114 protein-coding genes and 6 tRNA genes (3 of these 120 running past the window's edge) are annotated in these 110,486 nt (G+C 69.1%); 47 read left to right on the forward strand and 73 right to left on the reverse strand.

Annotated features, from left to right (window positions below):
* The 6 genes from JHW38_RS04920 to JHW38_RS04945 all read right to left on the reverse strand — a co-directional run.
* On the reverse strand, positions 1-815 hold the 5' portion of the coding sequence (locus JHW38_RS04920; RefSeq protein WP_242691208.1) for a LacI family DNA-binding transcriptional regulator. It extends 244 nt beyond the left edge of the window; the window shows 815 of its 1,059 coding nt (coding positions 1-815); its start codon is at positions 813-815; the stop codon falls past the left edge of the window.
* Between the two features lie 186 nt (positions 816-1,001).
* The gene (locus tag JHW38_RS04925) at positions 1,002-1,283 is read right to left on the reverse strand and encodes a BolA family protein (protein WP_207526255.1); all 282 of its coding nucleotides are present in this window, start codon (positions 1,281-1,283) and stop codon (positions 1,002-1,004) included.
* A gap of 2 nt (positions 1,284-1,285) precedes the next feature.
* Positions 1,286-1,585, reverse strand: a complete 300-nt coding sequence (locus JHW38_RS04930) for a YciI family protein (protein ID WP_207524901.1) — start codon at positions 1,583-1,585, stop codon at positions 1,286-1,288.
* 103 nt (positions 1,586-1,688) lie between these two features.
* Positions 1,689-1,928 (reverse strand): hypothetical protein, encoded by a 240-nt coding sequence (locus JHW38_RS04935; RefSeq protein WP_207524902.1) that lies wholly within the window; start codon positions 1,926-1,928, stop codon positions 1,689-1,691.
* 104 nt (positions 1,929-2,032) lie between these two features.
* Entirely contained in the window at positions 2,033-3,409 is a 1,377-nt protein-coding gene (locus JHW38_RS25420) for a peptidoglycan-binding domain-containing protein (protein ID WP_242691210.1), read from the reverse strand.
* An 84-nt stretch (positions 3,410-3,493) separates the two neighbouring features.
* Positions 3,494-4,081: a hypothetical protein gene (locus tag JHW38_RS04945; RefSeq protein ID WP_207524903.1), complete on the reverse strand. Its 588-nt coding sequence runs from the start codon at positions 4,079-4,081 to the stop codon at positions 3,494-3,496.
* A 745-nt stretch (positions 4,082-4,826) separates the two neighbouring features.
* Here JHW38_RS04945 and JHW38_RS04950 point away from each other — a divergent pair.
* The 5 genes from JHW38_RS04950 (at position 4,827) to JHW38_RS04970 (ending at position 9,913) form a co-directional block, all read left to right on the forward strand.
* A complete protein-coding gene (locus JHW38_RS04950; RefSeq protein ID WP_242691360.1) occupies positions 4,827-5,666 on the forward strand; it encodes a segregation and condensation protein A in 840 nt (279 codons plus the stop codon).
* A gap of 133 nt (positions 5,667-5,799) precedes the next feature.
* Positions 5,800-6,768 carry an SMC-Scp complex subunit ScpB gene (gene scpB, locus JHW38_RS04955; protein ID WP_207524905.1) on the forward strand — a complete coding sequence of 323 codons (969 nt, stop codon included), beginning with the start codon at positions 5,800-5,802 and terminating at the stop codon, positions 6,766-6,768.
* Complete coding sequence (locus JHW38_RS04960; RefSeq protein ID WP_207524906.1) at positions 6,765-8,390, forward strand: pseudouridine synthase; 1,626 nt, start codon at positions 6,765-6,767, stop codon at positions 8,388-8,390. The genes scpB and JHW38_RS04960 overlap by 4 nt, the downstream gene beginning before the upstream one ends.
* Before the next feature lie 327 nt (positions 8,391-8,717).
* Positions 8,718-9,713 (forward strand): serine hydrolase domain-containing protein, encoded by a 996-nt coding sequence (locus JHW38_RS04965; protein ID WP_207524907.1) that lies wholly within the window; start codon positions 8,718-8,720, stop codon positions 9,711-9,713.
* Entirely contained in the window at positions 9,707-9,913 is a 207-nt protein-coding gene (locus JHW38_RS04970) for a serine hydrolase (RefSeq protein ID WP_207524908.1), read from the forward strand. Before JHW38_RS04965 ends, JHW38_RS04970 begins: the two co-directional genes overlap by 7 nt.
* A gap of 391 nt (positions 9,914-10,304) precedes the next feature.
* Here JHW38_RS04970 and JHW38_RS04975 read toward each other — a convergent pair whose 3' ends face one another.
* Entirely contained in the window at positions 10,305-10,772 is a 468-nt protein-coding gene (locus JHW38_RS04975; protein ID WP_207524909.1) for a DUF1348 family protein, read from the reverse strand.
* A gap of 122 nt (positions 10,773-10,894) precedes the next feature.
* On the opposite strand from JHW38_RS04975, the gene JHW38_RS04980 reads away from it, so the two are divergent.
* Entirely contained in the window at positions 10,895-11,461 is a 567-nt protein-coding gene (locus JHW38_RS04980; protein ID WP_207524910.1) for a TetR/AcrR family transcriptional regulator, read from the forward strand.
* A 191-nt stretch (positions 11,462-11,652) separates the two neighbouring features.
* A complete protein-coding gene (locus JHW38_RS04985; RefSeq protein ID WP_207524911.1) occupies positions 11,653-12,801 on the forward strand; it encodes an NAD(P)/FAD-dependent oxidoreductase in 1,149 nt (382 codons plus the stop codon).
* Between the two features lie 22 nt (positions 12,802-12,823).
* Here JHW38_RS04985 and JHW38_RS04990 read toward each other — a convergent pair whose 3' ends face one another.
* The 28 genes from JHW38_RS04990 to JHW38_RS05125 all read right to left on the reverse strand — a co-directional run bounded on the left by JHW38_RS04990 (position 12,824) and on the right by JHW38_RS05125 (position 40,880).
* Complete coding sequence (locus JHW38_RS04990; RefSeq protein WP_207524912.1) at positions 12,824-14,050, reverse strand: alpha/beta hydrolase family protein; 1,227 nt, start codon at positions 14,048-14,050, stop codon at positions 12,824-12,826.
* Between the two features lie 17 nt (positions 14,051-14,067).
* Positions 14,068-14,865 carry an amidohydrolase gene (locus JHW38_RS04995; protein ID WP_207524913.1) on the reverse strand — a complete coding sequence of 266 codons (798 nt, stop codon included), beginning with the start codon at positions 14,863-14,865 and terminating at the stop codon, positions 14,068-14,070.
* Positions 14,866-14,958: 93 nt separating this feature from the next.
* Positions 14,959-15,546 carry a hypothetical protein gene (locus tag JHW38_RS05000; protein ID WP_207524914.1) on the reverse strand — a complete coding sequence of 196 codons (588 nt, stop codon included), beginning with the start codon at positions 15,544-15,546 and terminating at the stop codon, positions 14,959-14,961.
* Positions 15,547-15,700: 154 nt separating this feature from the next.
* Entirely contained in the window at positions 15,701-17,377 is a 1,677-nt protein-coding gene (locus JHW38_RS05005; protein WP_242691211.1) for a type IV secretory system conjugative DNA transfer family protein, read from the reverse strand.
* A gap of 37 nt (positions 17,378-17,414) precedes the next feature.
* A complete protein-coding gene (locus JHW38_RS05010; protein ID WP_207524915.1) occupies positions 17,415-17,708 on the reverse strand; it encodes a hypothetical protein in 294 nt (97 codons plus the stop codon).
* A gap of 35 nt (positions 17,709-17,743) precedes the next feature.
* Positions 17,744-18,283 carry an XVIPCD domain-containing protein gene (locus tag JHW38_RS05015; protein ID WP_207524916.1) on the reverse strand — a complete coding sequence of 180 codons (540 nt, stop codon included), beginning with the start codon at positions 18,281-18,283 and terminating at the stop codon, positions 17,744-17,746.
* A gap of 398 nt (positions 18,284-18,681) precedes the next feature.
* Positions 18,682-19,803, reverse strand: a complete 1,122-nt coding sequence (locus tag JHW38_RS05020; protein ID WP_207524917.1) for an XVIPCD domain-containing protein — start codon at positions 19,801-19,803, stop codon at positions 18,682-18,684.
* A 54-nt stretch (positions 19,804-19,857) separates the two neighbouring features.
* Positions 19,858-20,364, reverse strand: a complete 507-nt coding sequence (locus JHW38_RS05025) for a hypothetical protein (protein ID WP_207524918.1) — start codon at positions 20,362-20,364, stop codon at positions 19,858-19,860.
* A 544-nt stretch (positions 20,365-20,908) separates the two neighbouring features.
* A complete protein-coding gene (locus JHW38_RS05030) occupies positions 20,909-22,084 on the reverse strand; it encodes an XVIPCD domain-containing protein (protein ID WP_207524919.1) in 1,176 nt (391 codons plus the stop codon).
* A 63-nt stretch (positions 22,085-22,147) separates the two neighbouring features.
* Positions 22,148-22,846 (reverse strand): hypothetical protein, encoded by a 699-nt coding sequence (locus tag JHW38_RS05035; protein WP_207524920.1) that lies wholly within the window; start codon positions 22,844-22,846, stop codon positions 22,148-22,150.
* A 451-nt stretch (positions 22,847-23,297) separates the two neighbouring features.
* Entirely contained in the window at positions 23,298-24,605 is a 1,308-nt protein-coding gene (locus JHW38_RS05040) for a peptidoglycan-binding domain-containing protein (RefSeq protein WP_242691213.1), read from the reverse strand.
* Between the two features lie 87 nt (positions 24,606-24,692).
* On the reverse strand, positions 24,693-25,436 hold the full coding sequence (locus tag JHW38_RS05045; protein WP_207524921.1) for a hypothetical protein: 744 nt from the start codon (positions 25,434-25,436) through the stop codon (positions 24,693-24,695).
* Positions 25,437-25,566: 130 nt separating this feature from the next.
* On the reverse strand, positions 25,567-26,097 hold the full coding sequence (locus tag JHW38_RS05050) for a DUF4189 domain-containing protein (RefSeq protein ID WP_207524922.1): 531 nt from the start codon (positions 26,095-26,097) through the stop codon (positions 25,567-25,569).
* A gap of 50 nt (positions 26,098-26,147) precedes the next feature.
* A complete protein-coding gene (locus tag JHW38_RS05055) occupies positions 26,148-26,684 on the reverse strand; it encodes a DUF4189 domain-containing protein (protein WP_207524923.1) in 537 nt (178 codons plus the stop codon).
* A gap of 203 nt (positions 26,685-26,887) precedes the next feature.
* Positions 26,888-27,400 carry a DUF4189 domain-containing protein gene (locus JHW38_RS05060; RefSeq protein ID WP_207524924.1) on the reverse strand — a complete coding sequence of 171 codons (513 nt, stop codon included), beginning with the start codon at positions 27,398-27,400 and terminating at the stop codon, positions 26,888-26,890.
* 25 nt (positions 27,401-27,425) lie between these two features.
* Entirely contained in the window at positions 27,426-28,496 is a 1,071-nt protein-coding gene (locus JHW38_RS05065; RefSeq protein ID WP_207524925.1) for a type IV secretion system protein, read from the reverse strand.
* Between the two features lie 90 nt (positions 28,497-28,586).
* On the reverse strand, positions 28,587-29,354 hold the full coding sequence (locus JHW38_RS05070; RefSeq protein ID WP_207524926.1) for a hypothetical protein: 768 nt from the start codon (positions 29,352-29,354) through the stop codon (positions 28,587-28,589).
* A 49-nt stretch (positions 29,355-29,403) separates the two neighbouring features.
* Positions 29,404-30,204, reverse strand: a complete 801-nt coding sequence (locus tag JHW38_RS05075; protein ID WP_207524927.1) for a hypothetical protein — start codon at positions 30,202-30,204, stop codon at positions 29,404-29,406.
* Between the two features lie 103 nt (positions 30,205-30,307).
* Positions 30,308-32,764, reverse strand: coding sequence for a VirB4 family type IV secretion/conjugal transfer ATPase (locus tag JHW38_RS05080; protein ID WP_207524928.1), 2,457 nt, complete (start codon positions 32,762-32,764; stop codon positions 30,308-30,310).
* Positions 32,765-32,889: 125 nt separating this feature from the next.
* On the reverse strand, positions 32,890-33,198 hold the full coding sequence (locus tag JHW38_RS05085) for a type IV secretion system protein VirB3 (RefSeq protein ID WP_207524929.1): 309 nt from the start codon (positions 33,196-33,198) through the stop codon (positions 32,890-32,892).
* Positions 33,191-33,565, reverse strand: coding sequence for a TrbC/VirB2 family protein (locus tag JHW38_RS05090; protein WP_207524930.1), 375 nt, complete (start codon positions 33,563-33,565; stop codon positions 33,191-33,193). Before JHW38_RS05090 ends, JHW38_RS05085 begins: the two co-directional genes overlap by 8 nt.
* A gap of 175 nt (positions 33,566-33,740) precedes the next feature.
* Positions 33,741-34,586, reverse strand: coding sequence for a lytic transglycosylase domain-containing protein (locus tag JHW38_RS25755; protein ID WP_428995288.1), 846 nt, complete (start codon positions 34,584-34,586; stop codon positions 33,741-33,743).
* A gap of 147 nt (positions 34,587-34,733) precedes the next feature.
* Positions 34,734-35,774, reverse strand: a complete 1,041-nt coding sequence (gene virB11 / locus JHW38_RS05100; RefSeq protein ID WP_207524931.1) for a P-type DNA transfer ATPase VirB11 — start codon at positions 35,772-35,774, stop codon at positions 34,734-34,736.
* 24 nt (positions 35,775-35,798) lie between these two features.
* Positions 35,799-37,031 (reverse strand): TrbI/VirB10 family protein, encoded by a 1,233-nt coding sequence (locus JHW38_RS05105; RefSeq protein WP_207524932.1) that lies wholly within the window; start codon positions 37,029-37,031, stop codon positions 35,799-35,801.
* Positions 37,028-37,792, reverse strand: coding sequence for a TrbG/VirB9 family P-type conjugative transfer protein (locus JHW38_RS05110; RefSeq protein WP_207524933.1), 765 nt, complete (start codon positions 37,790-37,792; stop codon positions 37,028-37,030). The genes JHW38_RS05105 and JHW38_RS05110 overlap by 4 nt, the downstream gene beginning before the upstream one ends.
* Entirely contained in the window at positions 37,789-38,847 is a 1,059-nt protein-coding gene (locus JHW38_RS05115; protein WP_207524934.1) for a virB8 family protein, read from the reverse strand. The genes JHW38_RS05110 and JHW38_RS05115 overlap by 4 nt, the downstream gene beginning before the upstream one ends.
* Positions 38,848-38,926: 79 nt before the next feature.
* Entirely contained in the window at positions 38,927-39,373 is a 447-nt protein-coding gene (locus tag JHW38_RS05120; protein WP_207524935.1) for a hypothetical protein, read from the reverse strand.
* Positions 39,374-39,731: 358 nt separating this feature from the next.
* A complete protein-coding gene (locus JHW38_RS05125; protein ID WP_207524936.1) occupies positions 39,732-40,880 on the reverse strand; it encodes a pyridoxal phosphate-dependent aminotransferase in 1,149 nt (382 codons plus the stop codon).
* Between the two features lie 212 nt (positions 40,881-41,092).
* Between JHW38_RS05125 and JHW38_RS05130 the strand changes: the two genes are divergently transcribed.
* The 6 genes from JHW38_RS05130 to ccmE all read left to right on the forward strand — a co-directional run bounded on the left by JHW38_RS05130 (position 41,093) and on the right by ccmE (position 44,579).
* Entirely contained in the window at positions 41,093-41,566 is a 474-nt protein-coding gene (locus tag JHW38_RS05130; RefSeq protein ID WP_207524937.1) for a DUF3293 domain-containing protein, read from the forward strand.
* A gap of 110 nt (positions 41,567-41,676) precedes the next feature.
* Positions 41,677-42,321 (forward strand): heme ABC exporter ATP-binding protein CcmA, encoded by a 645-nt coding sequence (ccmA, locus tag JHW38_RS05135; RefSeq protein ID WP_207524938.1) that lies wholly within the window; start codon positions 41,677-41,679, stop codon positions 42,319-42,321.
* Positions 42,318-43,058, forward strand: a complete 741-nt coding sequence (ccmB, locus tag JHW38_RS05140; RefSeq protein ID WP_207524939.1) for a heme exporter protein CcmB — start codon at positions 42,318-42,320, stop codon at positions 43,056-43,058. The genes ccmA and ccmB overlap by 4 nt, the downstream gene beginning before the upstream one ends.
* Before the next feature lie 128 nt (positions 43,059-43,186).
* The gene (locus JHW38_RS05145; RefSeq protein WP_207524940.1) at positions 43,187-43,939 is read left to right on the forward strand and encodes a heme ABC transporter permease; all 753 of its coding nucleotides are present in this window, start codon (positions 43,187-43,189) and stop codon (positions 43,937-43,939) included.
* A complete protein-coding gene (locus JHW38_RS05150) occupies positions 43,936-44,115 on the forward strand; it encodes a heme exporter protein CcmD (protein ID WP_207524941.1) in 180 nt (59 codons plus the stop codon). The genes JHW38_RS05145 and JHW38_RS05150 overlap by 4 nt, the downstream gene beginning before the upstream one ends.
* Positions 44,112-44,579 (forward strand): cytochrome c maturation protein CcmE, encoded by a 468-nt coding sequence (gene ccmE / locus JHW38_RS05155; protein WP_207524942.1) that lies wholly within the window; start codon positions 44,112-44,114, stop codon positions 44,577-44,579. Before JHW38_RS05150 ends, ccmE begins: the two co-directional genes overlap by 4 nt.
* A gap of 31 nt (positions 44,580-44,610) precedes the next feature.
* On the opposite strand, the gene JHW38_RS05160 is transcribed toward ccmE, so the two are convergent.
* Positions 44,611-44,708, reverse strand: a tRNA-OTHER gene (locus JHW38_RS05160).
* Between JHW38_RS05160 and JHW38_RS05165 the strand changes: the two genes are divergently transcribed.
* From JHW38_RS05165 to JHW38_RS05200, 8 genes are all read left to right on the forward strand, one after another.
* Positions 44,682-46,694 carry a heme lyase CcmF/NrfE family subunit gene (locus JHW38_RS05165; RefSeq protein WP_207524943.1) on the forward strand — a complete coding sequence of 671 codons (2,013 nt, stop codon included), beginning with the start codon at positions 44,682-44,684 and terminating at the stop codon, positions 46,692-46,694. The genes JHW38_RS05160 and JHW38_RS05165 overlap by 27 nt on opposite strands.
* A complete protein-coding gene (locus tag JHW38_RS05170; RefSeq protein ID WP_207524944.1) occupies positions 46,691-47,284 on the forward strand; it encodes a DsbE family thiol:disulfide interchange protein in 594 nt (197 codons plus the stop codon). Before JHW38_RS05165 ends, JHW38_RS05170 begins: the two co-directional genes overlap by 4 nt.
* 80 nt (positions 47,285-47,364) lie before the next feature.
* Positions 47,365-47,829 (forward strand): cytochrome c-type biogenesis protein, encoded by a 465-nt coding sequence (locus JHW38_RS05175; protein ID WP_207526260.1) that lies wholly within the window; start codon positions 47,365-47,367, stop codon positions 47,827-47,829.
* A 32-nt stretch (positions 47,830-47,861) separates the two neighbouring features.
* Positions 47,862-48,878, forward strand: a complete 1,017-nt coding sequence (locus JHW38_RS05180) for a c-type cytochrome biogenesis protein CcmI/CycH (protein ID WP_428995310.1) — start codon at positions 47,862-47,864, stop codon at positions 48,876-48,878.
* 222 nt (positions 48,879-49,100) lie between these two features.
* Positions 49,101-50,261 carry a homoserine O-acetyltransferase MetX gene (gene metX, locus JHW38_RS05185; RefSeq protein ID WP_207524945.1) on the forward strand — a complete coding sequence of 387 codons (1,161 nt, stop codon included), beginning with the start codon at positions 49,101-49,103 and terminating at the stop codon, positions 50,259-50,261.
* The gene (locus JHW38_RS05190) at positions 50,258-50,854 is read left to right on the forward strand and encodes a cysteine dioxygenase family protein (RefSeq protein ID WP_242691216.1); all 597 of its coding nucleotides are present in this window, start codon (positions 50,258-50,260) and stop codon (positions 50,852-50,854) included. Before metX ends, JHW38_RS05190 begins: the two co-directional genes overlap by 4 nt.
* A gap of 161 nt (positions 50,855-51,015) precedes the next feature.
* Positions 51,016-51,468 (forward strand): DUF2214 family protein, encoded by a 453-nt coding sequence (locus JHW38_RS05195; RefSeq protein WP_207524946.1) that lies wholly within the window; start codon positions 51,016-51,018, stop codon positions 51,466-51,468.
* Between the two features lie 19 nt (positions 51,469-51,487).
* Positions 51,488-52,036, forward strand: coding sequence for an AAA family ATPase (locus tag JHW38_RS05200; protein WP_207524947.1), 549 nt, complete (start codon positions 51,488-51,490; stop codon positions 52,034-52,036).
* A 117-nt stretch (positions 52,037-52,153) separates the two neighbouring features.
* Here JHW38_RS05200 and JHW38_RS05205 read toward each other — a convergent pair whose 3' ends face one another.
* Entirely contained in the window at positions 52,154-53,290 is a 1,137-nt protein-coding gene (locus JHW38_RS05205; protein WP_207524948.1) for a S1 family peptidase, read from the reverse strand.
* A gap of 379 nt (positions 53,291-53,669) precedes the next feature.
* A complete protein-coding gene (locus JHW38_RS05210; RefSeq protein ID WP_207524949.1) occupies positions 53,670-53,936 on the reverse strand; it encodes a DUF2845 domain-containing protein in 267 nt (88 codons plus the stop codon).
* Positions 53,937-54,337: 401 nt separating this feature from the next.
* Between JHW38_RS05210 and JHW38_RS05215 the strand changes: the two genes are divergently transcribed.
* Positions 54,338-54,889, forward strand: coding sequence for a hypothetical protein (locus tag JHW38_RS05215; RefSeq protein ID WP_207524950.1), 552 nt, complete (start codon positions 54,338-54,340; stop codon positions 54,887-54,889).
* A gap of 18 nt (positions 54,890-54,907) precedes the next feature.
* On the opposite strand, the gene JHW38_RS05220 is transcribed toward JHW38_RS05215, so the two are convergent.
* From JHW38_RS05220 to JHW38_RS05230, 3 genes are all read right to left on the reverse strand, one after another.
* Positions 54,908-55,324 carry a hypothetical protein gene (locus JHW38_RS05220; RefSeq protein ID WP_207524951.1) on the reverse strand — a complete coding sequence of 139 codons (417 nt, stop codon included), beginning with the start codon at positions 55,322-55,324 and terminating at the stop codon, positions 54,908-54,910.
* Between the two features lie 122 nt (positions 55,325-55,446).
* Positions 55,447-55,821 carry a hypothetical protein gene (locus JHW38_RS05225; protein WP_207524952.1) on the reverse strand — a complete coding sequence of 125 codons (375 nt, stop codon included), beginning with the start codon at positions 55,819-55,821 and terminating at the stop codon, positions 55,447-55,449.
* 7 nt (positions 55,822-55,828) lie between these two features.
* Complete coding sequence (locus tag JHW38_RS05230) at positions 55,829-56,098, reverse strand: hypothetical protein (RefSeq protein WP_207524953.1); 270 nt, start codon at positions 56,096-56,098, stop codon at positions 55,829-55,831.
* A 261-nt stretch (positions 56,099-56,359) separates the two neighbouring features.
* Here JHW38_RS05230 and JHW38_RS05235 point away from each other — a divergent pair, with 261 nt between their 5' ends.
* Positions 56,360-56,836, forward strand: coding sequence for a hypothetical protein (locus JHW38_RS05235; protein ID WP_207524954.1), 477 nt, complete (start codon positions 56,360-56,362; stop codon positions 56,834-56,836).
* A 157-nt stretch (positions 56,837-56,993) separates the two neighbouring features.
* The gene (locus tag JHW38_RS05240; RefSeq protein WP_207524955.1) at positions 56,994-57,299 is read left to right on the forward strand and encodes a hypothetical protein; all 306 of its coding nucleotides are present in this window, start codon (positions 56,994-56,996) and stop codon (positions 57,297-57,299) included.
* Positions 57,300-57,568: 269 nt separating this feature from the next.
* Here the strand turns inward: JHW38_RS05240 and JHW38_RS05245 are convergent.
* The 3 genes from JHW38_RS05245 to JHW38_RS05255 form a co-directional block, all read right to left on the reverse strand.
* Positions 57,569-57,655 (reverse strand) — tRNA-Leu (locus JHW38_RS05245).
* A gap of 52 nt (positions 57,656-57,707) precedes the next feature.
* Entirely contained in the window at positions 57,708-57,884 is a 177-nt protein-coding gene (locus tag JHW38_RS05250; protein WP_207524956.1) for a hypothetical protein, read from the reverse strand.
* 2 nt (positions 57,885-57,886) lie between these two features.
* Complete coding sequence (locus tag JHW38_RS05255) at positions 57,887-58,222, reverse strand: hypothetical protein (RefSeq protein WP_207524957.1); 336 nt, start codon at positions 58,220-58,222, stop codon at positions 57,887-57,889.
* Between the two features lie 207 nt (positions 58,223-58,429).
* Between JHW38_RS05255 and JHW38_RS05260 the strand changes: the two genes are divergently transcribed.
* Entirely contained in the window at positions 58,430-59,272 is an 843-nt protein-coding gene (locus JHW38_RS05260; RefSeq protein WP_207524958.1) for an NRDE family protein, read from the forward strand.
* 348 nt (positions 59,273-59,620) lie between these two features.
* Here JHW38_RS05260 and JHW38_RS05265 read toward each other — a convergent pair whose 3' ends face one another.
* From JHW38_RS05265 to JHW38_RS05305, 9 genes are all read right to left on the reverse strand, one after another.
* Complete coding sequence (locus JHW38_RS05265; protein WP_207524959.1) at positions 59,621-60,157, reverse strand: hypothetical protein; 537 nt, start codon at positions 60,155-60,157, stop codon at positions 59,621-59,623.
* Positions 60,158-60,281: 124 nt separating this feature from the next.
* Positions 60,282-60,686 (reverse strand): hypothetical protein, encoded by a 405-nt coding sequence (locus JHW38_RS05270; protein ID WP_242691217.1) that lies wholly within the window; start codon positions 60,684-60,686, stop codon positions 60,282-60,284.
* 39 nt (positions 60,687-60,725) lie between these two features.
* On the reverse strand, positions 60,726-60,929 hold the full coding sequence (locus JHW38_RS05275; RefSeq protein ID WP_074869562.1) for a PspC domain-containing protein: 204 nt from the start codon (positions 60,927-60,929) through the stop codon (positions 60,726-60,728).
* A gap of 82 nt (positions 60,930-61,011) precedes the next feature.
* Positions 61,012-61,413, reverse strand: a complete 402-nt coding sequence (locus tag JHW38_RS05280; protein ID WP_242691219.1) for a DUF5329 domain-containing protein — start codon at positions 61,411-61,413, stop codon at positions 61,012-61,014.
* Entirely contained in the window at positions 61,383-62,105 is a 723-nt protein-coding gene (locus JHW38_RS05285) for an SGNH/GDSL hydrolase family protein (protein ID WP_207524960.1), read from the reverse strand. The genes JHW38_RS05280 and JHW38_RS05285 overlap by 31 nt, the downstream gene beginning before the upstream one ends.
* A 230-nt stretch (positions 62,106-62,335) precedes the next feature.
* Entirely contained in the window at positions 62,336-63,406 is a 1,071-nt protein-coding gene (locus JHW38_RS05290; RefSeq protein ID WP_207524961.1) for a class III poly(R)-hydroxyalkanoic acid synthase subunit PhaC, read from the reverse strand.
* A gap of 1 nt (position 63,407) precedes the next feature.
* Positions 63,408-64,709, reverse strand: a complete 1,302-nt coding sequence (phaE, locus tag JHW38_RS05295) for a class III poly(R)-hydroxyalkanoic acid synthase subunit PhaE (protein WP_207524962.1) — start codon at positions 64,707-64,709, stop codon at positions 63,408-63,410.
* A 253-nt stretch (positions 64,710-64,962) separates the two neighbouring features.
* Positions 64,963-65,577, reverse strand: a complete 615-nt coding sequence (gene pssA / locus JHW38_RS05300) for a CDP-diacylglycerol--serine O-phosphatidyltransferase (protein ID WP_207524963.1) — start codon at positions 65,575-65,577, stop codon at positions 64,963-64,965.
* 177 nt (positions 65,578-65,754) lie between these two features.
* On the reverse strand, positions 65,755-67,671 hold the full coding sequence (locus tag JHW38_RS05305) for a D-(-)-3-hydroxybutyrate oligomer hydrolase (protein ID WP_242691221.1): 1,917 nt from the start codon (positions 67,669-67,671) through the stop codon (positions 65,755-65,757).
* A 133-nt stretch (positions 67,672-67,804) separates the two neighbouring features.
* Between JHW38_RS05305 and JHW38_RS05310 the strand changes: the two genes are divergently transcribed.
* The gene (locus JHW38_RS05310) at positions 67,805-68,467 is read left to right on the forward strand and encodes a response regulator (protein ID WP_207524964.1); all 663 of its coding nucleotides are present in this window, start codon (positions 67,805-67,807) and stop codon (positions 68,465-68,467) included.
* Between the two features lie 343 nt (positions 68,468-68,810).
* Here JHW38_RS05310 and JHW38_RS05315 read toward each other — a convergent pair whose 3' ends face one another.
* Both JHW38_RS05315 and JHW38_RS05320 read right to left on the reverse strand, forming a co-directional pair.
* Positions 68,811-72,155, reverse strand: a complete 3,345-nt coding sequence (locus tag JHW38_RS05315; protein ID WP_207526266.1) for a hybrid sensor histidine kinase/response regulator — start codon at positions 72,153-72,155, stop codon at positions 68,811-68,813.
* A gap of 287 nt (positions 72,156-72,442) precedes the next feature.
* The gene (locus JHW38_RS05320; protein ID WP_242691223.1) at positions 72,443-74,689 is read right to left on the reverse strand and encodes a TonB-dependent receptor; all 2,247 of its coding nucleotides are present in this window, start codon (positions 74,687-74,689) and stop codon (positions 72,443-72,445) included.
* A gap of 236 nt (positions 74,690-74,925) precedes the next feature.
* On the opposite strand from JHW38_RS05320, the gene JHW38_RS05325 reads away from it, so the two are divergent.
* From JHW38_RS05325 to JHW38_RS05365, 8 genes are all read left to right on the forward strand, one after another.
* Positions 74,926-76,323 (forward strand): GntP family permease, encoded by a 1,398-nt coding sequence (locus JHW38_RS05325; RefSeq protein WP_207524965.1) that lies wholly within the window; start codon positions 74,926-74,928, stop codon positions 76,321-76,323.
* Positions 76,324-76,526: 203 nt separating this feature from the next.
* Positions 76,527-77,438 carry an STM4015 family protein gene (locus JHW38_RS05330; protein ID WP_207524966.1) on the forward strand — a complete coding sequence of 304 codons (912 nt, stop codon included), beginning with the start codon at positions 76,527-76,529 and terminating at the stop codon, positions 77,436-77,438.
* Positions 77,439-77,463: 25 nt separating this feature from the next.
* On the forward strand, positions 77,464-78,585 hold the full coding sequence (locus tag JHW38_RS05335) for an STM4014 family protein (protein ID WP_207526268.1): 1,122 nt from the start codon (positions 77,464-77,466) through the stop codon (positions 78,583-78,585).
* Entirely contained in the window at positions 78,578-79,411 is an 834-nt protein-coding gene (locus JHW38_RS05340; RefSeq protein ID WP_207524967.1) for an STM4013/SEN3800 family hydrolase, read from the forward strand. Before JHW38_RS05335 ends, JHW38_RS05340 begins: the two co-directional genes overlap by 8 nt.
* A complete protein-coding gene (locus tag JHW38_RS05345) occupies positions 79,408-80,784 on the forward strand; it encodes an STM4012 family radical SAM protein (RefSeq protein WP_207524968.1) in 1,377 nt (458 codons plus the stop codon). The genes JHW38_RS05340 and JHW38_RS05345 overlap by 4 nt, the downstream gene beginning before the upstream one ends.
* Before the next feature lie 2 nt (positions 80,785-80,786).
* Positions 80,787-81,680, forward strand: coding sequence for an STM4011 family radical SAM protein (locus tag JHW38_RS05350; RefSeq protein WP_207524969.1), 894 nt, complete (start codon positions 80,787-80,789; stop codon positions 81,678-81,680).
* A gap of 149 nt (positions 81,681-81,829) precedes the next feature.
* Positions 81,830-82,579 carry a hypothetical protein gene (locus JHW38_RS05355; RefSeq protein ID WP_207524970.1) on the forward strand — a complete coding sequence of 250 codons (750 nt, stop codon included), beginning with the start codon at positions 81,830-81,832 and terminating at the stop codon, positions 82,577-82,579.
* A 238-nt stretch (positions 82,580-82,817) separates the two neighbouring features.
* A complete protein-coding gene (locus tag JHW38_RS05365; RefSeq protein WP_242691226.1) occupies positions 82,818-83,450 on the forward strand; it encodes a DUF1294 domain-containing protein in 633 nt (210 codons plus the stop codon).
* Between the two features lie 17 nt (positions 83,451-83,467).
* Here JHW38_RS05365 and JHW38_RS05370 read toward each other — a convergent pair whose 3' ends face one another.
* Positions 83,468-84,886: a cellulase family glycosylhydrolase gene (locus JHW38_RS05370; protein WP_207524971.1), complete on the reverse strand. Its 1,419-nt coding sequence runs from the start codon at positions 84,884-84,886 to the stop codon at positions 83,468-83,470.
* A gap of 594 nt (positions 84,887-85,480) precedes the next feature.
* Between JHW38_RS05370 and JHW38_RS05375 the strand changes: the two genes are divergently transcribed.
* Positions 85,481-85,984: a hypothetical protein gene (locus tag JHW38_RS05375; protein WP_207524972.1), complete on the forward strand. Its 504-nt coding sequence runs from the start codon at positions 85,481-85,483 to the stop codon at positions 85,982-85,984.
* A 16-nt stretch (positions 85,985-86,000) separates the two neighbouring features.
* A complete protein-coding gene (locus JHW38_RS05380) occupies positions 86,001-87,296 on the forward strand; it encodes a hypothetical protein (protein WP_207524973.1) in 1,296 nt (431 codons plus the stop codon).
* 97 nt (positions 87,297-87,393) lie between these two features.
* On the opposite strand, the gene JHW38_RS05385 is transcribed toward JHW38_RS05380, so the two are convergent.
* The 6 genes from JHW38_RS05385 to ppsR all read right to left on the reverse strand — a co-directional run bounded on the left by JHW38_RS05385 (position 87,394) and on the right by ppsR (position 89,600).
* Positions 87,394-87,469: transfer RNA gene (locus JHW38_RS05385), tRNA-Glu, on the reverse strand.
* Positions 87,470-87,522: 53 nt separating this feature from the next.
* A tRNA-Ala gene (locus tag JHW38_RS05390) sits at positions 87,523-87,598 on the reverse strand.
* Between the two features lie 84 nt (positions 87,599-87,682).
* Positions 87,683-87,758, reverse strand: a tRNA-Glu gene (locus JHW38_RS05395).
* A 46-nt stretch (positions 87,759-87,804) separates the two neighbouring features.
* Positions 87,805-87,880, reverse strand: a tRNA-Ala gene (locus JHW38_RS05400).
* Positions 87,881-87,925: 45 nt separating this feature from the next.
* Positions 87,926-88,462, reverse strand: coding sequence for a DUF1249 domain-containing protein (locus JHW38_RS05405; RefSeq protein ID WP_207524974.1), 537 nt, complete (start codon positions 88,460-88,462; stop codon positions 87,926-87,928).
* Between the two features lie 316 nt (positions 88,463-88,778).
* On the reverse strand, positions 88,779-89,600 hold the full coding sequence (gene ppsR, locus JHW38_RS05410) for a posphoenolpyruvate synthetase regulatory kinase/phosphorylase PpsR (protein ID WP_207524975.1): 822 nt from the start codon (positions 89,598-89,600) through the stop codon (positions 88,779-88,781).
* A 158-nt stretch (positions 89,601-89,758) separates the two neighbouring features.
* Between ppsR and ppsA the strand changes: the two genes are divergently transcribed.
* From ppsA to JHW38_RS05425, 3 genes are read left to right on the forward strand one after another with little or no spacing between them, the layout of a single operon-like run.
* Positions 89,759-92,137, forward strand: coding sequence for a phosphoenolpyruvate synthase (gene ppsA, locus JHW38_RS05415; RefSeq protein WP_207524976.1), 2,379 nt, complete (start codon positions 89,759-89,761; stop codon positions 92,135-92,137).
* Positions 92,138-92,145: 8 nt separating this feature from the next.
* Positions 92,146-93,114, forward strand: coding sequence for a mechanosensitive ion channel family protein (locus JHW38_RS05420; protein WP_207524977.1), 969 nt, complete (start codon positions 92,146-92,148; stop codon positions 93,112-93,114).
* A gap of 4 nt (positions 93,115-93,118) precedes the next feature.
* Positions 93,119-93,529: a DUF6508 domain-containing protein gene (locus JHW38_RS05425; protein ID WP_207524978.1), complete on the forward strand. Its 411-nt coding sequence runs from the start codon at positions 93,119-93,121 to the stop codon at positions 93,527-93,529.
* A 37-nt stretch (positions 93,530-93,566) separates the two neighbouring features.
* Here the strand turns inward: JHW38_RS05425 and orn are convergent, their stop codons facing one another.
* Positions 93,567-94,148: an oligoribonuclease gene (gene orn / locus JHW38_RS05430; protein WP_207524979.1), complete on the reverse strand. Its 582-nt coding sequence runs from the start codon at positions 94,146-94,148 to the stop codon at positions 93,567-93,569.
* Between the two features lie 64 nt (positions 94,149-94,212).
* On the opposite strand from orn, the gene JHW38_RS05435 reads away from it, so the two are divergent.
* From JHW38_RS05435 to JHW38_RS05450, 4 genes are all read left to right on the forward strand, one after another.
* The gene (locus tag JHW38_RS05435) at positions 94,213-94,695 is read left to right on the forward strand and encodes a DUF2721 domain-containing protein (RefSeq protein WP_207524980.1); all 483 of its coding nucleotides are present in this window, start codon (positions 94,213-94,215) and stop codon (positions 94,693-94,695) included.
* 202 nt (positions 94,696-94,897) lie between these two features.
* Complete coding sequence (locus tag JHW38_RS05440; RefSeq protein WP_242691227.1) at positions 94,898-95,383, forward strand: DUF2721 domain-containing protein; 486 nt, start codon at positions 94,898-94,900, stop codon at positions 95,381-95,383.
* Positions 95,384-96,142: 759 nt separating this feature from the next.
* Positions 96,143-97,279, forward strand: coding sequence for a Cache 3/Cache 2 fusion domain-containing protein (locus JHW38_RS05445; protein WP_207524981.1), 1,137 nt, complete (start codon positions 96,143-96,145; stop codon positions 97,277-97,279).
* A 43-nt stretch (positions 97,280-97,322) separates the two neighbouring features.
* Entirely contained in the window at positions 97,323-97,934 is a 612-nt protein-coding gene (locus JHW38_RS05450; RefSeq protein WP_207524982.1) for a hypothetical protein, read from the forward strand.
* Positions 97,935-98,060: 126 nt separating this feature from the next.
* Here JHW38_RS05450 and tadA read toward each other — a convergent pair whose 3' ends face one another.
* A complete protein-coding gene (tadA, locus tag JHW38_RS05455; protein ID WP_278249805.1) occupies positions 98,061-98,546 on the reverse strand; it encodes a tRNA adenosine(34) deaminase TadA in 486 nt (161 codons plus the stop codon).
* A 129-nt stretch (positions 98,547-98,675) separates the two neighbouring features.
* Positions 98,676-99,185 (reverse strand): DUF1993 domain-containing protein, encoded by a 510-nt coding sequence (locus JHW38_RS05460; RefSeq protein WP_207524984.1) that lies wholly within the window; start codon positions 99,183-99,185, stop codon positions 98,676-98,678.
* A gap of 285 nt (positions 99,186-99,470) precedes the next feature.
* Between JHW38_RS05460 and JHW38_RS05465 the strand changes: the two genes are divergently transcribed.
* Positions 99,471-100,016, forward strand: coding sequence for a TetR/AcrR family transcriptional regulator (locus JHW38_RS05465; protein ID WP_242691228.1), 546 nt, complete (start codon positions 99,471-99,473; stop codon positions 100,014-100,016).
* 23 nt (positions 100,017-100,039) lie between these two features.
* On the opposite strand, the gene JHW38_RS05470 is transcribed toward JHW38_RS05465, so the two are convergent.
* The 5 genes from JHW38_RS05470 to folD form a co-directional block, all read right to left on the reverse strand.
* Positions 100,040-100,372: a hypothetical protein gene (locus JHW38_RS05470; protein ID WP_207524986.1), complete on the reverse strand. Its 333-nt coding sequence runs from the start codon at positions 100,370-100,372 to the stop codon at positions 100,040-100,042.
* Positions 100,373-100,752: 380 nt separating this feature from the next.
* Positions 100,753-100,911, reverse strand: coding sequence for a hypothetical protein (locus JHW38_RS05475; RefSeq protein WP_207524987.1), 159 nt, complete (start codon positions 100,909-100,911; stop codon positions 100,753-100,755).
* A gap of 781 nt (positions 100,912-101,692) precedes the next feature.
* Positions 101,693-103,261 carry a glutamine-hydrolyzing GMP synthase gene (guaA, locus tag JHW38_RS05480; RefSeq protein WP_207524988.1) on the reverse strand — a complete coding sequence of 523 codons (1,569 nt, stop codon included), beginning with the start codon at positions 103,259-103,261 and terminating at the stop codon, positions 101,693-101,695.
* Between the two features lie 189 nt (positions 103,262-103,450).
* Positions 103,451-104,908 (reverse strand): IMP dehydrogenase, encoded by a 1,458-nt coding sequence (gene guaB, locus JHW38_RS05485; protein WP_207524989.1) that lies wholly within the window; start codon positions 104,906-104,908, stop codon positions 103,451-103,453.
* Between the two features lie 519 nt (positions 104,909-105,427).
* Positions 105,428-106,318 (reverse strand): bifunctional methylenetetrahydrofolate dehydrogenase/methenyltetrahydrofolate cyclohydrolase FolD, encoded by an 891-nt coding sequence (gene folD, locus JHW38_RS05490; RefSeq protein WP_207524990.1) that lies wholly within the window; start codon positions 106,316-106,318, stop codon positions 105,428-105,430.
* A gap of 173 nt (positions 106,319-106,491) precedes the next feature.
* Here folD and JHW38_RS05495 point away from each other — a divergent pair, with 173 nt between their 5' ends.
* Positions 106,492-106,827, forward strand: a complete 336-nt coding sequence (locus JHW38_RS05495; protein WP_207524991.1) for a DUF1244 domain-containing protein — start codon at positions 106,492-106,494, stop codon at positions 106,825-106,827.
* A 205-nt stretch (positions 106,828-107,032) separates the two neighbouring features.
* Here JHW38_RS05495 and JHW38_RS05500 read toward each other — a convergent pair whose 3' ends face one another.
* Positions 107,033-108,097, reverse strand: a complete 1,065-nt coding sequence (locus JHW38_RS05500; RefSeq protein ID WP_207524992.1) for a DUF2272 domain-containing protein — start codon at positions 108,095-108,097, stop codon at positions 107,033-107,035.
* A 294-nt stretch (positions 108,098-108,391) separates the two neighbouring features.
* Here JHW38_RS05500 and JHW38_RS05505 point away from each other — a divergent pair, with 294 nt between their 5' ends.
* Together JHW38_RS05505 and JHW38_RS05510 are read left to right on the forward strand one after the other, a co-directional pair.
* Complete coding sequence (locus JHW38_RS05505) at positions 108,392-109,189, forward strand: alpha/beta hydrolase (RefSeq protein ID WP_207524993.1); 798 nt, start codon at positions 108,392-108,394, stop codon at positions 109,187-109,189.
* 81 nt (positions 109,190-109,270) lie between these two features.
* Positions 109,271-109,651, forward strand: coding sequence for a RidA family protein (locus JHW38_RS05510; RefSeq protein WP_207524994.1), 381 nt, complete (start codon positions 109,271-109,273; stop codon positions 109,649-109,651).
* A 193-nt stretch (positions 109,652-109,844) separates the two neighbouring features.
* Here the strand turns inward: JHW38_RS05510 and aroQ are convergent, their stop codons facing one another.
* Positions 109,845-110,486 carry the 3' portion of a gamma subclass chorismate mutase AroQ gene (gene aroQ / locus JHW38_RS05515; RefSeq protein WP_242691362.1) on the reverse strand. Its footprint extends 9 nt past the window's final position, so 642 of the gene's 651 nt are visible here — the last part of the coding sequence; its start codon lies beyond the right edge, outside the window; it ends in the stop codon at positions 109,845-109,847.
* Positions 110,432-110,486, reverse strand: partial view of a molybdopterin-synthase adenylyltransferase MoeB gene (gene moeB / locus JHW38_RS05520; RefSeq protein ID WP_207524996.1) — the 3' portion only. 1,082 nt of this gene lie beyond the right edge of the window; the window shows 55 of its 1,137 coding nt (coding positions 1,083-1,137); its start codon lies beyond the right edge, outside the window; it ends in the stop codon at positions 110,432-110,434. Before moeB ends, aroQ begins: the two co-directional genes overlap by 64 nt.

Here is a 110,486-nt window from a genome sequence, read left to right on the forward strand (position 1 = left end):
AAGCCGGTCACGGCGATGTCGTCGGGCACGCGCAGCCCGCCCTGGACCAGTCCGAACAGGCAGCCCAGCGCCATCATGTCGTTGGCGGCGAACACCGCATCGGGACGTTCGCGCGCGGCCAGCAGGGCGGCGCCGGCGGCGTGGCCGGAGGCTTCGTCGAACTTGCCCGGCAGCACCCATTCGCGCGCATCCGGCAACAGCCGCGCCAGCGCTTCGCGATAGCCGCGCAGGCGCTCGTTGGCGTCGAAGTTGTCTTCCGGGCCGGCGATGAAGGCGATGCGGCGGTGGCCCGCGGCGACGAGGTGCTCGACCATCGCCTGCGCGCCGCCGTAGTTGTCGACGTTCAGCGAAGGCGTGTCGGCGCCGGCGTCCTGGGCGTTGATCAGCACCGTCGGCAGGGTCGCGGCCAGTTCCTCGGCGATCGACACTTGCGCGGCGGCATACGGCGACATCACCAGCAGGCCGTCGACCCGACCGCGCATCGCCCGCAGCGCGGAGATCTGTTCTTCCGGCTGGCCGTGGTAGCTCGACACCAACAGATGCAGGCGATGCTCGCGCGCGACCTGATCGACGCCGCGCACCAGTTCGGAAAAGAACTCGCCGTGCAGATCCGGCAGCACCACGCCGAGCGTCTGGGTGCGGCGGCTGCTGAGGCTGCGCGCCGCCGCATGCGGCGTGTAGCGCAGGTCGTTGGCGACGGCCAGGACGCGCCGGCGCACGTCTTCGGCGACGTTGCCATGCCCGTTCAAAGTCCGCGATACTGTCGCCACCGACACCTGGGCCGCGCGGGCGACATCTTTGATCGTCACGCTCACCACAGTCTCGATCGCCCTTCGCGGCTGAAAGTGCGACGACTGTAAACGTTTTCAGGAACGAGTGTAAAGCGCTTGTTATGAAAAGCGTTTAGACGGTCGGAAAGCGCGCAAATCCCCGGCAAAACCATGTTGCGCCGCGTCATGCGGCGCGCTGCGCGCACGCGCAACGCGCCCTGCCCGTCTACTTCACAGACCGGCTTCCTGCGGCGTCTTGGCGTTGATCGCCAGCGCGTGGATGTCGGTGGTCATCAGTTCGCCGACCGCGGAATACACCGCGCGGTGGCGCGCCAGCGGCAGCATGCCGGCGAAGGCCTGGCTGATCACGGCGACGCGGAAATGGCCGCGCCCGTCCTGCGCGCCGGCGTGGCCGGCATGGCGATGGCTCTCGTCTTCGATTTCCAGCGACACCGGCGCCAGCGCGGCCACGATCGCGGCGCGGATCGCCTCGGCGCGCTGCTCGCGCGGCAGGCTCACGGCAGCACCTTGCGGAACGGCCGCACCTCGACCCGCGCGTACACGCCGGCGTCGACATAAGGATCGGCATCGGCCCAGGCGCGCGCGGCCTCGAGCGATTCGAACTCGGCCACGACCGCGCTGCCGCTGAAACCGGCCGGGCCCGGATCCTCGGCGTCGATCGCCGGACACGGCCCGGCCAGCAGCAAACGGCCCTGATCGCGCAGTTCGTGCAGGCGCTGCAAATGCGCGGGACGCGCCAGGGCGCGCTTGGGCAGCGCATCGGCGGCGTCGTAACCTTCGATCAGATACCACATGACCAACCTCGGCGGAGCGGCGTGGGGAACGCGCATTGTAGCCCCCGCCGCGAGTCCGCCGCGGCCGCGCGAACTTGCCCGATGCGGCGGTCCGCAGCGCCGCTCAGCCGCCGTCGACCGCCACCGGCGCGGCCAGCAGGCGCGCGTGGCGGGCGCCGTGGCCCTCGCAGTCGGCGACCTGGGCCAGGGCGATGCGCTCGCCGTCGCACAGCCACAGCACCAGCCCCGGCCGCAGCCGCACGCCGGTGCGGCGCAGGTCCTGCAAGGTGCCGCGCGCGTCCAGGCGCAGGCAGCCGTCGGCCGCCGCGTAGGCGAAGTCGGCGAAAATCCGGGCGTGCGACACCGTCGGCCTCCGTGGCGCGGGCGGGCTCAAGAAAACAGCCCGCATCCGAAGATGCGGGCTGTGCGTGCCGGCGGACCGGCGGCGTTACCGCGAGCTCAGAACGCTCAGGCGACCTTGGTCTGGGTCGACTGCTGGTTGCGCTGCTGCTCCTGCTGCTGGGTCTGCTGCTGCGCCGACTGCGGCACGTCCTGCTGCAGGCGCTGGGTCGACTGCTCCACGCTCTGCTGGGTCGCCTGGTTGCGGTCGACGTAGGCGCGGTGGTGGCTGGGATCGTTGAGCTCGCCCTGCACCGCGAAAATGCCCTTGCCGTTGGCGTTGGGCACGACGTGGTCGATCTTGGTCAGGCCGCTGACGCGCGCGTCGTAGGTCAGCGTGGCCGCGGCGCGCTCGAGTTCCTTGTGGTCCTTGAAGCCGCCGAGCTTCTCCAGGCCGGTCACCGCCTGCTGGTACATGGCGTGGTCGCGGTGGTTCGGGTCCGACAGCAGCGGGCCGGCGTTGGGATCGCGCGCCGGGGCGTCGTGACGCGGCTGCGCGGTCTTGAGCTCGCGCAAGGTGTTCGGGCCGGCGATGCCGTCGACGGTCAGGCCCGGATGCTCGCGCTGGAACTGCTCGACCGCATGCTTGGTGCGGTCGCCGAACTTGCCGTCGGCGACCAGCGCCTTGCCGTCGGCGTCGCGGTAGCCCAGCGCGTTGAGGCGCTCCTGCATCGCCTTGACTTCCGGCCCGTGCTCGTCCTTGCGCAGCACCCCGTCGGCCATCGGCGCGGCCTGCGCGGCGGGCTTGTGGTCGTGCTTGTCGCCGGGCTTGTGGTCGTGGTTGTGCGCGTTGCCGGCGTTGACGCCCGGGGTGTGGACGATGCTGCCCTTGCCCGAAACGTCGCTGACCTGGGCCTTGCCGGTCAGGTTCTCCGAATGCGGCGGGCGCTTGTCGGTGGTGATCGCGCCGCGGTCCATGTCGCGGATGTAGCGCTCCATCTGCGGCAGGTAGCCGGTGTTGATGTCGATATGGACGTGCTTGCCGAACGCGTTGGACTTGCCGTTGTTGAAGCCGCTCTGGATGCCCAGCGGCTCGCCGTACTCGATCTTCTGGCCCACGCGCAGGTCGGTGTTGCGCAGGTCCATGTGGCGGTACTGCGCGATCATCTCGCGGCTGGGGTCGTTGGCCGGCTTGTCGTAGATCTGGACGATGCCGTCGGACGGATCGATCTTGCCGATGTAGCCGTTGGCCACCGCCGGCACCTTGACCGAGGCGTTGCCGTTGGCCTGCAGGACGAAGTCCTTGGACACGAAGTGGTCGCCGTCGCGGGTCACCGTGGCCTTGCCGTTGTAGTTGCCGAGCAGTTCCTCGCGCTCGCCGTTGACGGTGCCGTAGACGCGGCCCTTCTCGTTGCCGCGGCTGGGGTGATGGCGCTCGATGTCCTCGAAGTCGTGGACGTTCTGGACCTTGTTGCCGACCGACTCGACGATCTTGTAATTGGGCATCGTACTTCTCCTTGTCGATGTTTCGTTCGCGCTCGCGCGCTGGGTGATGGGGCCGGACCCGCGTCGGTGGTCGCGGGCGCGCTGTCAGCGCAGCTGCAGGGTCAGCTGCCAGCACCCTTGTTGGTGTTCGAACACGTAAGCCTCGGGGGCGCCGAGGGTCTTGACCACTTCTTCGTCGGGCGAGAACTCGGCCTTGACGTAATCCACCCGCGCCTTGTCGCCTTCGAGCTTGCGGTCGAGCTGGATCCGCGCCAGTTCGCCGTCGGCCTTGCCGGGCTCGAAGTACGACCATTGCGAATCGATCAGGGCGATCCGGAACGGACCGGCCTGGGCGGCGGGCTGCTTCGAAATCAGTTTGGCCGGGTCCTTGAGCTCGCGCACTTCGATTTCCGGCGCGGTATAGGCGGCGCGCACGGCGGGGTCGCCGCCGACATAGGCCTCCAGGAAGCTGTCGAAACCGTCCTCGGTCTTGGCGCAGGCGCCTTCCGGCAGCGCCGGGCGCTCGGCCGCGGCCGCGGCCGCGGGCGCGGCGGGCGCCGCAGCGGCGGCGACGGGTTGGGCGGCGGCGGCCGGCGCGGCGGGCTGGGCCGCCTCGGGCGCGGCGGCCGGAGGTTTGCTGCATGCCGCCAATGCCACGGCCAAGGCGAGGGCCGCGATCCTTGCTTGCTTCATCCTGATGTTCCCCAAAACGTGCGTGATCCCGCGATGGCGCCAGTCTAGCCGCATGCCGCCCCCCGACGGCAGAGGCGCGACGACCGTTCGGCGGCCGCAACCTTACGTATAAAGATGTCGTCACTGCGTGGATCAATTGCTCTAGAACGGCGCCAGGCCGCGCCCGACGGCCCACGACGGGCCGCTGTCGTTCATGCCGGCGCTGGACACCATCGCCCCCAGCCCTTACCCTAAACCCCGATTGCCGTCAGGCCGGATGCAGCAAACCCCGTCGCGACCGGAACCCCACGCCCGTCGCCACGTCCGTACCCGTACTCCCACGCACACCATCGGTGCGCCGGTACGCGTGCTTCGCTGTCGTCCTCCGCCCGCGCCCGCAAGCCTCCTAGCCCCAGCCGCCCGGCCCTGCCTGGCGCGCCGGTCGGAGCCGTTCGGGCCAAGCGCACACCTTTTTCGAGTGGTCCGTAGCACCCGCAGGGACGCTTCGTCCGGCATGCAGGGAACCCGGTTCGGGCGCCCCGCTTTTGGGAATCCCGCTTCCACAGCCGGTTCCCATGCGCCGCGAACGAAGGCCTGGCGCGGCTGCGTGCCGCGCGCATCGTCGCAACAAGCTTTGCCGACGGCCCGGAGGGGCCGGTTCCTGATGACCCACCAAGCCGCGCCCGCCGACGAATCCACCGCGGACTCCCCCGCCGGTGACGCTGCGGGACAAAATCCGGGCCCGACCGCGCCGCAGCAGCAGGAAATGCCGCTGGCGGTGGTGCACGGCCAGCCGGTGCTGCAGATCCCGCAGGATCTGTACATCCCGCCGGACGCGCTGGAAGTCATCCTGGAAGCCTTCGAAGGCCCGCTCGACCTGCTGCTGTACCTGATCCGCCGGCAGAACCTGGACATCCTCGACATCCCGGTGGCGGACATCACCCGCCAGTACGTCGAATACATCCAGGCCATGCACGAGATGCGCTTCGAGCTGGCCGCCGACTACCTGGTCATGGCCGCGATGCTGGCCGAGATCAAGTCGCGCATGCTGCTGCCGCGCGCGGTCAACGAGGAAGGCGAGGAAGAAGACCCGCGCGCCGACCTGGTCCGCCGGCTGCAGGAGTACGAGCGCTACAAGAAGGCCGCCGAGGACATCGACAGCCTGCCGCGCCAGGATCGCGACACCGCGCCGGTGCAGGCGTTCGTGCCGGACCGCGCCTCGATCCGGCTGCCGCCGCCGGTGGAGCTGAAGGAACTGCTGCTGGCGCTGCACGACGTGTTCAAGCGCGCCGAGCTGTACACCCAGCACGCGATCAAGCGCGACGCGCTGAGCGTGCGCCAGCGCATGGGCGAGCTGCTCACGCGCATGGGCGACGGCGCGTTCCACCGCTTCGAGTCGCTGTTCGCGGTCGAGGAAGGCCGTCTCGGCGCGGTCGTGACCTTCCTCGGCGTGCTGACCCTGGCCAAGGAACAACTGGTGGAAATCGTCCAGGACGGTCCGCTGGCGCCGATCTACGTCAAGTCGCTGGCGTTGATGAAGGACCCGGACGAGATCGAGCTCAGCAGCGAGTTCGATTCGGCCGCCAACGACGAAAGCGAAGCGTGAGCCGGCGCGCCGGCCCGTCCGCGACGCGGACCCCGCCCCTCCCGGCGCAGCTGCACCACCCGTACCACCCGCATCGCCCGGCCCCCGGCGGTTTTGCCGAATCCCTACTCCCGAATCCCGAATCCCGGCTGTAATGGACCAATCGCTGATCACCCGCATCGTCGAAGCCGCCTTGCTCGCGGCCAACCAGCCGCTGTCGCTGGCGCAGTTGCACGCGCTGTTCCCCGAGGACCAGCCGCCGCCGCCGGACAGCGTGGAAACCGCGCTGCAGACCCTGCGCGACGGCTGCGCCGAGCGCGGCGTGGAACTGGTCGAGGTCGCCTCCGGCTTCCGCTTCCAGGTCCAGGCCGACGTGCACCCCTGGGTCGCGCGGCTGTGGACCGAACGCCAGACCCGCTACACCCGCGCCACCCTGGAAACCCTGGCGCTGATCGCCTACCGCCAGCCGATCACCCGCGGCGAGATCGAGCAGGTCCGCGGCGTGGCGGTCAGCAGCAACATCATCAAGGCGCTGGAAGAACGCGAGTGGATCCGCGTGGTCGGCCACCGCGACGTGCCCGGCAAGCCGGCCCTGTTCGGCACCACCAAGGCCTTCCTCGACTACTTCGGGCTCAAGCGCCTGGACGACCTGCCGCCGCTGTCGGAGCTCAAGGACATCGGCGAGCTCGATCCGCAGCTGCCGCTGGACGGCGCGCCGATCCCGGCCGGGCTGGCCGACGACGCCGAGCCGGCCGGCGACGGCGTCGAGCCGGCCGCCAACGACGAAGCCGAAGCCGACGCCGCGAACCCGGCCGAAGCCGCCGCGGACGCCTCCGTCGAACCCGAACCCGAACTCGAAGCCGAGGCCGAAGCCGACGCGCAAGACCAAGACAACGAAGACGGCCTGGGCGACCAGGACGGCTCCGCCGCCGACGCGCCCGCCGCGCCGGCGGACGCAGAAACCCCTGAACACACCGTCCTTTCGGACGACCCCGAAGCCGCGCCGGGCGAGCGCGCGGCGGACGCGAACGATCACGAGCAAGACCAACACGCCGTCGAGACGACGACCGTTCCGGAACTTGAGGCCGAGTCCGAAGACGACCGGCCGGAGCAAGACAAATGACTGAAGAAACCCGTCGCAAGCTTTCCCTGAAGCGCGCCAGCGACGCCGCGGCCGAAGCGCCGCGCCTGGAAGAACGCCTGCACAAAGTGCTCGCGCAAGCGGGCCTGGGCTCGCGCCGCGCCCTGGAGCAGCGCATCGCCGACGGCCTGGTCAAGGTCAATGGCGATGTCGCCCAGGTCGGCGTGAGCATCAAGGGCGGCGACAAGATCGAGCTGGACGGCCGCAGTTTCGTCGCCAGCGCGCTGACCGAGCCCTCGCGCGTGCTGATGTACAACAAGCCCGAAGGCGAAGTCACCACCCGCGAAGACCCCGAAGGCCGCCCGACCATCTTCGATTCGCTGCCCGCGTTGAAGGGCGCGCGCTGGATCGCGATCGGCCGCCTCGACATCAACACCACCGGCCTGCTGCTGCTGACCACCGACGGCGAGCTGGCCAACGCGCTGATGCACCCCTCCTTCGAGGTCGAGCGCGAATACGTCTGCCGCGTGCGCGCGCCCGAGGGCGAGGACACCGTGCCGGACAACCTGGTCGACCGCCTCGCCCGCGGCGTGTCGCTCGACGACGGCCCGGCCAAGTTCGACGAGATCGAACGCATCGGCGGCACCGATTCGCACGACTGGTTCCGGGTCGTGGTCAAGGAAGGCCGCAACCGCGAAGTGCGCCGCCTGTGGGAATCGCAGGGCTGCCAGGTCAGCCGGCTCAAGCGCATCCGCTACGGCGGCGTGGCGCTGCCGCGCGAGCTGCTGCGCGGGCATTCGCAGGAACTGGCCGGCGACAAGGTCGAGGCGCTGCGCAAGGAGCTGGGCCTGGAAGACGGCCAGCCCTCGGCGCTGACCCTGCAGCCGGTGATCGGCCAGCGCAAGGCGGCCAAGTCGACCGTGCACCTGTCCGGCGAGCGCTCGCCCGGCTACGTCGGCGGCCACAACACCGCCGACGAAGGCCGCGAACTGCGCCGCTTCGACCACGTGCGCGAAGACCGCGGCGGCCGCGGCCGCGGCGGCCCGCGCAAGCACGGCGGCCTGACGGTCAGCGGCGAAGCCGCGGCCAAGCAGTCCAACAAGCCGTTCAAGACGCGCAAGGAAAAGGGCGTCAAGCCGCTGCCGGAAGGCAATCCGGCCGCGTTCCGCACCTGGTACGTGCCGGAAGGCGTCGAAACCGGCCCCAGCGGCCACCGCAATCCCGACGGCCGCGGCAAGAAAGGCGGCCGTCCCGGCGGCGCCGGCGCCGGCGGTCCCGGCGGCGGCGCGCGCGGCGCCGGTCGCGGCCGCGCCCAGGGCGCCGGCTTCGGCGGCGGCAACGGCGGCGGTGGCGGCAACGGCCGCAGCCAGGGCCAGGGTCAGCGCGCCGCGCGTCCCTACGGCCACCCGGGCAACGCCCCGAGCTTCCCGTCCGACCACGCCACCCCCGGCGGCTTCAATCCCTACGGCAGCGAGCGTCCGGCGCGCGGCAACGCCCGCCCGGGCGGCGCCAAGCCCGGCGGCCCCGGCGGCCGTGCCGGCGGTCCGCGTCCCGGCGCCGGCGCGCGTCCCGGCGGCGGCAACGCCCGTCCCGGCGGCGCTCCGCGTCCGGGCGGCCCGCGCGGTGGCGGACGCCCCGGCGGCGGTCGCGGCCCGCGCGGCTGATCGACGCGGTCCATGAGGCAACGACGAAGGGCGCGCGAGCGCCCTTCGTCGTTTCCGGACTCGGGAAACCGGCGGCTCAAGCCGCGGCCAACGACGGGCCGGGCCCTGCCCGCCCCGCCAAGCCGAATCGGCGAGCCGGCCCATGCGGCGGCGACGGCACAACTTCGGCAAAACCATCGGCAACATCGAGCAAACGGCGTCCAACGCCTGCGCCCGTTCGCGCTCGCGCGCAATCCGGCCAGCGACACCGCAGTGTTTCGCCACGGTCACTTGTGCATTGCACAATTCCTGCCATTTTCCACACGTCCCTCCGCAGGAGTGCCTGCCATGAACCTTGCCGCCTCCGCCGCGCCCATCGCGGCCCTGTCCTTGCGCGACCGCGTCGACGACGCCCTCGACCGCGCCGTGGCCGAACGCCGCCTGATCGGCGCGGTGGTGCTGGTCGCGCGCGACGGCGAAGTGGTCTACCGCCGCGCCGCCGGCCAGGCCGACCGCGAGTCCGACCGGCTGATGCGCGAGGACGCGATCTTCCTGCTGGCCTCGGTGACCAAGCCCTTCGTCGCCGCGGCCGCGGTCGAGCTGGCCCAGCGCGGCCGCATCGACCTCGACGCCCCGGTGACGCGCTGGCTGCCGCAGTTCCGCCCGCAGCTGGCCGACGGCAGCGCGCCCGACATCAGCCTGCGCCAGCTGCTCGCCCACACCTCCGGCTTGAGCTACCGCTTCGGCGAGCCCGCCGGCAGCGACTACGACGCGCACGAGGTCTCCGACGGTTTCGACCAGCCGGGCCTGGGCATCGACGAAAACCTGCGCCGCCTCGGCCGGACCCGCCTGCGCTTCGCGCCGGGCACCGGTTTCCGCTACTCGCTCGGCCTCGACGTGCTCGGCGAAGCGCTCGCGCGCGCCACCGGCACGCCGCTGCCGCAGCTGATCGACGAGCTGATCCTGGCGCCGCTGACGATGGCCGACACCGGTTTCCAGGTCGCCGACTACAAGCGCCTGAGCGCGCACTACGGCAACAGCGTCGCCGCCGACGGCTCGCGCCGGCCGGCGCGCATGCACGACGGCAGCGAGCTGCCGTTCTTCGACGGCGTGCTGCGCTACGCCCCGGGCCGGATCGAAAAGGCCGGTTCCTACCCGTCCGGCGGCGCCGGCATGGCCGGCACCGCCGGCGACGTGCTCAAGCTGCTGGAAACGCTGCGCCGCGGCGGCGACGGCGTGTTCGCGCCGGCGACGGTCGCGAGCTTGCTGCAGGCGCATGCGCCGGCGCCGCTCGAAGGCCTGGACCCGGGCTGGGGGGCTACGGCTACGGCGCCGCCGTGCTGACCGACCCGCTCGCCGCGGCCACCCCGCAATCGCGCGGCACCCTGGCCTGGGGCGGCGTGTACGGACACTCCTGGTTCCTCGACCCGCAGCGCGGGCTCAGCGTGGTCGCGCTGACCAACACGGCGCTGGAAGGCATGGACGGACAGTTCACGTTGGATCTGCGCGACGCGGTCTATGCCGGACTCGACGCCGCGGCGTAAGCGGCGTTTCCCCCTGTAGGAGCGACGCAAGTCGCGACCGCGCCAATACAGCCACGGCGAAAGCCGCACGCCGCCGATGCGATGTCCGACCCGCATCGGAAGCGGCGCCGCGACCGGCTACCCCGCGGTCGCAGCTCGCGCAGCTCCTACAGTCTGAAACGAAGCCGACGCGGCGGCGTAAGCGTCGTCTGCCCCTGTAGGAGCGACGCAAGTCGCGACCGCGCCAACACAGCCACGGCGAATGTCGCCCGCCACCGATGCGACATCCGCCCCGCATCCGAAGCGGCGCCGCAATCGGCGGCCCCGCGGTCGCAGCTCGCGCAGCTCCTGCAGTCTGGAACCAACCAGCGGCGGCGACTGGCGACAACGGCGGTTTCGCGCCGCCGCCGGCTTACAACCCCAACTCGCTCAAGCCCGGATGATCGTCCGGACGCCGCCCCTGCGGCCAATGGAACTTGCGCTCGCTTTCCGCGATCGGCTTGTCGTTGATGCTGGCGATGCGCCGCGCCATGCGGCCGTCGTCGGCGAATTCCCAGTTCTCGTTGCCGTAGCTGCGGTACCACTGCCCCGAATCGTCGCGCCACTCGTAGGCGAAACGCACCGCGATGCGGTCGCCGTCGTGCGCCCACAGTTCCTTGATCAGCCGGTAGTCCAGCTCGCGGCTCCACTTGCGCTGCAGGAACGCGATCACCTGCTCGCGCCCCTGCGCGAATTCGGCGCGGTTGCGCCAGCGGGTGTCGGCCGTATAGGCCTGGGCGATGCGCTCGGGATCGCGCGAGTTCCACGCGTCCTCGGCGAGACGGACTTTCTGCGCGGCGGTTTCGCGGGTGAACGGGGGCAACGGCGGGCGGGTGTCCATGAGGCTTCCTCGGGGAACGGTCGATGGATGTAGACAGAGCTGTCTACCCGGCACGCTACGCCTTGTAGACCGATCTGTCTACAACGCTGGCACAGGTAGACGAATCGGTCTACCATCGCGCCATGACCGGCAAGACCGCCCCGCCCCCGAGCGCGCGCGAGCGCATCCTGCAGACCGCGCACGACCTGTTCTACCTGGAAGGCGTGCGCGCCACCGGCGTCGACCGGGTCATCGCCGAATCCGGCGTGACCAAGGTGACGTTGTACCGGCATTTCCCGAGCAAGAACGAGCTGATCCTGGCGTTCCTGGATTACCGCCACGAGCGCTGGATGGCGTGGTTCGACGCCGCCCTGCGCCGCGGCGGCGACGACGCCGCGGCGCTGGCGCCGGCCCTGGCCGAATGGTTCGCGCACCCGCAGTTCCGCGGCTGCGCCTTCATCAACACCGTGGCCGAGCTCGGCCCGGCCCTGCCCGACGCCGGCGAACGCGCGCGCGCGCACAAGCGCGCGATGCAGGCGCGCATCGCCGCGCTGCTGCCGGCGGGCGCGGCGCGCGAGACGCGCGCGCGCGCGCTGGCGGTCGCGGTCGACGGCGCGATCGTGCGCGCGGCTTGCGACGGCGCGAGCGAGGACGCGCTGGCCGCGCTCGCCGCGACCGTGGATGCGGTGCTGGCGCGCAAGCCGCGCTGAACGCGCGGGCCGGCGGCCGTCGCGCGACGCGGCCCGCGCCGCCAGAAACGAACGTACGCACGCCTCCGCCGCACGCGCCGACGCGCCAGGCGCTCGCGCCGCGACCGCCGCGGTCACTTCACACAGGCCCCATACGCGCTTCGTCTGGCGTGGACACACTGCGCCGCACATCCCCAGCCGAGGTCCGCGCCATGCTTCCGAATTCCGAGCGTTTCGATTGCGATCTGGTCGTGGTCGGCGCCAGTTTCGCCGGCGCCGCCTGCGCGCTCGCGGCGGCGCGCGCGGGCTTGCGCGTGGTCGTGCTGGAACGCAAGCGCGATCCCGGCGACAAGCTGCGCACCACCGGCATCGTGGTCAAGGAGGCCGCGGAGCAAACCTGGCTCAGCCGCGCGCCGGCCGGCTGCGTGCACCGGGTCGAACGCGTCCGGCTGTATTCGCCGCGATTGCGCAGCATGGCCTTGAGCGCGCCCGGTTATTACTTCCTGACCACCGACACGCCGCGGCTGATGCGCTGGCTGGCGCGCGAACTGGTGCGGCACGGCGTGGACCTGCGCCTGGGCGCCTCGTTCACCCAAGCCGAGCGCGAAGGCGAAGCCTGGCGGGTCGAAGGCGTGGGCCGCACCCGTTTCCTGGTCGGCGCCGACGGCGCCAAATCGCGCGTCGCCGAGCGCGCCGGGCTCGGCCGCACCCGGGAATTCCTGTACGGCATCGAATACGAGTTTCCCGGCGCGACCTTGCCCGAGTCGGGCGCGCTGCATTGCTTCGTCAGCAAACGCTACGCGCCGGGCTACATCGGCTGGGTCGCGCAGAATCCCGGCGGCGTGCAGGCCGGACTCGCCGCGCGCCACGATCCCGAGCGCGCGCGCGTGCCCGACATCGACGGTTTCCTCGCGCGCGTGCGCGACGTCGTCGGCCTCAACGCCGAACTGCAACCGGCGGCGACCCGCGCCGGCCTGATCCCCTGCGGCGGCCCGGTGTTTCCGCTCGCGCGCGACGGCGTGATGCTGACCGGCGACGCCGCCGGCATCGTCTCGCCGGTCACCGCCGGCGGCATCCATTCGGCCTGGGCGCACGGCGAAACGCTGGGACAGGCGATCGCGCTGCATGCGCGCGGCCTCGGCCCCGCGCCGGAATCGATCGCGCAGGACGCCGCGCCGAAGTTCCGCAGCAAGCGCGCGCTGCGCTGGGCCTTCGATCGCTTCCAGGCCGATTGGCCGTTCGACCTGCTGCTGCATTCCGCGCCGCTGCGCTGGGCCGCCGAGCAGGTGTATTTCCACAAGCGCGGAATCCCCGAAAGCGAGGACGCCGCGCGCGCGCCGCGCTCGTCGGAGACTTACTGAGCGCGCGCGTTCGCGGCCGCGCTCACGGCATGGCGCCGAGCTGTTCGAACCACGCCAACGCCGGCGCATAGCTCAGCGCCGCGCTGTCGGAATGATCGACCGCGCCCATGGAATGCAGCGAGACGTTGCCGCCGCGCGCTTTGGCGTAATCGAACAACGCCTGCGCCGAACGCGGCGGCACGTCGCGATCGGCCTCGCCGTAATGGATGCGGAACGGCGCGACCGGCGTCCAGGCGAAGGTCTGGTTTTCGTCGAGCGCGCGGGTGAACCAGCTCTCGCGACCGGCCCGCAGCGAGCGCAGGAATTCCGGGCGCAGCAATGCGCGCGCATCCGCCGGCAACGCCGCGCCGATGCGATCCGGGGTCTGGCTTCCGTCGAACAACGCGGGCATCGTCGCGGCGTAATCGTCGGCCAGCAGCTCGTTCAACGGGTGCCCGTAATAAGCCGAATAGGCCTGGGCGATGAACGCCAGATAGCCGGCATCGTTGGCCGACCCGGCGCTTTCGGGCGCGAGCTTGCGCAGCAGCAAGGCGCGCAGATCGTACGGCCCGGCGATGCCGATCGAACCGCGCAGGCGATAGCCGTCGAGCGGCGCCCGCTCCAGCGCGCGATGCACTCCGGCCGCGCTTTGCCCGCCCTGCGAGAATCCCAGCACGTACAAGGACGGCGATCCGTCGCCGCGATGCAATTCGGCGGATGCCGCGCGCACCGCGCGCAGCAGGTCGAGCGCGGCGTCGACCTGGACGGCGACGATCGCATAAGCCTGCGGTTCGTTCGACACGCCCAGGCCGATGTAGTCCGGCACCGCGACATCGAAGCCGTTGCCGGCGAACACCGCGGTTTCCTCGTTGCCGTCCGCGCGTCCGGGCTGCGACGGCGACGCGGCGCGGCTGGCCTGGGTGCCGTGCAGATACAGGACCGTGCCTTTCGACCGTCCGCCTGCGCTCGGCGTCGAGAACAGGCCGGAGGCCACGACCGGGCGGTTGCGATAGACCGTCCGGTATTCGACGCGGTACAGGCGCGCGCCGCCGTCGACCGCGATCGCGCCGGGCAATCCGGACGCGATCCGTTGCGCGCCGGCGCGGTCCAGCGTTTCCACTGCCTGGAGGCTGACCAGTTCGCCGCGGCGATGCGCCGGCGCGGCGTCGCGATCGGCATGCAGCGCCGGCGAATGCGCGAGTCCGCAACCGGCGAGCGCGAGCGCGCCCGCAAGGATCAAGGCCCAGATGCGCATGGCCGACGCGTTCATCGCCCGCGCCGCCGCGCTCAGCGCAGGTCGAACGCGTCGCCGTCGAGCATCGCCGGAAAACGCTCGCGATGCGCGGCCAGTTCGGCCGCCTGCAAGGTCGTGGTGACCACCACTTCCTCGTCGGTGCATTCGCTGATCGGCTGGCCGAGGAAATCGATCACCGCGCTGTCGCCGGAATAATGCAGGCCGTTGCCGTCGCTGCCGACGCGGTTGAGGCCGGCGACGTAACAAAGATTCTCGATCGCGCGCGCGCGCAGCAGGGTCTTCCACGGATAGGCGCGCGCCGACGGCCAGTTGGCGACGTACAGCAGCAGGTCGTAGTCCAGCGCGCCGGGGCGCTCGACGTCGTAGCGGTTGCGCGAGAACACCGGGAAACGCAGGTCGTAGCAGACCTGCGGGCAAATCCGCCAGCCCTTCCATTCCACGGTCAGGCGCTCGCGGCCGGCGGCGTAGCGTTCGTGTTCCTTGGCGTAGCGGAACAGATGGCGCTTGTCGTAGGTGCGCAACCCGCCGTCGGGCGTGGCGAACAGCAGCCGGTTGAACACGCCGTCGTCGGTGCGCAGCTGCACGCTGCCGCAGACCGCGGCGCCGAGCCGGGCGGCTTGTTCGCGGATCCAGGCCACGGTCGGGCCTTCCATCGTTTCGGCGTTGCCGATCGCGTCGTTGCTGAAGCCGCTGGTGAAGGTTTCCGGCAGCAGCACCAGGTCGGTGATGCCTTGCGCCTGACCGATCAGCTCGCCGTAGTAATCGCGATTGCCGGCGGGGTCGTGCCAGCGGGTGGCGCCTTGGATCAGGGTGATGCGCAGATCGTTCATGAGAGTCGGCCGGACGTGCGTGCTGTCGGCATTATGCCCCGCCGCCGCGGGCCTGGAGCGCGGCGCGGGTCGAAAAACGCCGGCGGCGGCGGCTCAATCGCAGAACCCGTAGTCATAAGCAAACGCCTTACGCCAGTCTTCCGCGGCCGGATACGCCATGACCCGACCGGCATCGCCGCGCAGCCGGTCGCGCTCGCGCAAGGCCGCAGCGATGGCGGAATGATCGACCGCCTCGATCAGATGGCCGTCGGCGAATACCAGCTCGAGCAGGCGCAGATAGTGCCAGCCCGGCGGCGCGCCGCGCCCGGGACGCTCGCAGGCGTCGCCGGCGCCGATCAACAGGCCGCCGCCGAAGTCCAGCGGCAACGCGAGTTGCGAATAACAGCTGCCGAAACCCCAGTCGGGATCGCGTCGCGGCGATACGCCGTTGATCGCGGGTCCCGGCCCGAAGCGCGGCTTTTTCGCCGACGGCGCGGACACGGCGTGGTCGAGCATCAACCCGTCGAGCCACAGCCGCGCATCGACGCGGTAGAACGCAAGCCAGCCGCGATTGAGCGCGGTGCAGTTGCTGACCGGGTCGAGGCCGTGAGCGCGCGGATCGAACAACTCCCCGCCGGCCCAGGCGATCAGGTCGCAGCCGACGCCTTCGAACAGGACTTCGTCGCACCACTGTTGGGTCATGGCTCGTGTCTGATTGAGGTCGGCGAGAGGCCATCCAGCGCCGGCGATCCGGTTTTCGCCGGGACGCCGCAACCGAGCGCATCGCAAGGCCCGCGCCGCAAACGAAAACGCCGCCGGAATCCCCGGCGGCGCACGCTCGGTCCTGCCGCCGCGCTCAACCGACCTTGATGTCGAGCATCGGCACGGTCACCTTCGGCAGCAGCCGCTGGGTGAACATCTTGTCCTGGTAATACTTGATCTTGTCGCACTTCACCGGATGCGGGATGCCTTCGTACAGCACCACCTCGGTGTCGAAGCCCATCGCCTTGAGTTCCTGCGGCAGCATCAGCGCGCGGCGCTCCTCGGATTCGCTGCGCGAGACTTCCTTGCCGCGGGTGACGTTGGTCTTGCGCACCGTGGTGTAGCCGAGCATCTCGGAATAGTCGTTGGCGTCCTGCTGCTCGCGCGGCGCGTAGATGATCTGCAGCGCGTGGTTGGTGATGATGGTGCGCGAGACGTCCTTGCCGTAGGTCGCGTCGAGCTGCGACATGCTCTGGATGATCGGCAGCAGGCGGATGTTGTAGCCGGCCATGTACGACACCGCCGAAGCGATGATGTCGACCTTGCCGATCGAGGTGAACTCGTCCATCAGCAACAGGCACTGGTGTTTCAGTTCCTTGTTGTTCTGCGGCAGCTCGCGGGTGTTGAGGTTGATGATCTGGCTGAAGAACAGGTTCACGATCAGCCGGCTCTCGGCCAGCTTGTTCGGCTGGATGCCGACGTAGATCGTCATCTTCTTCTTGCGCAGGTCGGTCAGCAGGAAGTCGTCGGTCGAGGTCGCCGCGTCGAGCACCGGGTTGATCCAGGGGTTCAGCGGTTCCTTGAACGTGCCCAGGATCGAGGCGAAGGTCTCGTCGGCCTGCGACAGCATGTTGGCGAACGCCGAACGCGCGTTGGCGCTGAGGAACGGACGCTCCGACAGGCCCTTGAGGAACGGCTTGAGCTCGCTCTTGCCGTCGCCGGACGACAGCCGGTACACCGCGCCGATGGTCGGCACCGCGGCGAACGGGAAGCCGACCTTCTGCGCGTCGTCGTAGGCTTCGAACAGGTACAGGGTGAAGGCCATGAACGCGTTGCGCGCCTGGCTGATCCAGAACTTCTGGTCGTCCGAGCCGTCCGGATACAGCATCGCGGCGATGCTCATCAGGTCGGACACGCGGAACGCCGGGTCGGCCGACACGTAGGTCAGCGGGTTCCAGCGGTGGGTGCGGCGGTCTTCGGCGAAGGGGTTGAACAGGTAGATCTCCTGTCCCTGCCCCGCGCGCCAGCCGCTGGTGAGGTCGAAGTTTTCCTGCTTGATGTCCAGCACCACCATCGAACCCTGGTAGTTCAACAGGTTCGGGATGACGATGCCGACGCCCTTGCCGGAACGGGTCGGCGCGGCGAGGATCACGAACTGCTGGCCGCTGAGCTGGACCAGCTTGCCGTTGTACTTGCCGACCACGATCGAGGTCGGGGTCGACTTGAACATGTCCTTCTTGTCCAGGTCGCCGCCGTTGGCGAAGCGCGCGTCGCCGTGCATCGACTGCTTCTTGGGCATGAACAGCAGGTACAGCAGGCCCAGGTACAGGATCGCCGGGAAGCCGAAGCCGAGCATGCCGCCGACCTTGATCTTGGTCTCGTACGGCTTGACCTGCGGCAGGTCGATCGACTTGAGATACAGCAGATAGGTGTCCCAGCTCAGCGGCGCGCTGAGCTTGAGCAGCATCAGCGTCAGATAGCCGGACAGATACAAACCCGCGACCGCGGTCACCAGCAGCGCCACGACGGCGCCAATCGCCTTCCCTTTCACGTTTTACTTCCTGCTTGATCCCCGAACCCGCTGTCGGTCAGCGTCGCTTCCGGCCTGCCCGGAGCCCGGAACGCTCCGCCGGGCGCGATTGGGCCATCATATCCGGCGAAAGGCTGCCGTTGGACAACAATTCCTTGATGATCTCGTCGTCCATCCACTTCTGGGCGTCGCCCAGGGTCAGTTCCTGACGCAGCTTGACCCCGGCGGAGGTCATCACCGCGTAGGCGTAGACGTCCTGCTGGTCGAACTCGGGGTCGCGGGTCAGCGCGACGATGTGGAACTTGCCCTTGGTCTGGACGGTGTGGCGGTATTCGGCCGTGCTGTTGCTCATTCGGTCCTCCTGGGCCCGCGCGCCGGACGGCGCGCTCAGTCGCGTTCGCGGGTCAGCGCGCGCGCCGCGGCGGACGGCTGCTTCTGCGCGTCGTCGCGTTCGGGGTTCTGGCGCTCGCGCTGGTTCTCGCGCTCGCGTTCGGTCTGGCGCTGCTGTTCGCGCACGTCCTGCTCGCGCACCAGTTGCGCCAGCTGTTCGCTGCTGCGCTGCAGCGATTGCTGCGCCGCCTGCTCGGTCTGGACGTGGCACAGGCGCCGCGACGGCGAGTCGTTGTCGCCCTCGACCGCGAACGCGCGCTTGCCGTCCTGGCTGAAGGCCACACCGTCGACGCGCTGACGCTCGCGGGTGGCTTCCAGCAGCAAGGCGCCGGCCAGGTTGTCGCGTTCGCCGGGGCTGAACTGGCGCGCGGCGTCGTTGCGGTCCAGGCACACGCGCACGTGCGCGAACTGCTCGTGCTGGGCGTTGCTGGGGCTGCTGAGCAGATTGCGCTGCTGGCCCCGACGCACTTCGTCGAGGGTTTGCGAATCGGCCTGGGTGCCGACCCGCAGGGTTTGGTCCTGCGATTGCGAACTCATCGTCGTCTCCTCGCCGGAGCGGGTCCGGTCGCGATCCTTGGCCGCCGCACCACGGCAGCCTACGCCCTGCGGCCGGCCCGGTCGAACCGGAACCCGCGCAGGCAAGCGGCAGCGGCAGGCTCGATCTCCCTAGCGATCGAGCCTGCCGTGCCTGCCCCGCCCTCGCGGACGAAGCCGGGACCTCCATGTCGCGAACCCCGCAGAGACTTCGATGCCGTCCCTGGCCTGCGGGGTTCCTCGATCGGCGCCGGCCGCCGCCTCCACCGACGGCGCGACGGCCGGTACCGATCGAACTGCGGCGCCGTCGCGGCCTCCGTGCCGGCCGACGCCCGCTTGCGGTGCCGCCGCGACGCATCCTGCGTCGCGGCGCCCGGCCGCAGCCGGGTCTCGCCTCAGCCTCAGCCCATCGTCATGCGCGGAGGCTGCTGCTGTTGCTGCTGGGTCTGGGCCTGTTGCTGGCCCTGCTGCTGCGCGGGCGCGTCCTGGGCCAGACGCTGGCTGGACTGCTCGACGCTTTGATTCATCGCCTGCTGCTTGTCGGCGTAGACGCGGTGATGGGCCGGGTCGTTCAGGCCGCCCTGCACCGCGAACACGCCGGTGCCGTTGACGTTCTGCACGACGTGGTCGATCCGGCCCAGGCCGCTGACGCGCGCCTCGTAGGTCAGCGCCGCGGCGGCGTTCTCGCGGTCCTGCGCGGTGCGGAAGCCGGCTTCGGGGCCGAGCCGCTCGAGCCCGGCCAGCGCCTGCTTGTACATGCCGTTGTCGGGGTGGTTCGGGTTGGAGATCAACGCGCGCTCGTCGCCGTCGCCGTCGCGGCGCGGCGCGGCGTTGCGCAGCGCGCCGAGGGTGTCGCGGCCGGCGACGCCGTCCTCGTGCAGGCCGTTCTCGCGCTGGAAGCGCGCCACCGCCTGGCGGCTGCGCTCGCCGAAGTCGCCGTCGGCCGCGAGCGGGCGGCCCTGGTCGTCGCGATAGCCCAGGCGGTTGAGCGTTTCCTGCAGCGCGCGCACTTCCGGCCCGCGCTCGCCCTGGCGCAGTACGCCGTCGGCGCCCGCGGCAGCGGGAGCGGCGGCGGTGCGGCCGCCGTGTTCGCGCTGGTTCCAGAACGCCTCGGGGTTGAGGTTGTTCCCGTGCGCGTCCTTCATCTGGTAATGCACGTGCTGGGCGTATTGCGCTTCGCCGTTGGGGCCGCGCCCGCCCATCGTGCCGATCGGCGTGCCGGGCTCGACCCGCTGGCCGACCACCACCGACTGGCTCTGCGTGTGCAGCAGCTGATGGCGGTTGCCTTCGCCGTCGACGATGGTGACGGTGCCGTAACGGCCGCCGACGAATTCGACCGTGCCCGCGACCGGCGAATGGATCGTCGGGTGGGTCAGGTTCACGCCGGCCTGTCCGCCGACGTAATTGAAATCCGAACCGCCGTGCGGGCCGTTGCCGCGGTGTTCGCCGTAATGCCCGGTGATGTGCGGCGAGCGTCCCTGCTGCGGCGGCAGGATGGTGTTCATGACGTCTTGGTAGGACATGTCGGCTCCTGGATTTAAGACCGGTCGCGCAAGCGCGGGCCGTTGGATCGATCGTTACAGCGAGTCGTCGCGCATGCGGTACAAGGTCCAGCACTCGCCTTTGCGGAAGAAGAACGAGAGCTGGTAATCGGTGTCCGGCTTGGCCAGCAGCACCTGCTTGTCGCCGTTGAGTTCGGTCTGGCTCAGCACCAGTCCGTCGGCCTGCTGTTTGGCGCGGCTGGCCATCAGCGGAAACTTGATCGCGTCGCCGTCGAGCATCGCGGTCACCGGCTTGGGTTCGGGATCGGCGTTGGCGTCGACGGTTTCGCTGCGCAGCGGGCGCTCGGTGAAAGCGCGCTGCACTTCGACGTCGTCGGCGAACGCGGCCAGGAACGCATCGAAATCCTGCGACGGGCAAGCGGTCGCCGGCGTCGCCGCGGCGGCGGGCGCGGCCTTTTCCGGCGCGGCCTGTTCGGCGGCGGCCGCGGCCGGCTGGCTGTTGGACGCGACGTCGCAACCGCTCAGCGCGATCAGCGCGCCCAGCAGCAAGCCAGCGGTCCAACGGGTGTTTTTCAGGTTCATCACGGTCTTTTCCTCGTTCGAACTGCGTACGCGCACTGTCGCAGCAAGCCGCTCGTGCGTCTGCGCACGGCCGCACGCCGTCCGCATCGTTTCCAGCCGTCCCTGGCTCATCCATCCCTGCCCGACCGTCCTTGGTTCGCGCATCCGTGTCGCATCCATTTCTGTTGAGTCCGTTCCTGCTGAATCCCTTCCTGTTCAACTCGTCCCTGCTGAATCCGTCCCTGGCGCATCCGTCCTTGGTGCGTGCATCCCTGCAGCCTGCGTCCCTGGCCATCCCTGATTCATCCAATCCGCCGGGCCGTCCCTGGCCCCTGCGTCCGGATGGCGCCGCTGTCGCGACGCTCCCTCATCGCGCCGTCCCTGGCCCGGTCGCTCTCCCCGACCGTGCCCGTCCCTGCGCTGGCCTTCCCGACTCCGCGTCCTGCGGCCGTCCATGGCGGCGCATCCTGCGCCGACGTCGCGGCCGCACCGGTCGACGCCTTCGTCCCTGCTGTTGCGCGCGCCGCCTCCCCGCGGCGCGCGTCTTACTCCTTCGCGCTTACGCTCAAGCCGTCATGGTCTTGGGCGCGCGCTCCTGCGACTGCGCGTCCTGCGCCGGCGCGGCCTTGTCCGGCACGTCCTGCTTGAGCTGCTGGCTGGTCTGCTCCAGCGGCACGCTCGCGGCCTGCGCCTTGTCGGCGTGGACGCGGTGCGACGCCGGATTGCTCGGATCGCCCTGCACCGCGAACAGGCCGGTGCCGTTGGCGTTCAGCACGACCTTGTCGATGCTGTTCAAGCCGCTCACGCGCGCCTCGTAGGTCAACGTGCCGGCGGCGCGCTCGAGTTCCTGGCGGCTGCCGAACGCGTTCGGGCCGAGCTTCTCCAGCCCTTCGACCGCCTGCTTGTACATGCCGTTGTCGCGGTTGGCCGGATCCGACAGCAGCGCGCCCTTTTCCGGCGGCGCCTTCTTCAGCGCGTCGAGGGTCTTCGGACCGGCGACGCCGTCGTCGTCGAGGCCGTAGGCGCGCTGCGCCTGCTGCAGGGCGTGCTTGGTCGCGGCGCCGAAATCGCCGTCGGGCTTCAGCGGCTGGCCCTTGGCGTCGCGGAAGCCGAGTTCGTTCAAGCGCTCCTGCATCGCCTTCACCGCCGGGCCTTCTTCGCCCTGGCGCAGGCGGCCGTCGGCCATCGCGTCGGCCGGCTTGGCCGGCGCCGTCGGCTTGTGCTCGCCGGGCTTGTGCTCGGGCAGCTCCGGCGCGCCGCGGCCTTCGGCCAGGGCGATGCCGCGACGCATGGTCGGGCCGTTGAACACCTTGGCCAGTTGCTCGGCGTAATGCGGGTCGGTCGCGTAACCGGCCTTCTGCAGCGCCTTGGCTTCCTTCTCCAGGTTGCCCAGGGTGCCTTCCTCGAACAGGCCGGCTTTGGTGTAGCGGCCGTTTTCCTTGAGGAACTTGACCCGGTCGGCGAGCGCTTCGTCCATCGAACCGTAGACGCGGAAATCCTGGTCCTTCCAGACCTTCTTGCCGCCTTCGATCTCCCACACGTTGAAGGTCTTGGTCGGGCCGTCCCAGCCCTTGCTGTCCTTGATGTTGAAGATGTTGTTGGTGCCCGGCAGGACCTTCTCGCCCCAGCCGGTTTCCAGCGCGGCCTGGGCCAGGATCAACTCGGCCGACATGCCGGTCTGCTTGGACACGCGCACCGCGGCCGGATACAGGTCGGCGATGAATTCTTCCTTCTTACCCATGATCTAACTCCTTGTCTGAAAACACAGGCGCGGCGCGGCCGTCGCCCAGGGTTGGGATTGCGCTCAGCGGCTCAGGTCGGGCTTGAGCGTGGCGGTGAAATCGCTGCGCTGGTCGGGCGCGTCGAGCTGGAAGCTGTGGCCGGACACGACCACGCCGTTGTCCCAGCGCAAGTTCTTGGCGCCCTCGTCAACCAGCGCCGAATACGCGCCCTTGGCGCCCGGCACGACCACGTCGGCGCCGGCCTGGACCGCGCCGTCGGCGAGGTTGAGCTTGACCACGCGCAGCAGCGTCTGCGAAAGCGACTGCTCGGGCTGGGTGTCGGACTGCAGCAGCACGTACAGCGCGTCGCCCTGGCGCAGGCAATGGGTCGCGCGGCTCTGGTAGGTGTCGCTGGGCAGGTCCAGCACGCGCACCCAGATCGGCTTGTCGGACGCGTGCGCGAGATAGGCGACCGGACGCTGGTTCATGCCGTCCTCGTCGGTGGCGGCGCCGGCGATGCAGCGCTGGTTGTCGCCGATCGACTCGGACGCGTAGGAGGAAAAGCCTTGCGGGATTTCGGTGCTCATCGGGGCGGACTGCTGGCTGGGGGCGGCGGGCGCCGCGGGCGCGGCGGCGGAAGGTTCGGAACCGGCCGAGCCGGCCGAAGCGTCGGGCTGCGCCACGGGGGACGATGGCGCGCCGGCCTGCTGCTGGCCGCACGCGGCGAGCGCGAGCGACAGCACGGCGGCGAGGATCGACGGAGCGTTGCGTTGGAGAGTCATCGGCCGGTTCCGGATTGCGGTTGAAAGACGGTTGCGGTGCTGCGGTGGTGCTGCGGTTGAAGCCGCGTTGCTCGCTGCGAAGGCGCCGATCGCGATGAAGCCGCTGCGGCCAAAACCATTCGATTCCGAGCGCGTTGCGATGTCGCCGAAGCCTGGATGGTGCGCCCGCCGATCGGAACGACGGACGCACCATCCCCTACCTCGGTGCGCGTTGCCGCAAGCGGCGCCGCGCGGTGGAACGGGTCGACGGTTCGGCGGCCGTGCGTGCGGGCGCCATCGCCCGCAGTCCGATCGAATCGTCGGTTCGAGTCGCTGATCGCGTCGGCCGTGACCGGAGCTCGCACTGCGCAGCCGAACGCCGCGCACGGTCCTCCCTCCAGGCGGCCGCCGCCGTGGCGACGCATCGCGCGTGCGGATCGCAAAGATCCGGACGCGAGCGCGCCGCTACGGCTCAGAGGCCCTGGGTTCGGTTTCTTTGTGCGTCCTGGCTGGGCGACGCCTGCGGGGCGTCGAGCTTGGCCTGAAGGGTCGACTGCTCCAGCGGCTGGTTCGCCGCCTGCTGCTTGTCGACGTGGATGCGCTGATGGCCGGGATCGCTCAAGCCGCCCTGCACCGCGAACAGGCCTGCGCCGTTCGCGGTGGGGACGATGTGGTCGATCTGCTTGAAGCCGCCGATCTTGGCTTCATAGGCCAGCGTGCCGGCGGTGCGCTCGAGCTCGTCGCGATTCTTGAACGCGTTCGGGCCGAGCTTTTCCAGGCCCTCGACCGCGCCCTTGTACAGGCCGTGATCGGGATGGGCGGGATTGGACAGCAGCGGCGTCTGCGCCGCCTGCTTGAGCGCTTCGAGCGTCTTGGGGCCGGCGACGCCGTCGTCCTTGAGCCCGTGGGTGCGCTGGAAATTGCGCAGCGATTCGCCGGTGCGATCGCCGTAGTCGCCGTCGGCGCGCAGCGGATGCCCTTGCGAGTCGCGGTAACCGAGCTTGTTCAAGGTTTCCTGCATCGCCCGCACTTCCGCGCCGCGCTCGCCGTGCTTGAGCAGGCCGTCGGCCATCGCCGGCGCGTTCGCCGCAGCGCGTGCCGGATGCGCCGGCTGGGTATCGTCGCCGCGCGACAGCGTCTTCGGATCGCGCTTCATGTAAGCGTTCAATCCGTCGCGATCGCGGGTGATGTCGTGCAGGTAGTCGTAATTGCTGGTGCCGTTGGCGTCGCGGATCGCGCGTCCGCCGGTGACCGCGGCCTTGGCCCCGCCGTAACCGGCGATATGCCGCGCCTTAAGGAAGCCGGCCACCAGTTCGGGCTTGGAATCCTCGTTCAGCACGCCGTCTTTGACGGCCTGGCGATAGGCCTTGTCGCTGTTGATCTTGAAGGCCTTGTCCTGCAACTCGGCCGAGCCCTTGTACTGGTCCAGGCTCATGCCCTGGTTCCAGTTGGACTTGTCGTCGAGGAAGCGGGTCATGCCGCCGGCGCTCGCCCACTTCCACTCCGCGCCGCGCACGGTGGCAGGGTCGTAGCCGTCGCGTTTCATCGCGGCGTTGAGCTTGTCTTTGTCGACATAGCCGGCGTCGGCGAGCCAACCGGCTCCCGCCTGGTAGCGACCGACATAGCCTTGCTTGTTGGTGATGGCCAGATCACCGCCGTTGCTCTCGGTCATGACCGTAGAAGCAACCAATCGCCGGGTCATCGCGTCGTCCAAGCTCGCGATCGTACCCTGGTGGTACTCGTGGGCAGTGGCCGCTGCCTTCTCACGTCTATCAGCCATGATGCTGTTCCTGTATGGATAGACTGGATCGTTAAGTTGTGTGTGGTCCTTTCCGGGACCGGGTGCCGCAAGCCTCCGTCAGAGGCTTCAGAACTCCTTGCAACGCATCGACGCGATCTTCTGCGCCGGCTTGGTTAGGGTGAACTGATAAGTCGTGGTGCCGGGACCTTGATTGCCGCCGTCATCCACAGAGCCTTCAGCATACACGATTTTCGCATCTGTCAAGCGCAGTTCGAAAAATTGATTGCCCTGGGTGTTTTCGGCCGTGGTGCCGTAGTCCAGCTCGCACTGCCCGGCGATGGGCCGCACCGTCACGCCCGGCCCGAACTGACGCTGCAGGACTTCCTGGTAGTTCTCGTTGGCGTAGAACTTGAGCAGCACCAGCGAATGCACGCGTTCGGCATCCCCGTTCAGCGTCGCCCCGACCTCGCCTTCGTTGGCTTGGCGGGTGCCCGCCTCGGCCCCGGCCTTGCCGTCGGGCACCTCGACCATGCCGAAACCGCTCAGCAGCAGCGTACCGGAGCGGTAACGCGCGTCTTCGGGCGATGTCGAATCGGGATTGTCCTGCGGCGCCGGATCGCGCCACTGCGTGCCGGCGATCTTCTCGAACGCCGACCACGTCGCGCCGCCCTGAGCGGCGAACACATCCAGCAGACCTTGCAGCGGGCTCATCTCCTGCTTTCCTTGCTCAGCTTGCGCCGCCGCAGCGGCCGCCGGAGCCGCCGGCGCGGCGGCCGTCGAAGTCTGGGCGGACGTCGGGGCCGAAGCAGGCTTACAGCCTACCATCAGGGCCACGGCGAGCATCAATGCGCATTGGGGCGAAAACTTCATGCGGACCTCGCCGGCGGGCGGCGCGTGCGGTGGGGGTGTTGTATCACAGTTGCGTGTAGGGGCTTGCCAAGCCCCGTTGCGAATCTCTTGGTCTTACATCCAGGACCGTTGATGGCCCTTTGTGAGCTCATCAGATTCTTTCGGGAAAGCTGCAATCCGAAAAGAACACCTCGCACACGACGCCTGACGCCTGCTCGCACTGCGTCAGAGCCTGGCTCGATGCCTCTTCGAGAGTCGGGGCGTTGGCGGTCGCCATTCGATAGTTCCCCCACGCAATGACGCCGCACTGATTGGCGTAAGAAATTTTCACCTGGCAATCGCGACCGCCTTTGCCCTTGCATTGCGCGACCGCGCCATTTTCGGCCTTCTTGCGCGTGGACATGCTGCCGGCCACACCGGTCTTGCCCGAGTCGCTGTCGACGACGATGGCGCCACAACGGCTCGCCCATCGGACCTGCGGCCCCGCATTAACCGGAGAAACGCCGCCCTGCGGCCGCGACAGCCCCGGGATCGGCACGCATTGGTTCTGACCCGGCGTGCCGCCCATCAATGGATTCGGAGTGGAACCGTCCGGGCAACCTTGCTCGGCGCTCGCAGATCCCGCAGCAAGCGCAGCCACAAGCGAAACCAGCGTACAGAAACTCCGATTGGCGCGCCGCATGACTCAGGCCTCCCTGCACGCGGCAAACAGCGGCTTCTGGAAGCCCTCCCTCACTGACGCCAACGCTCGACACAGTCGGCATACGCCGCCTCGCACATCGGCGAACCGCTGCCCTCGCAGCGCTTCTGCGCATCGTCCTTGGCTTCCGATATCGTCGCGCCTTTACCGATGTAGACCGTGACATCGCCGCCGCTGCTGTCGACGGCGCCGATCATGCTGACCGCGCACTCGTTCTTGAACACCGCGATGACCTTGCAGTCGTTGCCGCCGTTGCTCTTGCAGCTCTTGATCGCCGAGCGCTTCGCCCGCCATTCGCTGCCGATCAGTTCGTCCGGGTCGCTGACGCCGACCTTTAGGCCTTTTGCGTCGAAGGCGAAGGCGCCGTAGCCGTCGTAGACCGTCGATTCCGCGGGCTCCGGGCCCGCGCCAGAACGATACAAACCGGGAATCGGCATGCACTGGACGCCAGTCGGAGTGGTTGTCGGCACATAACCGTCGCCACACCCCTGCTCAGCGCTCCCTTCGCCCGCGAACGACACGAGGAGCAGAAAAGCAAACGCACAGAACCTGTTGCCGAGCTTTCCCATGACTTCATCCTCCAACTCAAGTGCGGCAACGCTCGCTGAGCCTGAGCGAATGACGTTCGTTATTCATATTGGATGCAGATAACCGATATAAAACACAGCACGTGCATCCCATAAACGATTTCGGCGCCCCAAGTGGGGCGCCGAAATCAGAACACACTCAAGAAACCGAACTCACACAGATTGCGGACTCTCGCAATTCCTTGTCAGATCCGTTTGGGCAAGCTGCAGTCAGAAAAGAAGATCTCGCACTCGGTTCCGGCTTCTCGTCTGCATATTCCAAGCGCCTGATCCGAGGCCTCTTCGATGCTGCCGGCGCTGGCGGTAGCGATCTTGTTGTTACCCCAAGCAATGACGCCACACTGATTTCCGTAGGAAATCTTCACTTGGCAGTCGCTGCCGCCCTTGCTCTTGCATTGGGCGATCGCACCTTTCTCGGCTTTCTTCCGGGACGACATGCTGCCAACCACACCGGTTTTGCCGGAAGCGCTATCTACTGCGATAGCGCCCCACTGAGTCGCCCATCTCGGCCCCATTGGGGCCGCCGGAGTTTCCGCGGGGGTCTGATACAAGCCGGGAATCGGCATGCACCGGACTCCTTCAGGCGTCGTGGTGGGAATGTAGCCATCGCCACATCCCTGCTCGGCGCTTGCATTGCCCATGAAGAGCGCCGCAGCGAGCAAAACAAGCGAACCAAGCCAACGATTGCCACTCCGCATGATTCAGGTCTCCTTGAAGAACGCCTTATCCGAGCTTGTTCGCCGAACCCGGCCCTCCCGGCTGACCCGGCGCTTGTTGCGGCGGGGTATAGGTCGGGGTGTAGGAAGTCGACCGCGCTTGCTGCCTTTCAGCCGCCTTACCGAACGCGCCCGCCTCACCTTGGAACGAGTTGTACGGATTGAAGCTACCCAACACGCCGTTGAAGAACGCACCCGCCATCGGCGGTGCCGTCACGATCAACGCCGACAGGATCGTACCCAACCCACCCTGCTGCAACGCAAGGCTCATCATGCTTTCGTTGCTGTTGGTTAATCCCAACAGGTCCGTCGCCCAGAACGCGCCACCCACCGCCAATACCAGGTCGATCGAGATCGTCGTCATCACGATCAGTACCGCCATCGACATCATCGTGGCGATGCCATAGAACAACCATCGTTGGAACAGCGCTTTGGTTTGTTCGAACAACAAGCACAGGATGAAGAATGGCCCGAGCCCGATGAACAGAGCCATAGCGATCTTGTTCAGCAGCATCGCGATCATCGCCATGATGACCGGGCCGCCGAGGCCCACGCCGATCATGGTCATGGCGCGGTTCTTGGTGTCGTTGACCATCGGGTCGTCGCCGACCTTGACCGAGCCGACGAGGTCGAGACCCGCCTGCAGGATGCCAAGGACCTTGTCCATGTCCTCGTAGGGACCGTCGTCCGTGCGCCCGGTCACGACATTGCGGACCACGCCGCTCAGGCCGTCGGTCAGGGTGTGGTAGTTCGAGCTCGCGGTGGTCGCCGCGGTCACCGCGATACCCACGATCAGGACCGACTTCAGCGAACTCACCACCAGCCCCATCATCGGCTCGCGCGACTGGCCGGTGACGATGCGGAAGCCCTGGATGATGATCCAGATGGTCACCACCGACGCCACCACGGCGCCGATGACCTGGGCGACACGCTTAAGCAGCGCGCCCTGGAACTTCATGATCATCTTGTCGACATGGTCTTTGATGAGGCTGAAGAACTCCATGTTTTGCAGCTGCACGTGCAGGTCCAGCCAGTCCAGCAGCGAACCGGTCCCCAGCGATACAGTGTGGATATCCATACGTCTTTCCGTCTCCATCGGCGGGCCGGCGGCCCACCGCTTCTAGGTCGTTGCATCGTCCGCCGCCGCTCCCCGCGACGGCGATACGAGTCAGAGGTCGCGGCTGCCGGCGATCGACAGCGCGCCCTTCAGCGCCACGCCCTGCACCACCTTGCCGGCGATCGGCGGCAGGCCGAACGGGCCCTTCTGGTTCGCGCCCTCGTTGGTCAGCGCGCGCTTGGCCATGGCGACCATGTCGTCGTTCAAGGTGTTGAGGATCGCGGTGTAGGTATCCAGGGTGTACTTGCCGTTCTGGATATCGTTCTCCATCTGCGCCTGCAGACGGGCGATGTCGTTGGTGTTGGCGTCGAGCTTGCCCTTGTCCTGCGCGCCGGTGAGGCTCTTGCGCTGGTCCATGAGCTTCTTGATCTGGTCGTCGCGGCTCTTGACGTCCTTGAGCATCTTGACCATCGCGTTGAAGCGCAGGTTGCGGATCTGCACGGTCTTCTGGCAGATCGCCAATTGCTCGCCGCCGACGCTGCTGCGGCCCTTCTCGCAGGCTTCGATGCCTTCGGTGACCGGACGCTCCTTGAAGTTCGGATTGTCGTCGCGGAAACCGGTGATCGAGCCGAGGTTGAAGTTGCCCGGATTGAGCTGGTCGTACTGCTTCTGCAGCGTGGTCAGCTGATCCTTGAGCTTGGTGTACTGGTCGGACAGGGTCTTGGCCGACTGCAGCAGCTTGGCGTAGTTCATGCCCTGGGTGAACTCGGTCGCCCACTGCGCGCGCGCCGGCGCCGGCGCCAGCGCGATGCCGGCGGTGACGACGAGGGCGACAGCCATGGCCAGGGAGTGGAACGAGGAAGAGGCGGTCTGCTTCATGATTCGGTTTCCTTGAAATTGAAAGACGGCAATCCGGTATCGTCCTGCGTCACAGGTCCCGGGACTGAGCCAGCGACAGCCCGGCCTTGAGCGCTACGCCCTGCACCACCTTGCCCGCGATCGGCGGCAAGCCGAACGGGCCCTTCTGGTTCGCGCCCTCGTTCAGCAGCGCCTTGTTGGCGCTCCTCGCCATTTCGTAGTCCAGCGCCTCGATCATCGAGGTGTACAGCTCCATCGTCTGCAGATAGTTCTGACCGTCGTTGACGGTGCTCGCCTTCATCTGCATCGAGGTGTTGGTGTTGGCGGACAGGCGCCCGGAATCCTTGGCGCCGACGATGCCGCCGCGATTGGAGCGGATGTCGGCGATCTTCTGGTCGCGCGCGTCCGCGTCCTTGAACATCTTCACCATCAGGTTGTAGCGACGGTTGATCAGCTCCTGCTTGGCCTTGCAGATGTTGTACTGCTCATCGGCGACCTTGCTGCGGCCCTTGTCGCCGCACACCGCATCCACGCCGTCGCTGACCGGACGTTCCTTGAGCTCTGCGATCTTGACCCGAGTGCCGGTCAGCTCGCCCAGGTTGAAATTGCCCGGGTTGAGCTGCTCGAAGCGCTCCTTGTTCTTCTGCACCTGGTCGATCCAGTTCTTGTACTTGGACACGTCCTGGGTGTAGCTGGACACCCACTCGGCCTTGTTCAGGATCTGGGTGGGCTGGGTCATGCAGGCGCCGATGAACGTCCACCAGTAGTAGTTGAACGTGCACACCGCTTGCGCCGGGCGCGGAACGAACATCGCGCCCACGCCAAGCAGCAGCGCGCACAACAGGGACCCGGAAGATGATTTGAAGTGCATCGTTCGACTCTCCTTGAGGGGCCGCCGCCGGCTGCCGAGCCGGTGGCGGTACTGCGATACAGCCAATCCTTTCGCTTGTAACGGGGCCGCGGCCCGGTTCGGGTCAGGCCCGCGCCGTGCGCGCCTCGGGCTCGGCCGTCTTGCCCTTGCCCGAGCCCTTGCGGTTGGCGTAGAAGTCGGCCAGCCACTGCTCCGGGGTCAGGTCGTCCTCTTTGACGCCGTTCTTCTCGGCGGCCCGGGCCAGGACGCGGTGCATGATTTCGATGTTGTCGGTCGACGCCGAGATGACCGCCAGGGCGTCGTCCATGCCGCGCAGGTTGAGCTGGCAGACCGTCGCCGCGTGGCCCTGCTTGACCAGGAAGCAGCGCGAGCGCTCGTCCAGGCTCTTGACCACTTCGTACTCCGCATCGGTCAGCTTGAGGCCTTCGATGTAGTCCTCGCGGCTGGCGTTCGGGTTCGGCAGCAGGATCAGCGTCGCGGTCTGTTCGATCAGCGAGGCGGAGATGTCGCTGGCGAGCGCATCCTCCGGGCTCTGCGTGGCGAAAATGCCCAGGCCGTTCTGCTTACGGATGGTCTTCTGCTTGTTCTTGGCGAACTCCTTCAGCGCCCCGCCGCCGTCCAGGATCTTCCAGAACTCGTCCATGACGTAGATTAGCGGGCGGCCGTCGATCAATTGCTCCAGACGGTGCAGCAAATAGTTGACGACCGGGACGCGGACTTCGACGTTATCGATGACATCGGTGTAGTCGAACCCGATGATGTTCGCCTTCTCCAGGTTGATCGTGTCCACCGGATTGTCGAACACCCAGCCCAGCGAGTTGCCGGCGGTCCACTTGCGCAGGCGCGCGTAGAGGCCGTCGTCGCCCATGTTGGGCAGGCTCTTCTGGAAGTTGGTCATGCTGCGCAGGTGCATCGGCGTGTCGAGGATGTTCTCGACCGCGCGGAAGATGTCCTCCTCTTCGCGCGCCGAATACTGCGGCTTGTTGGCCAGCACCTTGATCAGATCGGAGAGGAACTGGACGTTGGTCTCGTTGCTCTCGCATTGGAACGGGTTGAACCCGGTCGGCTGGCCGTTGTCCAGCGCCAGGTAGTTGCCGCCGCAGGCGCGCACGAAGATCTCGGCGCCGCGGTCCTTGTCGAAGAAGAAGATCGTCGGCGTCGGCTTGAGCTTCTGCACCTGGCTGAGCAGGAAGTTGATCAGCGCGGTCTTGCCGGTACCGGACTTGCCGATCACCATCGTGTTGGCGATCGCCTTCTCGCCGAGCGAGTTTTCGGCCGGATGGGTGGCGTGGAAGTTGAAGTAGTACGGCTGGCCGTTGGTGGTCTGCAGCGTGGTGACGCTGTCGCCCCACGGATTGTTGTGCTGCTTGCCGGTCGCGAAGTTGTGCAGCGGCGACAGGCCGAGGAAGTTCAGCGAGCTGACGCTGGCCAGACGGGTGCGGTACTTCCAGTTGCCCGGGAACTGGGAATAGAAGGACGCGGCGATCGCCATGTCCTCCTTGGCCGAGACGAAACCGCCGTTGGACAGTTCCGCGCGCGCGGTGGCGACCTGCGCGGCGAGCTTTTCCTGGCTGTCGGCGTAGATGGTGAAGGTGAAGTGGTACTCGCCGAGCACGAAGTTGCCCGAGGCGAGCTGGTCCATCGCGTAGTCCAGCTCGACGATCTGGCTGACCGCCTTGTCGCCGGAGGACACCATCATGCCCTTGGTGCGGTCGAGCACCTTGAGCGCGTCGTGGCGGCCCATCGGGCTGAAGGAATGGGTGACGACGTATTCGAAGTCGAGGTACTTCAGGCCGTTGAGGATGCCGGGGAATGTGCCTTCGGCGTATTCCTTGATGTTCAACATGGCGCCGAAGTGGTTCGCGCCGGTCGGCGTGGTCACCACGAAGTCGCCGGTCTTGGCCGAGAAGGTCAGGCGGCTCACCGGCAGGTAGTTGTACACCGGCGCGTTGAGCACAGGCACCGGCTCTTCCAGGCGGTTGAGCAGGTAGCCGAAGAATTCCAGGGTTTCGGAGAAGACGATGCCGTTCTTGGCCTCGTACATGCCCAGGCGGTAAGGCGCGTAGTCCTTGATCACCGCCTCGACGTTGCCGGCCAGCTCCAGCAGCTTGGCGACCGCCTGGTCCTGCTGTTCCTGCAGCACCTGGGCGCTCGCGGATTTCTCGACGAAACGTTTGCTGCCGACCACCGGCCGGTACAGCATGGTCAGGTACAGCTCGTTCTGCATCAGCTTCTGCGACGAGAGCGAGGCGTAGTACCCGTCCGACAGGCCCTGGTTGAAGACCTGGTCGAACTTGTTTTCGGTGTTGATGCGGCGGCGGCGGCGCACGTCGTGCACCCAGAACGCCACGTTGGTGAAGTCCGGCGCGCGCAGGGTCTGCAGCAGCCGGTTGAAGGTGTTGTGGCGGTGCTCGAGCTCCCATTCCTCGCGGCCGACGAACGGCAGGCCGCCCAGGCGCCACACCAGCATGAAATCGCCGCCGGTGGTCTTGATCACGGTGGGCGCCACATGCGTGGACAGCGGAATGAATTCGCTGATGGGAGTATCGGGCGTGAACATGAAGGGTCTGGCGCTTCCGTGTAGTGGGAACGATCGGCAACCGCGGCCGGGACCGGCCCTTGGCGACCGGGGCCTTTACCGGGTGCAGCCGCCGTGCGCGGAACGCACGGCGGCTGCGGTCAGTTTCAGCGTTTCTTGTCGCTCGGACTGCGATAGTAGTTGGGCGTGAACACCCACATACCCTGGTGCTGCTGCAGATTCTTCATCCGCAGGCGGACCTGCATGCGCAGGCCCATCAGACGGAAGATCATCTCGTCGCGGCGCGCCATCTGGCGCATCACGTAGATCACGATCGGCAGCGTCACGATGCAGAAAATATCGACATAGAACGCCAGGAGCAGGCAAGCGCCCGCTCCGAACGTGAAGGGTACGTACGGAACGCCCAGGAACATCGCCGGACGGGTACAACCCCGGAACAGCACGTTCTTATGCATAGTTCTGCAGGATCGCGGTCACCATCGCGCTGGTGTCCGAACCGACGGTCTTCGGAACGATCATCTTGGCCAGCTGGGCGGCGCCGCCGATGAAGAACGCGCCGAGCAGGATCGGCAGCACGTCGGACAGGCGCTTGTGGGCGAAGGCGATGCCGTAGCCGGCGAAGATCACCGCGATGGTGACGACGGCGATCGAGATGATGTTGAGCAGCGCGTTCAAGTTGTTCATGAAGTCGGACACGCTCTTCTTGGCGCCGGCCGCATCGGTCTGGGCGAAGCTGATTTCCGGCAGCATCAGCAGAACGACGAAGGCGGTGGCCATCAGAAACGCGGACACGAAATTCTTGAGGTAGATGTTGGAATTCATGAGATATCCCTTCTGTTCGTTGTGGGCGAAATCGAGCTTGGAACGTAGGTGACGCGGTCGGTGGAGAAAGCGGTTCGAGTTGTATGGAGCTGGTTGCTTAAGTGAAGCGAATCGGTTGCTGAGGATCTGGCGAAAGGTCCTGCGAATCCATGGCCGGCGAAGGCCGCTGTCCTTGCTAGAAAACGAGAGCCTGGTCGCCTTGCGAAGGCGGCTTGGCCGGCGCGCGGCCGACCGCGGCCGGCGGCGCGTGCATCAGCGAAACGCTGACCGGTTGCTGCGCCTGCGGCAGGGCCGCAGCCGCGCCGGGCCCGATCTGGACCTGGGCGGGAACGACTTGGGAAACCGGCATGGGCTGGACCGCGGCCAGCGCCGGCATGCCTGCAGCCAGCGGCGCGGGAGCCGCCAGCGCGGCGGCGGACAGCGCGGCCTGGGTCGCCGCCGTGTCGGGTTCGCGCACGCGCGCGGCGACCACCGACTCGGTGCGGGCGACCGCGGTGCGGCGGCCCTGCGCGTATCCGGCCGGAGCGGCGCCGCCGGCCTTGGGATTGTCGATCACGGCGATCGCGCCCATCTCGGTAGCGCCGGCCTGGCCGTTGCGCATCGAGGCGTAGATCTTCTGCACGTAGCCGTGGCGGAAACCGGTGACGAAGTTGCCGGAGTAGTAGCAGCTGAAGGATTTGCCCCAGTCCTGCGAGCGCTGGTAGCACTCGGCCAGGATGCGCGAGCCGGCCTGCAGGTTCGGGCAGACGTCGAAGGCTTTCTCGTAGGAGTCCAGGCCGTACTTGCCGAGGTTGTAGCGATTGACCTGGGCGACGCCGATGGAGAAGTTGTAGCCGCGGCGCTCGAGCATGCGCACGGTCGCGACCGCCTCGGACAGGGTCTTGGGCTGGCGCACGAGGCGACCGCCGACCACGCCGATGGCGTAAGGGTTGAAAGACGATTCCACGCGAACGACGTGATGCATCACCTCGTGCGGAACCGCCAAGCCCGTGCAATTTGTAAGTTCAATCCCGGGCAACATTCCTTAGCTCCCCCCCGTCCGCCAACCTTGGCGTCACTCCCCGTCCATTATAAAGATGGATAGCGCCGAGGCTGCGAACCCAAGTCGCCGACGTTATCATTCACTTTGCAGCCAGCTTTGTCAACGACACCCGACCGAACGTACGTCTCAGTTCGCGGCCAGCTGGCGTTCCGGGCTGAAGTCGATGCCGGTGATGAAGCGCTGCCCCGCGTGCGCCTTGATGTGGACGACGATGTCGATCGTCAGCATCAGCAGCCGCTTGATCACCGCGAACTCCAGGCCGGACCCCTCGGCCGACGCCTTCACCATCAGCGACAGCTGGTCCCAGGTCTGCGCCGTGCTGCCAGCATGGCAGCTGGTGATGGAACCTGGATGACCGGACGCGCAGTTGCGGATGAAGTAGAACGATTCGTCGCCGCGCAACTCGGCCAGGATGATGCGGTCCGGCTTCATGCGCAGGCAGGCTTCCATACAACTCTTCGCCGTGATGTTGCTCGTGCTTTGTCCACCTTTCGAGTAGAGCAAGTGCACGACATTGGGCTGAGTGATGAACAGCTCGCGGGCGTCCTCGATGGTGACCAGGCGCTCGTAGTCGGGAATGTGGCCGACCAGCGATTTCATGAAGGTGGTCTTGCCGCTGCCGGTGGCGCCGGCGACGACGATGTTCTTCTTGTACTGCACCGCTTTCTTGAAGAATTCGGCGTAGTTGCGCTGGGCGCGGATTTCCAGCAGTTCCTTGTCGTGGTCGGTGATCGCCGCCGCCGATTCCAGGATCTGCTCGAAGAAACCGTCTTCCTGATACTGCTGCAGGGTCTTGCTGTGCTTGGACGGCAGACGGATGGTGATCGACACCTTGCCTGCGTCGCAGGCCGGCGGAATCACGAACTGCGCGCGCTGGCCGGTCGGGAAGGTCAACGAGACCACCGGGTCGGCATCGGTGATGCGCTGGCCGGTGTTGCTCTCGTTGACCACCGCGGTGCAGAACTGCCGAGCCCGTTCGAACGTCAGGCTCGGCACTTCCAGGCGCTGCCAACCGGCCCGGGTTTCCAGATACAGCTCGCCGGGGCGGTTGATGCAGATTTCCGTGACGTCCGGGGAGCTCATGTACTCCAGGATGCCGAGCACCTGGTACTGGTAGTCCAGGAAGTCGTTGGAAACCTGCGCGATCGGTGAATTATCCGAATCCATTGCCTGTGATTGCTCTGTTGCCTATCAACGCAGGACCGGCGAGAAGTCCACGTCCTTGGCGACGTAGATGTTCACGACAGAACCCTGGTTGACGGTGATGGTGGCCTGACGGTTCACGCTCTTGTCCAGAGCCTGGTTGGCCAGACGTTCCATCGACTTGGCGGTGTTGCTTTCGTACGGCTGGGTGATCACGGTGCCGCCGTTGGTCACGGTGGTGCTCTCCGGACCGTTCTCCGCCGCCGCGTACTTGAACGCGTCGCTGATCAGGCTGATCAGCAGCGCCGAGGCGATGCGGCTGCCCCAGTGCGCGTCGTACTGGCCGGGGATGCCGGCGCCGCCGAGGTTGTCGATGCCCGGGCTGGCCATGTTGACGTCCAGGCCGGTCGGCGTGGTGATGCGGTCCCAGATCACCGACACGCGCTTGCTGTCGGTGTTGGTGTTCTGGTAACGGCCGGACACCTTGGAACCCTTCGGCAACAGCAGGCGGCGGCCGTTGACCGAATAGATCGGCTCGGTGACCACGCACGAGGTGAAGCCCGGCACGTCGGTGATGATGCGGGTTTCCATGACGCAGCGGATGTAGGTGCCGCGCAGCAACAGGGTGTCGGGGTTGTACAGCGGCTGCGCCGAGGTGATGGTCTCGCGTTCGACCGCGGCGCCGCCCTGCCCGCCTTGCGCACCGCCCGGCTGGCCCTGGGCCGCGACCATCGCCAGGTACTGCTGGGTCGGATCCGACGAGTTCTGTCCGCCGCTTCCGCCCTGGTTTTCGCCGAGCATGCGGCGCTCGACCAGGCTGGGGCCGCGCTCGACCGGCGCGCCCTGGTTTTCCGGCTGCTCCTGCGGCTGCTGCTGCGGCGGCGCGGCCATCGGGATCGGCTCGACCGGAACCGGATCCGGCGGCAGCGGCGGCAGTTGCTGCTGCTGGGTGGTCAGCGGCGCGGCCGGCACGTCGATGACTTCCTCATCGACCTTCTTGGGCTTGTCTTCCGGCGCGGTGGCGCTCTTGAGCAGGAAGAACGCGACCGCCAGCAGCAACAGCACGATGCCGGCGAGGAACAGCAGCGCCTTGCGGTTCAGGCGCTGGACGTCGGCGTTCTTGAGCTGCGGCGCGTTGGCGTCCAGGTCCGGCGCGGCGGCGGCGCCGCCCTGCTGGCCGTAGTAAGGATTGGCGCCGGCGTAGCCGTAGCTGCTGCCGCCATCCTGCGGAGTGCCGTTGTCGGGCTGGCCCGGCTGATTCGGAGGCATGTTCTGGCTCATTTCTGCTTCTTCCTGCGCAGACCGACGACGTTGTTGCCGTGACGGATGATCAAGTAGGGATACGTGCCGTGCACGATGATGGTGTTGCCCTCGACCGTGGTGTTGACCACGAAGTCTTCGCTACCCTCGCGCTCGCGACCGAACACCGCCGGGAAGTTGCCGGTCGGCAGGTCCTTCAGCGCGTTGATCTTGATGTAGGTGAACTGGCCATCGTCGTAGACATTGGTCGGCACCAGCCAGGACTGCTTCTTGCGGCTCGAGAACTGGTAGTCGAAGTTGTACAGCCGGTTCTTGTCGAGCGTGGTGTTGAGCTCGGTCGTCGCCTCGGCGGTGCTTTCCTTGGCCGCGGAGAACTCGGTGCCGTTCGGGTACACGAACTTGATCTTGTACTGCACGCCGGCCTGCTTGGCCTGCTCCAGCACGCGCCAGTCGGTCGCCACCACCTTGAGTTCCAGGATGTACGAGTGCGTCGTCGTCCGGATCATCATGTTGGTGTCGACGTCGACGTTCTTCGGCTTCAGATAGAAGATGTTGTCGCGCCGGCTCATTTCCCAGCCGCTGGTGAAGCCGGTGCTGTAGTCGAGGATGTTCTCGCTCGGGCTCAGCTCGATCTGGGTGGTGATGCCCAGGCCGGTACGCACCTGATAGATGCGGTTGGCTTCGTATTCGTATTCCTGCACCACCTGCGCCGAAGCAGGCAGGGCCAGACCGGAGACCGCCAGCAGCAGGGCGGCCAGGCTTTGTTTAAGCAAGCAATTCATCGGGTGCTGACTCCATTCGCAGTACCGGTCGGTGCAGGTGCAGGTGCCGCCGGCGCGCCGGCCGGATAGGCGGGATTCGGGGCCGGCGCGACGCCGGGCTGCTGCGGCACGGTGCCGGGCGGATACGCCGCCGGCGCGACGCCGGGCTGTTGCGGTACGCCGGGCTGTTGCGGCACGCCCGGCTGCGGCGGCACGGTGCCCGGCGGGTACGCGCCCGCGGGAGCCGCGGCCGGCATCGGCTGGCCGGTGGCCGGGTTGATCGCCGGCTGCGCGGCCGGCGCGGCGGCGGCGGGCGCGGCGGCGCCGACCGGATATTCCTGCGGCGGCGGCGGCGCCGGCGCGAAGTCGTTGTCGACGCGGTAGGCGGTGACCTGGAAGCCCAGCGGATTGAGGACGCGGTTGGCGTCGTCCATCTTCAGGTTGGACTTGTAGGTGAATTCGATCGCCGCGATCTTGCTGTCCAGCGGTTCCTGGTTGCCGCTGTCCTTGTTCAGGATCGTGCGCTGGAAGCGGACGGTGGCGCCCTTGACCTCGGCGTCGACATTCTGCAGCTGGATGCTGAGGATGCGCACGCGGATCGTGCGGGTCTTGCCGAACAGGGTGATCGGGTTCTGCGGGTTGGTGTTCGAATACAAGTTCGAATAGGTCTTGGTCACGTACGGCGTGGCCATCGCGAACACCGTCGCCCAGTCGCGGTCGCCGATCTGCGAGAAGTCGTAGGACTCGCGCGCCGCCACGAAGTGCGAGACGTTGCTCTTGTTGATCGCTTCGTTGGCGGTGATGCTGTTCTTGCTGAAGTCGTCGCGCAGGCGCGCGACCGTGGCCTGGCCGGTGTAGGCGTCGGCCATCACCAGGTACGGCACCTTCTCCTTGAGCGGGAGGAAGTAGAAGTAACCGCCGGCGAGGATCAGCGACATGATCACCGCCGTGAAGGCGACGATCCATGCGCGTTTCTCGCTGCGCCGCGCCAGATCCGCGACGGTGACTTCGTAATTGACCGCCTTGGCGACCGCGTTCTCCACCTGCGGAGTAACGTTCTTGTTCTTTCCGAACATCTGTGCTGCATCCCCTGGGTTTGCGCTGTGCGGAAAGCCGGGCGCGCGCCCGGCCTGCCGCCGTTGCCGCGATCGTCGGTTACGGCGCCGGCGCGGCCGTAGCCGCCGAGCCTGCCGACCGCACCACGATCTGCTCGCCTTCGCGGCTGATCGACACGCCGTGTCCCGCGTAGGCGTTGTTGAGCTGCGAGACCGCGTCCGGCAGGCTGGTGGTGTTGATCTGGGACACGCCCTGGAACAGGGTGAAGTCGGAATAGTGCTGGTAATCCAGCTTCAGATTCGCGTCCTTCGCCCAGCGGGTGAGCATGTTCTTGAGCGTGCCGTCCATCGGCGACGGGTAATACACGTAGGACTTGTGCAGCGGAATCTCGTCGGGAACCTCGGCGTAGCGGTTCACCGGCTTCCAGCGACCGCCGAAATCCGGCGCCGGACGAGTGGCGCAACCCGCGAGGCCGACCGCCAGAGCGATCGCGATCCACAGACGCGGGCTGGTTGCAATTGAATTTCTCACGCTATCCCCTGCCATAGGTTGATCTTGTACGCGCAGTCGTCCGGTCGGACGCCGCGGCGCGGGCCATTGGGCCAGGCGCACGTGGCGACCGCGTTGCGGTTATCGGAATTGCGGCGGCCAAACCCGGGCCGACCAAACTGAGACATAGGACACGCCTCGCGATCGAGGGCGCGAAAGTCCTGCCCCCTTGACCCAAGGCAGCGACTGCATGACCGCGCCGGACGCGCGGCTCACGTAGATCGTTCTGTCCATGAACTCCCCATAGAAAACTACGGTTCTCTCCCGACCGCCTTAACGGCGCTCGTCCTCAGAGAGTAGACCGAAGCTGAAGCTTACGACAAGACCGGGTGAGATATCCATCTCAAGAATGCAATTAAAGTGAGACCAAGCGCTTGATTGCGGCATCCAAAGTGGCTTGGTTCTTGGCGAAGCACAGCCGCGCCAGGCGCTGGCCGGGCGGCGGCGACTCGTAGAACGGCGACAGCGGGATCGCCGCGACGCCCTTTTCGACCGTCAGCCAGCGGCAGAACGCGGCATCGTCGAGGTCGCTGACCTGCGAGTAGTCGACCAGTTGGAAGTAGCCGCCCGGCACCGGCAGCGGCTTGAGCCGGGTGGTCAATAGTTGCTCGCGGAAACCGTCTCGCTTGTCCTGGTAGAACGCGCCGAGCCGCAGGTAGTGCTCAGGCTCGGCCTGGATCATCTCGGCGAACGCCCACTGGGCCGGGGCGAAGCTGCAGAAGCTGTTGTACTGGTGGACCTTGCGCAGCTCGGCCGACAGCGCCGGCGGCGCGATGCAGTAGCCGATCTTCCAGCCGGTGCAGTGGTAGGTCTTGCCGAAGCTCGACACCACGAACGCGCGCTCGCGCAGCTGCGGATGGCGCAGCACCGACTCGTGGCGGCGGCCGTCGAACACGATGTGTTCGTAGACCTCGTCCGACAGCAGCCACACCCCGGTCGACGCGACGATTTCGCTGAGCCGGGCGATGTCGTCGGCGTCGAACATGGCGCCGGACGGGTTGTGCGGCGAGTTGACCATCAGCAGGCGGGTGTTGGGGCCGATCGCGGCGCGGACCCGGTCCCAGTCGACGGCGAAGGTGGCCGGATCCAGCGGCACGTGCACGGCGCGGCCGCCGGCCAGGTCGATCGCCGGCTCGTAGCTGTCGTAGCACGGGTCGAGCACGACCACTTCCTCGCCCGGCCGCACCACCGCCTGGACCGCGTCGAAGATCGCCTCGCTGGCGCCGGACACCACGGTGATTTCGGCGTCGGGGTCGGGGCGGTAGCCGTAGCAGGCTTCGGTCTTGTCGGCGATGGCCTGGCGCAGCGCCGGCACGCCGGTCATCGGCGCGTACTGGTTCTTGCCGTCGGCCATCGCCCGCGCCAGCGCGTCGACCAGGCGCTGGGGCACGTCGAAATCGGGAAAGCCCTGGCCGAGATTGACCGCCTGGTGCTCGAGCGCGAGCTGCGACATCACGGTGAAGATGGTGGTGCCGACTTTCGGCAGCTTGGTGGCGAGCGTCATGGGCGCAGCGTGGGTGGCGACGGAGAGCGACGAGTGTACGGAAACCGTGTTGCCGCCGGTGAGACAGGGTGAGGCGGCGGCGATGACGCATCGGCATATCCGTATCGCCAGCGCGGTGTTGCCATCGAGGCCGGGCGCGCGCGCCGGGACGCCGCCCGCCCCGCCGGTCGGGCGGATTTGCGCGCGGCGATGGCGGCCGCGACACTGGCCGCATGCGCGAACTGCACGTGGTCGACGCCGCCGAACTCGCCCTCGCCTACGCCGCCGCCGAGTACGCGGTGGCGCTGGACGGCGATGCCCTGCCCTTGCGCGTGGGCCGTCCGGCGCTCGACCTGGAAGCCTATTGGCCGGCCGCGCGCTACCTGTTCGTCAGCGCCTGGAACCCGGCCTCGCAGCCGCACTCCGACAGCGCCAACCAGGCCGCCGACGAGCGCCTGGTCGCGCGCCTGGACGCGGCCGGGGTGCAGCGCCACGCCGCCTGGGCCCAGGACCAGGCCGGCCGCTGGCGCGAACCGGGCTGGCTGCTGGCGGACCTCGACGACGCCCTCGCCAACGCCCTGGCGCGCGAGTTCGGCCAGGCCGGGGTGCTGGCGTGGCAGCGCGGCGAACCGGTGCGGCTGCGGATGCTGATCGCGCGCCCGGACGAGGCCGCGGCCAGCGAACACACCGAATGGGTGGCCGACTGAGGCCGGCCGCCTCGCCCCGCGTTCGTTATCCGGCGCGCCGCCGCGCTCACTGAACAGGGCGACTCGCATAAACTGCGCGATCCGCGGCCGCCCGGCCGCACGCCCGACCGGTGACCGCCCTGCACTCCGCCGCCCCACCGCTGCTGCACGCCCGCGGCCTGCGCTTCGCGCGCAACGACGAGCCCGTGTTCGGGCCGCTGGACTTCGCGGTCGAAGCCGGCGAGGCGCTGCTGGTGCAAGGCGACAACGGCGCCGGCAAGACCACTTTATTGAGAGTGCTGGCGGGGCTGCTGCGCGCCGACGACGGCGAGGTCGCGCTCGACGGCGAGCCGGCCGACCCGGCCCGGCGCGCGCGCGCGATCGCCTACCTGAGCCACCTGCCCGGCCTCAAGGCCGACCTCAGCGCGGTCGAGAACCTGGAGTTCCTGTGCGGCCTGCACGGCCGCCGCCCGAGCCAGAACCCGGCGCGCGCGCTGGCCACGGTCGGCCTGGCCGGCTACGAGGACGCGCTGGCGCGGCAGCTGTCGGCCGGACAGAAGAAGCGCCTGTCGCTGGCGCGGCTGTGGATGTCGCCGGCGCCGCTGTGGCTGCTCGACGAGCCCTACGCCAACCTCGACCTGGAAGGCATCGAGCTGGTCAACCGCATGGTCCAGGCGCACCTGCGCGAAGGCGGCGCCGCGCTGGTGACCACCCACGGCGCCTACGCCGCACCGCCGGTGCGCACCCGTCTGCTGGTGTTGGAGAAAGCCGCATGAGCGCGCCGGCACGGAGCCAGGCGACGCCCACGACGCCCGCCGCGAACGTGACCGTCGTCGCGCCCGGCCTAATCGGCGCGGCCCGCGCCCTGATCGCGCGCGACCTGCGCCTGCTCTGGCGCCGTCGCGGCGATGCCCTGCAACCGGCGCTATTCGCGTTGTTGATGGTGGCGCTGTTCGCCTTGGCGCTCGGCGGCGACCACGCCGCGCTGGCCAAGGTCGCCGCCGGAGTGCTGTGGCTGGCCTGCCTGCTGGCCGGGCTGCTGGCGCTGGACAGCCTGTTCCGCGGCGACGCCGAGGACGGTTCGCTCGAACAATGGATGCTGGCGCCGGTGCCGCTGGGTTGGCTGGTCGCGGTGCGCACCTTCACCCACTGGGCGACCACCTCGCTGCCGCTGTTGATCGCCGCGCCGGTGCTCGGCGAATTGCTGTACCTGCCGCGCGAGCAATTGCCGGTGCTGTTGCTGTCGCTGGCGCTGGGCACGCCGGTGTTGAGCTTGCTCGGCGCAGTGGTCGCGGCGCTGACGGTCGGGATGCGGCGCTCTGGTATCCTCGTGGCGCTGTTGGCCCTGCCGTTGTACGTACCGGTGCTGGTGTTCGGCGCCGGCAGCGTGGCCCGGGCGGCCCAAGGATTGGACCCGGTCGGCGGCTTGTTGCTGCTGGCCGCGATTTTGGCGGTAACGCTGCTGCTGGCGCCGCTGGCGGCCGCTGCGGCAATCCGCATCGCGCTGAACTGACGGCGCGGCGGCATAGTCCCAAGGCTGCACCCCGCAACGCCACGTCCTTAAACCGCGCGCCGCAGGGCGCGCACCACCGTCCAGGCCGCCGCGTGCGCCCAGACGCCAGACCGCGAACGAACCGCTGAATGAATCCGCTCGTCCTGTGGTTCCACAAACTCGGCTCGCCGCCCCTGTTCGACCGCTTCGCCGCGCGCTGGGCGCGCTGGGGCTACGGACTGGGCCTGCTGGTCATGGCCTGGGGCATCTACGGCGCCTTGTTCGTGGTGCCGCCGCACAGCGAGCAGCTCGACGGCTTCCGCATCTTCTACATCCACGTGCCGAGCGCGTGGATGAGCCTGGCGGTGTTCGCGCTGATGGCGATCTACTCGGCCATCGCCCTGGTCTGGCGGATCAAGCTGTGCGAGATCCTGGCGATGGCGTGCGCGCCGATCGGCGCCGGCTTCACCCTGATCACCCTGGCCACCGGCTCGATCTGGGGCAAGCCGATGTGGGGCACCTGGTGGGAATGGGACCCGCGCCTGACCACCGAGCTGATCCTGCTGTTCCTGTACCTGGGCGTGATCGGCCTGTACCACGCCATCGACGACCGCCGCAACGCGGCGCGCGCGGCCGGATTGCTGGCCATCGTCGGGGTCGCGCTGCTGCCGGTGATCCGTTACTCGGTGGTGTGGTGGAACTCGCTGCACCAGGGCTCGACCATCAACATGTTCGGCCAGTCGCACATGGACGCGAGCATGCTGCCGCCGCTGATCTGGATGCTGATCGGGACCAAGCTGTGGTTCGTCGGCGCGCTGCTGTCGCGCGCGCGCGCCGACAACCTGCGCCGCGAATCGGGCAAGGCCTGGGTCGCCGAACTGGTCGCGGGCAAGCGCGCATGACCCACCTTCCCTACATCGTCGGCGCCTACGCCGTGTTCGTGGTCGTGCTCGGCTGGGATTATCTCGCCACCGCGCTGCGGATCCGCCGCGAACTGCGCCTCGCCCGCCAGCGCGCCGAGCGCGCGCAAGCCCGCCCCGCGTCGCGCGACGACGCCTCCACCGAGTTGAGCCGATGAATCCGACCCGCCGCCGCCGTCTGCTGTGGGTGCTGGGCCTGGTCGCCGCCGCCGGCCTCGCCACCGCCTTGGTCGCCACCGCCCTGCAACGCAACATCGCCTACCTCTACACGCCCAGCGAAGTGCTGCGCGGCGAAGCCGGCGGGCAGGCGCGCTTCCGTCTCGGCGGCATGGTCGCCGGCGGTTCGTTCCAGCGCGCGCCGGGCTCGCTCGACGCGCATTTCAAAGTCACCGACGGCGACGCGCTGATGCCGGTCAAGTACACCGGCATCCTGCCCGATCTGTTCCGCGAGAAGCAGGCCGTGGTCGCCACCGGCCGCATGCAGGGCGACACCTTCGTGGCCGAGGAGATCCTGGCCAAGCACGACGAGACCTACGTGCCCAAGGAAGTCGCCGACAAGATGGGCCAGGCGCACAAGAAGCACGATGTGGCGGCGCCCGGCGGCAAAGAGGCCGCGCGTTGATCGCGGACGCAGCGGCGTCGCCGCGCGACCGCGGCGACCGCGGCGACGGTGGCTCGAACCTCGCGACCCGCGTTTTCTTCATTTTCGACAAGGCGCCGCCGCATGCTGCCTGAACTCGGCCAGATCGCCCTCATCCTCGCCCTGCTGATTTCGATCCTGCAGGCGGCCCTGCCGCTGGCCGGCGCGCAACGCGGCATCGATTCGTGGATGGCGATGGCGCGGCCGGCGGCGTACTCGCAGCTGGTGCTGGTCGCGTTCGCGTTCGCGATCCTGACCCAGGCCTTCGTGACCCAGGACTTCTCGCTGCGCTACGTCGCCGAGAACAGCAATTCGCTGCTGCCGGTGGCGTATCGCTACTCGGCGGTGTGGGGCGCGCACGAAGGCTCGCTGCTGCTGTGGGCGCTGGTGCTGGCGCTGTGGACCGGCGCGGTCGCGCGCTTCTCGCAGGCCCTGCCGGCGCCGGTGATCGCTCGCGTGCTCGGGGTCATGGGCGTGGTCAGCGTCGGTTTCCTGGCGTTCCTGATCTTCACCAGCAATCCGTTCGCGCGGCTGCTGCCGGCGGTGGCCGAAGGCCGCGACCTCAATCCGCTGCTGCAGGATCCGGGCCTGATCATCCACCCGCCGATGCTGTACGCCGGCTACGTCGGCTTCAGCGTGCCGTTCGCGTTCGCCATCGCCGCATTGCTCGACGGCAAGATCGACGCGCGCTGGCTGCGCTGGACCCGGCCGTGGACCAACGTCGCCTGGGCCTTCCTGACCCTTGGCATCGCGCTGGGCTCGTGGTGGGCGTACTACGAACTCGGCTGGGGCGGCTGGTGGTTCTGGGATCCGGTCGAGAACGCCAGCTTCATGCCGTGGCTGGCCGGCGCGGCGCTGCTGCATTCGCAGGCGGTCACCGAAAAGCGCGGCAGCTTCCGCGGCTGGACCTTGCTGCTCGCCATCGCCGCGTTCTCGCTGTCGCTGCTGGGCACCTTCCTGGTCCGCTCCGGCGTGCTGACCAGCGTGCACGCGTTCGCCGCCGATCCCTCGCGCGGATTGTTCGTGCTGATCTTCCTCGGCGTGGTCATCGGCGGCTCGCTGCTGTTGTACGCGCTGCGCGCGCCGTCGGCGCAGGACGATCCCGGCAAGCCGTTCGACTTCTCCTCGCGCGAAACCCTGCTGTTGGCCAACAACCTGCTGCTGACCACCGCCTGCGCGATGGTGCTGCTCGGCACGCTGTACCCGTTGCTGGCCGACTCGCTGAACCTCGGCAAGATTTCGGTCGGCCCGCCGTACTTCGCGCTGATGTTCGTGCTGCTGATGGCGCCGCTGGTGCTGCTGCTGCCGTTCGGCCCGCTGTTCCGCTGGCAGCGCGAGCAGGCCTCGCGGCCGGCGGCGATGCTGGTGCCGTGGGCCGGGCTCGCGCTCGGCGGCGCGATCGCCGGGTACTTCCTCGCGCCGCAAGGCCCGCTCAAGGTCGCCGCCGGCGTCGGCGGCGCGCTGTGGGTCGCGGCCGGCACCGCGCGCTTCGTGTGGTCGCGCCTGCGCGGCGACGGCGCGCGCTCCGGCGCCAAGCGCTTCACCGCCGAGATGCTCGGCATGACCCTGGCCCACTTCGGCGTCGCCGTGTTCCTGATCGGCGCATTGCTGGTCGAAGGCCTCAGCGTGCAGCGCGAAGTCGCGCTGGCGCCCGGCAAGAGCCTGGACCTGGGGCGCTACTCGTTCCGTTTCGACAACGTCAAGCACAGCGTCGGCCCGAACTACGAAGCCGATTACGGCACCGTGACCGTGTTCGACGGCGACCGCCAGCTGACCGTGCTGCATCCGGAGAAGCGCGCCTACGCCAGCGGCGGCCAGGTCATGACCGAAGCGGCGATCTCGCGCGGCGTTACCCGCGACCTGTACGTCGCCCTCGGCGAACCGCTCGGCAACGGCGCCTGGGCGGTGCGCGTGCACATCAAGCCGTTCGTGCGCTGGATCTGGATCGGCGCGCTGCTGATGATGCTCGGCGGTTTCGTCGCTGCGGCGGACCGGCGGTTCCGGGTCAAGGCCGACGCGCGCGCCGGCGCGGCGCCGCGACCGGCGGACGCGACGGTCGCGGGCACGAGCGCCATCGCAGGAGAGCAACAAGCATGAACACCCCCGTCCCCAACGGCGGCGCGCGCCGCGACAAGGCCCGCTGGCTGCCGCTGGCGATCTTCGCCGCGCTGGCGGTGCTGCTGGCTGCGGGCGTGTGGCTCAGCCGCAACCCCGACCGCGAGAAACTGCCGTCGCCGCTGATCGGCAAGCCCGCGCCGCAGTTCTCGCTGCCGGTGCTGCACGAAGCCGGGCACCTGATCTCGACCCAGGACCTGCGCGGCGCGCCGTACCTGCTCAACGTCTGGGGCAGCTGGTGCCCGGCCTGCCGCGACGAGCACCCGGTGCTGACCCGCTTCGCCGAAACCAAGCGCGTGCGCGTGGTCGGCTTCAACTGGAAGGACGAGCACGCCGACGCGCTGCGCTGGCTGGAGCAGTACGGCAACCCCTACTTCGTCGTCGTCGCCGACTACGAAGGCAAGGCGGCGATCGACTGGGGCATCTACGGCGCGCCGGAAACCTTCCTGGTCGACGCGGGCGGCATCGTGCGCTGGAAGTTCGTCGGGCCGCTGACCGACAAGGTGATCCGCGACGAGTTGATTCCCGAGCTGGAAAAACTCGGGCCCGAGCCGAACGGGACCGCGCGGTGAGCCGGCCGCGATCCCAGGCCGCCGCAGCCGGCGGCCGCCGCTTCGCCGTCGCCACGCGCAACGCGTTGGCCGCCGCGGCGCTGGCGCTTGGCCTGAGCCTGTCGCTGGCGGCGCCGCTGTCCGCGCAGCCGGCCAGCGACCCGCAGCCGCTGCGCTACAACGACACCGCCGAGGAACGCCGTTTCCACGCCCTGGTCGCCGAGCTGCGCTGCGTGATGTGCCAGAACCAGTCGCTGGCCGATTCCAACGCCCAGATCGCCCACGACCTGCGCCGCGAAGTGCTGGAGCTGATGCGCCAGGGCAAGAGCGACGCGCAGATCAAGGAGTTCCTGGTCGAACGCTACGGCGAGTTCGTGCTCTACCGTCCTCGTGTTGAATCCACCACCTGGCTGTTGTGGTTCGGCCCGGCGCTGGTGCTGTTGGCCGGCGGGTTCCTGGTCGCGCGGGTGATCCGCTCGCGCGGCGACGGTTCCGGCGCCACCGACGGCACGGCCACCGACTTGGGACGCAACCGGCGCGACGGCGACGAGGAACAGGAGTGGTGATGGCGGTGACGATGGGTTCGGGTTCCACCGCCATGTTCGCGATGGCGGGCGCGGCGCTGGTGATGTTCGTGCTCGGCTACGCCCTGCATCCGCTGTGGCGCGCGCGCCCGGCGCTGGGCGCGGGCCTCGGCGTGGCGATGGCGCTGGCGACGCTGGCGCTGTACCTCGGCCTGGGCACGCCGCGCGCGCTGCACTCCGAGCAGCGGCGCGCGCCGCAGACTCTGGCCGACGCGGTGACCCAGCTGGAAGCCGAGCTCGAACGCGATCCGAACCAAATCGAAGGCTGGCGCCTGCTGGCCAGCGCCTACACCGCCGAAGGCCTGGCGGTGAAGGCGCGCGACGCTTACGCGCGCGCGGTCAAGCTCGCTCCGGACAACCCCGACCTGCTCGCCGAGGCCGCCGAGGCGCGCGCCCTGGCCACGCGCGAACGCCGCTTCGACGAAGGCGCGGTGGCGATGCTCGAACACGCGCTGGAGCAGCAACCGATGCACCAGCGCGCGCGCTGGTTCCTCGGCATCGCCCAGCGCCAGGCCAACCGGCCCGCCGACGCCGCCAAGACCTGGGAACCGCTGCTGGCGGTGGTCCAGCCGGGCACCGCGGCGAGCCTGATCGACCAGATCAACGGCGCGCGCAAGGACGCCGGCCTGGAGCCGCTGGCGCTGCCGGCGCCGACCGCCGCGCCGGGCGCCGCGACCGCGGGCGGTCCGGGCCTCAAGGTCCGGGTCGAACTGGCGCCCGCGCTCAAGGCCAAGCTGCCGGCCAGCGCCAGCGTGTTCGTGCTGGCGCGCCAGGACGGCGGCCCGCCGATGCCGGTGGCGGTCGAGAAGCACCCGCTGGCGGCGTTCCCGCTCGACGTCGTGCTCGACGACGGCGACAGCCCGATGCCGACGATGAAACTCTCGCAGTTGCCGAAGGTGCAGGTGCTCGCGCGCGTGTCCGCGTCGGGCAACGCGATCCCGCAGCCGGGCGATCTGGCCTCGGCGCCGCAGAGCGTGGCCAGCGACCGCAAGGACACGGTGGTGGTGGTGATCGACCGCGTGGTCGAGTGACTCGCTGAAGCGGTCGTCACAGGACCAGCTTCGAACTTCAGTCCGTAGTCCTGCTCCGATGGCCGGCGCGGTCCCGGCCATATCGCGATAACGCATTCGCCGTTCCCGTCGCACCACCGTGCCGCGACGATGGTTTAGGCTGCACCGCGACCGCCGCGCGCCCGTTCGCGCGGCCCACCCGTTCGCCAGAACGCCGGCCCGCGCCGGCCACACGAGCAAGGCATGACCGAATTCATCCCGCCCGGCACCCGCCATATCGCCCTGCCCTCGCCGTTTCCGATGAAACGCGGCGGCGCCCTGACCGGCGCGCGCATCGCCTACGAAACCTGGGGCGAGCTCAACGCCGCGCGCGACAACGCGGTGCTGATCGTCACCGGCCTGTCGCCCGACGCACACGCCGCAGCCAACCCCGGCAACCCGGAACCGGGCTGGTGGGAGGCGATGCTCGGCCCCGGCAAGCCGATCGACAGCGAACACTGGTTCGTGATCTGCGTGAACTCGCTCGGCAGTTGCAAGGGCTCGACCGGCCCGGCCTCGGTCGACGCCGCCAGCGGCGAGCTGTACCGCCTGGAATTCCCCGAACTCTCGGTCGAAGACGGCGCCGACGCCGCCGCGCACGTGGTCCGCGCGCTCGGCATCGAACGGCTGGCCTGCGTGATCGGCAACTCGATGGGCGGCATGACCGCGCTGGCCTTGCTGGTGCGCCACCCGGGCCTGGCCCGCGCCCACATCAACATCTCCGGCGCGGCGCGCGCGCTGCCGTTCTCGATCGCGATCCGCTCGCTGCAACGCGAAGCGATCCGGCTGGACCCGCAATGGAACCAGGGCCGCTACGACGAGACGAATTACCCCGAATCGGGCATGCGCATGGCGCGCAAGCTCGGCGTCATCACCTACCGCTCGGCCTTGGAATGGGATGGACGCTTCGGCCGCGTGCGCCTGGACTCCGACCGCCTCGACGAGGAGCCGTTCGGCCTGGAATTCGAGGTCGAGAGCTACCTGGAAGGCCACGCCCGCCGCTTCGTGCGCCGCTTCGACCCCAATTGCTATCTGTACCTGAGCCGCTCGATGGACTGGTTCGACCTCGGCGATTACTGCGGCGGCGGCGACGGCCTCGACAATGATGAACAGGTGCGGCGCGGCCTCGCCTCGATCCGGATCGAAAAAGCCCTGGCCATCGGCGTGCACACCGACATCCTGTTCCCGTTGCAGCAGCAGCGCGAAATCGCCGACGGCCTGCGCGCCGGCGGCGCCGACGCGCGCTTCCTGCCGCTGGAATCGCCGCAGGGCCACGACGCCTTCCTGGTCGACATCGGCCGCTTCGGCCCGGCCGTGGCCGGATTTCTCGCCGAGCTGCGGACGGGCGTAGAATCGGCGGCATGAACGCCACCGACGCCCTGCCCGATCTCGACTTCCCCGGCCACGACAAGCTGGTCGCCGCCATCGACGCCGCGGTCGCCGCCGGCGACGAGCACGCGGTCACCGCGGCCTTGCGCAATACCCTGTGCAAGATGATCCGCGACCGCGACGTCAACCTGCCCGATTGCGTGTTCGACCCGATCGACGACCACTACGCCCGCCGCGAGCTCTACCGCAGCCCGGAACTGGGCTACAGCGTGGTCGCGATGACCTGGGGCCCCGGCCAGGGCACGCCGATGCACGACCACAGCGGCCTGTGGTGCGTGGAAGGCGTGTGGGACGGCGAGCTGGAGATCACCCAGTTCGAACTGCTCGAACGCAACGGCGAGAACTTCCGCTTCCGCGCCGCCGGCGGCATGCACGCCGGCCCCGGCAGCGCCGGCAGCCTGATCCCGCCGCACGAGTACCACACCATCCGCAACGCCAGCCAGGATTCGGTCGCGGTGTCGCTGCACATCTACAAGGCGCCGATGGAATGCTGCTCGATGTTCGTGCAGCGCGAAGGCGAATGGTTCCGCCGGGTCGACAAGACGCTGGAAACCGATCAGGCGGCTTGAGCCGTCGGCCAGGCGCCAGCGCAACGGGCGAAGACGCAAGCGCTTCGCCCGTTTTTGTTTGAATCGTTTTTGTTCGCCCCGCCTTTGTTCGACCCGTGCTTGTCCCGCCCGCTTTTCGCCCGCCGCGTTTTCGTAGCCGTCGCCCGCCTTCAGGCCAGCCCATGCTCACCGACCTGCTCCTCGCCGCCACCCACCACCTGCTGGTGTTCGCGCTGATCTCGATGCTGGTCGCCGAATCGGTGCTGCTGCGCGGCCCCGTCGATGCGGCGACGCTGCGCCGGCTGGCCGGGCTCGACGCCGGCTACGGCCTCAGCGCGGTCGCGCTGCTGGTCGTCGGCGTGCTGCGCCTGCTGTACGGCGTCAAAGGCATGGACTTCTACAACCACAACCCATGGTTCCATGCCAAGTTCAGCCTGTTCGTGCTGGTCGCTTTGCTGTCGATCCTGCCGACCGTGCGGTTCCTGCGCTGGCGCCGCGCGCTCAAGCGCGACCCGGACTTCCTGCCCGACCCGCGCCAGATCGGCGCGCTGCGCCTGTTGATCCGGCTGGAACTGGTCGCCGTGGCCGGCATCTTCGTCTGCGCCGCGGCGATGGCGCGCTACGGCGGCTTCTGAGCGCAGCCGCACCCCAGGCATGACCGCCGCCGCGCTCGACTTCGCCGGCCACCTCCTGATCCTGTCCGGCCCGCCCGGCGCCGGCAAGACCACGCTCGCGCGCGCCCTCGCCGCGTTGCCGGGCTCGACCAAGGCGCATCTGCACGCCGACGATTTCTTCCAGGCGATCAAGCACGGCGCGATCTCGCCGTACCGGCCCGAGGCGCACGCGCTGAACGCGACGGTGATGCAAGCGCTCGCGGCCGCCGCGCACGGCTATGCCGCCGGCGGCCTGCTCGCGGTGGTCGACGGCGTGATCGGCCCGTGGTTCCTGGCGCCGTTCCGCCGTCTCGCGGTGCCGGTGCATTACGTTGTGCTGCAGCCGCCGTTGCAGACCGCGATCGAGCGCTGCCGCACGCGCGGCTACGGGCTCGACGACGCGGCCACGATCGCCGCCTTGCACGCGCAGCTGTCGGCCCTGGACGGGCTGCAAGCGCATGCGCTGCCCATCGGCGAAGCGACCCCGGACCAGTCGCTGTCGCGGGTCATCGCAGCGCTCGCCAGCGGCGCGTTCGCGCTCGAACGTTGAACGCCGCGGATCGCGCGGCGCACAGCGTTCGCAACAAGTCCTGCCCGTGCATCGGCGCCCGCGTGGGGCGCCGTTGGCCGGATCCCGGCCGGCCGAAACGGCCGGCGCGGCCTGCGATTACAGCGTGACCAAGGTCAGCCCGTAGCGCTCGAGAATCGGATTGACCGGCTGGAACCAGGTGAACGCACCGAACATGCCGCAGTTGCTCTGCGCGCCGGGCGGAATATTGGCCGCCGAGGTCACGCCCTGCGCCTGCTCGGAGACATCGATCCAGCCGCCGCCGGAATCGCCGTAGCCGGCGCAGGCGTTGGTCTGGGTGAGCCCGTACACGATCCCGCCGATGCCGCTGCTGTTCGGCGCGATGTTGACGGTGACGTTCTTGGCGTTGACGAAACCGCACTGATAACCGGTCTTGTAACCCGAGCGGCACACCACCGAGTTGTGGAACGACTCGTAGCTGCCGCGCACGAAGAAGAAGCCGCCGGCGTAGTTGGTCACCAGCGGCAGCAGTTCGTGCTGATCGCCGACCGCGACCCAGGCGCGGTCGGCGACCGGAAACTCCGACCCGGCGATGTGGCCGATCGGCGCGCCGTCCATCCAGATCGACTCGCCGGCGACGCCGCAATGGCCCGCGGTGACGAAGCCCTTGGTCGCGCCCTGGCGGACCGCGAACCCGATCGAACACGAAGGCTGCGCGTTCTTCTGATAACCGACTCCGGTGTAGATCTGCGAACTCGCCTGCGGCGCGGCGTCCATGCGCTCGAAGCGCAGCACGCGGCTGTCGGCGCCGCTGTACGCGGCGAAATCGACCGCCCGCTCCAGCGCCTGCGGCGACATCCTCACCAGCACCGAATTGCTGGCCGGATCGACGTGCCACGCGTACACGCCGTCGAGCGGCCGGGTGATTCCAGGCAGGCGCAACCGCGAGCTGGCGTCCAGCCGGGCCTTGGCCGCGTCCAGCTCGGCGAGGCTGTAACGCACCTTGCGCAACGTCGTACCCGCCGGCGCGTCGGTCGCGCGCGGATCGGACGAAGCGACGATCAAGCGCACCGTGCCGTCGTCGCCGTTCTCGATCCAACTGCCGGCGTAATGCGCGCCCCAGCGGCGCTGCGCCTGCGCGACGCGCTGCGGCGCTTCGCGCTCGATGCGCAGCCACTGCGCGGTTTGCGCCGCGGACAGGCCCAGATCGCGCTGCGCGGCTTTGCGCAGCTCAGGGTTGGCTGGGAACGCCTCGGCCGGAGACGGCGAAGCCACGGCCGCAGACGCGGCCAGACACAAAACCGATGAAATCAGAGCGCGGGCGCCAAGGCGCGAGCGCGAAAGCACGGCGGGCATGCGAACCTCCTGTTGGATGCGGTATGGAAAACGCCGGACCGCGCCGAGGCCGGCGCGGCCGCATCCGCCGCGGAGGTCTTTCCGATGAGCCGCGCGCGAATGCGCGATCAGCTAAGCGCGCCGCCGCAGCGCGCGCACTTGCGTCGGTCACAGAAAGCGATTGTCCAGCCGATAAACGCAACCAATGCGCGCTCCGCCTGTGCGGCGGCGCACGTCGCGGCAAATCGATACATCCCGCAGGTTCGCCGTACCGCCGGCTCGAAGCGTTGGTTCGAGCCGGCCGCGCGCAGCGCGCGGATCAGAACACTTCCTGCACCTGGGTCACCTTGCCGTCGCGCACGGTGATCAACACGGTCTTGTTGCCGAGGAAGTATTCCATCCGTTCGCCCTCGTTGGCGCCGAACTTGTTTTCCACCGGCACGGTACGGCTGGGCTGGCCGGCGACTTCGAACACCCGGCCGACCGGATCGCCGACGCGGATGATCTTGTTGCCGAAAGCGACGGACTGGGCGAACGCCGCGAACGACAGCGCGGCAAGCAGCACGGTAGCGAGGATCTGGCGCACGGCAACTCCTTTGGGTGGCGCTTGGGGGATGGTTACTGCGCGGATCGTACCGATTCCGTGTCATCGCGCCTACTTACAAATCACACTTTTACATGCTTCGCGGCGAGCTGGCCGGATTGGGAAAACGCCGGCAAGAAAAAACGTTTTCACGCTTCCACGGCTGGATATCGGTGCATTGGGGCACCAGCGGTCAAGCAGGCGCCTGCGGCAAGACCGGCCTGCCCGAGAACGCATGAGGGCCATGCAAAGACGCCGGGAAAGAGTGCGTCCCACGGATTGGTGCAGCCGTGACGGCCCCGCGATACCCTGGCCCGCGGTGATCGCCCACCGACCGCGCGCCGGAAACCGATTCGGGCAACAGGCGACCGCTGTCGCCATCCACCAGACTGCAAACACAGGCCATGCTCTACACCCGGTTCGAAATCGGCGCAGGCGCGCCTATCCCCGAAGACGATCAAGGCCCTTTCGGCCCCGTCGCGGAACTGATTCCTTTCCAGCCCGAGCGGTTGACCACGCAGCAGGTCGCGGGTCGCCGCATCGATGAAGTTTCGTTCCATCTCGGCACTTACGGCATGGGCACCCCGGCCTTTTTCGGATTGCGCCTGGGGACGGACTGGCTGGTCGTCGCCCTGTGGGGCGCCAGTGGCTGGATCGTGGCCGAAAACCGGCATGTCTGGGACTCGCACTATCTCCGCAACGGTTCGCCGCGCCCTTGGGTAGACGGTGGCGACGACGAATTTTCCGCGCGGGTGATCGGACGCGCCATCGCGTCCGCGGAAGTTCATGCGACCTCGATGGAACTGATCCTGGACGACGGTTTCGCCATTCGCATAGATCCCGACCCCGCGACCCGCCCCGTCCACACTGGATCGCTCAAGCCGCAGGCCTTCAAACCAGACGACGACCTGAGGAAATCGGTGTTCCTCTGCCCGACCGACGATTTGTGGGTGTAGCCGGGCGAACCACCCGACTCAAATCGGCGTCTGCTGCCCCACCGCATGCGCCAGATGCGAAATCGCCTGGCTCATGCCTTCGCGGAACAGCAGGTCCGGCGCGTTGGCCAGGCAGCGCGGATCGCGCACCACGCCGAGCGCGGCGGACGAATCGCCGGACGGCACCCGCGCGACCAGGTCCATCGCGAACTCGCGGTAGGCCGCGCACTCGCCTTTCATCCTGGCCAGGTCCTCGGCCATGAACTGCAGCTGTTGCTGCATGTATTGCATTCCCTCTTTGAGCTCCTGCAGCGCGGCGTGTTCGATCACGTCGTTCCCCAATGGCAGGTAGGTCGGTCGCGCCAGCGTACCCCAAGCCACGCGCAGAAAAACAAGGCGCCGGTCGGATCCTTCGGCAAGCGATCCAGGCGCGCAGGGCCCGGCCGACGCGGCCACGACCGATGGCCGCTGCCGTCGCCGATCTACGTTGTCGGCCCCGATCGCTGCGCTGGGCGCGGGCGCCGTCGGCGTCGCGGCCGCAGACGATCGCCGTCGGCGCGGCCGCCGCGACGAACCCGTCAGTCGCGCGAACGCCGGTGCGAAGGACGTTCGGTCCAGGGCGTCTTTATCGTCGGGTTCGGCGGCTGCGGTTCGGTGTTCGCGGCCAGGGGCTGCAGCCGCACCAATGTGTAGTGGCCGTCGCCGAGCAGGTCGAAGCGGCCGGACGGATCCAGCAAGATCGCCTCGCGGCTCAGGAACGTCTCGCGCCCGGCCTGCGGCGGACGCAGCCGGCTGCACAAGGCCAGGTCCACTTCGAGCTTGCTGGTGCCGTTGCGATGCCAGGGATGGCCCGGCACCAGGCGGCTGACCATCGCCGCCTCCAATTCCACGACGACCTCGTTTCCGCTGATCGATTCGCAGCGGCCGATCGCGATGTCGAAACTGTCCTGCATGGCGGCCTCATCGGGAGACGAGCGTGAGCTTGCTGTTCAATCGGGCTTCCTGCATCAATCCGCGCAGCCGGGCTTCGATCAACGGCAGCCCGGCCAGGCGCGAAGACGCCCGCAGGGAATAGACCGGCGTCCTGCGACCGAGAATGGTGCGGCTGTTGCGTTGCACGGAGATGTTGGTGGAGCCGCAGGCCCGCATCCAGATCAGACGCAGGGCTTCCGGACCGATGGTCTGGTCTGCGGGCAGAGTGAACTGAAACCATTCGACGTGATGTTCCATCGGCGCCGTCTCTCCGCATCGGATTGGCCAGTATGCGCGTCGGGCCGCTGAATCCAGGCAGTCGCGGCCGAAAATAAATCGCTGGCGCAGGTTCGGCGTTGGGCGTAGGGTGAGCGAGCAAACACTCGCGGTAATCGCCGTCTTGCGATTTCGACGGGCCTGCCGATCCGATCGATCGAAACCGTCGCCTCGCCTCGCCTCGCCTCGCCGCGACCGCGGATGACGCGGGCCATCCGATACTTTCCGCCGGAACAACGCCGCATGCGCCCTTACGACGGCGTCGACTATCGATACTCGTCGGTCGATGCCGACAAGACCCAGGCCTACACGATCATCGCCAACATACTCGGCGTCCCGTTCAGCGCCACCGGACTGGAATACGAACTGAGCTTCTACTCCGGCGGGACCGGTTGCGACGATCGCCTCGCGATCAGATTCAAATCCGAGCCCATCGATTGGGACGCCGTCCATCGGCACCTGCAATTGCACCGCCTCGGCAGCGAGACCGATTCGGCGCTCGCCTGCGACCTGTTCGACGGGATCGTGGACGAAGCGTCGCCGGCGACATGCATCGACCCGGTGGTCCGCCGTTTCATCAACTCCCAGAAAAGAACGTTCCAGGACGTTTGCGACGGCGCCTGCGAGATCGCCTACACCGACCAAAGCCACGTCAACACCTGGTGCTTCGTCTGGCGCAAGGACGGCTGGGCGAATTACCTTTTCTTCGATCAGGGCTGACGGCCGCGGAGTTTCAGGCGGCCCGGCCGATTCGCCAATCGCGGGTTTTCCCGGCCCGCGAACCGCGATGGCCAACGCACGGCATCGGAGCAACAGGGCGCACATGGTAGCGTTGCGAAACTCGCCGGCTGCGGCTGTCGCCCCGATCCGAACCGAAATGAAAATCTCGACTGTTGGCTACGCCTTGACCGCCCTCGCCGGCATCGTTTTGAGTTTGGCTTTGGAGTTCGACGTACCAGAAGGGGCGCCGATACATCGGTTCGCCGTCGTCGAGAATTGTTATGCCCCGACCGGCAGATACGCCAACTCGACCAACGTCAAATGCAACGTGACGCTGGACGGCGGCAGCCGGCAAACGCTGTGGTCGCGACGATCTTTCGAGCCCGGGCAGCGCATTCACGTCGAGGGCAGGATCACGCGCTACAGCGGCCGCGAATATCTGCAGATCCCGGACGACCCGTAGCTCGATGCGAACCGGACTGTGTCGCCTGCGCGCGGTCGCCGCAAACCGGCGCATCGCCTGTCCGGCTCGGCGGCCGCACCGACCGCGACAGGCGCAGCTCGGGGCTCGAATCGGCGCCGTCTTGCCGGCTCGCGCCAGGTCGCCGGCATTCCCGCAAGCGCTCGGACAGCGACAGCGCGAAGCCGGATCCGGTACGCGCCTTGTACGAGTACGGTTCGGCCGCGCAAAACAAAAGGGCCAGGCTGCGAAGCCTGACCCTTTGTCTTGAATGGTGCCGGAGGTGGGACTCGAACCCACACGCTTTTAAGGGCGGCGGATTTTGAGTCCGCTGCGTCTACCGATTCCGCCACTCCGGCAGCGGGCCGCGCATTATACCCAGGCCGCAGGCCGGCGTCTGCCCCGTCGCGATCAGGTCGGGCGACGCGGCGGATCGGGGTCGGCGACGGCCGGCGGCGGGTCCGGGCGCTCGCGCTCGCGCTCGCCGCGCGCGGCCGCTTCGGCGCCGCGGGCGTCGGCGGCCGCGGCGATGCCCGCCGCGGGCGGCCAGCGGCCGACGGTGCAGTGGATGGCGGCGGCGGTCAGCATGGTCAGGTCTCCGGATGGGGACGGCGGCACCCCAGGCAGCGTCGCAGGCGGCCGTGACGGCTGCGCTGCGGGCGCGACAACAGGCCGCCGCACGGACATTGCGGCTCCCTGCCGCGTTCCCAGCGCCACAGGCGCCAGAACGAATGGGCGAGCATCGCCGCGGCTGCGCCGAGACCGCCGAACTGCAGGCACTGCGACAACTGCGCGTACGATCCGCCCGGCCACCGCGCGGCCGCGCCGGCGGCCTCGACCGGCAAGCTGCCCAGGGCGAGCGCGCCTGCGGCCACCACCGCGGCCGGCGCGAACAACTGCAACAACATTCGGGCGCCACGATTCATCGATTGACTCTCCCCACGAGCCGGCTGGGCAACAAGCCGGCTAGGAAAACGGGGATGGGTCTCAGCCGATGAGACGGTGGCCAGAATATGGCCAGCCTTCCGCGTCGGCCTCTGCCATAGGTCCCAAGGCCGATCGGCCGCTTGCCGGTGGCGGCGCGCGTGTTGTTGTGAACAACTATGCGTCGATGGCGGGACTAGAATGCGCGCATGTGCCTGATCGCCCTCGCCTGGCAACACCATCCCCGTTACCGCTTGGCCTTGATCGCCAACCGCGACGAAGCCCACGCCCGCCCGACCGCGCCGGCCGGCGCCGATCCGGACGATCCGCAGGTCTACGGCGGCCGCGACCTGTCGCAAGGCGGCAGCTGGCTGATGGTGTCCGCGCGCGGCCGCCTGGCCGCGGTGACCAATGTGCGCGACGGCCGCCAGTTCGAAACCGCGCCGCGTTCGCGCGGCGCGCTGGTGCGCGAGTTCGTGCGCGGCGCGATGAGCGCCGAAGACTGTCTCGAAAGCCTGCGCGCGCCGGCCGCCGAGTTCGGCCGCTTCAACCTGTTGCTGTGGGACGGCGCGCAACTGCGCTTCGGCAGCAACCATCCGCCGGCCGGCCACGGCCGGTTCCAGACCTTCGCGGTGACGCCCGGCGTGCACGCGATGACCAACGGCGCGTTCGACGCGGACTGGCCCAAGAGCGGGCTGGCCACGCGCGCGCTGTCGGCGTGGCTGGAATCGCCGGCCTCGCTGCAAGCGCCGCTGCGCGGCGCGGGCGAGGCGCCGTCGAGCGCCGATCCGGGCCTGGCGATGTTGCTCGCGGCGATGGCCGACACCACCATCGCGCCCGACGACGCCCTGCCCGACACCGGCGTGGGCCTTGAGTTGGAACGGCTGCTGTCGCCGCCGTTCGTGCTCGGGGAAACCTACGGCACGCGTTGCAGCACCATCGTGCTGATCGGCGAAGACGGGATCGACTTCATCGAGCGGCGCTACGGGCCGGGCGGCGCGCAGGCCGGAGAGAGTGCAGTGCGGTTGCCGTTGCGCGCGGCGGGCGGCTGAGCGGGAATGCGCGCCGTATATGATCGCGCATGAGATCGCGCGACGCGACCGTCCTCATTCGCTGAAAGCAACGGACTTCTAATCCGCTGCTTTTAAAGGCCTGCGGATTCGAATCCTACCTGCGTCACCCGCCAGCCGACTCTCACGGCCATGCGGATGCTGCCGCGCAAAAACAACGCACAAATGAGAAGACCCGGGCCTCGAGATGTTTCTCGGGTGTCCGGGTCTTCCGTTGTCGGAGCTACTTCAACGAACGGCTGTCCACTGGTTTTTCTCCGACGTGCGCAGAGTAGACCCGGCCGCGTTACGTGCCGGTCAAGCCGGCGTGAGCATGACGCTAGCGCGCGATCAGCGCGGCGGGCACTGCGGCACCGGCGGCGGCGGGCCGAAGCCCGGAATCGCGCCCTGGTACAGGTAGAACGGAATGCCGCTGGGGTAATAGCGGCTCGGGCTGCCGATGCAGGTCTTCCAGTACGAACCGGTGCCGTTGGTGCTGCTGGCGACGTCGCGATACAGCGTGCCGTCCAGGTAGGCGTCGCGCGGTTTCGCCGGGACGGTGTTGTTGTTGGTTTCGAACAGGTCGATCAGGCGGGTCAGGTCGTAGTGCGGATCCTTGTAGCTGCCGCAACGCACGCGGATGTCCTGGGTCGAGTTGTTGCAGCGGAAATACATCTCGGTCAGCACCGGGGCGAAGCCGGTGGTGCGCTGGTGGACCTTGCGGCCGTCCAGGAAGATTTCGGTCTGGCCGAAGTTCTGGGTCTGCCAGTACGCCACCAGCGCCTGCTCGCTGGCGAACGGTCCCTCGTTGTACTGCGCCTGGGCGGCGGCGGCGTGCGCCAAGCCGGCGGCGCCAATCAGCGCCAGCGCGATCGCTTTGAACGTCATCGATCCTGTCCTCGTTGCTGCGGTTCGCGGCGCCCGTCGTGAGCGCCGGGCCGGCGCGTCGCTGCGCCGGCGTCGAAGTACTCGCATTCACCGAGCAAAACGGCTCACGCCGCGTCGCGGCCGCTCACCCAGGCCACGGCCACCAGCCGCGCCCGGTCTGGGCGTAACGATCGGCCGCGCGCTCGAAGCGGTTGCGCACGCTGATGCCGCCGCAGGCGAGATACAGCGGCAGGAACAGCGGCCCCAGCACCATGTACTGGTAGACGTGGGCGCGTTCGTGATCGGCCAGGCAGATCGGCGCTTCGTCGCCGTGGCCGGCGTCGTGGGCGTAGGTGTGGCACTGCGAATCCAGATCGCCGCCGGTGTGCAGGATCACATTGCCGAGAGTGATCGCGCCGCCCGGCCCCCACGGCCAGTGATGGAACACCAGGGCGAGGTCGCGCCGGCGCAACCGCGCGCGCGCGCCGAACGGCAAGGCCAGCAGGCCGGCGATCAGGCCGAACGCGCTGACCGGCGAGGTCCAGACCACGCCGAGCGCGGTGCCGGCGGTTCGCAGCGCCGCGCCCAGTCAGCAGCCCTCTTCCGGCATCAACAGCCACAGCACCAGATACGCCAGCGCGACCGGCAACACGAACGTCGCCAGGGCCAGCACGACGAAGCCGGCGCGCACCAGCACCGGATTCCAGCGCAGGCGCAAGGCGAGACCGCCGCAGACGCCGGCGATCATGCGGTCGTGCCGCGAACGGCACAGGGTTCGGGTGGCGCTGCTCATCGCTCGCGGGCGCTCCGGCGGGGATCGGCGTGAATCGGCGGGATGTCGCGGCCAGTCTAGCGCGTAGCGGCGACGGCGGCGTCTACGGCCGCGCCGCGCGTAGCTGAACGAGTTTGGCTTGCAGCCACGCCGCCGATGTCGTCGCCGCGGCCCGGCCGCATTGCACCTGGTACGGCTTGCCGCTGAAGCTGCTTTCGCTGCCGGCGCGCTCGATGAACAGCTCGGCGGTGTCGGCCAGGCCGCGCTTGCGCAGGTACGCGAGCTTCTTGCGCAGATGCTGCTGGGCCTGGGCCGCGTCGTACCAGCTGCCGTTGCGTTCGAAGCGGCAGCCCGACTGGGCCAGCGCCTGGATCAGTTGCTCGGTTTCGCGCTCGGCCTGCGGCGAAGGCGCGGCGCGGGCCGGCGCGCTCAACGCGGCGGCCAGCAACGCGGCCGGCAAGAAGATGCGCGCGTTCATCGCGCCGGCGGCAGCTTGGCCAGCCATGCGCCGACCACGCCGGTCCAGATGTCGTAGCCGGCGCGGTTCATGTGCAGGCGGTCGCCGACGAACAGTTCCTCGCGCTGCGCGCCGTCGGCGTCGAGCATCGGGGTGAAGACGTCGAGGTAATCGACGCCGCGCACGCCGCGGGCGAAATCGCGCACCAGCGCGTTGGCCTCGCGCACCTGCGGCAGTATCGCCGCGCGCGACGGGCTCGGCTTGATCGCAACGAAGGCGATGCGCGCCTTCGGCGTGGCGGCCTGGACCTTGCGCACGAACGCGGCGAAATCGTCGCGCACCTGCCGCGGCGTGCGGCCTTCGTGCAGGTCGTTCTCGCCGGCGTAGAACACCACCGCACGCGGCTGGTAGGCGTTGACGATGCGGTCGGCGAAATACGTCGCGTCGTAGGCGCGCGAGCCGCCGTAGCCGCGGTTGATCAGCGCCGTGCCGGGGAAATCCTCGGCCAGCGTCGTCCACAGCCGGATCGAGGAGCTGCCGACGAACACCACCGCGCCCGGCATGCGGCGCACGCGCGCGTCTTCGGCTTCCCAAGCGCGCACCACCGGTTCCCATTCGGCCGGATCGCGCGGCGCGGTGCCCGCGGGCGTCGGGGCCTGGCTGTGCGCGGCGGTGTGCGGCGGCGCGGAAGCGCAGGCGGCGAGCAGGATCAGCAGCAGCGGCAACAGGAAACGGCGCATTCGCGGGTTCCGTTCAGGGGATGCGGGAAGATTAACCGGACGTGCGTTAAGGCAGCGGGCGCGGCGAGCGGAGCCGGGAGCGTCGGGCCTGAAGGTCCTCCCACAACGACTCCGCGGGACGCGGCGATCCGAGCGAAGGGCGTCAGGCCTGAAGGCCCTCCCACGGCGCGGCGCACCCTGGCTCTCAGCACGACAAGGCCCGCGATGCGCCGCATCGCGGGCCGTCGCGCTCAGCGCGAGCGCTGGATCAGCCAGTCGTGGATCGCGCCGGGCACTTCGCGCTGGGCGCGGCCGGACACGTAGATGCCGATGTGGCCGCCCTTGAACGACAGCTCGCTGTAGTCGTCGCTGCCGACCAGGTCCTTGAGCGCCTTCGACGCGGCCGGCGGCACCAGATGGTCCTGCTCGGCGTAGATGTTGAGCACCGGCATGTCGACATAGCCCAGGTCGACCGCGCGGCCGCCGATGTCGATGCCGCCGTTGACGAAGCCGTTGCCCTGGTAGAACTGCTTGATGAACTGGCGGAAGGCTTCGCCGGCCTGGTCGGGCGAATCGAAGATCCACTTCTCCATGCGCAGGAAGTCTTCCAGCGCGCGCTTGTCGTCGAGGATGTCGATCAGGCCGACGTACTTCTGCACGAACAGCCGCCACGGCTTGAGCGTGAGGTAGCACCAGTTCATGACGTCGGCCGGGACGTTGCCGAGGGTGTCGACGAACTGGTCCACGTCCAGGCCGCGGGTCCAGTTCGACAGCATGTTGTCGCGGGTGTGGAAGTCGACCGGCGTGACCATGGTGATCAGGTTGCGCACCTTGGCCGGGTTCAGGGCCGAATAGCACAGCGAGAACGCGCCGCCCTGGCAGATGCCGAGCAGGTTGATCGCGTCCTGGCGGTATTCGCGGCGCAGGTGGTCGACGGCGCCGCCGAGGAAGCGCTGGATGTAGTCCTCCAGCTCCAGGTAGCGGTCGGAGCGGTCGGGATAGCCCCAGTCGAGGATGTACACGTCCTGGCCGCGTTCGAGCAGGCCGCGCACGATCGACTTGTCGGCCTGCAGGTCGACCATGTACGGCCGGTTGACCAGGGCGTAGGCGATCAGCAGCGGCACCTTCGCGGTCGGCGCGTGTTCGCCGCGGAAGCGGTACAGCGCGACCTTGCCGTCGCGCCACACTTCTTCGCGCGCGGTCGCGCCGTAGTCGATGTTGTCGACCTCGTGCAGGGTGTCGAGCCCGGCGCTGAGCTTGCGCTGGGCGGTCATCGCTTCCTGCGCCAGCGATTCGGCGGTGAAGTTGATCGGTGCGGTCATCTCAGCGCGCTCCCTGCTTGGCGGACTTGGCCGGCTTCAGCGACTTGGCCGGCTTCAGCGACTTGGCCGGCTTCAGCGACTTGGCCGGCGCCGCGCGCTTGGCCGGCGCCGAGCTGCGCGCCGCGGCGGGCTTGGCCGGCGGTTGCGGACGCGCGATCGCGGTTTTCTTCGCCGCAGGCTTTTTCGCTGCGGGCTGCTTCGCCGCCGGCTTGGCCGCGGGCGCGGAGTCGGCCGAACGGCTCGGCGCCGGCCCGGCGGCCTGGGCGGCGCGCGGCTTGGGCTTGGCCGCGGCGGCCGGCTTCGCTGCCGGCTTGGCCGCGGGTTTCGGCTTGGGCCTGGGCGCAGGCTCGGCCTCGCCGCCGCCGCGCACCTGCAGCAACTCGTCGCGCAAACGCCGCAGCTCGCGTTCGAGCTGGACGATCTTGCGGTGCGCGGAGTCGATCTCGGTGCGGGTCGGGATGCCGAACTGGGTGCTGGCCTGCTCGACTTCCTTCTGCACGCCGCCGCGCAGGCGCATCTGCGAGTTCACCAGCGCGGCGTAGGCGTCGCGGAAGCGCGGCGACAGCGCGATCTCGGCGTAGGCGTCTTCGGCCGCGTCGATCCACAGGTCGAACAGCGCGCGCGCGCTGCCGATCTGCCGGCCCGGTTCGCTGCGTTCGGCCAGCTTGTCCTCGAAGCGCTTGAACGCGTCCTGGCCGGCTTCGGCCATCAGCGCGTTGTAGGCCTGGCTCTGCTGCTGGTAGTTCAGATACGCCTGGGCCAGTTGCTGCACGCGCTCCTGGTGCTCGCGCGCGAAACCGAACGCGGGCAGGCCGAGCAGGCTGCCGCCGCCGTCCTGCAGGCGCTCCAGGAACGGCTTGACCTGCTCGACCCAGCGCGCGAAATCCTGCTGGCCGGGGCCGCGCATCGCGCCGAACACGTCGGCGAACGGATTGGCGCCCTGCCCGCCCAGCGCCTGCTTCCAGGCGCCGGCGATGTCGCCGGCGGAGGCGTCGCGGCCGGCGAACTGCGCGGCCAGTTTCTGGATCTCGCCGAACCAGCCGCGGGCCTGGCTGTTGAAGCGGTCGAGGGTGTCTTCGACCTGCGGCTGGCCGCCGCCGCGCGCCAGCTGCGACCACCAGTTCAGCGCCTCGCTCCAGCCGGGAATCGACGGCTGCGCGGGCGGCTGCGGCGCGGCGCCGCGCATCATCTCGCCCCATGCGCCCCAGTACTGACGCGCGAGGCGTTCGAAGTCCTGCGGATTGAAACCTGAGCCGGCGCCGAAATCGCCGGGGTTGTTCGAGCCGAAACCGAAATTCGCCATCGCCGTCTCCAGGGTTTGCGGCCGATGATAGCAATGGCGTGTTGCCGGGCGCTGCCTGTGTCGTGGGGCACGCAAACGGCGTGAATGCGCTGGCGGCGATTTACGCGAATCCTGGTCGCTCTCTGTGGGAGCGGCGCGAGCCGCGACCGCGGACGCGCATGCCCGCGGCGTGCATCTGAAGTCTGAAACGCAGTTTTCGCCGCCAATCCGATGCCCCGCGGTCGCGGCTCGCGCCGCTCCTACAGGGGGGCGATCAGGGTTTCGGGATGCGCAATGTCTTGCTGATCATCAACGACCCCGACAGCGCGAACATCAGCACCAGCGGATGGAACAGCCACGGGCCGATGCGCACGCCGCCGAACCACAGTGCGTCGCCGATCGCGCCCTGCCACGCCGCGACCGCGAGCACGATCACCAGCAGCAGGCTGGTCGGGATCGGCGTGCCTTCGAAGTATTTGACCTTGCCTTCGTCGCCGGCGAGCGCTTCGGCCGTGACGTTGTAGCGCGCCAGGCGGCTGACGCCGCAGCCGACGAAGTAGCTCAGCACCACCCAGTCCCAGCCGCCCTGCAGGCCGCAAGCGTAGGCCAGCGCGGCCGGGGCGACGCCGAAGGAGATCACGTCGGCCAGCGAATCGAGTTCGCGCCCGAGCGTGGACGAGGACTTGCGCCAGCGCGCGACCCGCCCGTCGAGCGCGTCGAACACGAACGCCAGCGGGATCAGCGCCATGCCGATCATCAGGTTGTGCACCTCGCCGTCCTGCAGGAAGCGCATCGCGGCGAAGATCGCGCCGGTGCCGCAGAAGGCGTTGGCGAGGGTGAACCAGTCCGCGAGGTGGAACTCGCGGAGCATCGAAAAGTGACGCGGCATGCGGCGCAACTCCGTGGCGAGGCGGCGGCACGGCCGCCCGAAGGCGTTCAGCCTGCCAAAGCCGGCGCGTGCGCCGCAAGAGGCGAAGGTCGCAAGCCGGGCACGCGCGCGGCGCTTGCGCCGCGCCTGAATACCGCCGCAACGCGTACGGCGCGGCGGCTTAGCGCGGGCGCCGCCTCATTTCGGCAGCGCCAGATTCTGCGCCTGCAAGCCCTGCCCTTGCGCGCGCGGCACGGTGTCGACCACCGCATCGCCGGGCAGCGCCGCGCCGCCGGCCAGGTGCGCGTCGACCCGGTCCAGCGCCGCGTAAACGTACGGCAGCAGCGGCAGATAGCGCGCGCCGAGCGCCGGCAAGCCGAGGAAGGCGTCGAAGTGCTGGACGTTCTTGACCTGCCAGTAGCTGACCGACGCGCCGGCCTTGCGCGCCATCGCCACATACGGCGCGCTGCTGAACGCCGGCGGGATCAGGCCGTCGTCGAGACCGTGCACGACCACCACCGGCAAGCCCTTGCGCGGCGCGCCGGCGCGGGTCTGCTCGACGCCGTGGCGCACGCGTTCGGCCGCGCCCTTGAGCGCGCTCTTGTCGGCGTCCGCGCGCAGCGGCTGGCCGGTCCACAGCTCGCGCAAGCCGGCCATTGATTGCAGGCGCGACGCGCCGGCCGGGCCGAGCAACTGCACGCCGGCGCCGGGCGGAATGCCGCTGGCGTCGGACCACCACGCCGCGCGTTCGGCGTCGCTGGCCGCGCGCGCCGCCGGCGGCGCGTCGGGGCCGGCCGGCGTCGCCGCCGAATAGACGTAATGCACCCACGGCTGGTTCGCCGCCTTGGCCTCGTCCGCGCGCGCGGCCGGCGCGTTGCGCGCGTAGGCCGAGGCATAGGTCGCCGCGACCGCGCGCCACAGATCGAAGTTGACCGACAGCGCGCCGGCGCGTAGCGCTTCGTCGCTCCAGCCGTCGCCGCGCATGCGCTCGTACGCGGCCTGCGCGCGCGCGGCGGTGTCGCCTGCGCGCGCGGCCTCGCCGAGCAGGCCGTGTTCGGCGGCGAAATCGCAGAACGACTGCGCGCTGTCGCCGGTCAGCGGCGCCACCGGCATCGCACCGAGCGGCTTGTGCAGCAGCGCGCACGGCATCAGCAGCGCCGCTTGCGTGGTGTAGTCGTACAACGGCCGCGCGCCGCGCACATAGACGTTGGGTTCGCCGGCGACCACCGCGTCGAGCCACGGCTCCTCGCCGAGCTCGGCGGCGCGCAGCACCGCGCCGCCGCCGTTGGAGATGCCGACCGCGATGACCCGGGTATTGACCCAGGTGAACGGCGCCTGCTCGGGAAACGCGCGGTCGAGCGCGCGCAGCGCGTAGCGCGCGGCCTGCTGCACGTGGCGGCCCCAGTCGGCTTCCGGGTTGTCCTGCGAATGCGCGTGCTTGAACGCGATGCCGCCGGCCTTGCGCGCCTGTTCGTCGGGCAGGAACGCGAGTTCGCCCTCGCCCGGCTTGCCGACGGTGCCGTCGGCGCGCACGCCCAGGCCCGCGTCGAGATCGAAATAGTCGGTGCCCGCGCCCTTGTCGGTGTACGCCACCGCGCAGCCCTTCGGCAGCGCCCAGGCGCCGGCGACGGCGATCGAACCGTAGACGCCGCGCGAGCCCGACGACGCGCTGACCACGACGCAGCGCTTGTCGCGATCGAAGCTATCGGGCACCTGCACCAGCACGCGATGCGGCTGGTGCGCGCCGGGCAGGCGCGCGAACGCGCTGTACTCGCGGCCGGGCACGTTGGCCAGGCTGCCGTACAGCTCGCCGTAGCCGCCGCCCGCGGCGAGGTCGGCGATGCCGCGCCAGTTCGACCACAGCGCGCGCCGGCGCAGTTCGGCCGCGCTGGGATGCGCGGCATCGGCGAACGCCGGCGGCACCAGCGCGCGCAGGCCGTCGAGGCCGAGGCCGGCGGTCAACAGGTCGTCGCGGTCGCGGTGGTCGGTCTGGCGTTCCTGCGTGTACATCGCGGCGGATTCCTGTGCGGACGCGGCCGCGGCGCGCGCGGGCTTGCGCGCCGGCGCGGCGCTGGCGGCGCCGGCCGCGCAGGCCAGCAGCAGGGAGGCGGCCATGGCCGCGGTGCGTAGGGTTTGGGCGCTCATCGGTGCAGGCTAGCAATCCGCCGGCGCGCGCTCATCGTACTTTGGTACACCTGCGCGCGGCGAGCGCGCGGCGCCGCGCCCGCGGCCTGCTAGGCTTGCGCCGATGCCGACCCTGCTGATCGCCGACGACCACCCGCTGTTCCGCGCCGCGCTGCGCCAGGCCGCGGCCGACGCGGTGCCCGACACGGTGGTGCGCGAGGCCGGCACGCTCGACGACGCGCTGGCCGCGCTCGACGCCGAACCCGGCATCGATCTGGTCCTGCTCGACCTGCACATGCCCGGCAACCACGGCCTGGCCGGCCTCGCCGCGATCCGCGCGCAGTTCCCCGGCACCGCGGTCGCGGTGGTGTCGGCCAACGACGATCCGCGCGTGGTGCGGCGCGCGCTCGACCACGGCGCCGCCGGCTACCTGCCCAAGAGTTCCGGCCTGGACGAACTGCGCGACGCGATCCGCGCGGTGCTGGCCTGCGAGCAATGGCTGCCGGCCTCGCTGCGCGCGGCGGTCGCGCGCACCCACAGCGAGCGCGGCGACGCCGATCTGGCCTCGCGCCTGGCCAGCCTGTCGCCGCAGCAGTTCCGGGTGCTGAGCCTGGTCGCGCAGGGGCTGCTCAACAAGCAGATCGCCGACCGCCTCGACGTGCAGGAGCGCACGGTCAAGGCGCACTTGTCGGCGATCTTCGACCGTCTCGGCGTGCGCAACCGCACCCAGGCCGGGGTGGTCCTGCGCGAGCTGGAACTGGCCGATCCGGCGCGGCGAATCGAGTAGCCGGGATTGGGGATTCGGGATTCGGGATTGGCTGAGCGGTTGCGTCGTTTCTGCTTTGCCAATCCCGAATCCCGAATCCCGAATCCCCAATCCCGGCTCGCGTAACCGCTCACCCACGCTCACGTCAAGCTCTCCGGGGCTCACCGCGAGCCCCGTTGTTGTCCACACAGCCTGTGGACAAGCCTGCGGACAGCGGGGGTCGGACAGGGCTGCAGCCTTTGTTACATAAGCGTTGCAACAGATTTGGCGAAAAAATCGCCAGTGGATTTCCGACCGGCGTCGCGAAACCGAAACCGCCCCCTTCCGACCGCCCCGGGCGCGCCTCGCGCCGGCTCCAGCCCGTTCAGCGAGCCGCCGCCGCGGCCGCCAGCAGGCGGTCGAGCACCGACTTCAAGGCCAGCGGCTTGACCGGCTTGGCCAGCAGCGAACGGCCGGCCGCGTGCACCGCCGCGCGCACCTCGTCGCCGCCGTCGGCGCTCAGCAGCAGGCACGGCGGCGAACCGAACTCGGGCTCCAGGCGTCGCGCCAGGGCCACGCCGGTGTCGTCGCGGTCGAGATGGAAATCGAACAGCCACAGCTGCGCCGGCGCCGCGCGCAGGGCCGCACGCGCGCCGGCCTCGTCGGCGGCGACGACGACTTCGCAGCCCCAGCGCCGCAGCACCTCGCTCAGCGCGGCCAGCGCCTGCGCGTCGTTGTCGACCGCGAGCACGCGCAGCCCGGCCAGCGCGCCGCGCGCGCCGGCCTGCGCGGGCGCGCGCGGCGGCGCCTGCGCGGCGCGCACCGCGGCCACGCGCACGCCGAATGCGGTGCCGCGGCCGACCTCGCTGCGCAGGCTCAGCGGCGCATCGAGCAACTGCGCGATGCGGTCGGCGATCGACAAGCCCAGGCCGAGGCCCTGCCCCGGCGCATCCGGGCCGCGGCGGAATTCTTCGAAGATCGCCGCGCGCTGCGCCGGCTCGATGCCCGGGCCGGTGTCGTGCACCTCGATGCGCCAGCCGTCGCCGCGCCGGCGCACGCCGAGCAGCACCCGCCCCTGCGCGGTGTAGCGCACCGCATTGGCGAGGAAGTTCTGCAACACCCGCCGCAGCAGTTGCGGATCGCTGCGGGTCCAGGCGCGGCTGGGCACGTAGCGGAAGCGCAGGCCGCGCGCGGCGGCGATCGCGGCGAACTGCGCGGCCAGCGGGTCGAGCACTTCGGCCAGCGGAAACTCGCGCGGCTGCGGCACCAGCCCGCCGGCCTGCAGGCGCGACATGTCGAGCAAGCCGGTCAGCAGGTCGCCGGTGGATTCCAGCGCGCCGCCGATGCGCGCGACGGTCTCGCGCTGGGCCGGGTCGGCGACTTGCTGGCCCAGCGCGTCGGCGAACAGCTGCGCCGCATGCAGCGGCTGCATCAGGTCGTGGCCGACCGCGGCGAGGAAGCGGCTCTTGGCTTCGTTGGCGCGCTGCGCTTCCTGGGTCGCCACCTCAAGATCGGCGGTGCGTTCGGCCACGCGCTGCTCGAGCGTCTCGTTGGCCTGGATCAGCCCCGCTTCGGCGCGGCGGAACGCGGTGACGTCGGTGAAGGTCGCGACGAAGCCGCCGCCGGGCATCGGATTGCCGCGGATTTCCAGGATGCTGCCGTCGGCGAGCACGCGTTCGGACAGATGCGCGGTGCCGGCGCGCATATAGGCCAGGCGCCGCTGCAACGCGCCTTCCAGATCGCCCTGGAACGGCAGCCGGTGCATCGCCCAGCGCGCGAGGTCGGCGATGGGACGGCCGACTTGCAGCAACTCGGGCGGGAAATCGAACAGTTCGGCGTAGCGCCGGTTCCAGGCGACCAACCGAAGCTGCGCATCCACGACGCTGATGCCCTGGCTCATGTTCTGCAACGCCGCTTCGAGCACGCGCTGGTTGAAGCGCAGATCCGCCGACGCCTCGCCGACGATCGCCGCGACCGTGTCGAGATCGCGCCCGGCCTCGCGCCGCGCAGCATCCAGCAGCACCCGCGCCGACGACGAACCCAGCACCGCGGCCAGTTCGCGCTCGACCCCCGCTTCGACCGCCGCCGCGACCGGCGCGCCGGTGGCGACGCCGTCGAGCAGCTGCGCCACGCGTTCGCGCGGCAGGAAGCGCAGGCCGGCGTCGCGCAGGGTCTGCGCATCGAGGCCGCGGCGCGCATGCCGGGCCGGCTCGCGCCGCCACAGCGCGGCGAGCACGGTGACCAGCGTTCCGGTGAACAGGCTCGCGCCGACCGCGCGGCCGAGCCGGCTCCAGCCGGTCAGGCCGAACAAACGCTCCGGCGCCAGCCATTCCCAACCCAGCGGGCCGTGCGCGAACCATGCCGGCGCCGCGCCGCGCGCTTCGAACAGCATCGGCAGCAGCAGCGTCCAGCACCACACCGCGAAACCCGCGGCGATGCCGGCGATGGCCGCGCGCGCCGGCGTCTGCGGCCGCCACACCGCGAACGCCAGCGCCGGCGCCAGCGTCGCCAGCGCCGAGAACGACACCGCGCCGACGTCGGCCAGCGCCTCGCTGCCGGCGATCAAACGGCTGTAGCCCCACGCCAGCAGCATGATCGCGACGATGCCGGCGCGGCGCAGCGCCAGCACCCGCCCGCGCAGGTCGCGGTTGCGCGACCACGCGCCGCGCAGCAGGTTCGGCGCGAACCAGTGGTTGCCGATCATCAGGCTCAGGGTCAGTGTGCTGACCACGACCATGCCGGTAGCGGCGCTGAGCCCGCCGAGAAACGCGAACAGCGCCAGCCCCTGCTGCCCCTGCGCCAGCGGCAGCGCCAGCACGTACAGGTCCGAAGGCACCTGGGTGCCGAGCAGGCGCTGGCCGAGCATCGCCACCGGCAGCACCGGCGCTGCGATCAGCAGCAGGTACAGCGGGAACTGCCAGCGCGCGGTGCGCACGTGGGCTTCGTCGCGGCATTCGACCACGCCGACATGGAACTGGTGCGGCAGGATGAACATCGCCAGCGCGCCGAGCAGCACCAGCGGCGCGAAACCACCGGCCGGGCCGTCCGCCGCGACCGGCGCGGCCGGCGCCGGCGGCAGCGCGTCGAGGCCGAGCCAGACGAAACCGCCGAGCGCCAGCATCGCCGCCAGCTTGAACACCGACTCGAACGCCATCGCCAGCACCAGCCCGCGGTTGTGCTCGGCGGCGCTGGCGCGGCGGGTGCCGAACAGCATCGCGAACAGCGCCATCGCCAGCGCCACGTACAGCGCGCTGTCGCGCCACGCCGGCGAAGCGGCGCCGTCGGCGTTGTGGGTGGTCAGCATGGCGAAGCTCATCGCCACCGCTTTCAACTGCAGCGCGATGTAGGGAATCAGCCCGAGCGCGGCGATCAGGGTCACCAGCGCGGCCAGCCACGCGTCCTTGCCGAGACGGGTCGCGATCAGGTCGGCCAGCGAAGTCGCGTTGGTCTCGCGCGCCAGCCGCACCAGCTTGACCATGAAGCCCACGGCCAGGGCATAGAACAGGATCGAGCCGAGAAACGTCGGCGGCAGCGGCCAGCCGTAGCGCGCGGCCTGGGTGACGGTGCCGTAGAAGGTCCACGAGGTGCAGTGCACCGCCAGCGACAGCGCGTAGATGTGATGCCAGTGGCGCGCCAGCACGCCCGGCCGGCGTTCGGCGAACAGCGCGGTGCCGAACATCAGCGCCAGCCACGCCAGACTGGCCAGGGCGACGGTGGTGAGGCTCAGCATGGGCATGAGGCGCGGCGCATCGGCGCAGGATAGCGGCGGGAAGCGACCCGGAACAGCGCAGCCGCGACGGCCCTCTGTAGGAGCGGCGCGAGCCGCGACTGCGGGGTTACCGGTCGCGGCGAAAGGTTCGGCGCAGTTGTGTTGTCGCGGTCGCGGCTCGCGCCGCTCCTGCACAAAGCGAACGGGGCGTCCCTGCCCCGCCGCAAAAAACGCGGGTCTGCGCCCCCCGGGGCGCAGACCCGACGCGGCGTCCCAGCCGCACTCCCCATTCGACGCTTGGAACGAAATCAGAACGCGTACTTGACCGACAGCGAGTACTGGCGCGGCGGGCCGTAGAAGCCGGTGTAGACGCCGAGCGCCGAGTTCAGGCTGTAGCCGGTGGTGCGGTATTCCTTGTCGGCGAGGTTGCTGCCCTGCAGCGACACCGTCCACGGGCCCTTGCTCCTCCAGGTCACGCCGGCGTTGATCAGGCCGTAGCCGTCCTGGGTGATCGGCAGCGCGCCGGTGCGCACGATCTCGGTCGTCGCGACCACCTCGCTCTGGTAGCTGTAGCCGACCCGCGCCGACAGATTGCTGCCGTCGGACAAGTCGGTGCGGTACTCGACGTTGAGCGCGCCGGAGAACTCGGGCGCGTTGGTGAACTCCTGTTCCTTGGCGATGTTGACGCCGGCGTACAGGAATTCGTCGTACTTCGCGTCGAGCCAGGCCAGGTTGCCGGAGATCAGCCAGTTCTGGTTCGGCAGCCACTGGTACTCGACTTCCAGGCCCTGCACCGTGCCCTGGCCGGCGTTGGTGAAATCGCCGAAGAACGCGTCGTTGGTGCCGTCGCCGTTGCTGTCGTAGGCGGTGAACACCGACAGTTGGATGTCCTTGTACTTGTTGTGGAAGTACGACAGGTTCAGGAACAGGCGCTGGTCGAAGAACGCCATCTTGCTGCCGACCTCGTAGCTGTCGACGACCTCGTCGTCGAACGGCTCGGCCGAACGCGGCACCGCCGCGGCCTGGGCGCGGATGTTGTAGCCGCCGGACTTGAAGCCGCGCGTGGCCAGGCCGTAGACCATGATGTCCGGCGCGATCTGGTAGTCGAGCGAGACTTTGGGCGAGGTGTTCTTGAAATTGATCTTGCGGTCGAAGTTGGCCGCGATCGCGCCGCTGGGAATGGTGAAGTTCGCGTCGCGATAGCCCTGGTTGAACACCTTGGCGCGCTTGTCCTCGTCGGTGTAGCGCGCGCCGACGTCGAGCTTGAGCTTGTCGGTCAGGTCGAACGTCCAGTCGGCGTAGAACGCCAGCGACTCGGTATAGACCGTGCCCTGGGTGTCGCCGAAGCTGAGGTTGAAGAAGTTGTTGAGCACCTGCCCGCCGGCCTCGCCGTCGAAGGCGTAGATGCCCATGACGCCGCGGGCGCGGCCGCCGCCGTCGTAGTTGGCCTGCAGTTCGTGGCTGACCTGCTGGTCGCTGTAGAACGCCTTCACGTCGGCGATCTTGTTCTGCAGGGTGTCGAAGTCGATGTTGGTCTCGGTGTCCGACTCGCGCTTGGCCAGCACGTACTTGAACGTCCAGTCGTCGCTGGCGCGCCAGTTGACCGTCGCCGAGGCGCCCTTGATCGTGGTGTCGTTGACGTTGGGCATGCCGCTGCGGATGTCGTAGCGGCTGCCCAGCGGCGCGACGCCCGGGGCGAAGCGGTTCGGCGCGAGCATCTTGGCGCCGCGCACGCCGGACTGGTCGTCCATCCAGTCGAACGCGAACTGGATGTCGAGCGCGTCGCTGACGTAGGCGCCGAGGCTGCCGCGCAGGGCCAGCACTTCCTTGTCGCTGACGTCCTGGCCGGTGACGACGTTCTTGCCGAAGCCGTCGCGGTTGAGGCTGGCGACCGACAGACGCCCGCGCAAGGTCGCGTCGCCGCCCTGGGTCGCGCCGCCGATCGGGCCGGCGACCGCGGCCTTGACGTCGAGCTGGCCGTAGTTGCCGACGGTCACCTGGGCGAAGCCGTCGAACTGGGTCGGCAGGCCGCGCGAGATGTACTTGATCGCGCCGCCGATGGTGTTCTTGCCGTACAGCGTGCCCTGCGGGCCGCGCAGCACTTCGATGCGCTCGACGTCGAACACGTCCAGCAGCGCGCCCTGCGGGCGGGCGATGTAGACGTCGTCCATGTAGATGCCCACGCCCGGGTCCACGCCCCACAGCGGATCGGACTGGCCGACGCCGCGGATGTAGGCGGTGATGGTGCTGCTGGAACCGCGCGCGGCGTAGATGGTCAGGTTCGGCACCTGCGCGTCGAGGTCGCTGAGGTCCTCGACGTTGAGCCGGTCCAGCGCCTCGGGCGTGAACGCGGTGATCGCCACCGGCACTTCCTGCAAGGTCTCCTCGCGCTTGCGCGCGGTGACGGTCAGCCCGCCCAGGGTCGTGGCGTCGCGCGCGGCCGGCGCGGCGTCCTGCGCCCAGGCGGCCGGCGCCAGCAAGGCGAGAGCGACCGCGGTGGCGAGCGCGCCGCGGCGGGCGCTATGACTTGGGGCGTGTGCGTTGATGCGGGTCACGATGGTTGTCCCTCCCCCGGGAGCAGATTCGATGCGGAAGCGATTCGCTGAAGGCGCGCGGAAGTCGCGCGCAGCGCCGCAGCGCCGCGCAGTCCCCCGTCATGGCCCACAGCCTAGGAGCCGGCCGCCGCGCCCGGCAGCTGTACCTTCGGACAATGCCGGCCGCGCCGCCGCATTGCCGACACTGCGCGCTGCCGGGCCCGACGCCCGCGCCGCAATGAGGGGAATCCGAACCGATGGCGTTTTTGATCGTGCTGGCCGCGCTGTGCTTCCTGATGTACGTCGCCTACCGCGGCCACAGCGTGATCCTGTTCGCGCCGGTGGCGGCGCTCGGCGCGGTGCTGCTGACCGACCCGTCGCTGGTCGCGCCGATGTTCACCGGCCTGTTCATGGACAAGATGGTCGGCTTCCTCAAGCTGTATTTCCCGGTGTTCCTGCTCGGCGCGATCTTCGGCAAGCTGATCGAGACCTCGGGCTTCTCCAAATCCATCGTCGCCGCGACGATCCGCCTGGTCGGCCGCGAACGCGCGATGCTCGCCATCGTCGCGGTGTGCGCGCTGCTGACCTACGGCGGCGTGTCGCTGTTCGTGGTGGTGTTCGCGGTGTACCCCTTCGCCGCCGAGCTGTTCCGCCAGAGCGACATCCCCAAGCGGCTGATCCCCGGCACCATCGCGCTCGGCGCGTTCACCTTCACCATGGACGCGCTGCCGGGCACGCCGCAGATCCAGAACATCATCCCGACCGCGTTCTTCGGCACCGACACCTGGGCCGCGCCGATCCTCGGCACCATCGGCGGCGTGTTCATCCTGATCGTCGGCCTGCTGTATCTGAACTGGCGCCGCCGCGCCGCGCTCAAGGCCGGCGAAGGCTACGGCAGCAACCTGCTCAACGAACCGGCGCCGTTCGCCGGCGGCAAGCTCGCCCATCCGCTGCTGGCGATCACCCCGTTGATCGTGGTCGGCGTGGCCAACAAGCTTTTCAGCCAATGGCTGCCGCAGGTCTACGGCAAGCAGCACAGCTTCGACCCGGCGGTGATCGGCGACGCCGCGCCGGTGGTCCAGGAGGTGTCCAAGATCGCCGCGATCTGGGCGGTCGAAGGCGCGCTGCTGCTCGGCATCGCCGCGGTCGTGGCGTTCGCCTGGAAGCCGGTCGCGGCGAGCTTCGCCGAAGGCAGCAAGGCGGCCATCGGCGGCGCCCTGCTGGCGGCGATGAACACCGCCAGCGAGTATGGTTTCGGCGCGGTGATCGCGGCGCTGCCGGGGTTTCTGGTGGTCGCCAACGCGCTCGGCGCGATCCCCAACCCGCTGGTCAACGAAGCGGTCACCGTGACCGCGCTGGCCGGCATCACCGGCTCGGCGTCCGGCGGCATGAGCATCGCCCTGGCGGCGATGTCGCAGACCTTCATCGCCAACGCGCAGGCCGCCAGCATCCCGATGGAGGTGCTGCACCGGGTCGCCTCGATGGCCTCCGGCGGCATGGACACCCTGCCGCACAACGGCGCGGTCATCACCCTGCTGGCGGTGACCGGCCTGAGCCATCGCCAGGCCTACAAGGACGTGTTCGCGATCACCCTGATCAAGACCGCGGCGGTGTTCGTGGTGATCGCGACGTTCTACGCGACCGGCTTGGTCTGAGCGCAAAACCGGTTTTCCCCCTCGTACCCCTGTAGGAGCGGCGCGAGCCGCGACCGCGACAACGCAACTGCGCCGCAGGTTTCGCCGTAATCGCGTTGTCGCAGTCGCGGCTCGCGCCGCTCCTACAGGAAGCTACGGTTACATCGGTCCCGGCTCTTGGGTATGCTGCGGCCTCGTTTACCAACGCAGGCAAGGAGCCCCACGTGACCATCGGCGAGTACTCGCAGATCTACCGCGGCAAACGCGTCGTCGAATTCCGCATGGGCGCCACGCCCGCCGGCGGCGACGTGGTCTACCGGCTGACCCAGGACTACGACAGCGAGGAGAGCCAGCGCGACCTGCTCGACGATTTCCTGTCCAAGGTCGACCCGGCCGAACTGGACACCCTGATCGTCGGCGCGTGGAGCGAAGCCCACGACGAGGGCCCGCAGGGCTACCTCGATGCGCTGATCGAATACCGCGCCAAGCTGCCCAAGCTCACCGCGCTGTTCGTCGGCGACATGACCTACGAGGACTGCGAGATCTCCTGGATCATCCAGACCTCCTACAACCCGCTGCTGGCCGCGTACCCGCAACTGCAGTCGCTGCGCATCCGCGGCTCCAGCAGCCTGGAGCTGCAGGCGTTCTCGCACGAGGCGCTGGAAGAACTGGCGATCGAATGCGGCGGCCTGCCGAACAAGATCGTCGAGGCCGTCGCCGGCTCGACCCTGCCCGCGCTCAAGCACCTGGAACTGTGGCTCGGTAGCGACAACTACGGCTTCGACGGCAGCGTCGCCGACTACCAGAACCTGCTCGCCAAGATCGGCCCGGAGCGCCTGCGCTACCTCGGCCTGCGCGATTCGGAAATCAGCGACGATCTGGCCGTATGGCTGGCGCAGCAGCCGTGGCTGGGCTCGCTGCAGACCCTGGACCTGTCGTTGGGCACCATCGGCGACATCGGCGCGCAGGCGCTGGCCGAAAGCCCGAACCTCGGCGCGCTGGAGCGCATCGACCTGAGCCACCACTACATCTCGGACGAGTGGCAGGCCAAGCTGCGCGCGCTGCCGTGCCAGGTGGTGCTCGACGATCCCGAGGAAGAGGACGACGGCGACCGCTACGTGGCCGTGTCCGAGTAAGCGCGTGGCGCCGCCCGGCTGGCTGCTGATCGGCCCGCGCGACAGCCGCAGGCTGCGCGGGCTGCAACAGGCGCTGCGCGAGCGCGGCCTGGCCGCGGCCGAAGAACTGCATTACGAAGACCTGCTCGCCGCGCCGCTAAGCGCGGCCGAGCGCATCGCCGCGCGGCCGGGCGCGCTGGTCAAGATCGAATCGCCGGGCGAGGCGCCGGCGCTGCACGCGGCGCTGATCGAGCGCGGCTGGCGCGCGCTCGGCGGCGCCGGCGCGCCGCCGCGGCCGCTGCGCCACGGCGAGCTGGCGCACCAGCATTGTTGGTACGCCGGCTTCCGCGAACTGCTCGACGCCCTGCCCGCGCGCGCCGGCTACCTCAACCCGCCCGACGACATCGCCGGCATGAGCGACAAGCTCGCCTGCCAGCGCCGCCTGCGCGCGCAGGGCATCGCGATTCCGCCGCTGCTCGGCGAGATCGACGGCTACGAATCGCTGCAGGCGCTGCTGCGCGAACACGACGCCGATCAGGTCTTCGTCAAGGCGCGCTACGGTTCCTCCGGCGCCGGCGTGCTGGCGTACCGGCGCAATCGCCTCGGCCGCGAGGTCGCGTACGGCTCGGCCGAACTCAGCGAAGACGGCGGCGAAACCCGCGTGTTCAATTCGCTCAGGCCGCGCCGTTACGACGACGGCGCCGGCATCGCCGCGCTGGTCGATGCCATCGCCGCGCAAGGCGCCTACGTCGAACGCTGGATTCCCAAGCCGCGCGCGCCCGACGGCGGGCACGGGCATTACGACATCCGCGCCATCGCCCTGGACGGCTTCCTGCGCCACCGCGTCGCCCGCGTCGGCAGCGGCCCGCTGACCAACCTGCACCTGGGCAACCGCCGCGGCGCGCTGGCGCAGTGGCTCGACGACGCGGCCATGCACGCGCTGGAAATCGCCACCCAGCAGGCGGCGATGGCGTTCCCGCGCAGCCGCATGATCGGTTTCGACCTGATCCTGCGCGAGGGCCGCAGCTGGGTGCTGGAAGCCAACGCCTTCGGCGACCTGCTGCTCGACCTGCCGTGGCAGGGCCTGAGCACGTATCAGGACCAGGCCCTGCTGCGCCCGGTGCCCGCGCCGCATACGCCGCACGCGCCGGAGCCCGCGCATGTCTGAGCGCGCCGCCCGCTACGACAATCCCGACATGCGCGCAGTGGTCGGCCAGCGCGACCTGCTGCTGCTCACGCTCGATACGCTGCGCTACGACGCCGCGCAAGCATGCTTCGAACGCGGCGAGCTGCCGGTGCTGGCGCGCCATCTGCATGCGCAAGGCTGGGAACGCCGCCACACCCCCGGCAGCTTCACCTACGCCGCCCACGCCGCGTTCTTCGCCGGCTTCCTGCCGACGCCGGCGCGGCCGGGGCCGCATCCGCGCCTGTTCGCGCTGGATTTCGAAGGCAGCGAAACCACCGCCGCCGGCACCGCGGTGTTCCGCGACCGCGCCGACATCGTCGCCGGCCTGGGCGACGCCGGCTACCGCACGATCTGCATCGGCGGCGTCGGCTTCTTCAACAAGCGCAATCCGCTCGGCTCGCAGCTGCCCGGCCTGTTCGACGAAAGCCACTGGCACCCGGGCCTGGGCGTGACCGCGGCCGATTCCACCGAACAGCAGGTCGCGCTGGCCTGCGAACGCCTGCGCAGCGCGGAACTGCGCGACCGGCGCTGCTTCGTGTTCGTCAACGTCTCCGCCCTGCACCAGCCCAACCGCCACTACCTGCCCGGCGCCGACGCCGACGGCTATGCCAGCCACTGCGCCGCGCTGCGCTACGTCGACGCTGCGCTGGCGCCGCTGCTGGACGCGCTGCGCGCGCGCGGCGGCGCCTTCGCCATCGTCTGCTCCGACCACGGCACCGCTTACGGCGAGGACGGCTTCCACGGCCACCGCCTCGCCCACGAAACGGTCATGACCGTGCCCTACGCGCACTTCTTCCTCGATCCATGAACGCCGTCGTCCACGAAACCGCCGCGCCCCGCCTGAGCGACCTGCTGCGCCTGCCGCCGTACCAGGCCTATTCGTATTCCTATCCGCACAAGACCGCCTACCGCCCGCTGCAACCGCCGCGCAGCCTGCGCGAGCTGTGGGCCGGCGAGCCGCGCGACGCGCTGTTCCTGTACCTGCACGTGCCGTTCTGCTCGTACCGCTGCGGCTTCTGCAACCTGTTCGCGCTGGCGCGGCCGGAGCCGGCCAAGGTCGAGCGCTATCTGCAACAGATGGAACTCCAGTTGCGCGCCACCGCTCAGGCGCTCGGCGAACACCGCTTCGTCCGCTTCGCCATCGGCGGCGGCACCCCGAGCTATCTCGACGCGGCGCAGCTGCGGCGTTTGTTCGACATGGTCGAACGCCACGCCGACATCGACCTGCACGCGATGCCGGCCGGCATCGAGGTCTCGCCGGAAACCGTCGACGCCGACAAGATGCGGCTGTGCCGCGAACGCGGCATCGACCGGGTCAGCATGGGCATCCAGAGCTTCAGCGAAGCCGAAGTGCGCGCGCTGGTGCGGCCGCAGCAGCGCGCCACGGTCGAGCAGGCCATCGCCGCGATCCGCGCCGCCGGCATCGCCACGCTGAACCTCGACCTGATCTACGGCATCGCCGGGCAGACCGTCGCCAGCTTCCTGGCCTCGATCGACAGCGCGCTGGAACACCGTCCTGAAGAACTCTATCTGTATCCGCTGTACGTGCGCCCGCTGACCGGGCTCGGGCGGATCGAAGCCAAGGCCGGCGCGCGCCTGCCGCTGCAGGCCGAGCCGATCGACGAACGCCTGGCCTTGTACCAGGCCGGCCGCGACCGCCTGCTCGCCGCCGGCTACCAGCAAGTGTCGATGCGCATGTTCCGCGCGCCGCACGCGCCCGACGTCGCCGCGCCGGTGTACTGCTGCCAGAGCGACGGCATGGTCGGCATCGGCTGCGGCGCGCGCTCTTACACCTCGAGCCTGCACTACTCCAGCGAATACGGCGTGGCCCGGCGCAGCGTCGCCGAGATCCTCGAGCATTACCTGGAGCGCGACGAAGCCTCGTTCGCGCTCGCCGACTACGGCATCGCCCTGGGCGAGGAAGAACGCCGGCGCCGCCACGCGATCCAGTCGCTGCTGATACGCCCGGGCCTGGACCGCGCCGACTACCGCCGCCGCTTCGGCGCCGATTGCCTGGAGCAGTTGCCGCAGCTGCGCGAACTGTTCGAGCACGGCCTCGCCGTCGAGGGCGAGACGCTGATCGAACTCACCGACGCCGGCCTCGCCCGCGCCGACACCATCGGCCCGTGGCTGGCTTCGCCGGGCATCGTCCAGCGCATGCGCGACTACAGGCTGGACTGAGCATGGGCTCGACCGAGCGCACGCACCTGTCCCTGCTCTATCGCGGACGCCTGAGCAGTTGCAACTACGATTGCGGCTACTGCCCGTTCGCCAAGACCTACGACAGCCGCGAGGCGCTGCGCCGCGACGCCGCCGACCTCGCCCGCTTCGTCGGCTGGGCCGGGCAGCAACGCATGGAACTGTCGGTGCTGTTCACCCCCTGGGGCGAAGGCCTGGTGCGCCGCCATTACCGCGACGCCCTGGTCGCGCTGAGCCGCATGCCGCACCTGCGCCGCGCCGCGATCCAGACCAACCTCTGCGTCGGCCTGCGCTGGCTCGACGAGGCCGACCTGGGCAAGCTCGCGCTGTGGTGCACCTACCACCCGACCCAGGTCAGCCGCGCCGCCTTCCTCGCCCGTTGCCGCGAACTGAGCCGGCGCGGCGTGCGCCACAGCGTCGGCATGGTCGGGCTGATCGAAGACCTCGACGAGATCGAGGCGATGCGGCGCGAACTGCCGGCGGCGACGCCGATGTGGGTCAACGCCTACGATCCGCGCCCGCCGGACTACTACGACGCCGCGCAGGTCGCCCGGATCGAAGCCGTCGACCCGCACTTCCGCTACAACCTCGACCCGCCGCCGAGCTTCGGCGCGCCCTGCCTCACCGGCGACGACGTGGTCTCGGTCGACGGCGACGGCGAAGTGCGCCGCTGCCATTTCGTCGCCGCGCCGCTCGGCAACCTCTACGACGGCAGCTTCGCCGCGCAACTGCGCGCGCGCACCTGTCCGAACGCGCGCTGCGACTGCTACATCGGCTACGCGCACCGCCCGGACCTGCCGTTCCAGCGCGACTACGCCGGCGGCGTGCTGGAACGGGTGCCGCTGGCTTCCGGCCCCGCAGCCGCCCGGCGCGCCTAGCCGCCGGCGTCGATCCGGCTCCACCGACGGCATAGGGGAACCCGCGCCCTCGCTCGTCTACCTGTAGCGGCGCCCGTCCCGACGGCCCCGCCCCCTGCCAGCCGCCGTTGCGAGCGGCCCAGGCCCCCTTCTTCGCAAAGGACCGCAGCATGCCCAACACCACCCTCTCCCACGCCCTGCCCAAGGCCTTGTTCGTCGCCGCGCTGGCCGCGCTGACGTTCGCGCCGGCGTCGTTCCCGGCGCACGCGGCCAAGCCGTCCAAGAGCAAGGCCGCCAAGGCCGCGCCGGCCAAGAACACGCTCAAGCCCGAGCAGGTCGCCGAGCTTTACGCCCAGGTCTCGCTGCGCCAGGACGTCGAGGCGACCGCGCAGCTCAACGCCTACCTCAAGCCGCTGTTCGCCAAGGACGAAACCCCGATCCAGCTGGCCGACACCGCGGCCCTGGACGCGCAGTACGACGGTTTCGCCGCGGCGATGCTGGAAGACATGCCGAAGGTCGACAAGAAGAAGGCCCAGCCGGCGCTGGCCGCGGCGATCAAGCGGGTCAACGTGATCGCCAGCGGCGCCCAGTGCCGCGGCCTGTCGAACCGCGAATACGCCAACGAGTACGTCAAGAACGGCCGCATCGCCGAGGTCGCGATGGAGTGCACCGTGCCGGCGCTGAGCGCGCGCCTGCAGGACGTGCTGGCGGGCAAGGGCGATCCGGCCAAGCTCAAGACCAAGAAGCTGCTCGAAGGCGTGACCGAGTTCGGCAAGGTGCTCGATCAGGCCGGCAGCCGCGTGATCCCGGCCAGCATGAAGCTGTACGCGCCCGGCAAGGGCCAGCCGTGGTCGACCGGCGGCGCCGACGAAATCGTCGAGACGGTGCACAACGGCATGTACGGCGCTGCGGCCGGGTAATCGCGACCGACGCAGAGCGCCCGCGAAAGCCGCCCGAGGGCGGCTTTCGTCTGTGCGCCGAACGCTCACGACGGCCTCGCGCTGTCCGGCCGCGGCGCGGGACAAGCGCGGCGGCCCGTGTTATCCATCGCCGCGAGGCGGCCGGAATCGGCCGCCCCGGGGACCTCGCCGCGACGGCGCGGCCGGTCTCCAGCCCCCGATCGCGTTGTAACGCCCATCTATCCCGAAGGACGCCGGAATGCGGCTGGCAGGTCGAATCTCCGATTGGAACGACGACAAAGGCTTTGGCTTCGTCGTCCCGCACGACGGCGGCGCGCGCGCGTTCGTACACGTCAAGGCGTTCCAGCCCGGTTCGCCGCGCCCCACCGACGGCGACCTCATCTCCTACCGCGCGGTCAAGGACGCCAAGGGCCGCACGAACGCGGTCGAGGCGCGCTTCGCCGGGCAGCGGATCGAACCACCGCCGACGCGCGCCGCGCTGCCTTCGCTGCTGCGCCGCATCCCGCGGACGGCCTTGGGCGCAACCGCGTTGCTGGCGGTCGTGGCGCTGGCGCCGCTGGGGTTCGTACCGCTCATCGTGCCGTCGGCGCAGCTGCTTTTCAGCTTCTTTTCCTACCTCGCCTACTGGCGCGACAAAGATCTGGCGACCGCGCAGCAAAGCCGCATTCCCGAGAACTGGCTGCACCTGCTGGACCTGCTCGGCGGCTGGCCCGGCGCGCTGATCGCGCAACAACAGTTCCGCCACAAGACGGTCAAAGCTTCGTTCCAGGCCGCGTTCTGGATCACGGCGGCGCTCAACATCGCGGCGGTAACGATCGCCGTGCGCATGGGCTGGGCGCAGACGGCGACGCGCTTGCTGCTCGGCGATTAGACGCCCGGCCGCAGCCGTCAGCGGCCGTGCCCCCACCAATACGAATAAGCCTGCGCATCGCGCTTGAGCGCCTCCAGGTTGGTCCCGGTGCCGCGGTCCGACGTCAGCTGCCAGTCGAACCAGCTCAGCTGCTTGCGTTCGAACGCCTGCTGCATCCACACGTAGCCGTCGATGGGATCGTGGCAGCCGTCGTAGTAGCAGATCGGCGACGCGATCCCCTCGCCTGCGATCACCGGCGCCAGCGCGCGCATGCGCTCGTAGTCGCGCGTCGTCGTCGAGAAATAGCTGTGCGCCGACACCACCGCATTCGCGCGCGACCAATCGAAACCGTAGCGGCGGGTGAACGCGTCGACCACCGCGACGCCGTCGCGCTGCGTTGAATCGTCGAAGTTGCGGATCAGGGCGAAACTGAACATCACGATCGGCGTCGCCGGCGCCGCCGCGCGCACCGCGTCGTACAGCCGCTTCTGGCTTTCCAGGTCGTAATCGCTCCAGGTCTTGGGTTCGAACTCGGCCGCCGCGCTGCCGCTCTCGCCGCCGTTGCCGGGCTCGTTCATCAGCTCGTACACCACGTGCGCCTCGTCCTTGTAGCGCGGCGCCACCCGCTGCCAGAACGCCAGCGCCCTGGCCCGGTCGTAACGGCCGGCCTCGACGTTGTGGTAGTCGATCATCAAGGTCAGCCCGCGCGCGCGGGTCCAGGCCACGAACCGGTCCATCTGCGCGATGCGCTCCTCGATGTCGTAGTCCTGCGGACGGCGGAAGTCGTCCATCACCGACAGGCGCAAGGCGTTGAGTTCGTAGCGCACGAACCAGTCGAGGTTGGATTCGACCTGCGCCCACTCGAATTGCTGAGTGTTCTTCTGCAGCCAGTAATCGCCGCCGCGCAGCGGTTGCCCGGCGGCGTTGCGCAAGGTGCCGCCGGCGATGCGCGGGCGGCCGTCGGCCGCGGCCACGTCGAGATCGAAGCGGTACACGTTGTTGCCTTCGTCGGATTCGCCGATGCGGTCGACGTCGTCGGCGATCGCGGCGATCCGGTAGCGGCCCGGCGCGGCCGGCACCCAGCGTCCGTCGGCGCTCGCGGCGACGCCGCCGCTGGCGCGGTAGACGCGGCTCGTGCCGGGCGCGAGCGCGGCGGCATCGTCGCCGGAATAGGTCGTGTACTCGTCGTGGCCGTCGACCAGGAACAGCACGCCGTGGGTGACGCCGGCCGGCGTGGCCGCGTCGCCGCGATTGAGCAGGGTCGCGCGCAGGCGCACCGGCGCGCCCGCGACCGGCGCGTCGACCGCGCCGGCGCCGGTCACGACCAGGTCGGGCGCCGCCGCGGCCGCGGCCAGCGGCAGCAGCGCCAGCGCCAGCAACGCGCCGCGCAGATGCCGCGCCCGGCGCGGGTCGGCGGTTCGCAGCGCCGCAAACACGGATCCGGAATCGATGGACATGGGCGCAATCTCGACGGGACGGGCCACCGATGCTCGACCGGCCGCGCCGGCCCGACCGTGACTGCAGCGGCGCTTCTCCGCGCGGTTACAAAGCGCCCTGACGACTGTCAGGCCGCGGAGGTGCGCGGCGCGATCCGGCATGTGACGGCATCGAAGGTATTTGCCGGCCGCCGCGATCCCCGGCGCGCAAACCAACCGGAACCCGGTTTCCCGGGCTCGCTCGGTTCAGGCATTCGGCGCCCCCGGGATCCGGGCTCACTCCCTGCAACGCCGCACGGGTAAGCTCGCAGGACCGACCTGGCGCCGGATTCGAAGCCCCACGACGCCGGCAGGCAAACGCTCCAGCGAACCGCCCGTTCAGCCTTCGGACGGCGTCCCCAGTCCAGCGCATTCCACGTTGTCTTGGGGGAACCGCGCCGTTAGGCTTCGGCTGGCCAGGCGCCCCCGCGCCGGCCTCGTCATCAGGGAGGGTGCATGTCGATCCGGTCCGCCCTTGTTTCCACCGCCCGCTCGTCGCTGCTGCTGTGCGCGCTGTGCGCCGCGGCCTGCGCGAGCTCCGGCGAATCCCCCTCAACGGCCAAGGAGAACGCCGCAATGACTGCAAACTCCACCCTCGCCGAGCCCGCCGGGCTCACGGCGCAGGATCTTTCCGAGCGCGTGCTCAAGCTGATCCAGAGCGTGCAAGGCATCGGCGACCTCGCTCCCGACAAGCTGCGCGAGACCACCGGCCTGCCGATCGTGGTCCATTCCGCCAACGACTACGGCGCCAACGGCCCGGTCGCCGGCGTCTGGTACTACGGCCTGCGCTCGATGTCGCCGGACGCCGCCAGCGTGCCGAACCGGGTGCTGTTCCAGCTCAGCGACCAGAGCGACAGCGACGCCGACATGAGCCCGGTGTGCGTGCCGATCGAGACCTACGAAAAGACCCTGGTGTCCGCCGGCTTCTCGTCGAAGAAGCTGCGCAACCGCCACGACACCCAGGACTACTGGGAATTCACCCGCGGCAAGGTCGGCGCGACGGTGTACGTGCGCGGCAAGAGCAATCCCGCCGACGCACAGACCTGCGTGTCCATGGTGATCGTCGAAACCGCCGTCTGACCGGGAGCACACGGACATGCCGACCCCGCAAGAACAACTGGACCAGATGCTCAAGGACTTCGAGGCCGCGCACAAGACGGCCACGGACAACCCCGGCAAGAACTTCCGCGACCTGATCAACAACACTCCGCAGCTCAAGGCGGACGTGCTCGAGTCGATCCGCAAGGGCAATCTCGAGAAGTTCGAGGGCATCGCCGGCACCCAGCCGCTGGGCTACTACCGCGCGGAAACCGATCCGAGCGGCCCCGGCAAGACCCTCGCGGTCTCGCTCGACCAGCTCAACGACTCGGCGACCAAGACCCAGACCGCGAACAGCATCCGCTTCACCCTCGGGCATGAGATCCAGCACGGCGTCAACCGCCAGGACATCATCGACCAAGACAAGCTGATGCGCGACCAGGCCAAGGCCACCGCCAAGACCCCGTCGCCGCACGACTACACCGACGAGCTCAAGGCCTACAACGCGACCTCGCGCAAGGTCGAGAGCACGGCCGAAATCGCCGGCTTCAACACGCTCGGCTCGTACGTCAAGTCGAAGAACCCGAAAGCGACGCTGAAAGATCTGTACGACGCCTCGCCGGACGACATGAAGATGTACATCAAGGAGGACCTGACCAAGTCCCCGCCGACGTACACCGCGCGACCCGGCCTGACCATCGGCGCCGACCTCAAGATCGCCTCCACGCCGCAGAACGTCGAAGCGATCGGCAAGCTGTTCTACGACGCCAACGGCTATCCGAAGAACGAAACCGGCCGCGCCCTCGGCATGATCCGCGAGGAGGAGGTCAAGGCCCTGCTCGATGCGCGCAAGACCAACCCGACTCAGGCCGCGCCCGAGATCCGGGTCGACCTCAAGGAACTGAAGCTGCAGGGCATGCACCTGCCGGGCGGCTTCACCGACAGCAGCCGCCCGCGCGTGCAAGGCGGGCCGGACGGCGCCGCGCCCGCGAGCGCCGATCCGCGCCACGCCGGCAATCCCGACAACGGCTACTTCAGCGCCGTGCGCGGCAAGGTCGACCCGTCGGTGCCCGACAACGCGGTCGCTTACGCCGTGTCGCAGGCCAAGAAGGAAGGCCTGAACGATCTGTCCAAGGTCAACCTCGACCAGGTCGGCTACGCCAACGGCAAGGTCTGGATCGGCGGCAACACCCCGGGCGTCCGGGTCGGCGTCGATCCGGCCCAGGCGCCGCCGATGGAGCAGGTCGCGCGCGACCTGCAAGCCCAGCAGCACGCGCCCGATCCCGCGCGCGACCACAATCGCGCGCAGAACCAGGGACAGGAAACGCAACAGCCCGCCGCGATGGCGCGCTGACGCGCAGCGCCGGCCTTCCCTCGCGGGAACGCCGGCGTTCTTTTCGACGCACGCAAACGAACGAGCCCGCTTGCGCGGGCTCGTTCGTTTCTGCGTTTGGCGTCCCCACGGGGATTCGAACCCCGGTCGCTACCGTGAAAGGGTAATGTCCTAGGCCTCTAGACGATGGGGACAAAACTGGTCGGATTTTCCAGAAAACCCCGCGGACCCTTTCTTTCCGAGGAGTTGGTGGAGCCAGCCGGGATCGAACCGGCGACCTCCTGCATGCCATGCAGGCGCTCTCCCAGCTGAGCTATGGCCCCACGCGCTGGAAACTCTTTATCGCATCGAAACCCGACAAACTTGGGCTTCAATATAAAACCCCCTGGCCAAGGGGGTTTTGGGTGTGGCGTCCCCACGGGGATTCGAACCCCGGTCGCTACCGTGAAAGGGTAATGTCCTAGGCCTCTAGACGATGGGGACAAAACTTTGGTATTGCTCTCCTCGGAACCCTTTCGTATCCGAGGAGTGGTGGAGCCAGCCGGGATCGAACCGGCGACCTCCTGCATGCCATGCAGGCGCTCTCCCAGCTGAGCTATGGCCCCACGGGCTGGAAAGACGAACATCTTAGCGGGCGTTCAGCGAAGTCGTCAAGCATTCATCGCTGAATTTTTTGCCGCTCCAGCGTGCCCTTCTCCATCAGGATCGGACGGCGCCGGGGCGAGTTCGACGGGGCGCAATCTTGTCATGCCATGCCCGCGTTCGGCTAGATACTCGAGCCACTTTCCTAAAAAAGTATTCATGCGCATGCGATGGCCGAGCACTTGCGCCGGCGGCGGATACAGACCGATCACGTCCTGCCAGCGCCGCCCCACATAGCAGTGGGTCGCCTCGACCTGATGCGCGTCGTGATACAGGCGCAGGTACGCGGACGGATCGGGTTCGCCGGTCAGCGGATCGACCAGCGCATAGGTCAGCCGCAGCTCGGTGGTGTAGCGATGCTGCTCGAGCACGTGCAGGCGCAGATCCAGGCCGTCGCCGACCTGCGACAGATACACGCCGCGTTCGAGCCCGGCCGGCTCGAACATGCGGGTGAGGCGTTCGTGATTCTCCGCGTACAAGCCCATCAGCCAGCCGAAACGGCTGAGCTTGGGGATGCGCGCGAAGCGGGAGGCGGTATGCGTCATGCACGCGATCCTACACGCTGGAAGGGCCGCGCGGCAGGATTGACGGAATCGCAAAAAACCCTTAAATTATAGGCTCTTTCGCACTGCCGGCGGGCTCGGCAGAATCGCTTCGCGACAGCACCGCCCGCCCGCCGCCATTCAGCATCGCGCACTCGCGCCGCTTCCCTGCCCCGCTCCCTTACGCGCCGCTGCGGCATCGCAGCCTCGCGTACGCGCTTCGCGCGGCCTGCGACTGTGTCCGCAACGCTCGGAAAAACGGCCCGGCACGCCATCGCGCACCGGGCCGCAGTCTTCGCAAACAGCCTGAACGCCGGGTTCAGAACATCTCGCGGTGGATCCCCAAGGTGTTCATGACCTTGCTGGCGATCTCCTCGATCGAGGTGTGCGTGGTGCTCAGGGTCGGAATGCGCTCGGCGCGGAACATCGCTTCGGCCGCGAAGACCTCGCTCTTGCAGGTCTCGAACTTGGCGTAGCGCGAATTCGGCCGGCGCTCCTGGCGGATCTGCTGCAGGCGCACCGGATCGATGGTCAGCCCGAACAGCTTCTGCCGGAACGGCCGCAGCCGCGGCGGCAGACGGTCGTGTTCGAGGTCTTCCTCGGTCAGCGGATAGTTCGCCGCGCGCACGCCGTAATGCAGGGCCAGGTACACGCAGGTCGGGGTTTTGCCGGCGCGCGAGACTGCGACCAGGATCAGGTCGGCCTCGTTGTAGTCCACGCTCTGGCCGTCGTCGTGGGTCAAGGCGTAGTTCATGGCGTTGATGCGGCGGTGATAGCTGTCGAAATCGACGATGCCGTGGGCCTGGTTGACGCGGCGCTGGCGGGTCTCGTGCAGCTCGCGCTCCAGCGGCTCGATGAACGGCGCGAAAACGTCGAGCATCAGCGCCCCGCTTTCGGCCAGCGCCGCGCCGACCTCGCCGTCCATGCACGAATTGATGACCACCGGGCGCACGCCGTAGCTCACCGCGGCCTCGCGGATCTTGCCGGCGACCTCCTGCGCCCGCTCCACCGTATCCACGAACGGGATGCGGTCGGTGACGAACTGGGTGTCGGTGAACTGGGTCAACAGGCTGTGGCCGATGGTCTCGGCGGTGATGCCGGTGCCGTCGGAAACGTAGAAGACCGGGCGGGTTCCTGCCATCGATAACCTCGTCTGAGAAAACGGTGCCAGTCCGAAAACGCCCCGGCGCCAATACAAAAAGCCCGCCGGATCAAGCTTGTATGCCCCGGACGCACGGGCGATCATATCGTCTTGGCCGCGCCCCCACGCGTCCTAGCCCCCCTCGGAGATAGTGTGTCTTGAACGAGAACATCCTCTGGCTGCACGCGCTGCGCCTCAACGATCTGGCCCGCGTCGGCGGCAAGAACTCCTCGCTTGGCGAGATGATCGGCAACCTGGCCAACCTGGGCGTATCGGTTCCCGGCGGCTACGCCACCACCGCCGAGGCCTTCAAGGCCTTCATCGCGCACAACGACCTGCACCAGCGCATCTTCGACCGCCTCGCCACGCTCGACGTGGAAGACGTGCCGGCGCTGACCCAGGCCGGCGGCGAAATCCGCGGCTGGGTCATCGACGCACCGCTGCAGCCCGACCTGGACCAGGACATCCGCGCCGCCTACCGCGAACTGGCCGCGCAGAACGGCGGCGGCGACATCGCCGTCGCGGTGCGCTCCTCGGCCACCGCCGAAGACCTGCCAGACGCCTCGTTCGCCGGCCAGCAGGAAACCTTCCTCAACGTGACCGGCGAAGACGACGTCGTGCGCAAGGTCAAGGAAGTCTTCGCCAGCCTCTACAACGACCGCGCCATCGCCTACCGCGTGCACCACGGCTTCAAGCACGAGGACGTGTTCCTGTCCGCCGGCGTGCAGCTGATGGTCCGCTCCGACGTCGGCGCGTCCGGCGTGCTGTTCACCCTCGACACCGAGTCGGGCTTCCGCGACGTGGTGTTCATCACCTCCAGCTACGGCCTCGGCGAAATGGTCGTGCAGGGCGCGGTCAATCCCGACGAGTTCTACGTCTACAAGCCGACCTTGGCCCAGGGCAAGCCGGCGATCCTGCGCCGCAGCGTCGGCGCCAAGCAGCTGCGCATGGTCTATTCGGACGCGCCCGACGAGCGCGTACGCACCGAGGACACGCCGGCGCCGCTGCGCAGCAAGTTCTCGATCGACGATGCCGACGTGCACGAGCTGGCCAAGCAGGCGCTGGTGATCGAAAAGCATTACGGCCGTCCGATGGACGTGGAATGGGCGAAGGACGGCGTCAGCGGCAAGCTGTTCATCGTCCAGGCGCGTCCGGAAACGGTGAAGTCGCGGGCCAAGGCGACCCAGATCGAGCGCTACCAGCTCGGCCAGCGCGGCCCGGTGGTCGCCGAAGGCCGCGCGATCGGCCAGAAGATCGGTTCGGGCGTGGCGCGCGTGGTGCGCAGCCTCGACGACATGGGCCGGGTCCAGCCCGGCGACGTGCTCGTCGCCGACATGACCGATCCCGATTGGGAGCCGGTGATGAAGCGCGCCGCGGCGATCGTCACCAACCGCGGCGGCCGCACCTGCCACGCGGCGATCATCGCGCGCGAACTCGGCGTGCCCGCGGTCGTCGGCACCGGCAACGGCCTGGACGCGATCAAGGAAGGCCAGCTCGTCACCATCAGCTGCGCCGAAGGCGACACCGGCTACATCTACGACGGCGCGCTGCCGTTCGAGCGCCACGTCGCCGATCTCGACAAGATGCCGCCGGCGCCGCTGAAGGTGATGATGAACGTCGCCAACCCCGAGCGCGCGTTCGACTTCGCCATGCTGCCCAACGCCGGCGTCGGCCTGGCGCGGCTGGAGATGATCATCGCCAGCCACATCGGCATCCATCCCAAGGCGCTGCTGGAATACGCCTCGCAGGACGCCGCGACCAAGAAGAAGATCGACGAGAAGATCGCCGGCTACGGCGACGACCCGGTCCAGTTCTACGTCGACCGACTGGCCGAAGGCATCGCCACCATCACCGCGTCGTTCGCGCCGCATCCGGTGATCGTGCGCCTGTCGGACTTCAAGTCCAACGAATACGCCAACCTGATCGGCGGCTCGCGCTACGAGCCGCACGAAGAGAATCCGATGATCGGCTTCCGCGGCGCCAGCCGCTACGTCGACCCGTCCTTCACCGATGCTTTCGCTTTGGAGTGCCAGGCTGTCCTCAAGGTGCGCGAGCAGATGGGCCTGACCAATTGCTGGGTCATGATCCCGTTCGTGCGCACGCTCGACGAGGGCCGCCGCGTGGTCGAAGTGCTGGAAAAGAACGGGCTCAAGCAAGGCGAGAACGGTCTCAAGATCATCATGATGTGCGAGGTTCCCTCGAACGCGTTGCTCGCCGACGAGTTCCTGGAGATCTTCGACGGCTTCTCGATCGGCTCCAACGACCTGACCCAGCTCAGCCTCGGCCTCGACCGCGACTCGGCGATCGTCGCCCAGCTGTTCGACGAACGCGATCCGGCGGTCAAGAAGCTGCTGGCGATGGCGATCTCGGCCGCGCGCGCCAAGGGCAAGTACGTCGGCATCTGCGGCCAGGGCCCGAGCGATCATCCGGACCTGGCCGAGTGGCTGATGCAACAGGGCATCGAGTCGGTGTCGCTGAATCCCGACACCGTGGTCGACACCTGGCTGCGTCTGGCCAAGGCCAAGGGCCAGGGCTGAGTACCGGCATGGCGAAAACCGACGCCGCCCAGACCGCTGCCAAGGCCGCCGCTGCCAAAACGCAGGCGTCCGAGTCCCTGCTGGGGCTCGGCGCCGGCTTCGACTTCGACAAGCTGATGCTGTGGGCCCAGACCCAGGGCCTGAAGCTGCTCGCGTCGCTGGCGATCCTGCTGATCGGCCTGTGGATCGCCAAGCGCCTGTCGCGCGCGCTGGAGCGGGTGATGACCCGCGCCAACATGGAAGTGACCTTGCGCGGCTTCCTGCGCAACATCGCGTATGCGGTGATGGTGGTGGTGGTCGCGGTGGCCGCGCTGCAACAGCTCGGCGTGCCGATGACCTCGGTGCTGGCGGTGCTCGGCGCCGCCGGTCTGGCGATCGGCCTGGCGCTGAAGGACTCGCTGTCGAACATCGCCTCGGGCGTGATGCTGATCGTGCTGCGCCCGTTCCGCGCCGGCGACTATGTACAGGCCGCCGGCATCGAGGGCACGGTCGAGCAGATCCGCGTGTTCCAGACCCGCCTGCGCACCGTCGACAACCGGGTCATCGTGCTGCCGAACAGCCTCATCACCACCGCGGTCATCGTCAACTTCACCGCCAATCCCAAGCGCCGCATCGACCTCACCGTCGGCGTGGGCTACGACGACGACCTCAAGCTGGCCAAGGACACGCTGCTGGCGCTGGCCGGCGCGCATCCCAAGGTGCTCAAGGAACCGGCGCCGGAAGTGCTGGTGACCGCGCTGGCCGAGAGCAGCGTCAATCTCGAACTGCGCGCCTGGGCCAAGACCGGCGACCTGGTCCACACCAAGAGCGATCTGGTCGAGGCCATCCGCAACGATCTGATCGGCAAGGGGCTCAACATCCCCTACCCGCAGCGCGACCTGCACGTCTATCACCACGATGCCGATGGCCGGCCGATCGGCGAGGTGCTGACGAAGGCGGTGGCCGACGACGGCGATGTCGCGGCGGCGAAGAAGTAAGCGCATGTCCGCCGCACTGCCGACCCCGCAGGACTGCGCCGAACTGCTGGCGTTCCTTCCGCGCTTCCAGGAGCCCGGGTTTCGCGCGGTGGTCGGCTCCGACTACCGCGTCGACGCCGCGACCGGCCAGAAGTTCTGGATCGGCCCCCGCTATCACCCGAGCGTGGCCGAGTTCTTTCATGTGCTCGGCGCAACGCCGTGCTGGTTCGATCGCGAGTACGACCGGGGCCGTTGCGGCGCACTGTTGCAAGATCCCGACGCCATCGCCAGCGCCGATCTGACCACGCTGCGCTCGCTGCTTACCGCCTGCCAGCGCGCCGAGCGCTTCGGCGAGGGCGCGTGGGGTGCCGCGGTCGATCAGGGTTACATCGCCGCCTTGCTGACACGGCTACAGGCCCTGGCGCGAGACGCCTGAGCGCCTGCCGCGCGACGCGCGAACGCTGCGGGCGACCTCAGCCCTGCCCGCCCAGCTTGCCCATGAAGCCGCGGTAATGCTTCAACTCCGCGATCGAGTCGTGCACATCGCTCAGCGCGGTGTGCTTGCTGTCCTTGTGCATCCCCGCCAGCACCTCCGGCGCCCAGCGCCGCGCCAGTTCCTTGACCGTGCTGACGTCGAGGTTGCGGTAGTGGAAGTACTTCTCCAGCTTCGGCATGCAGCGGTGCAGGAAGCGGCGGTCCTGGCAGATCGAATTGCCGCAGATCGGCGAGGTGTTCGGCGCCACCCACTGGGCCAGGAACTCCAGGGTCGACCGCTCGGCGTCGGCCATCGCCACGCCGTGTTCGAGCACCCGCTTCCACAGCCCGGACTTGCCGTGCTGGTTGCGGTTCCATTCGTCCATCGCCTCCAGCCGTTCCAGCGGATGGGCGATGGCGAGTTCCGGACCTTCCGCCAGCACGTTGAGCTGGGCGTCGGTGACCACCGTGGCGATTTCCAGGATCGAATCGCGGTCGGTGTCCAACCCGGTCATTTCCAGGTCGATCCAGATCAGCCGGTGCTCGTGTCCGTGCCGCTCGTGTCCGGAGTGTTCGCTCATGGCCTCGCCGTAGCTGTGCGTGTCGCGGCATGATAGCCCACCCGCCCCCGCTGGCCGCGCCGCAATGAGCACCGCCCCCGACGTCCACTACGCCATCCTGACCGCGATGCTGGCGCCCGCGTTCTTCCTGACCGCGACCGCGTCGCTGCTGCTGTCGGCCAACAACCGCCTGGCCCGGGTCATCGACCGCGCCCGGGTCCTGCTCAAGGAACTGGCCGAGACCGAGGACGCCGAGGAGCGCGAGCTGATCGAGCGCCACATCCTGCGCCAGAAGAAGCGCAGCCGGATCATCCTGCGCGGCAGCCAGCTGCTGTACACCGCGATCAGCTTCTTCGTCGGCACCAGCCTGACCGTGGCCGGCGACGCCGTGCTCGGCTACCGCCTGGGCCTGGTCCCGACCGTGCTGGCCGCGTTCGGCGTGCTGTCGATGTTCGCCGCCAGCCTGCTGCTGGCGCGCGAATCCTCGCTGGCGGTGGAGGCGGTCAACGAGGAGATGGACCACGGCCACGCCAGCGCGGTCAAGCGCTGGGCGCGGCCGCGCGGCTGAGCCGCTGCGGGCGGCGCCAACGGGATTCTGCGGAAGGGGCTTCAGGCCCGACGCTTTCCGATCCGCTGCCGCAGAGTCCGCACCGAGACCCGCGCCGACAGCGCCGGGCCTCGAGCCACTTGCGCAACAGCAGGCCGCGCTTGCGGCATCATGGCAGTCCACGCCGCCCGCGGCGCCCGCCTCGCGCCTGCGCGCCACCGCCATGATCGATCCGCTGCAACTGAGCTCCCACTACGCCGTGGTCTCGGCGATGATCACGCCGGCGTTCTTCCTCACCGCCACCGCCTCGCTGCTGGTGTCGTCGAACAACCGGCTCGCGCGCGTGGTCGACCGCATGCGCCAGCAACTGGCGACGCTGGAGGACACCGTCGACGAGCACGCCCGCCAGTACCTGGAGGCGCGCATCATCCTGCACCGCCGGCGCGTGCGCCTGATCCTGACCTGCCTGCAGCTGCTCTACGGCGCGATGACCGCCTTCGTCGGCACCAGCCTGGCCATCGGCATCGACCAGTTCGCCGACTACCGCCTGCGCGGCGTGCCGACCGGCCTTGCGATGTGCGGCGTGCTGCTGGTGCTGGCCGCCTGCATCAACATGGGCCGCGAAGCGCGCATGAGCGTGAGCATGCTCGACGCCGAGGTGAAGCGCGAGTTCGACCGCGACAACGGCCGCGGCCAGAAGCGCAGCTGAACCCACGCGCCCTGTTCCGCGCAGGCGCGCCGCGGCGTCCGCGCTGAAAACGGCATCGCATCACAGATCGAAATCGGACGCGCAAGGCCGCGCACAAAGTTTCGATGCACAACTTGCATGCGCGAACCGGTAGTACGCGCGGCCGCGTCCGCACCGCCCCGCATGCGCAGCCGCGGCCTGGTCCGTTCGGCGTGCCGCGACGAATCGCCAGTGCAGGTTTCGGCGCCGCCGCGATCACGACTTCCGCATACCCGATACGCCCGATCCAAGCGTATACGCCATCCGCACGAATGCCGGCTCGCCGCGCCGCGTGTCGGCGCGCACATGCCGCGCAAGCGCTCCGCACAGTTCGCCGCAGTCGCGAGCGCCAGACAGGCGACAGCAAATCCTTCTGCGACTGCCCGCACGAATCGCGAACGAGGGCAGCCGATATGCTGCGCGCACGAACGTCCCAGACTTGCAGCTCCGCGTGATCAATCGATTCTTCCGTTCAACGCGCGCAGCGCACGGCATCAACAAAAACCCACCGATCGTCCCACTCAAGTTGCGCAGACCGTCCTGGACGGCCTCGCCGCAACGCAGCCCACGCACGCCGCAGGCGCGTTGTGAAACCAAAAACGATGCCGCACCCTTGCGTCCGCCGAACGGCCGCGGGTGCGCGCATCGGGCACGGAGCGCCCCGCCGCATCGTCCGCGCAACCGCGCGGCGACGGTCGCACACGCATTCGTTCATCCACGCGCTCCAGGGGAATAAAGCCGATGTTTCTTCACTCTTTGCGGGTGCGCCTGCTGTTGCCGGTGCTCGCGCTGGTGCTGGTGTCCGTGGTCGTGCTGACCGTGGCGCTGGCCATGAACCAGGCCAGCCACGTCCGCAGCGACGCCGCCCAATCGATCGAACGGCGCACCCAGGCGCTGCAAAGCCTGTTCTCGGTGACCCGCTCGGTCATGCTCGACCGCACCCACGATGCGATGCGCCTGCTGCGCAGCGAAGGCCGCCGGCTCGGCGCGGCCAGCCTCGGCGGCCGGGTCACCGTCGGCGGCCGCGCCGCCAACGATCTGGTGCTCGGCGGCGTGTCCCAGGCCAACAACTTCGCCCTGGTCGACGGCGTCACCGCGATCGCCCAGGGCACCGCGACCTTGTTCGCGCGCGACGGCGAAGACTTCGTGCGCGTCGCCACCAACGTGCGCAAGGACGACGGCAGCCGCGCCATCGGCACCCAGCTCGATCCGCTCGGCCAGGTGATTCCGCACATGCGCAAGGGCGAGGCGTTCTACGGCGTGGTCGACATCCTCGGCACGCCCTACGTCACCGGCTACGAGCCGATCTTCTCCGACACCGACAGCCAGCGCGCGATCGGCGTGTGGTACGTCGGCTACAAGACCGACCTCAAGGCGCTGTCGGAAGTCGTCGACGCCAGCCAGGTGCTGGAGTCGGGCTTCATCGCGGTGTTCGACAGCAAGGACAAGCTGCGCTTCCATTCCAAGACCGGCGCCACCAGCGACGCGGCGCTGATCGAGCGCATCGCGCACGAGCTGCCGTCGGATTGGGTGGTCGACAAGCAGGACGTGCCGGGCTGGGGCTTCAGCCTGGTGTCGGCCTATCCCAAGAGCGACGTCAACAAGGCCATCACCCGCCAGTCGCTGTGGATCGGCAGCATCGGCCTGATCGTGTGCGCGCTGATCCTGGGCCTGCAGTGGGGCCTGATCTGGAGCCGCGTGCTCAAGCCGATCCAGCACCTGACCGTGGTCGCCGAAGAACTCAGCGTCGGCAAGTGGGGCCACACCATCGAGGAGACCGAGCTGAAGGACGAGATCGGCAAGCTCGCCCGCGCCATTTCGCGCCTGTCCTACAGCGTGCGCGTGGCGATGGAACGATTGGCCAAGCTGTCGCGCTGACGCCCTTCGCCCCACGCCGACCTAAGGACTCAGGGAGCCCGGCATGAGCAACGATTTCCGACCGCTGGTGCAGGTGCTGCGCGAGATCAAGATGCTGGCGCAGAAGCGATCTTCCGGCTTCGCCTACATCGTCACCGAAGACAACCACTCCTGCATCGTGCGCCTGCATCAGGGCCAGATCCAGGAAGTGGTGTACCGCATGCTGCGCAACGAAGAAGCGGTGCAGCGCCTGTCGATGGTGTCGGCGGCGAAGGTGCGCTTCGAAAGCAGCGGCATCGCCGCGATGCCGCCCGGCCGCGCGCCGCTCAGCGAAAACTCGATCGAGTGGCTGCTGGGCGGGTTCGAGCACGACCTGGGCGGCCAGCAGTATCAATACGCGCCGGCGGCGACGGCTTCGCCGCCGCCGGCCGTCAACGGCGTCGCGCCGCCGGAAGCGCCGGTGGTCGTGGTCAATCCGCACGTGCGCCAGGCGCTGGAACAGATCGCCCTGAACTACCTCGGGCCGATCGCCGGCATGCTGTGCCAGGAAGCCTTCGACGCCGCCGGCGGCGATCCGCAGAAAGCCATCGTCCAGTTGGCCGGGCAGCTGTATTCGCAGCAGGAAGCGCAGCGCTTCAGCGAGGAGGCGCGCAAGGCGTTGGCGGCGTTGCGTTGAAGCCGGATCGGGGGTTTCGCCGTAGCTGAGGCATCGCGGTCGCGGCTCGCGCCGCTCCTGCAGGGAGCCCATGTAGGAGCGGCGCGAGCCGCGACCGCGACACAACGCTTGCGACGAAACCCGCTGTTAACCCGGCCGCCCGCGCTTGCGCCGGAAATACGCGCTCAACCGCGCACCGGCTTCTTCGCCGAGCACGCCGCCGAGCACCGCCACGCGATGGTTGTGGCGCGCATCGGCGAGCAGGTCGAACACGCTGCCGGCCGCGCCGGTCTTGGGATCGAAGGCGCCGAACACCACCCGCGCCACCCGCGCGTGCACCATCGCCATCGCGCACATCGCGCAGGGTTCCAGGGTCACGTACAAGGTGCTGCCGATCAGGCGGTGGTTGCCGATGCGCTGGCCGCCTTCGCGCATCGCCACGATTTCGGCGTGCGCGGACGGATCGTGCTGGCCGATGTTGCGGTTCCAGCCTTCGCCGAGCATTTCGCCGGCGGCCGACACCAGCACCGCGCCGACCGGGATTTCGTCGTACTCGCGTTCGGCACGCTCGGCCAGATCCAGCGCGCGGCGCATCCAGTAGCGGTCGATCTCGTCCTGTTGTGGCTCGCTCACGTTCGCTCCCGCAGCGGCGCCGCATCGACGCGGCGCCCGGGCGCGATTATGGTGCAGCCGCGCCGCGCGCGCATCCGCTGCGCGCATGCGCCGCCGCGAGCGCAGCGCGCGGCGCGGCGGCGCGCGCGATCAGGCCGCGCCGCGCAGATAGTCCATCTTGCCCAGCGGCACGCCGAGGTGGCGCAGGATGCCGTAGGCGGTGGTGAGGTGGAAATAGAAGTTCGGCAGCACGAAGCCGCGGATGTAGTCGCGGGCGATGAAGGTCAGCTCGCGGCCGCCGGGGCGGATCACGATCTCGCGCTCCTCCTGCCCGTCCATGCTCTGCGCCGGCACGCTGCGCAGGAATTCCTGGGTCTTGGCGATGCGCTCGCGCAGTTGTTCCAGCGTGGTTTCGTCGTCGGGAAAGCTCGGCGGGGCGATGCCGGCCAGGCGCGCGGCGCCGAACTTGGCCGCGTCGCTGGCCGACTGCACCTGGCCGATCAAGGTGTACATGTCCGGCGCCAGCCGGCCGGTCAGCAACTGCGCGGGGTCCTGGCCCTGTTCGCGGGCATGGGCGACGGCGCGGTCGAGCAGGTGCGAAAGCACGTCGAGGCCGCGCTGGAAGGCGGGCACGGAGATGTCGTAGAGCGAAAGGCTCATGGGGTTTCCTGAGAGTCCTGGCGTGTTGCGTGGCGGGGAAACAGCGTGGGACGGGCCGCGCGCATCGCGCGGGCCGGCCGAGTCTGAGCGCTTGCCCGGCATGGGTCAACGAATTTACTATCGCCCGTTATGAAATTCGGCGTTGCAAAACCGGAGCGATCCGGCGGCGGGACTGCGTCCGCGACCGACGCGTCTGCGGGCGCTTGCGAGGCGGCCGCGCCCGCCCCTCGCCGCCCACGCGGCCGCCCGCGCGGCTTCGACCGCGAACAGGCGCTGGAAACGGCGATGCACCTGTTCTGGCAACGCGGCTACGAAGCGACTTCGATCAGCGAACTCACCGCCGCCGTCGGCGTCAGCGCACCGAGCCTGTACGCGGTGTTCGGCAGCAAGGAAGACCTGTTCCGCGCGGCGCTGCAACGCTATCTGGAGCAGTTCCGGCGCGAACGCGGGCAGTTGCTGGCCGCGCCGGGGCTCAGCGCGCGCGCGGCGTTCGAGGCGCTGTTCGAGGCCATCGCCGACGGCTTCGGCCGCTGCCCTGCCCGCTCCGGCTGCATGCTGGTCGCGGCCGAAACCGGCGGCCTCGGCGAGGCCGCCGCGCATCTGCGCGAAGTGCTCGGCGCGCACCGCGCCGGCATCGAAGCGGGCTTTCGCCAACGCATCGAACGCGGCCAGCGCGAAGGCGACGTGGCCGTCGGCGTGGATGCGGCGGCGCTGGCCAAGTTCCTGTCGACCGTGGTGCAAGGCCTGTCGATCCAGGCCCGCGACGGCGCCGGCGCGGAGCCGCTGCGCGAGGTGTTGCGCACCGCCTTACGGGCGTGGCCGCCGGCCTGAGCCGCGCAGTCGCACGCAGGCGCTCAAGGTTGCAGATACGGCCGCGTCGCCGCCGCAGCCGTGCCGGCGGCTCGCGTGGGCAAGCGCGCCAACCCGCGCGGCAGCGCCGCGGCGCAATGCGCCGTGGCTCGCACCGGCGCCGTCGCGGCCACCGCGCGCGGCGTGCGCGCGGCCGCCGCCGCGGCTGGTTCGTCGCGGATCGCGATCGCCAACAAATGCGGCAAGGCCAGCAACGCCGCGGCCAACGGGAGGTACCTCTCCATGCGCTTCTCCTGATCGGGCTCGAACTGCCGGCGGCGGGGGAGCCAGGGCCGGCTTGCATCAAGACGACGAACCGGAGCGCGCCGATTCGACATCGGCGCCTCGACTGCGGCGCGACGGCGGTCGCCGGCTCGCGCGCGGCGCGCCGGGCGGTCTTGAGCCCGCACAGGCTACGGGGCATTGCGGCCTGGAATTGTCCTAATTCAGGCAATCGGCGCGAATCGCGACGCGGGTCGGCGCAGATCGCGCCCTGGCGAAACGGATGGGTCGTGGGAGGGGCTTCAGCCCCGGCGCTTTCGGCTCAGGCCGCAATCGAAGCGGACGGACAGCGGATCGAACAGCGTCGGGCCTGAAGGCCCGCCACAGCGTCCTGGCCGCCGCAGCCGCAGCGAAGGCCGCGGCACGGCGCACAGGCCGGCGCTGCGGCAACGAAAAGGGGGCGGTCGCCCGCCCCCTTCGCGCACACCAAGCCGGCTCAGCAGCCCGGCGAGCAGATCGCCCAGCAACGCGAATCCGGCTGGTCCGGATCGCAGCTGCTGCAGCACGGCCGCGCAATCGCGGACACGCTGACGGTCAGGCCGAACGCGAACGCACAGCAGGTCAGGAACAGCTTGGCGCGGGACATCCTCATCATGACGAACTCCTGTCTTCGGTGGCGATGGCCGGGCGCGCGCATCCGGCGGCGCAAGGCGGAGAGGCCGGCGGCGATGGCCGTCCGGCGCGAAGGCCGCGGGTCCGTCCGCGGCGGGGCAGCGCGCGCGCGGGCGGGCCGGCGTGCGATGCGGTATGAGCGGCAAGAGCGCCGCGGCGACGGCGGGGTTCGATGCGGGCGCTGGCGCGACCGGCCGGCACAGGAGCGGCGACGACAACCGCGCGCCGCCGGGAACGCGCGCGCAAACCGATGCATCGGGCCGTTACGACTGCGGACATCCATGATCCTCCGACCTCGCGCCGCCAGCGGCTGGGCGCGAACGAAGGCGAACGCTACGCCCGGCGCTGCGGCGGTAACGCGTTAGCCATCACACAACGCGATGCCGACGGCCGGCCCGCGCGCGCGCCTTGCGCAAACGGCGCGCAGCGGGCAAGCATCGGCCGCCGCGCGCACACTTTCGCCGGCCGGCGAGCGCAGGCGCCCACTCGCGCGGGACCGGCCGCCGGCGATTGCCGCAACGCAAAAAGACATAGCGCGCGCGAGCGCACGGGCGCGCGAACCAGCTCGCGCGAAGACCGATCGCGCCGCGGCGAAAACGAACGTCGACAACGGCAGCGCCCGACCGCGTCGACACGGCGCTCCATCGAAGCGCCGCAGCGCCAATGCGCCGCACCGTCGCCGCCCGAACGCCGCGATGCCACCCATGAACGACGAAGGCCGCGCTCGCGCGCGGCCTTCGTCTTCGCTCAGCGAGCCCGCAGGCTCACTCCCATTCGATCGTCGCCGGCGGTTTGCCGCTGATGTCGTACACCACCCGCGACACCCCCGACAGCTCGTTGATGATGCGGTTCGACACCGTGCCGAGGAAGTCGTACGGCAGGTGCGCCCAATGCGCGGTCATGAAGTCGATGGTCTCCACCGCGCGCAGCGCGATCACCCACTCGTAGGCGCGCGCGTCGCCGACCACGCCGACCGACTTGACCGGCAGGAACACCGCGAAGGCCTGGCTGGTCTTGTCGTACAGGCCGGCCTTGCGCAGTTCGTCGATGAAGATGTGGTCGGCGCGGGCCAGCAGTTCGGCGTATTCGCGCTTGACCTCGCCGAGGATGCGCACGCCCAGGCCCGGGCCCGGGAACGGGTGGCGGTAGACCATCTCGCGCGGCAGGCCGAGCTCGACGCCGAGGCGCCGCACTTCGTCCTTGAACAGCTCGCGCAGCGGCTCGACCAGGCCGAGCTTCATGTGCTCGGGCAGGCCGCCGACGTTGTGGTGGCTCTTGATGACGTGGGCCTTGCCGGTCTTGCTGCCGGCCGACTCGATCACGTCGGGATAGATCGTGCCCTGCGCCAGCCACTTGGCGTTGCTGAGCTTGTTCGATTCCTCGTCGAAGATCTCGACGAACAGGTTGCCGATGATCTTGCGCTTGGCTTCCGGGTCGTCGACGCCGGCGAGCCTGTCGAAGTAGCGGTCGGCGGCGTTGACGCGCACGACCTTGACGCCCATGTGCTCGGCGAACATCGCCATCACCTGGTCGCCTTCGTTGTAGCGCAGCAGGCCGGTGTCGACGAACACGCAGGTCAGCTGGTCGCCGATGGCCTTGTGCAGCAGCGCGGCGACCACCGAGGAATCGACGCCGCCGGACAGGCCGAGGATGACTTCGTCGTCGCCGACCAGCTCGCGCACGCGCGCGATCTGGTCGTCGATGATGTGCGCGGCGGTCCACAGCGTCTGGCAGCCGCAGATGTCGACCACGAAGCGGCGCAGCAGGGTCTGGCCCTGCTTGGTGTGGGTCACTTCCGGATGGAACTGCACGCCGTACCAGCGGCGCGCGTCGTCGGCGAACGCGGCGACCGGGATGCGGTCGGTCTTGGCGGTGACGACGAAGCCGTCCGGCGCCTTCGACACGTGGTCGCCGTGGCTCATCCACACGTCCAGGCGCGGCGGCGAACCCGGATGGTCCTTGAGCCCGTCGAACAAGCGGTCCTGCGCGACCAACTGCACTTCGGCGTGGCCGAACTCGCGCTGGTCGGCCGCTTCGGTGGCGCCGCCGAGCTGCGCGGCCATGGTCTGCATGCCGTAGCAGATGCCCAGGATCGGCAGGCCGGCGTCGAACACCTGCTGCGGCGCGCGCGGCGCGCCCGGCAGCGTGGTCGACTCGGGGCCGCCGGACAGGATGATGCCCTTGGCGCCGTAGGCTTCGATTTCGGCCGGATCGTGGTCCCAGGCCCAGATTTCGCAGTAGACGCCGAGTTCGCGGATGCGGCGGGCGATCAGCTGGGTGTACTGGGCGCCGAAATCGAGGATAAGAATTTTGTCGCTATGGATGTCGGTCATGGTTCGCGGGCGGTGGTGGCTGATAGTCGAACGCGCACTGCTCGATTGCGTAATCCCAGGCGCCGCCGCGATCGAGGCAGGCGTCGACGGGATCTGCCGGCCATGGCCACGCAGTCGCGCAAGTCAACAGCAAAAACAACAACGGCATAAGAAAAAGGACCGCACGCGAGGTCGGTCCTTTTCCGTGCTTCAACCCGCTCGATAATTCGGCGGTTCTTTCGTGATCTGAACATCGTGCACGTGGCTCTCGCGCGAACCGGCGTTGGTGATGCGCACGAAGCTCGGCTTCTTGCGCATCTCCTCGATGGTCGCGCAGCCCACGTAGCCCATCGTGGCGCGCAGGCCGCCGGCGAGCTGGTGGACCACGCCGCCGAGCGAGCCGCGATACGGCACGCGGCCTTCGATGCCTTCCGGCACCAGCTTGTCGGCGTCGGAAGCGTCCTGGAAGTAACGGTCCTTGGAGCCCTGCTCCATCGCGCCGAGGCTGCCCATGCCGCGGTAGCTCTTGTAGCTGCGGCCCTGGAACAGCTCGATTTCGCCGGGGGCTTCCTCGGTGCCGGCGAACAGGCCGCCGACCATCACCGACGAGGCGCCGGCGACCAGCGCCTTGCCGATGTCGCCGGAATAGCGGATGCCGCCGTCGGCGATCAGCGGGATGCGGTCCTGCAGCGCCTCGGCGACCATCGCCACGGCGGTGATCTGCGGCACGCCGACGCCGGCGACCACGCGGGTGGTGCAGATCGAACCCGGGCCGACGCCGACCTTGACCGCGTCGGCGCCGTGATCCATCAGCGCCAGCGCGGCGTCGCCGGTGACGATGTTGCCGCCGATGACCTGCAGCTGCGGGAAGCGCTTCTTGACCCACTTCACCCGATCGAGCACGCCCTGCGAATGGCCGTGCGCGGTGTCGACCACGATCACGTCCACGCCGGCCGCGGCGAGGGCTTCCACCCGCGCTTCGGTGTCGCCGCCGGCGCCGACCGCGGCGCCGACCAGCAAGCGCTCGGCGCTGTCCTTGGCGGCGTTGGGGTTGTCGGTCTTCTTCTGGATGTCCTTGACCGTGATCAGGCCGCGCAGCTCGAAGCCGTCGTTGACCACCAGGACCTTCTCGATGCGGTGCTTGTGCAGCAGCTGCAGCACTTCCTCGTCGTCGGCGCCTTCGCGCACGGTGACCAGGCGCTCGCGCTTGGTCATGATGTGGCGGACCGGGTCGTCGAGCTTCTTCTCGAAGCGCATGTCGCGGCTGGTGACGATGCCGACCAACTGGCCGCCGTCGACCACCGGCACGCCGGAGATGTTGCGCGCGCGGGTCAGCTTGAGCACTTCGCCGATGGTGGTCTCGGGGCCGACGGTGAACGGCTCCTTGATCACGCCGGCCTCGAACTTCTTGACCTGGGCGACCTGGGCGGCCTGCGCCTCCAGGCTCATGTTCTTGTGGACGATGCTGATGCCGCCGAGCTGGGCCAAGGCGATGGCCAGACGGGCCTCGCTGACGGTGTCCATCGCCGCCGACAGGATCGGCAGGCGGATCGACAGGTCGCGGGTCAGGCGGGTGGAGAGGTTTACGTCCTTAGGCAGGACGATCGAATGCGCGGGGACGAGAGACACATCGTCGTAAGTCAGCGCTTCAGCCTGGATGCGCAGCATAGGCGGGCCCGGGAGGATGAAGCGCGCCATTCTAACCCGAAAGCGCTTCGCTCCGCTCGCCGTGCGGGCGGAAAGGGGCGTTCCGCGGGTGGGTTGCGCGGGGGCCGTTAAGGCTGGCGGGAGGGGCGTTGCGGGGCACCGGCCCGAGCCGCGCACGCCCTCCCCGACCGTCCTCCCCGCGAACGCGGGGATCCAGAGACTTCAGCCGGCCCGTTGCCGAAAGCCGGTCTAGGCCCGGCTTCCAGCGTCCTCGCCCGAAACGCCCTGGATTCCCGCGTTCGCGGGAATGACGTGTCGGCAGGCTCGGCGAGGGGTGAGGCGCTTTTCCCGAGGCATGCGACACCGCACACCTCGTCATCCCCGCGAACGCGGGGATCCAGAGACTTCAGTAGGTCCCTTTCCGAAGTCCGGCCTGAGCCCAACTTCCAGCGTTCTCGCCCGAAACGCCCTGGATTCCCGCGTTCGCGGGAATGACGGCGGGACGCTGCGCGGGCTTCCGTGTCGCCCCGTCGCGGGCCTTCAGCCCCGCCCGGCCGCCTTGTCCGCGGCCTCGGCCGCTTCCAGGGTGTTCTGCATCAGCGTGGCCACCGTCATCGGCCCGACCCCGCCCGGCACCGGCGTGATCCAGCTGGCGCGCTGCGCCGCGGCGTCGAAGCCGACGTCGCCGACCAGGCGGCCGTCGTCGAGGCGGTTGATGCCGACGTCGATGACCACCGCGCCCGGCTTGACCCATTCGCCCGGAATCAGCCCCGGCCGGCCGACCGCGACGACCAGGATGTCGGCGTTGCGCACCGACTGCTCCAGCACCGCCTGCGGGGTGAACTTGTGGCAGCTGGTGACGGTGCAGCCGGCGATCATCAGCTCCAGCGCCATCGGCCGGCCGACGTGGTTGCTGACGCCGACGATGGTCGCGCTCTGCCCGCGCACCGGGCGGTCGGTGTAGCCGAGCAAGGTGGTGATGCCGCGCGGCGTGCACGGGCGCAGGCCGAACTGGCGCAGCACCAGATGGCCGACGTTCTCCGGATGGAAGCCGTCGACGTCCTTGCGCGGGTCGATGCGGTGGATCAGCGCGGTGGCGTCGCGGCGGTCGGGCAGCGGCAGCTGGACCAGGATGCCGTGCACTTCGGGATCGGCGTTGAGCCGGTCGATCAGCGCCAGCAGCGCCTCGTCGCCCGGATCGGACGGCAGGTCGTAGTCGATCGCGCGGATGCCGACCTTCTGCGCGGCGCGGCGCTTGTTGCGCACGTACACCGAGGAAGCCGGGTCGTTGCCGATCAGCACCACCGCCAGCCCCGGCCGCGACAGCCCGGCGGCGACGCGGCGGTCGACCTGGGCCTTGAGGTTGTCGAGCAGTTCCTCGGCGATGCGCTTGCCGTCGAGGATGCGGGCCGGGTGCGAAGGGGGCGTCATGCGGGCTCGGCTGCGGTAGAGTCGGGCCGCGCATTATCGCCGATCCGGCCGGCCGAATTTCGCCGCGGCCCGCATTTCGCCTACAGTCGGGGCCGATAGTCGAGGCCGACAACAGTCGAGGCCGACAGTCGAAGACCTCCGCGCGTCCTCGCCCCCTCTCCCCGAGCGCTGCCATGAACCCGACCGCCCCCACCGCCGCCGCGTCCGCCCCCGACGCCGACACCACCGCCCTGCAGGCCGCCGTGTTCCGCCGCCTGCTCGCCCACCTGATGCACGAGCGCAGCGACGTGCAGAACATCGACCTGATGATCCTGGCCGGCTTCTGCCGCAACTGCCTGGCCGACTGGTACCGCGACGCCGCCGGCGAGCGCGGGCTGGAGATGAGCAAGGACCAGGCGCGCGAGGCGATCTACGGCATGCCGTTCGCGCAGTGGAAGGCGCAGTTCCAGCGCGACGCGACGCCGGAGCAGTTGGCCGCGTTCGAGGCGGCGCAGAAGCGGCACGGCTGAGCGCACACCGACGCCGCAACGGCCGCTCCCTGCAGGAGCGGCGCGAGCCGCGACCGCGACAAGAAAACTACGACGCAAGCACGAAGCGCCTTCTCATCCGGGCGGCAAAACAGATCGGACGCGTCCGCTGGACCTCCAGCCTCCGCCGGCGAATCAATCCCGCGGTCGCGGCTCGCGCCGCTCCTACCGTCGTACTACGCGGCCATCAATCCTGCACCGGCGGCTGGCCTTGCGGCTGCAACGCCGGCGCGTTCGGATTCGGACAGCGCGGAATCCCCGAGCCGACCACGCAGTTGATGCAGCAGCCCGACGGCTGCTGCGACGGCGGCGATTGCGGCGAGGCCAGCGGCAGCGGCGGCGCCAGCGCCGCCAGGCTCGCATCGGGCTTGAGCTTGAGCAGCGCGGCCCAGTCGAGCTTGTTCATGTCGCAGGCTGCGGCGGTGTCGGGCGAGCATTCGACCTGGGTCTCGCTGCGCAGCGGCAGCGGCCAGAACTGGCCGTTGCGGTTGACCGCCATCATCCGCATCGTCGCCCCCTGCTGGACGTTGCCGCCGATCAGATAGGCCTTGCCGTCGTTGCCCGGATTGACCGCCACGACCACATCGCAATGCATCGCCAGCGAACCGTTGCCGCTGTCGAGCGCGGCGATCAGGCCCTGGTAGCCGTACACGCGCGTGCTCGAGCGCACCGCGCACAGCAGATCGCCCGGCGCCGGCGCGGCGCTGGCCGGGTCCAGGTACAGGAACGGGCTGTGATCGGGATTGCGGTAGGCCTCGCGCACATAGTCGTAATGGCTGGCCGAAGGACGGAACCCCGGAATCGCGGCTTTCATCATCACGTAGGACACGAACGCGGCCGACCACGGATTGTCGACCAGGAACGCGCGGCAGGCCTGGGTCGAATACGCGCTGCCGTACGCGTCGAAGCACTGGTCGGCGCCGGCGAAGCCGCTCATGCGCTGCAACAGGCCGGTCTCGCGCCAATAGCCGGCGGTGCGACGCCAGGTTTCGGTGGCGCCGTCGGCCAGGCGCGCGTTTTCCGATTCGCTGACCGACGCGCTCGTCAGCCGGCCCTGCAGGTCGATGAAGGGGCGATACCACAGCAGGTTTTCGTTGCACGCCGCGGCGGCGACGCGGGTCGCGGCCTGGGCCGCGCCGCCCTGGTCGCGCAGGCTCGGGCAGGCGTCGGCGGCGCGCGCGGCGCTCCACGGCGCGGCCAACGCGAAGACAACCGCCAGGATGGGCAAAAACGCAACGGGACTGCGGGGCATTCGGGCGATTCTCCGGTCCATCGGACGTCCGCGCGGGGGCGCAGCACGCCGGGCTTGTCATGCGGGTAAGGTCGTGCAGCGCGCTCAGTCGCGGCCGCGACGCGTCCGCCTCGCCAGCCTAGCGATCTTGCGTGCAAAGCGCGTGAGCGAAAACCGCGACCGTCGCAACCGGCTGGCGGCGCGCGCGCGCGCGGGGTATCGTCCATGGCACGCACTTCGCGCCCCGCGGCCGTTCGCGGCCCGGTCGGCGCTTCCCCTGATACGAACGCCCCGCACACCGAGGCCCGCGAATCGATGGCACGCAACCCACGCTTGTTCCAGTCCCTGGCCGCGGTCGCCGGCGTCGCCGCCGCCGGCTATCTCAGCATCTGCGGCTGGATGTATTTCAAGCAACGCGAACTGATGTACTTCCCGCAGAACACCCGCCTGGGCGCCGACATGACCGACTACACGGTCGAACGCGGCGACGCAGTGTTGCGCGGCTGGCGCCTCAACGCCGGACGCGAGAAGGCGCTGATCTATTTCGGCGGCAACGCCGAGCGCATCGAGAACATGCGCGAGATCCTGGCCCAGTGGTTCCCCGACCGCACCATCTACCTGTTGTCGTACCGCGGCTTCGGCGCCAGCGACGGCGCGCCGGCCGAACCGGAGCTGTTCGCCGACGCGCTGGCGATCTTCGACCAGGTCGCGCGCGAGCATCCGCACCAGCCGGTGTCGGTGATCGGCCGCAGCCTCGGCAGCGGCGTGGCCAGCTACGTCGCCGGCAAGCGCCCGGTCGAGCGGCTGGCGCTGGTGACGCCGTTCGACAGCCTCAGCGACACCGCGCAAGCGCACTACCGCTGGCTGCCGACGCGCTGGCTGGTGCGCGACCGCTACGATTCCATCGGCAACCTGCGCAGCTACTTCGGCCCGATCCTGGTGGTGCGCGCGAGCGACGACGACGTGATCCCGCCGGCCAACACCAGCCGTCTGGTGCATTCGCTGCAGACCCGCCCGCAAGGCGTGGAAGTGATCCAGCTCAAGGGCGCCGACCACCACAACATCGGCGCCTATCCCGAATACGGTCAAGCCTTGAGAGAGTTCATCGACTAGCGCGAAACTCCGGCGGGCATGGGCGGAAGCTTCGCCCGCAACGCGTCCGCAGCCGCTCGCGCCTCACTTGGAGGACGCAAGATGCAAATGCAGATGCAACGCAGGGCGATCCAACCCAACGACGTGTCGTACGCGCAGGCGCACGAGATCAGCGGCTTCAAGCGTTTGTTGTTCATCAGCGGCCAGCTGCCGCAGTGCGAGAAGTGCATCCTGCCGAAGGATTTCGAAGGCCAGTGCCGGCGCGCCTGGGCCAACGTCGAGCAACAGCTCAAGCAGGCCGGGATGGACTTCGGCAACCTGGTCAAGGTCACCACCTTCCTCAGCGAACGGCGCCTGCGCGAGCGCAACTACGAGATCCGCCGCGAAGTGCTCGGCGAGCACACGCCGGCGCTGACGGTGATCATCGCCGACTTGTACGAGGAAGGCTGGATGGTCGAGATCGAGGCGATCGCGGCGGATTGAGCGCGGCGCGGCCGCGGCGCTGCGACAGTGGCGCCGCGCAGCTCGCGGGCTTGGGAATCCGATGGACTGGAAATCCGGTGAAACGGAAACTCAGGCTCGCGCAGTCGCCGGTTCGAAAGTCGGCGAATCCTCTACCCCGTCATTCCGGCGCAAGCCGGAATCCGTTTCGGGTCAGTCCGCACAGATCGCGCGCTTACGGCAGCCGGCACAAATCCCCGAACGCCCGCGCCAGCGCTGTGCGGTGCAACTCGTCGAGCCGATGCTGCCGCGCCGCGGACCGCTGCGCATCGAACGCGCGCCGCTCGCAGCCCTTGCCGCGCGCTTCGCTCAACGCGCCGGGCAGCGCATCCAGCAACTGCGCGTTGATCGCATCCAGCCGCTCGCGCACCGGCCCCAGGTCGACCGGCTTGCCCGCACGCGCAGGCTCCGCCAATAACCGGTACTGCACCAGCTTGTTGGCCTCCATCTGCGCCTGGAAGAACGCGGCCGCGCGCTCCGGCGGCAGCGAGCGCGCCTCGGCTTGTTCGCGCACCTTGAGCAACTGCTCGCCTTCGCGCTGGGCGTCCTCGACCGGCTTGCCCGACGCGCGCTTGCTCGCCGCCACTTGATCGGCCAACAACAAGCGCTGCGCGCTGAGTTCGGCGATGCGGCCGAAGCCGGATGCAGGCGCCGGCGGCGAAGCCTGCGCAGCCAATGCGAACGCGCACGCCGCCACGGCGAGTGCGCAGGAGAGACCGCGACCGATGCTCACGAGATACGCCTCCTGATCGTGCGCGCCGCTCACGGCGCCGCGCAGAACGCTTGATAGTCGATATAGCCGGGAAACTCGCGCCCG

This window comes from Lysobacter enzymogenes, from assembly GCF_017355525.1.
Taxonomy (GTDB): Bacteria; Pseudomonadota; Gammaproteobacteria; order Xanthomonadales; family Xanthomonadaceae; genus Lysobacter; species Lysobacter enzymogenes_C.

Excerpts from the sequence above, each read along its gene's own strand:
- JHW38_RS04930 (WP_207524901.1), bottom strand. The coding sequence starts at position 1,585 with ATGTGGTATCTGATCGAAGGTTACGACGCCGCCGATGCGCTGCCCAAG.
- JHW38_RS25420 (WP_242691210.1), bottom strand. The coding sequence starts at position 3,409 with ATGCCCAATTACAAGATCGTCGAGTCGGTCGGCAACAAGGTCCAGAAC.
- JHW38_RS04945 (WP_207524903.1), bottom strand. The coding sequence starts at position 4,081 with ATGAAGCAAGCAAGGATCGCGGCCCTCGCCTTGGCCGTGGCATTGGCG.
- JHW38_RS04950 (WP_242691360.1), top strand. The coding sequence starts at position 4,827 with ATGCCGCTGGCGGTGGTGCACGGCCAGCCGGTGCTGCAGATCCCGCAG.
- scpB (WP_207524905.1), top strand. The coding sequence starts at position 5,800 with ATGGACCAATCGCTGATCACCCGCATCGTCGAAGCCGCCTTGCTCGCG.
- JHW38_RS04960 (WP_207524906.1), top strand. The coding sequence starts at position 6,765 with ATGACTGAAGAAACCCGTCGCAAGCTTTCCCTGAAGCGCGCCAGCGAC.
- JHW38_RS04965 (WP_207524907.1), top strand. The coding sequence starts at position 8,718 with ATGAACCTTGCCGCCTCCGCCGCGCCCATCGCGGCCCTGTCCTTGCGC.
- JHW38_RS04975 (WP_207524909.1), bottom strand. The coding sequence starts at position 10,772 with ATGGACACCCGCCCGCCGTTGCCCCCGTTCACCCGCGAAACCGCCGCG.
- JHW38_RS04980 (WP_207524910.1), top strand. The coding sequence starts at position 10,895 with ATGACCGGCAAGACCGCCCCGCCCCCGAGCGCGCGCGAGCGCATCCTG.
- JHW38_RS04985 (WP_207524911.1), top strand. The coding sequence starts at position 11,653 with ATGCTTCCGAATTCCGAGCGTTTCGATTGCGATCTGGTCGTGGTCGGC.
- JHW38_RS04990 (WP_207524912.1), bottom strand. The coding sequence starts at position 14,050 with ATGAACGCGTCGGCCATGCGCATCTGGGCCTTGATCCTTGCGGGCGCG.
- JHW38_RS04995 (WP_207524913.1), bottom strand. The coding sequence starts at position 14,865 with ATGAACGATCTGCGCATCACCCTGATCCAAGGCGCCACCCGCTGGCAC.
- JHW38_RS05000 (WP_207524914.1), bottom strand. The coding sequence starts at position 15,546 with ATGACCCAACAGTGGTGCGACGAAGTCCTGTTCGAAGGCGTCGGCTGC.
- JHW38_RS05010 (WP_207524915.1), bottom strand. The coding sequence starts at position 17,708 with ATGAGCAACAGCACGGCCGAATACCGCCACACCGTCCAGACCAAGGGC.
- JHW38_RS05015 (WP_207524916.1), bottom strand. The coding sequence starts at position 18,283 with ATGAGTTCGCAATCGCAGGACCAAACCCTGCGGGTCGGCACCCAGGCC.
- JHW38_RS05020 (WP_207524917.1), bottom strand. The coding sequence starts at position 19,803 with ATGTCCTACCAAGACGTCATGAACACCATCCTGCCGCCGCAGCAGGGA.
- JHW38_RS05025 (WP_207524918.1), bottom strand. The coding sequence starts at position 20,364 with ATGAACCTGAAAAACACCCGTTGGACCGCTGGCTTGCTGCTGGGCGCG.
- JHW38_RS05030 (WP_207524919.1), bottom strand. The coding sequence starts at position 22,084 with ATGGGTAAGAAGGAAGAATTCATCGCCGACCTGTATCCGGCCGCGGTG.
- JHW38_RS05035 (WP_207524920.1), bottom strand. The coding sequence starts at position 22,846 with ATGACTCTCCAACGCAACGCTCCGTCGATCCTCGCCGCCGTGCTGTCG.
- JHW38_RS05040 (WP_242691213.1), bottom strand. The coding sequence starts at position 24,605 with ATGGCTGATAGACGTGAGAAGGCAGCGGCCACTGCCCACGAGTACCAC.
- JHW38_RS05045 (WP_207524921.1), bottom strand. The coding sequence starts at position 25,436 with ATGAAGTTTTCGCCCCAATGCGCATTGATGCTCGCCGTGGCCCTGATG.
- JHW38_RS05050 (WP_207524922.1), bottom strand. The coding sequence starts at position 26,097 with ATGCGGCGCGCCAATCGGAGTTTCTGTACGCTGGTTTCGCTTGTGGCT.
- JHW38_RS05055 (WP_207524923.1), bottom strand. The coding sequence starts at position 26,684 with ATGGGAAAGCTCGGCAACAGGTTCTGTGCGTTTGCTTTTCTGCTCCTC.
- JHW38_RS05060 (WP_207524924.1), bottom strand. The coding sequence starts at position 27,400 with ATGCGGAGTGGCAATCGTTGGCTTGGTTCGCTTGTTTTGCTCGCTGCG.
- JHW38_RS05065 (WP_207524925.1), bottom strand. The coding sequence starts at position 28,496 with ATGGATATCCACACTGTATCGCTGGGGACCGGTTCGCTGCTGGACTGG.
- JHW38_RS05070 (WP_207524926.1), bottom strand. The coding sequence starts at position 29,354 with ATGAAGCAGACCGCCTCTTCCTCGTTCCACTCCCTGGCCATGGCTGTC.
- JHW38_RS05075 (WP_207524927.1), bottom strand. The coding sequence starts at position 30,204 with ATGCACTTCAAATCATCTTCCGGGTCCCTGTTGTGCGCGCTGCTGCTT.
- JHW38_RS05080 (WP_207524928.1), bottom strand. The coding sequence starts at position 32,764 with ATGTTCACGCCCGATACTCCCATCAGCGAATTCATTCCGCTGTCCACG.
- JHW38_RS05085 (WP_207524929.1), bottom strand. The coding sequence starts at position 33,198 with ATGCATAAGAACGTGCTGTTCCGGGGTTGTACCCGTCCGGCGATGTTC.
- JHW38_RS05090 (WP_207524930.1), bottom strand. The coding sequence starts at position 33,565 with ATGAATTCCAACATCTACCTCAAGAATTTCGTGTCCGCGTTTCTGATG.
- JHW38_RS25755 (WP_428995288.1), bottom strand. The coding sequence starts at position 34,586 with ATGTTGCCCGGGATTGAACTTACAAATTGCACGGGCTTGGCGGTTCCG.
- virB11 (WP_207524931.1), bottom strand. The coding sequence starts at position 35,774 with ATGGATTCGGATAATTCACCGATCGCGCAGGTTTCCAACGACTTCCTG.
- JHW38_RS05105 (WP_207524932.1), bottom strand. The coding sequence starts at position 37,031 with ATGAGCCAGAACATGCCTCCGAATCAGCCGGGCCAGCCCGACAACGGC.
- JHW38_RS05110 (WP_207524933.1), bottom strand. The coding sequence starts at position 37,792 with ATGAATTGCTTGCTTAAACAAAGCCTGGCCGCCCTGCTGCTGGCGGTC.
- JHW38_RS05115 (WP_207524934.1), bottom strand. The coding sequence starts at position 38,847 with ATGTTCGGAAAGAACAAGAACGTTACTCCGCAGGTGGAGAACGCGGTC.
- JHW38_RS05120 (WP_207524935.1), bottom strand. The coding sequence starts at position 39,373 with ATGGCAGGGGATAGCGTGAGAAATTCAATTGCAACCAGCCCGCGTCTG.
- JHW38_RS05125 (WP_207524936.1), bottom strand. The coding sequence starts at position 40,880 with ATGACGCTCGCCACCAAGCTGCCGAAAGTCGGCACCACCATCTTCACC.
- JHW38_RS05130 (WP_207524937.1), top strand. The coding sequence starts at position 41,093 with ATGCGCGAACTGCACGTGGTCGACGCCGCCGAACTCGCCCTCGCCTAC.
- ccmB (WP_207524939.1), top strand. The coding sequence starts at position 42,318 with ATGAGCGCGCCGGCACGGAGCCAGGCGACGCCCACGACGCCCGCCGCG.
- JHW38_RS05145 (WP_207524940.1), top strand. The coding sequence starts at position 43,187 with ATGAATCCGCTCGTCCTGTGGTTCCACAAACTCGGCTCGCCGCCCCTG.
- JHW38_RS05150 (WP_207524941.1), top strand. The coding sequence starts at position 43,936 with ATGACCCACCTTCCCTACATCGTCGGCGCCTACGCCGTGTTCGTGGTC.
- ccmE (WP_207524942.1), top strand. The coding sequence starts at position 44,112 with ATGAATCCGACCCGCCGCCGCCGTCTGCTGTGGGTGCTGGGCCTGGTC.
- JHW38_RS05165 (WP_207524943.1), top strand. The coding sequence starts at position 44,682 with ATGCTGCCTGAACTCGGCCAGATCGCCCTCATCCTCGCCCTGCTGATT.
- JHW38_RS05170 (WP_207524944.1), top strand. The coding sequence starts at position 46,691 with ATGAACACCCCCGTCCCCAACGGCGGCGCGCGCCGCGACAAGGCCCGC.
- JHW38_RS05180 (WP_428995310.1), top strand. The coding sequence starts at position 47,862 with ATGTTCGCGATGGCGGGCGCGGCGCTGGTGATGTTCGTGCTCGGCTAC.
- metX (WP_207524945.1), top strand. The coding sequence starts at position 49,101 with ATGACCGAATTCATCCCGCCCGGCACCCGCCATATCGCCCTGCCCTCG.
- JHW38_RS05190 (WP_242691216.1), top strand. The coding sequence starts at position 50,258 with ATGAACGCCACCGACGCCCTGCCCGATCTCGACTTCCCCGGCCACGAC.
- JHW38_RS05195 (WP_207524946.1), top strand. The coding sequence starts at position 51,016 with ATGCTCACCGACCTGCTCCTCGCCGCCACCCACCACCTGCTGGTGTTC.
- JHW38_RS05200 (WP_207524947.1), top strand. The coding sequence starts at position 51,488 with ATGACCGCCGCCGCGCTCGACTTCGCCGGCCACCTCCTGATCCTGTCC.
- JHW38_RS05215 (WP_207524950.1), top strand. The coding sequence starts at position 54,338 with ATGCTCTACACCCGGTTCGAAATCGGCGCAGGCGCGCCTATCCCCGAA.
- JHW38_RS05225 (WP_207524952.1), bottom strand. The coding sequence starts at position 55,821 with ATGCAGGACAGTTTCGACATCGCGATCGGCCGCTGCGAATCGATCAGC.
- JHW38_RS05230 (WP_207524953.1), bottom strand. The coding sequence starts at position 56,098 with ATGGAACATCACGTCGAATGGTTTCAGTTCACTCTGCCCGCAGACCAG.
- JHW38_RS05235 (WP_207524954.1), top strand. The coding sequence starts at position 56,360 with ATGCGCCCTTACGACGGCGTCGACTATCGATACTCGTCGGTCGATGCC.
- JHW38_RS05240 (WP_207524955.1), top strand. The coding sequence starts at position 56,994 with ATGAAAATCTCGACTGTTGGCTACGCCTTGACCGCCCTCGCCGGCATC.
- JHW38_RS05250 (WP_207524956.1), bottom strand. The coding sequence starts at position 57,884 with ATGCTGACCGCCGCCGCCATCCACTGCACCGTCGGCCGCTGGCCGCCC.
- JHW38_RS05255 (WP_207524957.1), bottom strand. The coding sequence starts at position 58,222 with ATGAATCGTGGCGCCCGAATGTTGTTGCAGTTGTTCGCGCCGGCCGCG.
- JHW38_RS05260 (WP_207524958.1), top strand. The coding sequence starts at position 58,430 with ATGTGCCTGATCGCCCTCGCCTGGCAACACCATCCCCGTTACCGCTTG.
- JHW38_RS05265 (WP_207524959.1), bottom strand. The coding sequence starts at position 60,157 with ATGACGTTCAAAGCGATCGCGCTGGCGCTGATTGGCGCCGCCGGCTTG.
- JHW38_RS05275 (WP_074869562.1), bottom strand. The coding sequence starts at position 60,929 with ATGAGCAGCGCCACCCGAACCCTGTGCCGTTCGCGGCACGACCGCATG.
- JHW38_RS05280 (WP_242691219.1), bottom strand. The coding sequence starts at position 61,413 with ATGGCTGGCCAAGCTGCCGCCGGCGCGATGAACGCGCGCATCTTCTTG.
- JHW38_RS05285 (WP_207524960.1), bottom strand. The coding sequence starts at position 62,105 with ATGCGCCGTTTCCTGTTGCCGCTGCTGCTGATCCTGCTCGCCGCCTGC.
- JHW38_RS05290 (WP_207524961.1), bottom strand. The coding sequence starts at position 63,406 with ATGACCGCACCGATCAACTTCACCGCCGAATCGCTGGCGCAGGAAGCG.
- phaE (WP_207524962.1), bottom strand. The coding sequence starts at position 64,709 with ATGGCGAATTTCGGTTTCGGCTCGAACAACCCCGGCGATTTCGGCGCC.
- pssA (WP_207524963.1), bottom strand. The coding sequence starts at position 65,577 with ATGCCGCGTCACTTTTCGATGCTCCGCGAGTTCCACCTCGCGGACTGG.
- JHW38_RS05305 (WP_242691221.1), bottom strand. The coding sequence starts at position 67,671 with ATGGCCGCCTCCCTGCTGCTGGCCTGCGCGGCCGGCGCCGCCAGCGCC.
- JHW38_RS05310 (WP_207524964.1), top strand. The coding sequence starts at position 67,805 with ATGCCGACCCTGCTGATCGCCGACGACCACCCGCTGTTCCGCGCCGCG.
- JHW38_RS05315 (WP_207526266.1), bottom strand. The coding sequence starts at position 72,155 with ATGCTGAGCCTCACCACCGTCGCCCTGGCCAGTCTGGCGTGGCTGGCG.
- JHW38_RS05325 (WP_207524965.1), top strand. The coding sequence starts at position 74,926 with ATGGCGTTTTTGATCGTGCTGGCCGCGCTGTGCTTCCTGATGTACGTC.
- JHW38_RS05340 (WP_207524967.1), top strand. The coding sequence starts at position 78,578 with ATGTCTGAGCGCGCCGCCCGCTACGACAATCCCGACATGCGCGCAGTG.
- JHW38_RS05345 (WP_207524968.1), top strand. The coding sequence starts at position 79,408 with ATGAACGCCGTCGTCCACGAAACCGCCGCGCCCCGCCTGAGCGACCTG.
- JHW38_RS05350 (WP_207524969.1), top strand. The coding sequence starts at position 80,787 with ATGGGCTCGACCGAGCGCACGCACCTGTCCCTGCTCTATCGCGGACGC.
- JHW38_RS05355 (WP_207524970.1), top strand. The coding sequence starts at position 81,830 with ATGCCCAACACCACCCTCTCCCACGCCCTGCCCAAGGCCTTGTTCGTC.
- JHW38_RS05365 (WP_242691226.1), top strand. The coding sequence starts at position 82,818 with ATGCGGCTGGCAGGTCGAATCTCCGATTGGAACGACGACAAAGGCTTT.
- JHW38_RS05370 (WP_207524971.1), bottom strand. The coding sequence starts at position 84,886 with ATGTCCATCGATTCCGGATCCGTGTTTGCGGCGCTGCGAACCGCCGAC.
- JHW38_RS05375 (WP_207524972.1), top strand. The coding sequence starts at position 85,481 with ATGACTGCAAACTCCACCCTCGCCGAGCCCGCCGGGCTCACGGCGCAG.
- JHW38_RS05380 (WP_207524973.1), top strand. The coding sequence starts at position 86,001 with ATGCCGACCCCGCAAGAACAACTGGACCAGATGCTCAAGGACTTCGAG.
- JHW38_RS05405 (WP_207524974.1), bottom strand. The coding sequence starts at position 88,462 with ATGACGCATACCGCCTCCCGCTTCGCGCGCATCCCCAAGCTCAGCCGT.
- ppsR (WP_207524975.1), bottom strand. The coding sequence starts at position 89,600 with ATGGCAGGAACCCGCCCGGTCTTCTACGTTTCCGACGGCACCGGCATC.
- JHW38_RS05420 (WP_207524977.1), top strand. The coding sequence starts at position 92,146 with ATGGCGAAAACCGACGCCGCCCAGACCGCTGCCAAGGCCGCCGCTGCC.
- JHW38_RS05425 (WP_207524978.1), top strand. The coding sequence starts at position 93,119 with ATGTCCGCCGCACTGCCGACCCCGCAGGACTGCGCCGAACTGCTGGCG.
- orn (WP_207524979.1), bottom strand. The coding sequence starts at position 94,148 with ATGAGCGAACACTCCGGACACGAGCGGCACGGACACGAGCACCGGCTG.
- JHW38_RS05435 (WP_207524980.1), top strand. The coding sequence starts at position 94,213 with ATGAGCACCGCCCCCGACGTCCACTACGCCATCCTGACCGCGATGCTG.
- JHW38_RS05440 (WP_242691227.1), top strand. The coding sequence starts at position 94,898 with ATGATCGATCCGCTGCAACTGAGCTCCCACTACGCCGTGGTCTCGGCG.
- JHW38_RS05445 (WP_207524981.1), top strand. The coding sequence starts at position 96,143 with ATGTTTCTTCACTCTTTGCGGGTGCGCCTGCTGTTGCCGGTGCTCGCG.
- JHW38_RS05450 (WP_207524982.1), top strand. The coding sequence starts at position 97,323 with ATGAGCAACGATTTCCGACCGCTGGTGCAGGTGCTGCGCGAGATCAAG.
- JHW38_RS05460 (WP_207524984.1), bottom strand. The coding sequence starts at position 99,185 with ATGAGCCTTTCGCTCTACGACATCTCCGTGCCCGCCTTCCAGCGCGGC.
- JHW38_RS05465 (WP_242691228.1), top strand. The coding sequence starts at position 99,471 with ATGCACCTGTTCTGGCAACGCGGCTACGAAGCGACTTCGATCAGCGAA.
- JHW38_RS05470 (WP_207524986.1), bottom strand. The coding sequence starts at position 100,372 with ATGTCGAATCGGCGCGCTCCGGTTCGTCGTCTTGATGCAAGCCGGCCC.
- JHW38_RS05475 (WP_207524987.1), bottom strand. The coding sequence starts at position 100,911 with ATGATGAGGATGTCCCGCGCCAAGCTGTTCCTGACCTGCTGTGCGTTC.
- guaA (WP_207524988.1), bottom strand. The coding sequence starts at position 103,261 with ATGACCGACATCCATAGCGACAAAATTCTTATCCTCGATTTCGGCGCC.
- guaB (WP_207524989.1), bottom strand. The coding sequence starts at position 104,908 with ATGCTGCGCATCCAGGCTGAAGCGCTGACTTACGACGATGTGTCTCTC.
- folD (WP_207524990.1), bottom strand. The coding sequence starts at position 106,318 with ATGACGCCCCCTTCGCACCCGGCCCGCATCCTCGACGGCAAGCGCATC.
- JHW38_RS05495 (WP_207524991.1), top strand. The coding sequence starts at position 106,492 with ATGAACCCGACCGCCCCCACCGCCGCCGCGTCCGCCCCCGACGCCGAC.
- JHW38_RS05500 (WP_207524992.1), bottom strand. The coding sequence starts at position 108,097 with ATGCCCCGCAGTCCCGTTGCGTTTTTGCCCATCCTGGCGGTTGTCTTC.
- JHW38_RS05505 (WP_207524993.1), top strand. The coding sequence starts at position 108,392 with ATGGCACGCAACCCACGCTTGTTCCAGTCCCTGGCCGCGGTCGCCGGC.
- JHW38_RS05510 (WP_207524994.1), top strand. The coding sequence starts at position 109,271 with ATGCAAATGCAGATGCAACGCAGGGCGATCCAACCCAACGACGTGTCG.